Below are 115,343 nucleotides of genomic sequence, written 5' to 3' on the forward strand. Positions count from 1 at the left end.
ATTATGCGGTATTAATCCGGGTTTCCCCGGGCTATCCCCCAGTGATAGGTAGGTTGCATACGCGTTACGCACCCGTACGACGGTGACATTGCTGCCCCCTCGCCTTGCATGTATTAAGCCTGCCGCTAGCGTTCATCCTGAGCCAGGATCAAACTCTCCATTGTAAATTTTGTTGCGATGTAACCTCCGAAGAAGCTCATCAATGTTTCTAACGAACCTATCTTCTTGCTCTCTTCATCATGTCAAAGAACGTTGCTCTGAATCTTTCAGAACTCGTGGTTGCGCCGTCTGCGCTACCGTTATTCCTGATTGGGGGTGCAAAAGTGGGAGGTTTATTTTTAATATGCAAGTACCAGGCAAAAATTTATTTCAATTTATTTAAAAAGCATGGCTTCGAATCTTACATCATAAGAGAATATCAAAGCAAGTCGATGACTTTAATTCTCAGTAAACCATATTGAGTGGTCATTCCCAGTCCTCCAAAGAGATTCCCAGGATTGCTCCTCCCATCAAAAAAGGAACTCTGAATTTGTACAAAACTTCCCCGAGGACCTGCACCGGCAAGTGCGAATCAGTAAAATTTGTGCTAAATCGCACATTTTTAACATACAAAAACAAACATAATATATTGATAATCAACATAATAAATCCTGGCATAAAGCTTGCCATGCCGGAGTAAAACTTAATCACTCGACCTCCATGAGATCTTCATGCATCATCATTTCGCTTCTGTTAGTTCTTCATAAAAATGTTGTTTTCAGTCAGAATGCGCGCATCGACAGCATGCTTACATCGCTTCATAAGGAACACCTTCTCAATGGCAACGTTCTCATCGCTGAAAAAGGAAAGATATCCTATCAGAAATCTTTCGGGTATGCCAATGTTGAAAGCAAAGTCGAGAACAATCCGGATACGCGATTTCAACTGGCATCCATAGGCAAAACTTTCACTGCGGTCGCTATTCTCCAATTGAAGGAAAAAAACAAACTGAAATTGGACGACCCGGCCAGCAAATACCTCCCGGCATTTCCGTTTGAAAAAATCACCATCCGCCAGCTGCTTTCGCACACGTCGGGTCTGCCTGACCTTCAAATATTTGATCCATTGGTCAATGAGCAGCCCGACATAATTATCGACAACTCCAGGGTACTCGAAGCTTTAAAGAAATATGGCAAACTCGAATTCGACCCGGGCGAAAACTGGCGCTACTCCAATCCCGGCTATTGTGTTCTCGCTCTGATCGTCGAGAAGGTCGGTCAGCAAAAATTTATAGATTACCTCGATCAAAATATCTGGCGGAAAGCCGGGATGGCAAACACCTATCCTTTTTCTGCCACATCGCCCAGGCAGGATTCTCTGAGAGCCCAAAGTTACAGAATGCCCATCTATTCGTACCAGTTTCAGAAGGTCGATACCATGCAGCGGTATAAGCGTTTGCTGATCAGTTTTGGCGGTTTGCAGGGGCTTGGCTTTATCGCAAGCACAACTACGGACCTCTTTCGTTTTGATCGTGCGCTCTCCGACGGCACTTTACTAAAACCCGGAAGCTTAAAGGAAGCGTACGAACCCGTAAAGCTGAATTCCGGCCGGCAGGCCGTTGTAGAGCCGGGAAAGCTGACATTTGGATTAGGCTGGTTTATCGCAACAGACACGACCGGCGGCAAAATTGTGTCCCACTCCGGATTTCTACCCGGCGGTGCTACCATTTTTCTCCGAAACCTTTCAAAGCGGCAAACCGTCATCGTGCTGGATAATGCGGAGAGTGATGGTCTCCATCGAACAGGTGAAAACCTGATGAATGTCCTGGCCGGAAAGCGGTTTCTGCCGCAGAAGAAATCCATGATCAAAGTCTATGCTAACGATCTGCTCACTTTGGGAACCGATTACGCAGCAGCACATCTTCAAACGATGAGGACCGATACAGCCCAGTTTCGGTTTTCCGCGGGTGAAATGGACTACGCCGCCCGTGAATTGAGTTTTGCCGGCTATAAATCCCAAGCCCTTGAAACCCTGAAATTATTAACTTATATCGACGCCGCTGCATGGCAAACCTTCAACAGTTATGCGGAGGTGCTTATGATCAATGGCAAACGCGAGGAGGCAAAACTGATGTTTAAAAAATCTTTGAGCCTTAACCCGGACAATCACTTCGCCAGGAAAGCCCTCGCCAAATTAGAAACAAATTGAGCTTTTTTCCGCCATGTCCAACCAGTTCCCCCGCCTTTTTGCCGTAGTATGTATCCGTCCGACAGACCCATTTACTCACGCTTTCTGTAATTTTCCAGCCTTGTATCATGAAAACAGACACAGACAAATGCACCTTCTTTACGACAGACTGCGCTCCGAAGGGACTGACCAAGTGACACGCATCGAGATTGAGCTCCCCAGACAGCTGATTACTTCTTCATTTCAAATAGAATAGTAATGTGAATGACCGGGCGGCAACGAGCTTACTTTAATTGCTTTCCCTGCCTCGCCACGCGTCCGCGGATACGGCTGAACGACTCCGGCTTCATGCTTAGATAACTAACCAGCTGGTTCAGGGGGCACGCGTCGCACGAGGTCGGGACTAGATTCGAGTAGGTTCAGATAATGGCGCCCGGGCGATGCGTTTTTGAAATCGGCGAATGCCTTTTGTTTTTTTGCAAATAGTTGCTCGGGCAGAATGCGGCACAGCGTTTCAAAACGGGGAAATTTTTCAAAAATCAACTGCTCCAAATCCGGATCAGACGTGAGTAGGATACTGTCTTCCACGCAGGCAACACAATACCCGGAAGGCTGCCCGCTGACGACACACAAGGGCGTGACGGACTTCCCTTCGATATAAAGTCGGTAGTGCGTTCCTCCACGTCTATGACATGGTAAGAACGAACACAGCCTTTCATGACAAAATAGGATTATCGCGAAGTTTCGCCCTTTTAAAGCAACACAGCCCTTTTTTAAACTACGAAAAAGACCGAGGTCGCAATGGCTTTTCGCTCTTCGGCGGTCAGTATAAGATATTTGACAATAAAATCGAAAAGCTCCTGCTCCCTGTGGCTTCGGTTTGATGCTCCAAAATACGATGAAACTTACCTCTTCCACGCCACCGGGATAGTAGCCGATAGCCAGGCGAGCGATCACGTGATTGCCCGCCTATTCAAATATGCATTTTACAGGTACCTGCGGCATGAATGGGCCTGTTTATCATAACTGAAAATTACGGCTTGGGTTCGGTGGTACAGTTATTGGTTTCCTTTGCATTATCATCTAAAAAACACCCCGCGGGCAGGGCCAGCAAGGTGCTGTGACTGATACTTACAAAACATGATTGCTCACGCCACCTTCAATACTTCCTTTTCTACCCTCGACAAAAATTTGGATCGTGATTTCAACGTATCCATATCCTTGTGGGATGACAAATAAAACACCCCTTCCTTACTGGGATCGTCCAGCAGGTAGAACTTATAACCGTACTTCACTTCTCCGGGCAACAATTCGTTGCCTTTGACCGTTGGCACGAACTGGTAAAGCATGGCTCCATACTCCTTGAAAAAATCAGGAATGTAGGGCGTAGTAAGCTGATCCGGGTCTATCGCTTTTGCGACATAGTGCTCCTTAAGTTTTGTTTTCATGCTACACCTCTCCTTTCTCTCTAAGTTCCTGAAACAACTTCTGAGCGCTTTCAATGGCTTCACAGCCGGTCCATCCCCAGAATGTCCCGGCCAGGGCATGTAACTTCTCGTTCATGACCACTGGCTCCTCGATTGAAGGGATTCCGTCACTTGGTCCCCAGCTATCAAACACTTCACCTTTACTATTCAATATGATTTCATACGGCATCTTTCCGAAGCTAACCTGCTCTTTGTATTCGTCAACTCGGAGGTTCATCGCTTTAACCTCGCTTCGCTCCGATAGAACCGGATCGATCGCCCCCTGCATATAGCCAGCCAGAATCTCGGCATACTCCCGATTCTTGAATGCTGCCTGCGGCTGTTGGGTATCGTTGCCTGCATAGACCACCCATGCATGATTCGGATAAACTACCGGCTCCAGTTTCGCGGCTATCTCCTCCCTCCAGACCGTATATTGAGCCGCAAGGCGTTTTTTCATGCCATCGAAGCTGGATTCGTCAAACTCTTCCTCCTCCTTAGTTTTCGTAATTTCGAATTTCATAGTTGTTGATAGATTTAATGCGGTTAATTTTTACTCTGTGTTTTCCAGTCAGCCATCAATAAGAAATAGCCTTATGAATCGAATGCTCAGCAGCCCCCGGCCAAGGCCCCCGATCTCTCAGCCTCAAAGGTTGGTTGGATAACCAAAGATAAAAAATGGTTTTGAAACAAGAGCAATATTTGATACTATTATCATCATTATTTTGATACAAATAAAATCAAAATAATTTAAATATATTTAAAATGAACGACTTAAATAGTCATCACACTTTGTTTTTGCGAAAAGGCGCGGTTGTCAGGTGCCGGGAAAGCCAAGGAGAGTTCCGAACCACTATTTCGCCCCTGCCGACGAACGGCAGGTTTAAGCTCGGGTGCGACTATCCTAGCCGGCAGAATGTCTTTGATCTGAATTTTCCTTTGATCCGTTGCCCTGTAAGCTTACGCCGCCGTCTGTATTCCGTGGGAAGAACTTGTTATGGACGGATATAGTGGAAGGACTCGCCCCAGGTCATAACCAACGTCCTGAACGACGAAGCTTTGAGCTCAGGGTAAGTCAATTGGAGAAATTCGGAATCGCCCCAGAACGGCACCCGGTCGTCCAAAGGGTGCCCCATTTCATTTTCATGCCCCGGTATTACCAATTCCGGTTTGAATCCTTTTACGATCCTGTACATCTCATTGGTCCAGCTCGGAAGGATCAGCATATCGACGTGGTGCTTCCCTGCCACATCATCAATCCAGTCATAATCGATCATAAACTTCCCTTCGTTGATCTGATCGCCCATATGGGAAAAAGAAAGACCTTCCGGTGTGTACACAAGCGGAACATTGTTTTCAGTTTCCCCCATCTGGTGCCCGGGGTACATCACGATCTTTAATTTCCGGCCACTTTTTAGCGTCAGTTCCTGCAAGGTGTCGGCTTGTCGTTTCAAATGGGTAACAAGCTGGTGAATCGGCTTCCCGGCCCAGATTTGTGGTGGGGCTATCACCGGTTTTCCATTGTCTATGAACTGTCTTGCGATTGCTTCATCAGCATGATCGCGGTGAAAATGGCTTACGAAAAGTATATCGCATTGGCGAATGAGCCGGACCATGGTGTTTTCCGAAAGAGCAAATGAGTCGGAACGGGAGCTTTTCCCATCAACAAGGTCGAAAGCTAGCGTCACCGTTTTAGTGCGGATAATGAAACCCATGTTATAAAGTTTCCATACGATGGCCCCCTTTTGCACTTTCGTATTTTCGATTTCCGCGAGGGTGTTCGCTATGCGTTCATGGAAAAAATCCTGAACAGGCTTTCTGTACGCGGCATACTTGTCATGTAATACGGCATCGAGCAGCAACAAGTGGGTTTCCCTGAGCGCTTGATGCGATAGTTTGGGAGGATATTTTTTGAGGGCTGCATTGATTTCTGCAAGAAACGCGTGGGCCTGTCGGTCCATATAGGCGTTGCCTTTGGCGTCAAGGCTCGGGTCGGTCAGCGTCGCCGTATCGGTGGATTTATGTTGCGCAATGGACAATGACGCAGAAAACAGGATTACAAGAAGAAAGCAAATGCGTATCATGAAACGGGTTTTGAAAATCACTGGTCTAAATACGCAGAAGCCACCATTTGATACCTCGCCAGGCTAAAAGTATTTACTCCTGATCAGTCCACCTCTAATCATAATTCACCTAACCTCGGTCAACTGCGCACCGAATCGCTGTCAAAGAAGGTGTTACCATGTTGATTCAGCAACTAGCCATTGATTACATGCACGATCAAGAATCAAACATTTGGCAATTCGAGGCCTAAATACCGGGAGACCCATTCCACCTTTCCCTAAGAACCATCATTGCACCCGTCAACGCCGCATTTCGGTGTATATGGCGAAGTAAAGGCTTGGTTGCCACAATGGCATGTACTCGCCGCCATCGCGTTACTATTCTAGCCGACAATTGAGATGCTCTCCCAATTCAGGTCCCAAAATTTTTGCCGTGTTTTTTTGCGGCAACACTAGGACTTTTACCGGGTAAAATTGTCTTTCAAATAAGGAGCAAATAGGCAATCCTTTACTTTATCAGGTTTTGAATCGGTAAAATGGAGAAAAAGGAGGTAACGTACGGGCACAAGAAGGCGACGGTTTTTTCACCAGAGCACCAATCTGATGAGAAAGATACCACGCTGGATTCGGAGATACTGATCCGCAAGGCGTTCGAGAGCGATTTCGGCGCAGGGATTGAGGCGCTCTTCCGGTGGTATTATGCGCCCCTGTGCAGCCATGCGATAAGGTATGTTTCCTCCAAAGAAATCGCCGAAGACATTGTTTCGGACGTTTTTTGCAAGCTCTACCTCGAAAAATCGGTAAGCCACATCCAGACTTCGTTCCGCGCCTACCTTTTCACCTGGGTAAGGAACCGCGCGTTCAATTATGTAAAAATGGAAATGGGCAGAAGCACCTCGATCGAAAATGCTTCGTTGATTTCAATCGACAACGGCGACCAGCCCGACGACATTACGCAGTTTGAAGACCTGTACCATGACGTCGAACACGTGGTGAATGCGATGCCGCAGCGGCGCAGGAAAATTTATGTCATGCACCGCATGGAAGGGAAAAAGTATGCGGAAATCTCCGGCGAGCTCGACATTTCGGTCAAAACGGTGAAAGAACATATGTACCAGGCAACCCAGCAGATCAGGGACTACCTCCGGAAGAAGTGGTTCCCGATGGTGTCCGCCTTTTTAGCCAGCATGGAAGTCCTATGGAATCAAATATAACAAAAGAGTTCATTTTCAACTACTTCGCAGGAGCCAGCACAGCCTTGCAGAAAAGTCTCATCGACGAGTGGGTGAAGGATCCCGCCAACCGGGAGCTATTTTTCGACTGGCTCTATGAGTGGGAAAAAAAGAATGCGCAATACAATGTCGACGTGAAAGCCGGCCTGGAACGCCATCGCACCTGGGTAATGTCGTTGGGCGAACAGGAAGCGGCTGTGGTTTTTGAGCCCCGGCCGGTTAAGCGGCTGTCGTCCCGGCGGACGGTGGCCGCGGCATGCGGATTGCTGATCGCGCTGCTGGCGGGCTGGTTCGCCCGGGATGTGATCGTGTATAAAACCTATGAAACCGCTTTTGGGGAAATCAAAAAAATCACGCTCTCCGACGGCAGCAAAGTGGTGCTCAATGCCAACTCGACGTTCCGCGTACCCCGGTTTGGCTTCGGTAAAAGCACGCGTGAGGTTCTGCTCACCGGTGAGGCCAGTTTCGACGTGGTGCACACGAAAAACCACACGCGCTTTGTCGTGCAAACGGACAAAAACATGAATATCGAAGTCCTCGGCACCGAATTCGACGTATACACAAGGTCGTCAGGCACACGGGTAGTGCTAAATACGGGACAGATTCAGCTGCATTACTCCGACGGACAGCAAAAACAACAGCTCACCTTGAAGCCGGGGGACCTGGTGAGCATGGACCCGAAAGGAAAGATGGTGAGAACGCATACAACTCAGCCCCAGAACTACTCGGCCTGGAAATACCATCGGTTTGTGTTCGAGGACCAGCCGTTCAGGGAAATCTGCAACCGCCTGGAAGAAACCTTTGGGACTAAAATCATCATTAAAGACGAAATCCTGGCCGGCAAGGTTATTTCAGGCTCTTTCACAGCCCTCGACGCCGAAGAACTGCTGGACCTGCTGAGTATGGCCGGCAATTTTAATTATTTGAACAAAGACGACCAGATCATCATTACCAGCGATACGTTGTCGGCCAAAGAGCCGCAACAGGAGTAGCAGGCCGTGTTCCGCCGCCGGCCCATCATACGCGACGAATAGAATTCGGGCAACGGACATTATTCTGACATTGGTTTCTAAACCCTTAACCCTTTCCTATGAAGACTACAATACGAATACTTGCCTTATCAGGTATGTGTTTTACCATTTCCGAGCCGGGTATCGGTCAGGTTGTGGCAAAGGCAACCACATACATCCAGGTTTCCTCGCAGGATGAAAACCTGTCGACGCGGGGCCTGAAAGATGTTTTGCAGGAATTTAAAACGCATTATAAGGTCGATATCCTGTATTTCAATTCCATGGTAGAGCATTACCAGGTTCCGGTCAGGAACGTGGTAATGAAGGGTAACTTTGAAAAAAACCTTCAAAATGTGCTCCGTCCGCTGGGACTGGGCTACCAAAAGGGAAAAAGCGGCGGCTATGTGATCGTCGAAAAGAAATCCGCCCGGGATAAAAGCAAAAATCCGTCGGAATTACCACCAAAAAAGACCAGCAGTAAGCCGGCCGACGCGCCTGACCTGCCGCAACGGGGATTGTATGCAGCACTTCAAACCGGACAGGAAAAGAAATCCCCGGACAACCTGATCAAAGGCAAGGTTGTCGACGATAAGGGCGATGGCCTGCCAGGCGTCAATGTGATCCTGAAAGGCACTCAGCGGGGCACGACTTCGGATGTGGAGGGTAACTTCGAGCTCGAAATCCCGGAATCCGGCGCAATACTGGTGTTATCGTTTGTAGGTTACCTGTCGCAGGAAGTGGCTGTTGATAGCAAGACATTCGTCAACGCGGTCCTGAAAGTCGATTCCCGCGCACTCGACGAGGTCGTGGTGGTCGGTTACGGCGAGCAATCCAAAAAGAAGCTCTCGACCGCCATCAGCAAAGTAGCGGCTAAGGATATCAACGGACTCCCCGTAACCAATGCGGGCGACGCCCTGGCCGGTCTGGCGGCGGGTGTGCAGGTACAATCCGCCTCGGGCGGAACGCCGGGTGCCGGGCCGGTGATCCGTATACGCGGTGTAGGTTCGCTGGGAGCCTCCAACGATCCGCTGTACGTCGTGGACGGCTATCCCCTGCCCAACGCCACGCAGTTTGCACGCATCAATGTGTCTGACATTCAATCGATCGAAATCCTGAAAGATGCTGCATCGGCTTCCATCTACGGCTCCCGGGCCGCGAATGGCGTGGTGATCGTAACCACCAAACGCGGCCGCGAGGAGAAGGTGAGCTTCAATGTGAATGCCTACACCGGTGTGCAAAACGTGTACAAGAAGATGAAGGTGATGAACAAAGACCAGTATCTTCAATACGCCAAAGACGCCCGCAATGCACAGAACCTGAAATATCCCGACGTGTATGACTCCCCGGCGGAACTCGCCAACACCGACTGGCAGGACGAGATATTCCGCAGCGCGCCGATGTCGGAAGTGCAACTGAGCGCCCGCGGCGGTTCGAAGAACATTCAGTTTTCGGTGTCGGGAAGCTACGTTTCCCAAAAAGGCACCATGGTTGGGACAGACTACCAACTGGGCACCCTGCGCGCCAACCTGGATGCGCAGCTTTCTCAATCGCTCAAAATCGGCGTCGATTTTGCGCCATCTTTCACCCGGCAATCCCAACAGCCCGCGCCCGGTATGAACGGCCCTGCGGCATACGTGCCTGTTTATGCCGCGATGCTGATGCCGCCGGTTGTGGCCGCGCGGCTCGCAAACGGCGATTATGGCCAGAACAACGTACTTCCGTTCACGCAGTACGGGTTTGCGGAAACGGGCATCCACAACCCGCGCGCCGTACTCGATCTGTACGAAAATAAAACGAATGCTTTCAATGTGCTCAACAATTTCTATCTGAAATGGGAGTTGCTGAAAGGACTGTCGTTCAGGACACAGGCCGGGATTTCCGTAGGGACCACGCAGGTGGACGAATACATCCCGTCAACGCTCGGCTACACAGGGTCGCCGTTCGCCAACATCTCTAACCCGCGACTGGAAGGCATCGCCAGCCAGATCAGCAATGGCCGCAACACCGATTGGGTTTGGGAAAACACGCTGAACTACGCGAAAACCTTCGGCACGTCCCACAATCTTTCGGCAATGCTGCTGTATTCGCTGCAGAAATACCGCCTGTCCACCACGTCCACACGCGGGCGCACCGGTACGTTCACCAACGACCTGATCCACAACCCTACCGCGGCAACCGACCAGATCGGCTCGCAAGCATTCGGGCTCAACAGCTTCATGTCCTATGCCGCTAGGGTTAATTATGATTACAAGGACAAATACCTGCTCTCGGCTTCCGTCCGAACCGACGCTTCCTCGCGGTTCGGCCCGGACAACCGGTTCGGGGTATTCCAGTCCTATTCGGCCGGCTGGCGCTTGTCACAGGAGCCATTCATGGCCAATCAGAATATTGTCAGCGAGCTGAAACTGCGGGCCAGCTACGGAGAAACCGGCAATGCGAACATTGGGGACTTCACCTGGATGAGCGGCGTAACTGCGGCCAATTACAGTCTCAACAACACACGGGTACCCGGCGTTTATCAAAACGGCTTCCTGAACCGTCACCTGACCTGGGAGAAGAACCGCCAGGTAGATATCGGCCTCGAAGCATCCTTCCTCAAGGACAGGCTTTATGTTTCGGTTGATTTTTACAACAAACTCACCCACGGGATGCTTTTCGCCAAAGAACTTCCCGCGATCGTCGGATATGCATCTACTTTCCAGACCAACATCGGTGAGCTGCGTAACCGCGGTGTAGAACTGGATGTCAATAGCCGCAACACGACCGGCGCTTTCCAATGGACGACCAACTTCAATATCAGCTACAATAAATCGAAAGTGCTGGACCTGGGCGGCAGGCAGTCGCTCAATGCCAACCCGGGCACAGGCGGCTGGCCCAATGTATACCGCATCGAGGTAGGCCAGCCTCTCGGTAATATGAATGGCTTTATCATCGACGGTGTGTTCAAAACCCAGAAAGAACTCGACGGGAGTGCCAAATGGCCCGGGTCAGGCCTGGGCGACTATAAGATCAGGGACGTCAATGGCGATGGCAATATCGACGAAAACGACCGCACGCTGCTCGGTAACGGCCTGCCCGACTTTGTTTACGGGATGACCAACACCGTTTCCTATAAAAACTTCGACCTGAGTGTGATCGTCCAGGGGGTGCTCGGCAGCAACATCATCAATGGCGCCAGCAGGCATACCGAACTCTGGGCGGGACGTTTCAACGCGATCGCCGATATGGCCGACAACTATTTTGATCCGGCCAATCCCGGTAAAGATGTCAAATATGCCCGGGTTGGCAACCGCTCCGGTTTCAGTACCGCGGGGCAACTGCATTCCTATGCCGTTTTCAATGGCTCTTTCCTGCGCGTCCGCAATCTCACGCTAGGCTACTCGCTTTCGCCGGAGGTTTCGAAGAAAGTGCTTTTACAGTCGGCCAGGATTTACCTGACGGCGCAGAACCTGTTCACTTTTTCCAAATATCCCGGCTTTAACCCCGAGCCAAGCCAGTACGGCTCCTCGGTTTACCAGCCCGGATCGGATCAGGGGACATATCCTGCCAACAGAGGCTTTATGCTCGGGATTAATATAGGTTTCTAAAACATCAAAATACGACCCATGAAAACTTGTTACAAAACGCTCCTCGCGGCATTAATAATCGTGAGCGCCGGATGCTCGGATTTCGTCGACCTGAAACCGCCAGCCATTGTACGTCAGGACCAGTATTTTAAAACACAGGCAGATTTTGCCGCGGCTGTCAATGGTCTATACTCCGGTTTGAGGGGGTATTATTCCAACTTCTATCTTTTTGCCGAAATCCCCTCGGACAATTCCGAGGCGAATGGCTATAACCTGGCCCATGCGGATCTCGACCAGCTCACCTGGCTTAGCAACACCACCACCATTCAAACGCTCTGGCTCAGCTCGTACAGCTCCATTGCCCGCGCCAATATCATCCTCGACCGCATCAATGCCGTCGCGATGGATGCGGCTGTTAAAGAGCAATTCAAAGGTGAAGCCAAATTTATCAGGGCGCTCATGTATTTCAACCTGGTTCAGCTTTTCGGCGACATCCCGCTTCCACTCAAAGAGATTACCACCGAAGAAGAGGCCTACACCTTTGGCCGTGAGAACGTAGAGAAGGTATACCAGCAAATACAGGCCGACCTGTTGGAGGCGATCAATACATTACCGGCCAGTTACGACCCACCCGCTAAAGGCAAGGTCACCAAAGGCGCCGCCATGGGACTCCTGGGGAAGGTTTATGTGACCAACAAACAGTTTGCCGAAGGAGCGGCGATACTCAAAACGCTGATTGAATCGAACAGCTACACGCTGCTGGAAAAATACGAGGATATATTCCGGGTAGACAACAGTTTCAACAATGAAATCCTCTTCAATGTACATTACCTGGGCAACGGAAACGGGGAAGGAAGCAACTTCTCGATCGCATTCGCGCCATTCGGCTCGGGTACTGAAATCACCAGCGGCGGAAACCCGGCCGGCTCGAACCAGGGCACACTCGACCTCTTCAATGCATTCGAAGCCGGCGACAACCGGAAAAGTGTAGCGATAGCGCGCTATCCTGCATCCGGTGACCTTTATACCCGCAAATTTCTGGACAAACCCATTGCCGCCAACGAAGGCAACAACGATTGGCCGGTGCTGCGCTATGCCGATGTGCTCCTGCTTCACGCCGAAGCGTTGAATGAAACAGGAAAGGCCGCCGATGCCATTCAGCCGCTGAACCAGGTAAGGAAACGTGCGGGGCTCGCTGCCATTCCGGCTACGGCGCAGGCGCAGCTGCGGGATCTGATCCAAAAAGAACGGCGTGTGGAATTATGTTTCGAAGGCCACCGCTGGCTCGACCTGCTCCGGACCCGGCAAATGCTGCCTGTCATGACGAAATACAAGGAAAACTACAAAGGAAAGGCATATCTGGTCGAATACTACGAAGTGGATGAAAGGAAGTACCGCTTGCCTATTCCATTCAGGGAACGCAGCCTCAACCCCGCGCTCACCCAGAATGAGGGTTACAATTAATCAATTGTTTGAAAAAAGAACTCGTTTCGCATGCGCATTAACCTAAAAGGACTGCTCACCTGGCTCATCGCGCATACCTGCGCGGTAGCGATCGCCGGGCAGGCCATCACACCGAATCTCTTTAAAAAAGGCTCGGACAGCGACCGCATCGATGCGGCAATCCGCGAAGCGCGAAAGACCTCCGGCGTGGTGGTCATCCCCGCGCTCAATGCGAATGGTTCGGGCATTTGGAAGATCGACAGGACCATTCTGCTTCCCAGCGATATTACGGTGATGCTGGATAATTGCACCATTCAGCTCTCCGACTCTTGCCGCGATAATATGTTCCGAAGCGACAATGTGGGCATTGGAATGACGTCCCCGGTCTGGAATAAGAACATCCACATCATCGGAATCGGGGAAGTATATCTCAAAGGGGCGGAAAACCCGCGTGCTACCGGCGACGGGGCGCGCCAACTCACGCTCGATCCTGAAACGGAAATCAAAAAGGGCAACTGGCGGGTAAGCTACGGCAGCGATGCAGCAAAGCCTTCCCAAAAACAAACAGGCGACTGGCGTAACATCATGATCCTGATCGCGAAAGTGGACAATTTCTCCCTCAAAAATGTACGAATACGGAATTCGCATGCGTGGGCAGTCAGTTTCGAACGGACGCACAACGTGGAATTATCGGATATCAACATCCACAATCCCGAGGAGATCACAATCGGCGGCCGGAAAGTGAAGGTGTTCAATAAAGACGGAATCGACCTGCGGCAGGGATGCAAGAATTTCAGGATCAATAACGCATCCGGTTTTACGGGCGACGATTTCATAGCCCTTTCAAGCCTGGACGTTCGCGGGGCCTTGCACAATTCCAATGGCAACATCAATTCCACGATGGTAACCACCAGTCGCTGGAACGGCCCGGAAGACGATACCGAACAGATTTTCATTACCAATATCAATTGCGAGTCGATTTGCAGAGGCATCGCCATACGCGCGAGCGACAGCGCGGGCATTCATCACGTGTACATACAGGGGCTGGTCTCACGCGAGGTGGCCGGACACGGCGGAAAGCACAATGCCGTGCTGATCGGCGGAAAGGGTTATGGCGCCATGTCGCAGCCCGGCAAGATCAACAACATACAGGTAATGAATGTCATATCAACCGGTTACTCCCCCTTCATGATCGAGGCGCCAGTTGCTGATTGCCATTTCATGAATGCCATTTACCAGGGCCGCGATAAGGATATGGTCCATTATGCGATGGACAAAAGTGCGATGAACAACGTGACGGAAACAAACCTGAAAAAGGTCGGAGATTAAACATTAGCCATGAACAAAGAAGCAAGGGCCGCTGCATTGGTCACGGGCGGTGCAGGCGGGATCGGCCTGGCCATTGCCGATGAGCTGGCCAGGCAGGGATTCCGGGTTTTCCTGCATGATCTGCCGCAATCCGAAGGCCATGCGAAAGCCCGCTTTCTAAATGCACAATACGGCGCTGGGGCGGTCACTTTTATCCCCGGCGACCTATCCGATCTGGCCGCATTGAAGGAAGAGTCAGGCACCTGGCAGGAAAAATTCGGCCCGTTTGCCGTTCTGGTCAACAATGCCGGCGTGGATACGATGGGCGCGTTGCCCGGCATATCACTGGAAACGTTTCTGTATACGCAGCGGGTCAATGCCGAAGCCGCTTTTGTCCTCTGCCAGGCATTGGCTCCCGGCATGCGGGCCCTGGGAAGCGGAGCGATCGTGAACGTCATGAGCATTATCCTGAGCGGCGGCTGGGACGCCCGTGTGCCGTATGCGATGTCCAAAGGCTCCCTGCTCGGGCTGACGCGATCCCTTGCCCGGGAACTCGGCCCCTACAATATCCGGGTGAATGCAGTGAGCCCCGGCGCGATCCCGACGGACGTCGAGCGGAGGTTCTGGCAAGACGACCGCTCGGAACTCGACACATTTATACTGGACCGCCAGGCACTCAAATTCCGGGCAACAGCGCAGGACGTGGCCGATGCGGTGTGGTTCCTGGTATCGGCCCAAAGCCGCTTTATCACCGGCCATGAGCTGCACGTAAACGGCGGATGGTACATGGGCTAAAATCAAGGTCAATATCTAAATCCCGATACATTGAAAATCACGAAAATTGAAACCGTGTGCCAGTCGCATTTGCTGATGCTGCGACTTCACACCGACGCAGGCATACTGGGCAACGGCGAAACCTACTATGCCCCGAAGGCGGTAAGCTCCATCCTGCACGACTGGATGAGCGACAAGCTACTGGGAGCCAACCCACTCGACATTGAAAAGCATTGGCGGTTCTTTTACGAACGCTTCATGAATTTCGGGGGCCGCGGCGCAGAACTTCGCGCGCTTTCAGCCCTCGACCTTTGCTTGTGGGATATCCTGGGACAATCCTGCGGAATGCCCGTTTGGCAGTTGCTCGGAGGGAAAACACGGGATGCTATCCCTGCCTACAACAGCGCCGGCGGCACCAGCTACGGCATCCCCACTTCCCCTCGCGAAGGCAACCTGGAAAGAGAAAAACTCTTCTGGCCGGGTCACGGCAGCGCCGGTTTTGAGGGAGCCCTGGAAGACAATTGGACGAGTATCAACCGCCCGGTGGATTATGCCCGAGAATTGATCAGAGAGGGTTACAAGGGCATGAAAATGTGGCCGCTCGACCCCCTCGCGCACAGACCCGGGGGCGGGCTTTATCTTTCCTGGAAAGAACTGAAAACGGCGTTACAACCCTTGTTCGATATCCGCAATGCGGTCGGGTACGATATCGAAATTATGCTGGACGGCCACGGCTTTTTTCAATGGGCGGCAGCCATGCGCATTGCGGAGGTTATGCGCGATATCAAACTCCTTTGGATGGAAGACGTGCTCCGGACCGACAATGTAGATCTTTTGAGAAAATTTCAGGAAAAAGCCGGTGTTCCCATTGCCGTCAGCGAGATGTTCACGACCCGGGAAGACTACCGCCACATCCTGGAAAAGCAGGCTGCCGATTACATCATGATCGACCCTACCTGGGTAGGCGGCATTTCCGAAACGAAACGGATCACGGAAATGGCCATTCCTTACAACATACCTGTCACAATGCACGACTGCACTGGCCCATTTACGCTGCTCGCCGGCGTGCACGTGGCCGTGGCCTGCCCGCATGTCGTGTTCCAGGAAAGTGTTCGCGCACATTTGCGGGTAGTTTACGAACAACTCATTGACCAACCCATTATCGTTGAAAACGGAATGCTCTCCGCACCCGAACGCCCGGGCCTGGGTGCGGCCTGGCTGCCGACCCTTTTCGCAACAGACAGTCCAAATTACCGGTGTACCAAATTATAACAGATGATGACCTTCGATCTGCAAACCAACGCCTCCCGGGAGCTGTACGACCAGGCATGCCTGGTAATTCCCGGCGGCGTATCGAGTTCCATGCGAAAAAACGTGAAACCGCTGCTATACTTCGAACGCGCGGACGGCCCCTATTTCTACGATGTCGACGGCAACCGGTACATTGACTACACCCTGGCCTGGGGCCCGCTGATCGTCGGGAGCAACCACGAGACGATCAACAGGGCAGTAACCGCACAGCTTCAAAAAAGCTACACATTGGGCGCGCAACACGAGCTGGAAATTAGTCTGGCGAGGCGACTGGTCGATATTCTGCCCGGTGTGGAACAAGTCCTGTTTTGCAACACGGGAAGCGAGGCCGTGCAGGGAGCGATCCGCATTGCCCGCACGCACACCGGCCGCAAGAAGATCGTCAAGTTTGAGGGGCATTACCATGGCTGGCTCAACAATGTGCTGGTCAGCTACAAGCCGCAGCGTGAGCAACTCGGCACCGCCTCGCCTGCCGTCGGCGGCCAGCCCGCAAACGAATACGCCGACACAATCGTGCTGCCATGGAACAATCTGGACGCATTGACAGCGGTTTTCGAGCAGCATCCGAACGAGATTGCCTGCGTGCTCACCGAACCTATTCTGGCCAATTCCGGCTGCTGCATGCCCGCCCACGGCTTTCTGAAAGGCCTGATCTCACTTTGCCGGAAACACGGTGCTGTTTCGATATTTGACGAAGTCATTACCGGATTTCGGATTGCGTTGGGCGGTGCGCGGGAATATTTCGACCTCCGCCCCGACCTATCCGTGTACGCCAAGGCCATCGCCGGTGGCTTTACAATGGCGGCCATCGGCGGCACGAAGGCGATTTTCAACGTCATTCGCGAAGGCGCTACCATTCATGCGGGTACTTACAATGGCTCTTCGATCAATCTGGCCGCTTCGCTCGCCACCATTGAAATCCTCTCGGCGGGAAATACTTACCAGGCATTGCATGCCTACGGACACGCCTTGCGTACGCACATCGAAGATATCGCCCGGCAATCCGGCTTTGCGCTCGTCACTGCCGGTGTGGGAAGCGTTTTCAGCATCCATTTCCATCTGGACAAAAAACCATTGAACTACACTTCGGTTCTGGATGCGGACATGGCCTTGTACGAGCGTTTCCGGGTAGCTATGCTCCACGAAGGCGTCCTGCTTCTGCCTGACGGCCGTTGGTATGTCGGTACCAGTCACGGAACGGAGGAACTTGTCCGGACCCAAGCGGCGATCACCCGCGCATTTACAGCATTGCATCAGCCCTCACTGCCATGACATCGAAGAAAATTTTCGTTTCGGGCTTTTTTCACGAAACCCACACTTTTTTAGCCGCGAAAACCGGCCTCGCCGAATTTGTCCTAGGAGGTTTGTATTACGGACAGGACGTCATCGAACGAAATCGCGGCAATGGCTCTCCGATGGATGGCTTTCTCGCATTTGCGGATGCACAGCATTGGGAAGTATTGCCGGGCATCCACATGACGGCAATGCCTTCGGGAACCGTTACCAATGAAGCGGTGCGCCATTTCAATGAACATTTTTTCAGTGCTTTGAAAAAAAACCTCCCTACCCTGGACGGCATTTACCTCGTGCTTCATGGGGCGACGGTGAGCGAAACCTCGCAGGATGTGGAAGGAGACCTTTTGCAGGAACTGAATGCATTCATGATCGCAGAGGGCAGGGTTGTGCCGGTAGTTGCTGTGCTGGACCTCCATGCCAACGTTTCGGGTCGTATGTGCGAGTTTAGTACCTGCTTGTACGGTTACCGCAAAAACCCGCATACCGATGCCCGCGATTCGGCCATTCGTGCGGCGGAGATTTTAAAACAGATTTTAGACTATCCGCACAAAAATGTGACGCAAATTTTCCGGAGCAGTCCCTTTATCATTCCCCCGTCGGGACTGAATACCGATAAGGAACCCATGAAAAGCCTGCTGGCCTATGCACGGGACATGGAAGCGCGGGACACCAATCTTATCTGTATCAATGTCTGGGCTGGTTTTGCGTACGCCGACATTCCGGACTGCGGATTTAGTCTGAGCTGCTGCACCTACGGCAACACCCATGCCGCAAACACATACCTCGATGAGTTGCTGCTTCTTTTAAAAACCAACATCCGCGAGGGCTATCCATCCGAATTTCAGCTCAGTGAAACCCTCGCAATCGTGGACCAGGAAGCGAATCAGGGGTGGCCGGTGCTGCTCGTCGAAGCGTCGGACAACATCGGCGGCGGCTCCCCCGGCGATGCTACGGGCGTGCTGGGCCCGTTGCTGCAATCGGGGTGCACGGGGATTGTGGCGATCATCAATGACCCGGAAGCCGTGAAAGCGTGTATAAATGCCGGTATAGGCGGCGAAACCGAACAGACGATCGGGGCCAAAACCGATGGGTTCCATGGAGAGCCCATTCAGTTCAAAGGGATTGTCGCCCGCCTGTCGAACGGCGAGTTTGAATTGGAAAATAAAAATTCACACCTGGCTTCCATGGGCGGCATTTTTATCAAAATGGGCCCCTGTGCGGTCATCCGGAATGACCAGGCGGAAATTCTTCTGACCAGCCACAAAACTCCGCCGATGGATCTTGGACAACTCCATTCGCAGGGTATCTATCCCGGGCACGCGCGGTATGTGATTGTAAAAGCGGCAGTGTCCCATATGCAGGCCTACGGTCCTATTGCCCGCCAAAGCTTCTACATCGACAGTCCGGGGCTGTGCACCAGTAACCTCGCCCGGTTGCCTTACCAGAACATCCAAAACAAGCTGATCGCACCGATTGAGCTTTAAACCACAACGCCAGTGCAAACTCCCGACACCGAGAAAAAGGATCGCCCGATCTATATTTACAAAATCGCGCTCGTCGCCTCTATCGGCGGCTTTTTGTTCGGCTATGACCTGGTCATCATTTCCGGGGCGATCCTGTTTATCGAAAAACATTTCGAGCTGACGGCCGCTATGAAAGGATTTGCCGTCAGCAGCGCCACGCTCGGCGCGTTGATCGGGCCACTGGCAGGGTTATGGTTCACCGACCGGATCGGCAGGCGGAAAACCATGATGGCTTCCGCTTTATTCTTCATGATTTCGACCATCGGATGCGCGTTCGCCGTTACCGCCTGGGACCTGTGTTTCTGGCGTTTTTTGGGCGGGATCGGCATTGGACTGGCCATGATGTCGTCGCCGATCTACATTGCCGAGCTCTCCCCGGCGCATCTGAGAGGCCGGCTGGTGAATGTGAACCAGCTGTCAAACGTCATTGGCATCAATCTGGCGGTGATCGTCAGCTATTTCTTTTCTTTTGAAGGTGAATGGAGATGGATGTTCGCTTCACAGGGAGTACCGGTTATTCTGCTGATTATGGGCCTCGTTTCCATCCCCGAAAGCCCGCGCTGGCTCGCCGAGCAAGGCAAACTGGCCGAGGCAATGAAAATCCTCGTCCGCATCAACGGCAAAGAAGCCGCCACGGAGGAGATGGAGGAGATAAAGTCCCAGCTTCGGCAGGAGCCCGGAAAATTCAGCGAGTTGTTTGCACCCGGCATTTTTCGCGCACTGGTCATCGCGGTGATCCTGATGATCCTGTCGCAGATCAACGGCGTGAACATGATCCTGCTCTATGCGCCCACCATTCTTGCCGAAGCCGGAATTTCCATCGGTTCGAATGCCATTCTGAGTTCGATACCGATCTATGTGTTCATTTTTATCTGCACGCTTGCCGCCTTTCCGCTCATCAAAATATTCAGTCGCAGAGCCCTCCTCATCACCAGTGTCCTGTTCATGGCGGTCGGCCATATCACAATGGCGATCGTCCTGCATTTCGGCCTGCCTCCATTGACCATGCTCATTCCAATGCTCATCGGGACAGGCGCTTTCACGCTGGGCCTGGCACCGCTGAGCTGGGTGATCGTCACTGAAATTTTTCCAAACCGAAACCGCGGAATGGCTATGGCGATTGTCTGCTTTTTTCTGTACACGTCCTCCTTCCTGATTACCCAGGCCTTTCCGATGCTAACCCACTGGTTCAGTGTCAATTTCCAAAGCACAATAGGCATTTACTGGCTTTTCGCGTTCGTATGCCTTTCCGGAGCGCTGTTTTGCTGGCGCATGGTCCCGGAGACAAAGGGGCTAAGCTTGGAAAAAATGGGCGCGTTTTGGAAACCAGAGAAGGATTGATATTGCCACCAGGGAGAAGAGATCACATCGACTTGCCGGGCAATAAACCGCTCAGATGCCACAAGAGGTGAAATCTCATCTTTGAAATACACCTATTCTCCTGCCATTTTCGATATTACGTCGTAGCGGCAAGCCCGGGAGCGCAACACCCTACCCTGTCACCGACAAACCCCGAACTGTAATTAAAACTTCTGCGATTCACTTACAGATTAAGGTTTAAGATTGTTTTCAAAATACATCCAATCAATATGAAAGAGCGCCCCACCGGCCTGTTCATTTCGGAAAACCAGATAGATATCGTGCACTCCGGCACTGTGTCCCACCGGTAGCAAAATTTCTTTCCAGCCGGCTTTCAGATCTGGGAGTTTCCCTCCGGGGATTTCCGTCTTACCGGCCAGCGGACCGTCACGCCGATCCAGCCTGAGTTCTACCGTCCCACCCGCACCATGCTCCTGAATGCGGAACCGGATATTTTTAATGTGGGTCAGGTCAATTTGGTTGAACCGGGTATACTTGCCATTGGTAATGTTGGCGATGTAGGAAACAAAGCCGGTGTTTTGTGTTGCTACCACCACACCCGCATTGCCTTCCTGGTAATCTTCCATCTGGATCAGCGGATTACGGAGCACAATGTGGCTGGCGGTTTTCTGCGGACCGATGCCGTTGGCACCCTTATCGGTATACGATGCCAGCAATACGTACGCGCCTTCATCACCTTTGCCGATGTGCTCCGCCAGCGCGAACTGCGCGGTCAATGGTGTCTGTGCAGCATTTTTACCCAGCGACAAAATATAACCGGCTATTTCCCGGGCATCTTTTTCAGGCAGATCGGCATGGGGTGGCATCGGGTACGAGCCCCAGTTTCTGCTGCCCCCGGTGATGATCTTGCGGGCAAGCATATCCGCGGCTCCGGCATCGTCCTTGTATTTTTTGGCAATCTCCTTCAAAGCCGGTCCGATCGACTTCGTTTCCAACGTGTGGCAAGCCTTACAATCGAGCGAAGCGTACAATTTGGCCGTTGCAGTATAACGGATATTCTCCCCTTCAGACCCCGATAATGCCCCGGCCAAGTCCTTACCAAACGCCAGGTAGCTGAACCCCGCGTGGATTTTGGAAGGGTCAATTTTGCCGTCCTCCTCGTCCGTCACCCTGATCTCGTAGTCAAACGCCGAATTATCCCAGTAGAAACTGCGATTGGCACTGGTTTCAATCTTCACGACCGGCGGGGTATTACCAATTTTAAATTCGGCCGTGGCCGTACCCGTGCCGCCATACTGATCCGTGACGGTCAGCACCACATTATAAACTCCCGGCTTTGTGAAGGTATGTTTCAACGCTTCCCCGGTAAATTTTCGGGAACCGATTTTCCATTCATAGGAAAGCTTGTCTCCGGCATCGTAATCTTTCGACCCTTTGGCGGAAAGTGTGGCCACAAATGGCGCTGCGCCAATCGTTTTGCCTGCATTTAGTACAGCTACGGGGTTCCGGTTGCCTTCCGCATATTCAACCCGGATAATACCCGAATCGGTGTTGCGGGCAAACCAGTTGGTACCGTAAGCCAACAGGTAAATAGCGCCGTCGGGTGCGATCTGCATATCGATGGGTGCTACCACTTTCAGCTGTGGCAGGAAAGGCTCCATTCCTGCATAGTTCCCGTTTTCATCCATGGTGACCGCCATGATCCACTTGCGTATCCATTCAAAAATGAAGAGCTTACCGTTATAGTAATCAGGCAATTTATAGGGCGCGTTAGGGTATCGGTCGCTGTAATACACCGGGCCGGCCATGGCACTGGCGCCACCTTTGCCTACCAGCGGGTACCTTTGGGAGGGCCTCTTCCCATACCAGATGAAAGCAGGCTGCGCGGGTGGCAGTTCACGGACACCCGTATTATTCGGCGAGTCGTTGACCGGCCGAAGAGGGTCCTTACCCGGGCCTTCTTTTTTCGTCATAAAATCGTAGTCAGGAAACACCTGATTGTCAGCCAGGAAATACGGATAACCAAAAAAACCGGGCTTGCGGGCTTGGTTGATTTCGTCGTAGCTCATTTTCCCCTCGCTTCCGGGCACCTCCGTATCAGGCCCCACATCGCCCCAGTAGAGGAAGCCTGTTTTAGGGTCGACGGATATACGGAAAGGGTTCCTTACTCCCATCACATAGATTTCGGGTTTACCCCGTGAGCCATCTCTGGGAAAAAGGTTACCATCCGGAACACTGTAAGTCCCGTCCGGTTCAGGCTTGATACGCAGGATCTTGCCCCTGAAATCGTTGCTGTTTGCCGTAGAAGCCTGATCGTCCGACAATTCGCGCCCGGGACGTTCATCGATGGGCGTGTGTCCCTCGATTTCCTCCGCATTGGTATTGTCGCCGATGGCCAGATATAACAGCCCGTTGGCAAAAGTTAAGTAACCGGCGGAGTGACAGCAGTATTTGCGCTGAGTCGGCACTTCCAGCAGCACTTTGGCGGATTCCTGTACCAATTGCCGCCCTTTGAGTTCAAAACGTGTGAGGTGACTGACGCTTTTATCACCTCCTGCACCATAATAGAGGTAAATCCAATTGTTATTCTTGAAGTCCGGATCTGGGGCCAAACCCAGCAAACCGTCTTCGATTCCACTGAAAACATTGAGTTGCGCGATAGTGGAGAGCTCTTTGGTCTCATTGTCAAAATATCTAACGGCACCCTTTCTTTCGGCCACAACAATGTCATAGTTAGGCAAAATAGCCATTTGCATGGGCTCGTCCAGGCCCGACACTAGCGTTGAATATGTAAAACGACTGGAGTCCGGACCATGCTGCGACACCGCTGTGGAAATGGGCTGCACGTCCGGCACTTCGAACAATCGCTTTTCCTGCTTTGTCATGGCGCCGACACCAAACAGGCCGGCCAGCACAATAAAAGATCTGACTTTTCTCACGGCAAAAAATTTAGGTGTTTATTTTTTGTTTGATCTACCTGAAAGCTTGCGATAAACAACGGCTTCCCGCGCAACAATTTCGTAGTCCGGGTCGGGTGACACCGCTTTAAGTGTAACTCGGTGCTGTCCTTCTGTGAGTTGGTAGCGCCAGCAAAGTTCAGTACGCCGGTGCGCCGCAATCACCGACAAATCAAACTCTTCCAACAACTTATCATCGATGAACAATGCAACGCGTACCGGCCTCGGGGGAGCGTGCTTGGAAAGTTTTTGGACAAATCCCCTTAACACGAAGCCCGTGCCTTCAAAACGAAAAGAAACCGAATCCTTCCGGGTGGTATGGACCTGTACCCTTCCTGACGGAAAATGCCCCGAAAAGCTTTCCTCAAACCGCACCGGCCTGACCGGCTCCTGGGGAATCTCGACGATGTCTCCGGAAATACGGCCACCATTAGCGACAACGTGCTGCAATGCATGTTTAACCCCAAGTTCATAAACATCCTGCAAGGCCAGGGTCGTATGACTGAACTGCAACCGTTCTGCTCTCTTCAACGGGTCCAGCCAATAGGCGGGAATCCGGGAGTAACCGAGCATGGTGCCCAGCACACCTCCCGCTGTCGAGGGGTTACAATCCGAGTCCTGTCCCGCCCGTGTTGAGATCTCCATGGTTTTTGTAAAATCGCCGTTCCCGTACAGCAAACCGAGCACTACATAAGCGGCATTCAGCTTCGCATCGATGTTCAGCGGATGAAACACTCCGTCGGGACAGCCGATTTCCTCGGTCCATTTTCGCTGGATTTCAAACCAGGTCCGTTTCCAATCGGCCGGGTAACGCCGATGCCACCGGATCACGTCGGCTATACATTGGTAAAATTTGCTTTGCGGCGGAATGGCTTGCAATGCCTGACGGACAATGGTTTGCACATCGTTGCTCTTGAATGCCTGGGCATACATGTTCGCGACAAAAACGCCTCCATACCAGCCATCGCCGTAGTTCATAATATGCCCGACCCGGTCGCACAGGACGGACGCCGCGCCAGGCATGGCCGGGCTCATCAAACCTGCAAAGTCAGCCTCGATCTGGAAATCGATATCATCGGCGTGCGGATTACGTTTCCAGTGCCCCGACTGTGACCCGGGGATTCCCTGCAGAATATTGTACCGCCCGGCTTGATTGGCATGCCAAAGCTCGTAGCCGGCAGTCGCATAGGCACGGGCGAATGAATCGGCGGGTGCGTGAAGGCCCAGCCGCTCGATGACCTCTACAAATGTCAGATCCATATAAATATCATCGAACAAGCCCGGAAAGACGCGCATTGCTTCGGAAACATAGTCCGCATGCCAGGGAATTGTCTGATAATCCTGGATAAAAGTACCCTGATAAACGAATTCCGTTGGCCAGCCGAAAGTAACGCCGATCGTCTGACCAGCCCAGCCGCCTTTGATCTTATCCTGCAAAGCTTCCCTGCTGATCCGGAAAAGGGCGGTTTTCTGCTGTGCCAATGCCGGCTGGCCCGACAGGAATAGCACGAGGATCAGGCTTATTTTAACAAAGTATTTCATAAAATGGCTTACTATTTAGGGTTCATATTCAACTCCATAACCAACGGAAGGTGATCGGACGCATAGCGCTCGACGACCGCTCCGTAGCTCACCCGCTCAAACGCCTTGATGCCGCGCTTGTTCATCATCAAATAGTCGAGTGTGCGGTCGGGCTGTTCGGCGGGGAATGTGAGCGGGCAATCGGTACAAGGTTTAACCAGTTTTAGTTTGGCAATGACGGCATTGGTCGGCACCGCATTGAGGTCCGCCCCTAAAATGACCGGCCATTTGCGGTAGCGATCGAGAATCCTGTTCAACCGGGCGATCTGATATGCCCGATCCATATCGCTCAGATGGTCCAGGTGAGCCGAGACAAACACGACCCGTCCCACCGGAGTTCGGACGGTAACCACAGCGGCTGCGCGCGTTTCCGCTTCCGGATGACCGGACACAGTGCCCAGTGAAAAGCTTTCTGCTTTTTCAATCGGATAGCGCGAAAGCACGGCCACGCCATAATCGCCGTTACTGCGGTCGATCGCTTTGGCAAAATGGAATTCCATTCTGGTAAGCCTGCCCAATTCACGCGCCTGGTGCGAATTCTTTCCCGAGCGGTCGGTGAATGCGTCCACTTCCTGCAAGGCCACCAGGTCGGCCTGTACGCGGTTGATTACCGTCGCAATAGCCGGCAAATCGGTATAACCCCAACCTTTCGAAGGCGGGCTGGCAATCCGGATGTTGTAGGTCATCACTTTGAGACGTCGCGCCGCCGCCCCACTATCCTGCGCAAAAGCAGTTGGATGGAGCAGCAGCGTCGTCAGCGTATACAGAACAAGGTTTAGGAATAATCGGTGTATTGAGGAGATCATGATGTGGGGTTATCAAATGCGTTTGATGGATCAATCCAGTGAAAACTCAAACTGATCGAAAGTTTCCGTACGCCACGCCAGATGCCGCGTGGAAGGGGACATTGCAAAAAAGGGTGAAAAGGTTCTTACTTTAACTGTCTTGCCGTCGGGCAGAAATTCGAGGATGCGCAGCCAGCCGTCTCCGCCATTGCCCTTCCAGTTGCCGCCTTCGTTCTGCGCATTGAAGAGCATCTGGTGTACCTTGCTCCCCCCTACATTCAGATCGGTGCGGAAACCGACGTGGCCTGCGTGGGAAGCAACATCGATGATATGCCCGCAAAAGACCATCCTGATATTGCTTGCCGGCTTTACGAGTTGCTGCCACAATGTTTCCCCGAGGGTATAATCACCAAAACCGGGCGGATAATCTTCGCTGACAATGCGTTGGTTGCCGCGCAATCCCGAGCGCATGTAGCTATGCGTGAGCACCACGCCCATATGTTTTCGGTATTGCGGCCTGGCGGCCAGCTCACGGACCCATTCCACCACTGCCTGCCTCGGCGCATATTCCAGCGAAAAGATCAGCATCGGAGCACCAAAAGGCGGCTTGAACTCGTAACAAGCATTTTCCAGCGTACGCACACCCTGGCCATTGGTTGCCATCTCGACGAGTATCTGCCGGTTCAACGGGTTTCTGTCGGGCGGGAAATAGCTGTTGAATTGCGAATACCGGTTTTCCGTCGCGCTGGTGCCGTAGTCATGGTTACCTGTGCAGAGCAGATAGGGCAACTTTCCATCCAGCCGCCCGAAAGCGCTGCTTACACATTGCCATTGCGCGGTGCTGAGCTGATCGCCGTTTTCCCTGGGAAGCTCTGTAATGTAGTTCTGCTCCACCAGATCGCCCGTACACAGCACGAGCCCGATGTTCAGGCGATCGCGGTTATCGTCGATCCAGTTGATCATCAGATCCAGCAATGGCTGGTTCCGCTTAAACTTGGTATAACCCTGCGGGTCGGGTACGACCACCATCGACCAAGATTTCGGGTATGACAATTGCAGTGCTCCGTCAGTCTGCGCCCTGGCCTGCTTCACAGCAAGCAAAGAAAGCACTACGATCGCCGTCAGGCAGCGAAGCAAGATTTTTAAAACAGAAGAAGACATGATTTGAACGGGATGCAGTCAGAAGCATCATTTTGCCCAAACAAAAGGCTAAACGACACTTCTGGTGCAACGCTATGTATTATTGCTTGTTATACTTCATTTTGTAAACCATAATACCCGAAGTATTGGCGGCATTAGTTGCCATCGTCGCGTAGAAGTAAACTTCGTTGTCACGTACGTCCGCCACGATATCGCCATAGCGATTGTAATTCGTACCACCGTAAGCCTCAGATTCAAAGAGCATAAAGTCCGAATAACCCGCCGCACCGGGAACCAGGCCAAATTTGCCGGCATCGCTCGTTTCGAAAACCTTCACGTGCGTAGCATCCCAGGCATAGTAACCTTGGGTAAGCATGGCCGTGTATTCGCTACCGTCCAACCGGAACACGTCAAATCCAAGGACTTTGTAATAATGGCTTTGTTTTGCGAAAGGTGTCACTTCCATATCGTTGGTAAAAGACACGAAACGGCTGCCCTGGGTCAGGTTGGGGTCAGATGCATTGTAATTACAGTAGGTGAGATAATGCCCCGACGACGCGTCCAGCGATTTGCGCTGCACATGCGCATAGGTCCACGGTTCAGCAGCGGCATAGCGAATTACATAGGGCTCGACCGCGACGGGAACGCCATCCTGCAATTCCCAGTAATAGATGCCGTTGTTTCCATTGGTGGTCGCATAGATGTAAGCTTTGCCCGATTTCAGATTTCCGATTACGCTTACCTTTCGCCCCAGATTGACGGGGCAACCCATTGCCGCGGTGTAGTTGAGTAATAATTTGGGCTCACTATTGATATCGTCGTAATAATACACCATGAAACCAGCCGAATAAATATTATAGCGGTTGATGATGAAATGGTTGGCATCATCAGCGGTCACCTGCATGCAAAAAGTGGCAGGCGGCGCGATAGACTTCACCAACTCCCCGGTTGTCTTATTAAATATGCGTACGCCATTGTCTTCACCAGTATTCCCGCCATTAAAATCAGCAACGAGCAGGTGTTCGCCAACAATGGCAAGGCCGGAAATGTTGGTCCTCTTGATGCCCAGCGCTTCCGAGGTTTTAAACCACGATTTTGAAAAAACCGTCCTGGGCAATGTTGGAACGACTTTGATCACATGCCTGCTCACGGTGCCTCCGCCGTCTGTCACCTCCACCTGAATGGGTTTACTGAAATCCGCTATGCTGCCCAAAGCCGGCCGGATGACCGCATTATGCCCCAGACTGGCAAAGGGCTTCAACCGCGTCAGATCCAGCGGAGCCTCGTCTGTGGAGGGCACGCGCACAAAAACCGTGTCGCCGCTGGCGTAGGGTCCTGCCTGTGTGGCCGGGTATTCGATGGTTTGACCGGGAATCGATACCGAGAAGTTCAGCAATCCCTGTCTGGAACTTACGCCTTTGTTCAAATCGACCTGCTCGCATCCCAGCAGGCCCAGCAGAGCCAGCAACCAGCATCCTGCTTTACAAATATATGTTCTTTTCATTTCGAGAGTCTTGGGTTTCATCTGGGACTATTTCCATTCGTCGAACTGCTCCATCTGCGCATTACGCTGGAGTTCCGCCGATGGTATCGGAAAACGGTTGTATTTGGCCTGGTACACGCGCTTCCTGCCGTTGTCGGCATCCACTTCCCGGTAACCGGCTACGGTGTCGGCGACGATCACCGGTACGCGACCTGTGCAATTTGTACCATTCAGGACCGTGCGGGCGAGGTCCCAGCGTCGCAGATCCCAGTAACGGTGACCCTCAAACGCAAGCTCGATCATGCGCTCGTGCCGCAGTAACCGGGTAAACTCGTCCTTGCTTCCCGCAGTCACTTCCGTTTTAAAACCGGCACGCTTCCGCACGCGATTCAACGCTGATAATGCCTCCGACAGATTGCCTTGCTCTGCCAGGGCCTCGGCTTTGATCAGCAACACTTCCGCGTAGCGCATGAAATAGAAGGTCAGTTCGCCGGGCTGAAAACCCGAATCCTGCGTTTTTACAGAACCATCGAAAAACTTGCGCATGTAATAGCCGGTACTGGTCGTTCCGCCGCCAACCGCGTAACCGTCCACACCGCCTTCCCGGGTGCTGATCGTCCGGCCTTTCCACGACGCGCCATGATAGAGGATCGAAGCATAAAACCGACCCTCTCTGCCTGTATAAGGATTGGCGGCCTGGGCAGGATTACTCCAACTGAAATTGGTCCCATCAGCCATTTGGTAAGCAGAAACAAGATTCTCCGTTGGACTGATCTGAGAATAACCTTTATCTCCCGGCGGACAGAAAAAGTAATCAAAAGAATAGCCAAAATTGGGCGAGGCGTAACCAAATTCCAGAATGCTCTCTTTGTTCTCCACGCGTTGCGCACGGCGCATCTGGAACAACTTTTCATAGTCGGGATAAAGGTCGTACAAACCCAGGGCATCCAATGCATCCACGGCATCGGAAGCTGCTTTCCAGCGCTGCGCATAAAGCATAGTCCGTGCTTTCAAGCCAAGGGCGGCTCCTTTGGTGAGCTTACCGGTGAGCGTAGCAGGTACCGTTGCCGGCAAATGCGCTGCTCCGAAGTCCAGGTCGGCAGCTATGAAATCCCACACTTCCGCGGGTGCGCTGCGGGCGCGTGAAGGGCCGTCGGGCAGCTGGTCGAACAGGATAATGCTGCCACCGTAACGTTTAGCCATTTCGAAATTGACATAGGCCCTGAAAAAGCGTACTTCCGCTTCCGCACGCAAACGCACTTCTTCCGGGAATTTTCCTCCATGTTGCCTCATTCCATCCAGAAACTCGTTGCAATTCCGTACCCAGCTATAACCCCAGTCCCAGTTACCGAGCGGGTTTTCTCCCGGTGTAATCATGGAAGATCCCAATGCAAACAGGTTGGAGCTCGCCGACGGCGTATTCATTTTCAGTATGTCCGAAAAAGCATCCTGATTGACGTGGGGCGTATAATACGTTTGCCCGATGAGCGGATAGAATTTATTAAGCGACAATTCCAGATTGGCCTCACTCGACCAGGCAACCTCCTCGCCATATACGTCGGTAAGTTCAGGGTCGATGTTGCAGCCCGACAGCAGGACGATACAACACGAGACTATCACGTTTATTTTTGAAAAGACTTTCATATTGTAAAGGTTAATGAGATAGACGAAGGTTGTCAGAACGAAAGACTCAGCCCTGCTTCAAACAACTTTTGTTGCGGATAATAACCCTGGTTCACATCCGGCATTTCGGGATCGAGGTAGTCGAGGCCGGTCCAGGTAAACAGATTACTTCCCGAAACATGGAGGCGCAGGTTCTCGATCTTCATCTTGCGTGTCAGCGAAGCCGGCAACGTGTAGCCGATCTGTGCGCTTTTTAATCTCAGGTAAGAGGCGTCACGGATCCACCACGAGGAAAATTTCCCCCCGCTTTGCGCCGGCAGTGTGCTCAGACGAGGGTATTTGGCGTTGGGGTTTTCGGGTGTCCAGGCGCCCTCAGCTAGGTATTTCGGAGAATTTCCGTCCTGGTAAAAGGCCATGGTGTAAAATGTATTGTCGTAAACACCCGAGCTGGCATAGAGCCCCGACAATGCCACATCAGCGATTGCGGCTCCCTGGAAAAACAGGTTGAAATCAAACGCCTTGTACCCTCCGCCGACATTCAGACCAAAAATCATCTCCGGTGTACTGCTGCGGCCAATGGCTGTCCAATCCTGGTCCCAGGTGATACGACCATCCCCATTCAGGTCTTTCAATTTTACCTCTCCTACTTTACTGGGGCCGAACAGCGCGCTATTGGCGATTTCCTCTTCGCTCCGGAAAAGACCGTCGGCGACAAAACCGTATTTCATCCCGATCTGGCGTCCGGTACGGCGTAGATAGTCGGGCACATTCACATTCTCCGTTGTTTCGATGACACGGTTTCTGGCCCAGCTCACATTTCCTCTGAGATTGTAATAAAAATCTCCCAGGCTCTTGCGATGCGTCAGGATCAATTCGAAGCCACGGTTATCCACCACACCGGAATTGACGGTAGCCGGGTAATAACCTCCCATCGAAGGCGGCATCAATCCGCTTTGCGGCTGCAAGATGTCTTTGGTCACATTATAAAACACATCCGCTTCGACACCCAGCAGGCCATTCCAGAGCGTACTTTCAAAACCCGCATTGTAAGTCGTGGTGGTTTCCCATTTGATGTCCCTGTTCGGCACATTGTTCACGCCCAGCGAGCGAACGATCTTGTCACCGATCAGCGCTACCGGATCGGCTCCCATTGCCATGGTTCGGATGTAAGCATAATCGCCGACAGCATCATTACCCAACCGGCCCGACGACACGCGCAATTTCAGGTCGTTTATAAAATGTACATTCTGTTTGAAAAAGTTTTCATCTGAAATCCGCCAGCCCAATGCGACAGCTGGGAAAAGCCCCCATCGGTTATGCGCAGGAAGCCGCGTCGAACCGTCGTAACGGCCTGTAAACTCAGCCAGGTATTTGCCCTTGTAATCGTAGGTAAGCCGCGAAACGTAGCCGGCTCGGTGAAACATGGAATGCCCGCCTTTTACCAGGTCGTTGATCACTTCTTCCCCGTAATTCAGATCCATAATGTCGGTGATCGGAAAGCCACGCCGACCGGCGGACATGGACGTCCCATTGCTCCGGATGTATTCGTACAGGAACATTCCGCCCACTTTGTGCGCGCCAAAAGTACGGTTGAAATTAATGGACGGCTGCACCGTCGTTTGCCACGAATCGGCAAACCATTGATTGATCGTCGCATTACCGGTTAGCGCGTGGCGTGCATAGGTTTCGGTAAATGTGCGGGTGGCGTTGTTGTATACCGAAAGCAGGTAGGGCAAAACCGCGGCTTTGCGCATGCTGTATCCCTTGTCGAATGCCCCGTTCACTTTCAGGTTCAGGCCTTCTACAAATGGCAGATCGTATTGCAGCGTAATGTTGCCCTGCATGTTGTTGGCCCGGGTATCCTGCTTTCCCGAAAGGTCGCGGGCTGCGAGCGGGTTCTGATTACCATTACCGGTATTGAAACTTCCGACCGGCATTCCTTCCGCGTTCGTGGGCCGCAGGAATGGGTAAGACATCATGGCCTGGCTAAAAATAGATGCATACGAATTCCCCAAACCGGCAGAAAGACCTGGCTGAGAGGTAGTTTCATCCCGTATAGCAATCCCGAAAGCAGCTTTAAAACGCTCGGATACCTGCGCGTCGATATTCGCGCGGAAGTTGTAGCGGTTGTTACTCGTACGCGCGATGGTACCTTGCTGGTTGTACGAACCGACCGATACAAAGTATTTAAACTTATCGGACCCGCCGTTCAGGGACAAATTGTTTGTATAGATTGGAGCCGACTTCCGGAAAAGCAGGTCAAACCAGTCTGTGTTACCGAAAACACCCTTTTCAGGATCGCCACTGTTGACACGCTCAATCTCCTCGGGCGTAAACCGGCGCGCAGCTTCGGCTACACCGTCCATTTCCTGTGCTTTGTTATACCAGCGGGCATATTCCGGCCCATTCAGGAATTTCGGAAAACGGGTATTGGAGCTGAGTGCGAGGGAAGAGTTAAAGGTGATCGTCGGTTTTTGCACCGTTCCTCTTTTGGTCGTAACCAGAATAACCCCGTTTGCCGCACGCGCACCATACACCGCTGCCGACGCCGCGTCTTTGAGCACGGTCACAGATTCCACCTCATCAGGGTTGATCTGCGGAAAACCCCGTTCGATGCCATCGACAATGATCAGCGGACTGGAACCGCTCAGGGTGTTCATACCCCGCACCAGCAGCGACGCACCATCTGAACCCGGCTGGCCGCTCGACTGGCGGGTGATCAATCCCGGCAGGCGTCCCTGCAACATGGAAGACAAGTTAGCCGTCGGCGCGGTCTTCAATTCTGCTGAACTTACCTGGACTACCGACGATACGATGCTTTGTTTCGTAGTAGCGCCGTACCCCAATACGATCACATCGCTCAGCGATTTGTTCTCCACTTCGAGCACCACCTTCATATCGCCGTCGCTTTTGACAGCCACTTCTTTGGAAATGTATCCGATGAAGGAAATGACGAGCACGTCACCCTTTTCCGCTTGTACTGAAAAAATCCCGCTGGCATCCGTGGTCGTCCCGATACCATTACTGTTCTTCACTACAACCGAAGCTCCTACCAATGGCGTGCCGTCGGTATCGAGTACCTTCCCCGTAACCGGCGCTTTCTGGATCTGACCTCTGGGCGCTTCGGCCTCAGGCTGCCGGGGGGGAACCGGTTTCCTTCGCACGAGCACGGTAGCGTTATCCACCGTGTAGTAAAGCGGTTGTCCTTCCATACAGGCGTCGAGAATCTTTACCAGCGACACATTGCTAGCGTTCATGGTCACGGGCCGGGTGTCTTTCAGATCGTCGGAAACGTAGAGAAAATCGACGCCCGTCTGCTTTTTCAGTTGCCTGAAAACTTCCCGGATCGGCGCATTTTTGACGCGGATGCTGGCATTTTGGCCATAAACCGTCGCGGCGGTCACTTCGAGCACGCCGCACAGCACCATGATAAGGCACAGTTTCATAATGAAAATTAATTTCCCGTAAGCCGAAATCCCGTTCCGGCGCCAGGGTACCACCCTTTCTTCGTACATTTGTATCCTAATAGGTTATCCTTGAGTTGAAAATGTTCACTGCATTTCGAATGAGGGCCTAGCACAGCTTTCCCAAGCTGTCGTGCCGGAGGTGTTCCACCACTTCCGGTTTTTTTTCGGCCGGTGTTAGCGTCTCCTATTGTTTTACCATAATTTTTTTCCCTTGTTGTTTGAAATGAATATTACTCAGCTGCCCGAGATAGCTCAACAGACCGCCAAGATCTTTGGACTTTGAAAACGTGCCGCCAAAACGACGTGGTGGAATATCTCCCTCATATACCACCTCGACGTCGTACCAACGCGCAATTATCTTCATCACAGACCTGAGCTCCAAATCGTCGAACACAAAATACCCTTCTTTCCACGCCAGCGCCCCCTCCACATCGGTGGCATGTACGGTTAGTTGCCCCGATGTTGCGCTCAATACCTGTTGCCCCGGTTTCAATACCACCCGCTCCGCTTCGTTACGCACCACCACCTGCCCCTCCGCGAGTGTTGTGGTTACGTCCTTCTCGTCATCATAGGCATTTACATTGAAATGTGTCCCGGTCACCGTGATTTCTGTTTGCCCCGAAAGCACCTTGAATGGTCGCTTTTTATCCGGACTTACCTCAAAATAGGCCTCTCCGTTCAGCTCCACCACACGCTCAGCTCCGGTATTACTCGCCGGATAAGTCATTTGGGTCCCCGAATTGATCCAGGCAATGGTACCATCCGGCAATGCCACTTTGAAAATTCCTCCACGGGGCACCGATATCCTGTTTCGCCCTTCAGTGGCTTGCCCACCGCCCATCTTCCTGTATTTCAAACTTCCCTCATCCGTTTTTACGATCTCCATATCACCATCCCGGGAAAGTACCCCCTCGGCTGTACCACCCACGAGTACCGACGAACCGTCGCTCAATGTGAGCATCGCCTGCTGTGTGCCGGGCCTGACGGCCGTATGACGGTAATCCGCTCCCCTATCCGCATCGCTGCCCGGATGGAAAAGCCAGAATGCCCCCGCCAGCAGCAACGCAGCCACGGAAGCGGCTACACTGAGGTAGGGCCACAGCCGTTTGGGCGAGCGCTTCGCTCCTTCGAGCCGCATTTGAACGCGCTGGAGCATTTGCTGTCGCGTGTACTCACGCGCCTGTTCATCCTCCCATTTCCAGTCCGACCGCGCCGAGTTCTGATCGAACCATAATTCGATCATTTCTTTTTCCTCGTCGGTGCAGGTTCCGTCCCGAAAACGGTCCAGCAGGTCTTTCAATTCTGATTCACTCATAGTCATCATTCGATCGCATGCAGCTGGCACGCTAACAGTAAGTGCATAAAAAAAAGGGCAGGTAGTATCCATGCCCGGAAAAATTTCGAAATATTTTTTTTTAGATCAGTGCGCGGACACTGCGCAGACCAGGATAGTGGCCCACATGTGTTGCTCGTCAAGCACGCAGCGGAGGTGTTTCAACGCATTGTGAATCTGCTTCTTGACAGTTTTATCAGAGATATGAAGCCGCTCTGCGATTTCGGCGTAGGAAAGATGTTCGTGGCGGCTCAGCAGAAAAACTTCCCGCATACGCTCCGGTAACCTGGCGATATGCTCATTTAGAACGCGTTCCATTTCCCCGGCCATCAGGTCCGTCTCCGGCGATCGCTGATGGTCGTTAAAAAAGTCAAGTAGCGAAGTGCGATAGCGCTCGTCCGAAAGGCTGAGTTTAATGCTGCGCAAAGCCTTATAACGGGCAATGCCCATCAGATAAGACTTAAGCGAATGGATTTCCGGTAGTTCGGCACGTCTTTGCCAGAATGCGATGAAAGTTTCCTGAACCACATCACGGGCCTCTTCTTCATCCCGCAGCACACGAACCACATACAGGAATACCGGCTCCCAGTAGCGTTCGTAGAGCCCGGTCAGTGCCGCCTCGTTATCATCGCGCATCCATGCGAGCAACTCGATGTCCGTTAAGTGGGAAAATGCATTTTTTTGACTGAGGAAACGGGTCACTACGAGGCGGGTAACGTGAGTAGGCACAAGATAGTGCAATGTAACACAAAATTTTCCAGGACCTCGGTTATGCAGATGTTAAATTTGGCGTTAGCCCATATCAGACCTATCATTCCTTGAACAACCTGACGCCTGCTGATGTCTATTTGTCCGGGATGAGATCCCGGAGCACGACCGCATTCAGATCTGCGTGCGTGATGTTAGCATGCATTGCGATCATGTTAAATTGCACTGAATAAAGACGCCAGCGCCAATCGCATGCAATCCCTTCTCTACTAACTCCAGTTAAGCGATCGTTGGAGCTCCCAAATACAAGTAAGCTGATCCTTGGTCAAAAAATAACATAAAGTAACAAGTAGCTGTACTTATGGTTACACTTGAATAGTTTAAATTGCCGTTATTGGACGGAAACTCAGCATCTGTTTCTGTCAAAATTTTTTAACGACTTCGATGCGATGATCAAGAGAGTGCCATTTACAAAAATCGGTTTATGTTCTCAGAAAGCATCTGCCCGCTCGCGATGGCCAAAAGCCAGAGTAACAGAAGATAACTCCGATAAAAATCACGCCAGAATGAAACTTTTGATGCCAGTTTCATGGTAAAAGGTCGATGGCAGGCGACTATGTGAGGTGCTATAATTTGAGATCTCCCCTGCCTACATCTGCTGGTATTTAGACCAGCGATTAATGCCTGAAAACGTGGAAAAATCTCGGCTCTGCTTAGATTGCATTTTTACTGCCTCTTTTACCTAAAATAACGTATTATGAAGTATAAGTTTGTACTGTACTTGCTCACTTGGTCTACATTGTCTTGTATCAATTCCTATCATAATTTTCAGCAAAGGGTGGTAGACGAAAGCAAGCAGGCGTTGTTACTAGCTGACCCGGATCTGTCACAACTTGGGAAGATGAAATTTGACAAAATTTCCGATGACACCACCCTGAATATTGATAGGACAACGAAACCCTTCAACTTTAGAACCGGCAAAAGCTTTTACCGCGCTATTGAAGTAGGTCAAAAAGCAGAAAGATATCTTCTCGTTGTTACCTCAAAGAGAACCGGCGGCAAAGGCACCCTCTATAAGCAGCCGACATTTTTCTTGCCTAAAGTCATATTGTTGGATAACCAAAACAACTTTGTGGCAGGCGATGAGCTTTTGAGGTCCGCACATACTTACGGCGAAAACAAATTATCGATATCGTATTTGATTGACGATGACCTGGCTCCGAAGGTTGAACGCATCGTTGTATTTACAGATCCAAATTTGGCAGGTAGATTGATGTCAGACTATTTTGCCCATAACGGGCCCTTCGGTACCGAAACTCCCATTGTGAGATCACATTTAGATGGAGAAGCAATGCTTAACGTTGAAGGTGTAATCTCAATAAATATCAAAGGGAGCAAGTAGTATCTCATTGGCCCGGATGTTGTGCTTTCTTCGGCCATCACTGCCAACAAAAGCTGCCAACACGATATTGACAGCCTTGTTGGCACATGCATGAAGGCATTATTCGATCTGGTTACCTGACAAACCGCGACATTAAAAACCTGCCTTGATCTTGAAAATGAAGCAGGTAAATTGCTGGTGCCAGCGCTGAGATATCTACAACGGTCTGCACATTACCCGGCCCGACTTGCGTCGTACGCAGCAACCGCCCGTCGGCGCCAATGATGCGAATCGACGCCCTGCTTCCGGCCGCCGGATGTGATATATTCAGTACGGATACGGATGGATTCGGATAGACTTTTAGCGAAATACCGGCCTGCTCACCCGGACCTGGCGCTGACCCGCCCACGTCAAAACCGGTTCGATTTCCGGATAGCTGAGTTTGATTGAAGGCACTGTCCATAGCGATCACAAAGGGTGAAAAGGCCGTATAAGGAACAGCGCTCTGCGTAGTAAATGGCCCGGCGCCGTTTATTACCGTGACTTGTTGCTGCCAGCTACCGCCGGTGAAATGGCCAATAATATGAGTTCCGCCGCTGAATGAAAACCCGGGCGCATCGGACGCATTCCACTGGAAAGTAAACTTTGCATTGCTCCCACCAGCCTGTTCCTCGGCCACTTCCCAAACCACCGGGATAACCTTGGCCGGATCATTGATCGAAAGCCCCGCGAGCGAATTCCGTACCCTGGCGGTAAAATAGTCCTCGGTACCGGTGTTGGCGATCGATAACGGCGTGTAGCTTCCGGTGGCAGGGCCAACCGGAAAAGCTTTCGTCGCGGCACCCACCGCCAGACGCAGCCCCGCCGAGTTTGGGGTGACAATAAATCTGCTGGCATCGGTACCGGCAATCGTCCCTCTTACCAACAAATCACCAGACGCCAGAATGAGTTTCCCCGCACTAAAAACCAGGTTACCACCCACCGTCAGCGGACCTTGTAAGGTAACGCCGCTTGCATTGGCAATATTCAGGCGCTGAACGTTATCGTTCAGAAAGATACCTGCGGGTATTTGCTGCGCACTGCTGCCACTCATATAAATGCCGTATGTAGTGCCACCACCGCCGATGCTGGTCGCGATCTTTCCGGAGCCTGGGGTAATCGAGCCATCAATGTACATAGAGAGGCCTGTTTTACCTTCGGCGGTAAATACGCCCTGTTGTAAATCCAGATTTTTAACTCGGAAAAAGTTGCCGCCGTCCTGCGTCGACTTAACACCTGCGGGGTTATTGATCACCAGGTTACCCCAGCTTCCGCCATTCAGCGACGATTGTCCCGGAATGGTCTGCGCCGCTGTGCCTGAAAACGTGATCACACCGTTATTGGTCAATTTATAAGTGGTACTGAAAGCGCCGAAAACAGACGTTTCCACCGTCATCGTCGCTCCACTGGCGACGCTTGTCGCAGCAATATTGTTTTGCCAGCTATCCCCGTCCCTGATCAGTACCGATTTTGCAAAACCATTGGGAGTCGCATTCCCTGGCCTCGGCAGTCGCCACTCGGTTCCGTCATACACCTGCCAATTGCTGATCGAAGCAAGATCGACGGGGCCTGCGCTTTGAAATACATTATAAAATGGCTCCAAAATAATGACGGGGCGCTGCGCAACACCCGCTGTCTCACGCGAGCTGAATTCGACATATGCATTCTGATTTTGAACCGTGGACACCAGTTTGAAGGAAATCGTACTATCGGAAGACATTCCCGTAAAGATGCTGCTGATATCGAACTCGGTATAACCGGTCCCGGTCGTACCCGCCACGCTGTCGATCAGTACGCCAGCGCCTGGCATATTGTCCCAGTTAAGAGCGCCTTCAGTCCAACTGTTATCACCCACCTTGTATAACTTCCAACCCGTCATACCGGCAGTAGGCCCGGCAGCTGCGCGGTAGAGCCTCAGCCTGGCCGTTGTTGTGGAAAAATGAGCAGGCAGACCATGCAAGTCGAATTTCAGGAACGACTCGCGCGCGTAGTCTGCCGCATCCTTTTTGACAACCAGCCTGGTGTTGTTTCCATAGTTGATGCCCGCGTATGTGCCGTTGCGCACGTAAGCGTCTGCCAGCGGAGTTCTGGTAAAAAGTGCCACGGTATCCGGCGCCTGTTCAACAGGATCGCTTACGTCGCCGATATCAACCGAAAAGGAAATCGAGGATCCTTTGAAATTGCCCGAAGGAAGCGTAACCCTCTTATTGACCGCCGCCCCGGCACCCGGGAGTGTAACAGCCAGATTGATCACCACCAGTTGGTGCGTCGGATCGGCGACGGTAACCTTTACCGTGTTTTGCCCCACATTTTGTACCATCGCGACAGTCGGCTTGTCAACCTGAACTTTCATTCCCGAAGAAGTATCTGCAATGCTGCCTCCTCTATAAAATACGGCCTGCAAAATATGAAGGCCAGCGTGTTTGACCGCCTGTACACTATCAGAATTAGCCAGTATTTCTATATCCGATGTATTATATACGCCCATAGCCGACGTGCTGGCAAGATTAGGCACTACTATATAAGCATACTTCGCATTGATCGGGCCTGCGCCGTGATTGAACCACAACTTGAAAACCTCCTGCGAAATTGTCACATTTGAAATATTGCTCATTGTGTTGATCCGCGGGCGCCAGTTGCCGGTCTGAGTCATGGTGCTGACCGACAGGTTGCCGCCGGAGGGAAAGAAATAACCGGTACTATCGTGCAGCACCCAAGTGGGTGTCGTGTTCGTAACTGAGCTTGTTGCCAGCGTGGTCTGGCTTCCGTTTTCGGAAAGTGTAACATTCCCTCTCAGCCACGACTGGTTCACAGTCGTAGTGATATTTTCAGCCTGGGTACTTCGGATGCCCGCCCCGAGGCAAACGATCTCGTTATCAAAATGGAACCAGGCCTTTTTACCGGTCACCCCGTCAAAGTTCAGGTCGAGAGCCGCCACGGCGTAGGTGCTGTCGGTGGCCCCGCCGACAAAACGCGTACTACCTGGCACCGGATTATACACACCTGCATTAGGCACGGCCGACCCCGCGTCTGTGGCATAGTCCCGGTTGGTCACGCCGGGGATCTTGTCCCACTCCCAAACCGGCGCAATAGCCTGGTACTCGTCGCCCCGGCGGCGAATATTGGTCGCCCCGTCCGATAGAAACTTGCCCAACAGGTTCTCGCCATTGATCGATTCGATCCGTCGCGTACGGGACGAAACGAGAAAAGTGCTGAACATATAGCCCGAACGAAGGTGCAGGTCATAGTCTGCCAGCCAGTAATGCTTGTGCCCGGACGGCGCCTGGTAACTCGCGAGCTGCGTGCCCTGAAACCTTGCCAGTGCCGCATTCCAGGTAGCGAGGTTGGCGGGATCGACCATTTTGGCATGGTTAATGACGCTGATCGGTGGCGTTGAGGCACCGGGCGACGCAATACCCCGCCCCAGAACGTTGAAATCAAAATACCTTCCACGGATCGTTTTCAGATAAGTGTCTTTGTAGAAGCCGGAAAGCAGGTTTCGCTTAGCTGCCGGCATTTGATAAGAAGTCCCCGAAAAGACCACCGCGCACGCGTACGAGGTGGCGGCAAATGCATTGCCGTAAGTGCCGATCATCTGCCCGGTTTCATGCTGCAAAAAGGAATTATCATATTGAAGTCCTTCTGTACCTACGGCCGATATCACAACCGCGTTATAAATTGCGTTAGTGGCCGCAGTAAGCTTGGCGCTATTGCCAAGCAGCGCGGCGCTGATCGCAAAATGATAGGCTACCACCTGAATATTGGAACCCGTGTAAGCTGATGGCGGATTGAAATAACTGCTTTCCATCCTGTTGTTGATCAGGCTATCTTCCAGTGACTGTGGCAGTCCCGTATTCGCCTGTCGCATAATGCTCAGGATTCGGCCCAGGGCCGTCGGGCAATTCACCTGGTTGTCATACCAGTTCGACGACTGAGGGTTTCGGGTATACCAAAACCGCAACGATTTTAAAATACCGGCGTACAAACCGCTGCTTTGGTAATACTGATTGACCGGATTGGTATAGGCCAGAGCAAAATTCATTACCCGTGAGGAAATGTGGGCCAGGCAGGGGAACGAGGCGCTGTTATCGGAATAATTCAGATCTGCCCACGAGCCGTCGCTCTGCAACGTGGGAAGAAAGGTGGTGACAAAATAATCCATTGTAGTGTTAGTCGTACCGGCCCTTTGCAGCGAATCGATACGCCGGACGATCTGACCAAACTCCTGCGCAGCACAAGGAGCAGTACATATTAGCGAAACCACAAAAAACACAGACATTGTCCAATTTTTAAAATGATGCGATAATTGTTTCATAGATACTGGATTTGAAATAAACGGACATGGGAATGGCTGTATCACCAGGAATGGTGACCATGAGCAGCCTTCAGGGAACAGCGGAAAGGTCCGTGCGCCGGCAATCATTTACAACAGCCGGCGCAAGGGGCTAAGGGGACTACCAGTTAGGATTTTGCGTGTAAATACCGCCGGAAAGACTTATTTCTCTCGTTGGAACCGGCCATAGATAGTCGCGTGCCGGGTCGAATTGGCGGCCTCGCTCGTAAATCGAAACGCTGTCGGCATTCAAAGGCGGGATTGCGGTTCCCTTTTGGAGTTCCGCCGGGAAGATCCGCGGGCCAAGGACATCTTTGGGGAGCTCGATCTCGGCTGTCTTCCAGCGGATCAGGTCCCAGTAGCGAAAGCCTTCCATTGCCAGCTCGACTTCCCTTTCACGGCGGATCTCGTCCCGAATGTTCAGCCCTTGCCTTTGTGCAAAACTGTTTGTGAGGACGGCCAGCTTCCGGGGGTCGTTTCCGGAGGCACGGCTACGGATGGCATTCACGGTCAAATCCAGCTCCGTATCGCTCACGCTACCATTGAGTTCAAACAACAGCTCGGCGTAATTAAGCAGCACCTCGGCATACCTGATCGCATAAAAATTGATAAACCCGCCATTGTTGGCATTATCCACGTAATGCAGCCATTTTCTGGGAATATAGAAAACGTTCAACAGCCATTTCCCGCCCCCGGAAGCCGCCGTAGGATTATAGGAGTTCTTATTGTTGATCATCATACCCAGGCGGGGATCACGATTCTGAAATTCGGTCAGGGTATTCAGCTCCCTGGGTTTGGCCAATGGCGATTTCGACTTTGGCAGGCCGTCGGAATACAGGTATTGATCGATCAAATGCCTGGTCGCCTTGTAGTTTCGGTTGGCCAGGCTGTTTGAGATAAACTGCGAAAGCACGTTGACGCCCCCTCCGCCAAAATACAGCTTTGGCAAAATACCTTCCTTGTTGACCGCATACGAGCCTACCGATGTCGGTATGCCTGCCGCCGGTCGCGATGTTCCCTGAGACTGGTACTGGAACAGGTAATAGTAGCTGCTGTCGCGGGAGGCCATATTGGTGTAAAGATTATGTTTCCCTCCATCGATGATGGCTTTTGCAGCATTGAGCGCAGCCGTCAGATGTTTCTCCGGACTGCCATAGCTATGATATTTCTGTCTGGTGCCCTCAAAAAGCCCTACCCTGCTCAAAAGCCCCAGCGCGGCGGTGTTGGTTATGCGTCCGTATTCGGCTGCCGACTGTCTTTCCGGCGAAGGGCATTTCGCGGCGGCATAGTTCAGGTCTGCGTAAATTTGTTCGTAAACCACCTGGCGGTCGGTGCGGGGTGTTAACAGCTCCGGATCTGATTCCGTGAGCGTTTTCAGGATCAAAGGCACATCGCCAAAACGCTTGACAAGTTCAAAATAGGCAAAACCCCGGAAAAAGCGGGCTTCCCCTACGTACTTGTTCACCGCCGCGCTGTCGCCCTGAACAAGCGGTGCTTTTTGGATGATATTGTTGGTCGCTGCTATCAGTTTATAATAACCCGTCCATTCAGGCGAACTGGCCGGAACCAGCTGCGTCCCGTTGCTGACGCTATTGCCTCCATTCCCGAAAAAGTCGTCGGCATAAAAGTCCTGGAAAGGGGCCGCCTGATAAAATACAACATTGGTAGAAGCCTGGTTGTGCCCCGGCAAATAGCTGTACAGGTAATTGCAAGCCAAAGCGAGGTCATTGGCGCTTTTCCAGAAATTAGCGTCGGTAATGCTGGTAGTCGGTTTCTGGTCCAGTTCCTCCGAGCAAGCCGCGCACATGAAGGCAAGCCAAAGTACCATGCAGCGGAAGCCTTTATATTTTTTTGTTGAAATCGATGTCATAATAGTCTTTAAAATTGGGCAGGCAATATGGGCTGCCGGTTACAGGGTGATGTTCAGGCCGAATGCATATGAACGGAAAAGCGGGTATGCCCACGCGGCCCTGGTGGGGTCAGAGGGAGTCTCCGGGTCAACATAGGGAAACCACATCTTGGTCGCCTCCCACAGATCCTGCCCCGTAAAATAGATCCGCAAGCGTTGCAACTTGATCCGGCTGGCCACCTTTACCGGAAATGTATAGCCCAGTTGGAGGTTTTTCAACCGGATGTAGGCAGCATCCTGTATCCAGTGCGAGGATGTGCGGCCGTTGAAAAAATCAGGATTGCCATACACATTGTCGGTATTGAAGTTGAACAGGCGCGGGTATTTGGCACCGGTATTGGTTGGTGTCCAGGTGTCGGTTTGTGCGCGGAAAGGTTGTATCCAGGCGGCAGCCTTCGGTACAACCAGGTTCGGTGCAAGAAACTGGTTGATCTTGCCCACCCCTTGCCACATCATCCCCAAATCAAAGCCCTTCCAGTCGGCACCCAGGTTCAATCCGAAACTGAAGCGCGGGCTGGTATTCCCCAGATAAATAAGGTCGCCATGGTTTTGCTCGGTACCCGACCCGATGTCGACCCGTCCGTCACCATTCATGTCTTGATACTTGATATCCCCTGCCGCGGTTTTGGCATGCTGAAAAGCGTGACCCTGTACATCGGCCTCATCGGTAAAGTAGCCTTCGCTGCGGAATCCGAATATCGAATTGATCGGATACCCCTCGATGGCGCGGTTTACCCCTTCGGCGTAGGTCGTCTGGCCTTTGTAAGCGGTAATCTTGTTGGTATTATCCCCCAGGTTGAAGTTGACAAAATAATTGGCCATACCAATTTTGTCGCGCCAGCCTAATGTCAGCTCCCAACCCTTCGTACGCATGGATGCCCCATTGGTTGTCCGGGGGTTCATGCCCAGCGTCGACGGATAATTGATGGTAATAAGCATGTCATTATTATCACGGATGAAGTATTCGAAACTACCTGTCAGCCTGTTTTTAAAAAACGCGAAATCCAGGCCCGCATTCACTGTCTGCACCGTCTCCCAGCCAAGCCCGGAAGAGGGCAAGTCGGCCTGATAGTAGGATTTGTTGATCAGGTTGTTGAAGGGGTACGCCGGGCCACCGTCCAGCTGCGCGATGTAATCGTAGTTTCGCGAATTGAGCGCCCCGAGCTGTGCATTACCGAGTTTGCCCCAGCTGGCTCGGAGTTTCAACATACTGACCACACGGGAGACTGGTTCAAAGAAATCCTCCTTATCTATCGCCCACCCCAGGGAGAATGCCGGGAAGGTCTGGCTGCGGTAACCGGGGGCCAGCCGCGACGAGGCGTCATTACGCAGGTTTCCTTCGAAAAGGTATTTGTCCTTGTAATTGTAGTTCAACCGGCCGAAATATGAAAGCCACACATTGGTCTGGATATTGTCCGAGGGTACGAAAGAAGAAGTCGGCGCATAGGCGTTCAGCGACGGAATGTCGTTGGAGATCAAACCTGTAACCGCCACGCCCATCTGGTCGAAATTGTAGCTTTTGTATTCATAACCACCCAATGCATGGAAATGATGGTTCTCGCCAAGTTTCCAGGTGTAGTCGGCCAGTGCCTGTATGTTATGCTGTACCTGCGTAAACCGGGTTTTGTTCAGGCTCGCCGCCGGAAAGGTATAGCTCGAAGGGCCCGCGGGGTTGTTGTAGTTCCACCGCGCCACGGGCCTGTTAAAACTCTCCCCATTGTTAAAAACCAGCCCCGGACCATACACTGCTTTCAAAACAAGCCCCCGGGCAACCTGTGCCGACAGGGTGAACACGCCGTTGAGGTTGTGGTTTGCAGACCGGTCATAGCCTCCCTCTTTCAGTCTGAGAAAATAATCGTATCCTGATCCCTGTGCGAACTTTGTATCATTTGAACCGGGGAGATAGACAGGAAACCTGCGGCGTTGGGTGTAAAAATTATACATATACCCGTATTGGCCGGAAATTTTATTTCCATTCGGATAGTTCGCATCGGTATATCCGTAACTGATCCGGGAATCGATGGTGAAAATACGGGAAAGCTTCTGGTTGAGATTAAAGCGGAAATTGTAACGCTTGAAATTGTCGGGGCCGAATTTGAAGATCCCGTTTTGCGAAAAATAACCCAGCCCGATCAGGTATTGCGTCTTATCATTACCACCGCTGAGCGCAAGGTTATGGTTCCGGCTGGAAGTCGTCTTTCGCATGACCATGCCCAGAATGTCGGTATTGAAATAATAGTCAAGATTGCCGTCGGGCCGTAAAACGGTGTCCTTCACTGTCCGCATCCATTCGATCTGCTGGTCGCTGAAACCCGGGGCCAGGCCGGCATTCAGATTGGCTGTCCGCTCCATTTCAGCCTGTTCCCACGAATTGAGGAGCTCCGGCATCCGGTAAGGCTTGTTGACCGTGTAGAGCATGCTGTATTCCAGCTTCGGACGACCTGCGAGGCCTTTCTTGGTGGTGACGATAATCACACCGCTCGCCGCCTTGGCACCATAGATCGCGGCGGCCGAGGCATCTTTGAGCACCGAAATATTCTCGATATCGTTGGGGTTAAGGATCGACATATCCCCTTCCACCCCGTCAACGATCACCAGCGGACTGTTCGTCCCGTTCAGCGAGGAAAAACCCCGGATGTTCAGGTTATAACCCTCATTGCCGGGCTGCCCGCTGCTACGGGTAACTACAAGCCCCGGCGCGGCTCCCTGCAAAGCAGCTACCGCATTGGTTACCGGCCGGTTTTCGATTACTTTCGAACTGATCGTGGAAACAGCACCTGTCAGATTTTCTTTCTTCTCGACCCCGTAGCCTACCACCACAATTTCCTCGAAGGCCTTTTCCTCGGGAGAAAGGCTCACCGAAAGGTTCGTCTGGCTGCCGACCGTGATTTCCTTTTTGATAAAACCGACAAAACTAAAAATCAGTACCGCATCCTGGTCTGCAATGTTGAGCTCAAAGTTGCCCGTAGCGCCCGTTGTTGTCCCCTGCTGCGTGCCGTTGACCAGGATGCTGACGCCGGGCAGTGCCTCTCCCTTCTCATCCGTAACCCTGCCAGTCAGGAGCCGGGCAGGCTTTTCAACCGGCAGAACAATCATTGCAGATGGCTTTTCGGCAACCTTTCTTTTGATAATAATGATCTTGTTCTCAATCGAAAAATCGAGCTGCTGACCGGCCAGGCATTGGCGGAGGGCCTCCTCGACCGTGCCATTACTGATATTCAGCGTGGCCGGCCTGGCGGTTTTCAGCAATTGCTGATTGAAAAAGAAATCATAGCCGGTTTGTCTACGGATCTGGCGGAATATCTTTTCCAGCGGCACGTTCTGCTGGCGGATATTGATGTTTTGCGCATAGCCGTCATCTGCCGTCGCGTGAAGCATCGTCAGTAGAGACAGAATGAAAATCAACTTCATCATAAGCAGCAATTTGTGGGCATAGCAATGACGTATACCGATGTGCTCGGTAGATTTTTTGTACATTTGAATGGATTGTTTTGATTGGTAAATGCTCGAAACACTTTATCAGGTCAGCTTCAATCTGTGGCCGGGCGTGTTAGCCGCACTCCCGGCTTTTTTGAAGCCTCCGGCGGAAGAGGTTTATCTGATCACTGTCACCCTCCTTCCTTCTACTTTGAATTTGACGTCCCCGGTCGCCTCAAGCATTTTGAGAATATCGGACAGGTTCTTCGACCTGGAAACTTCCCCACCATAGCGTAGATCTCCCGGTGGGCTTCCGTAAACAACTTCTATATTGTACCACCGGGCAACCATGCGCATGATCGTCTGCAAGTCTTCCCCGTTAAAGACAAATTCCCCGTTTTTCCAGGCGACTTCCGCCTCTGTATCGACCTGCCTGATCGACAGCCCTTTTTCGGTGAACAACGCCTGCTGACCGGGCAGGAGCCGCTGCGCATTGACCTGGACGGAGCCTTCCAGCAGCGTTGTTTTAACACCGGGCTCGTCCTCGTAGGCATTGACGTTGAAATGGGTTCCTAGCACCTTCACGGTCTGACCTTGGGATTTAACCCGGAAAGGCATTTTTTTATTCGGTGCAACCTCAAAATACGCCTCCCCAACCAGTTCGACAAGCCTGTCTGAACCTGTAAAAAAAGTGGGGTAACGAAGCGACGAGCCTGCATTTAACCACACCCTGCTTCCATCCGGCAGGACGAGCTGATACTGGCCGCCTACCGGCGTCGATATCGTATTAACAGCAGGCAATGCCTCATTGCTATTTCGCTGCCACTGAATGGAATAAGCGATCTGCCCGTCGATTGTCTTCCGGATACTGATTCCCGGCTGAGTAGCGATTTCGCCCTGCCTGGCACTGTTGAGCTCAATCTGTCTGCCATCTGCCAGCGTTAGCATTGCCTTTTCTCCGCCCGGCCCGATTCCCGTAGCATACGTAACCGCAGGCACAATCATTTCGGTGCCCGGTTGCCGGTAGTAGTGGTACAAGCCGATTGAAACGATGATCAGAACCGAAGCAGCCACCGAGAGCTTTTTCCAGAGCGGATAAATGCGATGCTCGTCTTCCACAGTGGCTGTATTTTCATCTCCGACAATGCCGGCTATCATCTGCGATGCCCTGTCCGCCGGTATCGATTCAAAAACCTGCTGGATCGAGAAGGCATCGCCCAAAAGCGATTTGAGCTCGTCGGTATTAGCGGGATCTTCTACCAGTGCAAAAAATTCCTGCATTTCACTATCCGACCCGGTCTGGTTCAGATACCTCGACAGTAATTCGGCTAAGCGGCTATTCATAGGCGGCAACAACGGTTATTCAGACTTCCGGACAAATGGAGCTGTTTTGGTGTATTGACACGCCAGGAAACGGGTACGGGTAGAAGAAAATGAAAAATTCTTATATTTTTTTTTGTTGTACCTGGAAATCAGCCACGATCAGCCTTAGGACAAAGGTGCGGCGATGGGAAGATGCCGGACCCGGGATTTATTTAAAAAGATAGAAAAGTAAAATCGGATACGCGCCCAGGTTGTTCTTAAAGTAGCTACGGATTGATTTGAGCGCTTGCTTCATGTGCGAATGCACGGTAAGTGGCGATATATGCAGTCGCGCCGCCACTTCTTCATATTTGAGGCCGTCTTCGCGGCAAAGCAGAAAAACCTGCCGCTGCTGGGGAGTAAGTGATTGTAACGCCTGGCGGAGGATCATTTCCGATTCCTTTAAATCCATGTACGCCTCGGTTTCCCGTATTTCCTGGGGTGTCACAATGCTCAACTCCTGCGACATCCTTGCCTGTTGGGCTATCTGTCGCAATACATTCAACGAGTGGTTGCGGACGGCACGGTTCAGGTAGGCTCCAAAATTATCGACCGCCCTCAAGGTTTCCCGGCCTAGCCATATTTTCAGGAAAATTTCCTGCACAACGTCTTCGGCCAAAGCTTCGGAGCGCGTCAGCCGTTTGGCAAAAGAATACACAAGTCCCTGATAACCTTCAAAAAGAATGGCAAATGCACGGGCGTCTCCGGACGAGATTTTCGCCAAAAGTTCCTTTTCATCTTTAAGAGGGCCTGCGTGCATCGGTAAACCCTGATTGTAAAATCTTACTTAAGAACAAGATATTGGCTTGTCCTGCATTTAGGTTTTCTAAGTTCCCACCGACCTCATTTTACTGTAAACTTTAAAAATTTACCAGGCAAAGTACTGTGCGCGCCCGATAAAGCTGATCAACGAACACTGGTAAAAAAGACAGCGCTATCGCCTAATTCTCACCAATTAATACACTTGCTATTTTCGCATGCAGGCGTTTTCTTCACGATTTAACCGCCTTACATCTAAATTCCATCCATAGTAACGGAGAAAAAATTGGCCTTATCGATAGCTAAATAATCGAGCCCTACTTCTTCGCTTGTCATTAAGATGACCAGGGATCTCCCGTCCGGGTTGAGACCCGTTGAAGGTTTCGCCGGTACGGCACCCGCTTGACTGAGAATTCCTGTCAAGCGGGTTATTATTCATTGGCTATCAACCAATAAAAAATATTTTCAAAAATTTCTTAGCCTCAACGTAGGGTGTCGACATCAAAACAATCTCTTATTAGTTAGGAGGGTTAACCGATATTCCTTACAGAAGCGCCATCGTTATGCAGGTATCAAAAAAGCTGGTTGTGAGCTATTTCAATGGACAAACAACTTCCATGGAAAATGAGGCGGTAGAGCAATGGCTTTCGGCGCATCCGGAAAATGCTTCTCTGGCGTTGGACTGGATGAAAGAAGAAAGCCAGCCAGGTAAGCAAAAGACACTGGGAGATCTGATAATGGCCAAAGAAGAGGTCTGGACGAACACACAGGAACAGATTTCGCATTCAAAAACCTTCCGGAAGACAACGCGATCTTCCCCTTTTCGTCAAAAACAGAATTTAAAAAAATATCTTGCGATAGCCGCAGGCCTCGTGCTTGTCACAGCATTTGCATGGACCTGGCTGAGAAAACAGGACTTTATTTATGTTGCGGCTACCTACGGCCAAACCCGTCAGGTCGTCCTGCCCGACCAATCCAGGGTAGTTCTGAACGGGAACAGCAAGATGCGCTACCAGGCTTCCTGGGCTGGGCGCCCCCGGGAAATCTGGCTGGAAGGAGAGGCGTTTTTTGACGTACGACATCTTCGGACGGATTCGTCCTTTACCGTGCATTTATCGAACGGCAAAAATATCCGGGTACTCGGTACGCAATTCAACGTCATCGACCGCCTGAAAAGAAGTTGTATTGTGCTCAAATCGGGAAGTATCAAACTAACCCTGCCCGGAAAACAAAAAGAGGTTTACCTCAGGCCTGGCGACATGGTCCGCATCACCGATCCGGGCGCGGGCATTATCCAGAAAGGGATTGTAAACCCGGAGACCTATTCTTCCTGGACCGAAGGCCGCTGGCGTCTGGAAGGTACTTCGCTGGCGGATATGCTGCAAAAAGTGGAAGAGAATTACGGCGTTACCGTGTCCGTCGAAAACCGCAACCTGTTAGCCAAAAAAGCTTCCGGCTCGATACCGCTCGGTTCCGGCAAGGCATTTACCCTCATCGAAGATATTGCCAGTTTGTTCGAATTACATTTCATCAAGAAAGATAATAAATTGATCCTGGCCGAGTAACCGGTTAGCTTCCGGGGAAAGACATCGTATTCCTGAGCCGCAAACAGGAAGCAGTCTTAGTATACATCCCCATTTACCTGACATTCATCGAAAAACCCCGCAGCACTGCCCGGCAGCCTCCGGAGCCGGGTCGGCAACGCGCGCAGGTATCATCCAGAGTTACGTATAACCTATTTCGTTATTTAACCTTATCGCGGACCACTATGAAAAACATTTCCAGGATTGCCTTCTGTCTATTCCTCTGGCTGACTGGCCATACCGGCCCGGCCCGGGCTCAAATGATGTCCTATCTCGGAGGAAAGCCATTGCCTGACAAGAGAAATCAACCGCAATATATTCAGCTCAGGGATGGGCTTAAAGCGCTGGAAGGGAAGTTCAACGTTTCAATCGCCTATCAGACCGGCCTGGTTGACGACATTCAGATCAACCGTAAATTACTCGTTCCGGCCAGCAAGGAGCTAACGATAGAAAGTATGCTTGAAATTGTCCTGAAAGACGCTAAAATCCATTTCAAAAAGTCACGCGAGGGCTTCTATTTGCTCTTTAAAGACGACAATTCTCAAAAAGCCGACACAAAAAACGCAGGTGCCCCGCAAAGCGTCCTGCTGAAAGCCGATGCCGACGCGGCCTATGACAGCAAGGCATTCGGCGTTACAGGCAAAGTAACCGACAAAGCCAACGGCAGTGGCATTCCGGGAGTCAATGTACTTCTGAAAGGGGCCAATATCGGTACGGTGACCGACGAACAGGGCGCATTCAAATTAGAAGTGCCTTCCACGGACGGCATTCTCGTGTTTTCCTACATCGGCTACGTCACCCAGGAAATTGCCATCGCTAACCAGTCTGTTTTCCACGTCGTACTGGCCGAAAATGTGCAGGCATTGTCGGAGGTAGTTGTTACCGCTTCGGGTTTCAAGGAAGCGGCCGACCGCCTGGGCTCTACCAGCAGCAAAGTAGCCGGCGAGGCGTTGACCCGATCGGGTGAAACGAGTGTGATCAATGGTCTAGCCGGAAAGGCCGCCGGGGTACAGATCTCGCGCGCCGCGGGCGACCCGGGCGCGGCCGCGTTCATCCAGATCCGCGGGCAAAATACCCTGACAGGCAACACACAGCCATTGATCGTCGTAGACGGTATTCCTATCAGCAACACCACGGAAGGCGGCACGTCAGGCGGTGTAGTGCCTCAATCGCGTCTGAACGATATCAATCCCAACGACATCGCATCCATGCAAATCCTGAAAGGCGCCTCGGCGGCTGCATTATGGGGCTCACGCGCCGCAAACGGGGTAATCCTGATCACTACCAAGCGAGGGGCCGACAGCAATAAACTCAACATCGGTTTTAGCTCCACGTACTCCGTCGATCAGATCAACCGCTTTCATCCTTTCCAGGATAAATTCGGACAGGGAGCAGGCGGCGTTTACAATCCCAATGGCGCCAATGCGTGGGGCGACAAGATTGCAGATCGCTCCGGAGCATCCGACGAAGTAAATATGGCCGGAGCATTCTTCGAAGCCCTGGACGGAACCAAATATTATCCTATCGTCAAAAAGAATTCCAGGGATGTCTTCAACGATTCTAACTATGACAAGGTTTTCCGGAACGGCTATTTTATCGACAATGCACTAAGTCTCAGCGGCGGAGACCAGAAGACCACCTATTTTTTCAGCATTGGCGACATTCGCCAGAAAGGAGTACAACGCGGAAATAGCACTTACAACAGGACGACACTCAGGCTCAACGTCGAACGCAAGTTCAACGAGGTGGTACGTATGTCGGCCACCGCGGCCTATGTAAAGAGCTTTTCCGACAGGATCCAGCGCGGCAACAACCTTGCCGGAGCGACCGTTGGCCTGCTTCGTAACCCGGCCGACTTCGATATTTCTGATTACAAGGGCAGTTATTATAGCAGTCCGACAGCCTCACCCGCCACCGGCCGTCAAAGAGGTTACCGGAGCTACCTGGGGAGCGTGATCAACCCGGCCAACAACAACGCACTTTGGGCGCTGTACGAACAGCAGAACAGCACCGACGTCGACCGCGTCATGAATAGCGCGGAACTGGGGCTTAAACCGGCTTCCTGGCTGGACATTGTCGCGCGCGCAGGGCTGGATACTTACTCAGATGAGCAGATCAACTACTTCCCTGTCAACGACATCACAGGTGCAGGGACGGGGCAATACAGAGAACAGGTCACCAGGGAAACGCAGGTCAATGCCGACCTGCTGGCACGCGCCACCGGGGATTTAGGCCCGAATTTCAGTTCTACCTATGTACTCGGCGTCAACCTTAATAACCGCAAGTACAACAACATGGGTGTAACAATCACCAATTTCCTCGTCGCGGATGCGCCTGCCAACTTTGCCAATGCGACTGCGCTCAACCGGACGCCGGTGAACCTGAAAAACGAGGTCCGTACCGTCAGGACCTACGCCACCGCCAGCTTTTCGGCTTACGAGGCATTGTTCCTGAACTTGTCCGGTGCCGCAGAGTCAGCCTCTTCATTTGGGGCACTTTCTGACAAAACATTCTATTATCCGTCTGCGGACATAGCCTGGGTGCTTACAAAACTGAAATTCATGGAGCGCGCCCCGGCCGTCAGCTTCGCCAAGCTTCGGGCATCGTACGGGGTTGTGGGCGTACAACCGCTCCCCTACCGTTCCAACACGATCTTTTCCTCCACCATTTACAGCGCCAACCCATGGGGTGACAATCTGGTGGGCTCGCAGTTTGGAAACGGGGCCTACACCCAGGGCAGCTCGCTGGGCGACCAATATCTAAAACCCGAACGCAAAACCGAGTACGAGCTCGGTTTGGACATGCGCCTGCTCGACAACCGGATGAAATTGGGTTTAACCTACTATTACAACAAAGTGCGGGATGTGCTCGTCCCAGTAACGTTGGCCCCCAGTACCGGCTTCGCGACTAAATACACCAATGCGGCCATACTTCAAAACAAAGGTTTCGAAATGGACCTGGGCTATGACATCATCCGCAGGGGCGGCCTGAACTGGTCCGTTCGCGGAAATTTCACGCGCAACCGCAGCAAAGTGCTGGATCTGGCCGGTACGCAGTCGCTGTATCTGGTGGGCGGCATCGAGAACTTTCTGGACGCCAGAGCTGTTGTCGGCCAGCCTACCGGGGTATTCTGGGGCAGCCGATACCTTTTAAAGGAAGACGGATCAATTACCCTGGATGCCAACGGCTTTCCCGTAGCGGATCCGGTAACGGGTGTGGTCGGCGATCCGAATCCGGACTGGATCGGCGGATTCGGAACTACGCTATCCTATAAAAAGTTCAGCCTGGACGTGCTCTTCGAAACCTCGCAGGGCGGCGACTATTTCAGCGGAACACGGGGGATTATGTACAATTTTGGCACACATCGCGACACCGGCAATGAAGTAACCCTGACGACCGACGCCAAAAACTACGCAGGCAAAACATTCCCGGCCGGATCGACCGTCCGCGGCAATCTCAAAGACTTTGGCGCAGGGCCCGTACTGCTCGACGAGAGCTGGTATACCACGCTGGGGAGCGGATTCGGCTCATTGAAACAGCAGTTTGTGGAAGACGGGAGCTGGACGCGCCTGCGTCAACTTTCGCTGTCGTACCGGCTGGACACCGAGGCATTCAAAAAGGCAACCAAACTGCAGTCCGTGGAATTCTCGGTAACCGGACGTAACCTGCTGCTATGGACAAAGGTAGTGGGTATCGACCCTGACACCAACCTGTCCGGCGGCCCCGCCGGACGTAATATGGATTATTTCAACACGCCAGGGACACGCTCCTTTCTGTTTACCCTCAAAGTAAATTACTAGTGCTTAACTAACCCGAGCATCCATTCAGAGTATCTGATTCAGAAACAATATGAAAACGACAAGAAGGAAACTGATAAAAATAGCGGGCCTTGCCCTGATGGCTGGTTTAACGTCCTGTGAATCGCTGGTGGACAATATGAACACAGACCTGAACAACCCGACCGACGCGTCGGCTTCGCTGATCCTGACCGGGGCCCAACTAGGAAATGTATCCGTACAGGAAGGACATCTGGCCCGCGTCGCCGCGATGTGGTCGGGTTACTTTACCGGCACCGACCGCCAGTACAAGGACATTTACAGCTACAATGTAACGGGCGCGTCGTTCAACGACGTCTGGCAGTTTGTATACCAGGGGGTGGTTGAACAGACCAAGCTGGTGATCACCAAATCCCAGACAACCAACAACCGGCTGGTACAAGGCATAGCAAAAATCACCCGTGCGAATGCCCTGGGTACTGCCGCCGCCTGCTGGGGGGATATACCTTACTCGCAGGCCGCCGACATTACCCAGTTCCCCAACCCCGTTTTTGAATCGCAAACAGAAGTTTATAAAAAACTGCAAACCCTGCTCGACGAAGCAATTGCCGATCTTGAATCGGGTATCGGCACCTCACCAGGGACGGCCGACATCTTCTATCAGGGCGATGCAGGCAAATGGAAAGAGGCTGCCTACACGCTCAAATCCAGGTTCTATATGGAGACCAGGGAATACGACCTGGCATATGCGGCGGCGGAAAAGGGCATAGCTTCGGCGGCCCGCTCGCTTGTCGTAACCCACGGCAGCACGCTGAATGTCAACGAAAACCTGATGTACGCCTTCATAGCCAGGAGCCGTGTCGGGGATATCAACGCTTCGCTCGCGCTGGCTCCCAAATTGCTTAACCCGGCCAGCACGACCTATCGGGGTAATGCTAAAACCGATGAAACAGCACGTTACAACCATCATTTTATCACGATCAACGCCACGGGAACTGCCATTCCCGTTTCTCCCAATACCAACAGCACCACAAATTCGCGCGGGCTGTTCGCCCAAACGGCACCTTATCCCCTCGTTACCTATTCGGAAAATATGCTTACGTTGGCCGAAGCAGGGTTAAGAAGCAGCGGGGTAATGATCGGACTGGAAAAACTCAATCTCTTCCGGGCTTACCTGAATGCGGGCGGAGACCTGGATGCGACTTACAAAACAGGTACCTACACGTACAGGTACGAGCCCTACAACACTTCGGACATTGCACCGGGCGGAATGCTCAACAAAGATGGCGTTACGGCTGAACAGGCTCTGCTGCGCGAAATTTTGTTGGAAAGATACCTTACCTTCAATGGACAGATACTCGGGTTCAACGACCTGAGGCGTACCCGTAAGGAAGCTGCGGGCGTACAACTACCGCCGAGTGCCGGCAGCGTCTTACCGGAACGTATGATTTACAGCGAGGCGGAGGTCAACTCTAATACCAGCGCCCCCAAACCAGTCCCCGGTGTGTTTGTAAAAACACCTGTAAACCTCTGACAACCCATTTGATCACACCAAACCAACCGATAACCGGATGACTTTTTTTCAAACCCACAAATTGCCGGCCCTATTTTTCTTCTGTGTGGCCACGACCATCATCGGGAATCCCGTCCGGGCGGATTTGTGTCCTGCCGATTCGGTGAAAGTAACGCTCACGGAAGGCACCAACATGGCCATTGCGCTGTCCCCCGACAAGAAAACCATTGCAATGGATTTGCAAGGGACAATATTTACCATACCGGCCAACGGTGGTCCGGCCCGGCAGCTGACCGACGAACTTGGCGACTGCCGCCAGCCGGTGTGGTCGCCGGATGGCTCCAAAATTACATTTCAGGCATTTTGGGATGGGAATTTTCACATCTACTCGATCGTATCGAATGGCGGAGTCCCCATGCAACATACTTCCGGTAGTTTTGACGACCGCGAACCCTGCTGGTCACCCGACGGGACCAAGCTGCTTTTTTCTTCCGACAGAAGCGGTAACTACGATATCTGGCAACTGGAACCGGAAAGCGGCAAACTCACGCAACTTACCACCGACCCCGGCAACGATTACTTCCCCGCATTTTCGCCCGACGGTTCCCAGATATGCTATGTTTCCGAACGCAACTCGGCTCCGGGGATTTATATCAGGCATATTAGTTCGGGAGAAGAAAAGCTGTTCCTGACCACCACAGGCAAACTCGGCGCGCCGACCTGGCACCCGAGCCAGCCCCGGATCATTTTCAACAACTTTATCGAGGGTAAAATGGTCCTGGATATGGCGCTGGTAGGCGGCGGCGAATGGGAAACACTTTCGCAAGCCGGAGAAGATGTATTTCCATTCAAGGCTAGCTGGTATTCGGACACCGAATATCTGTACACTTCAAACGGCAGGATCATTCGCAGGGAGCTGGGTGAGACCCAGGCCTCCGTAGTCCCGTTCCAGGCATTGATGACGCTGGGAAGAGATCGGTATCAAACCAAAAAATACGATTTCAACACTAAAAACAGCCTGCCCGTCAAGGGGATCAGGGGACCGGTCGTATCGCCGGACGGAAACAGCGTCGCCTTTACTGCATTGGGCGATATGTACTTGCTCCAAAAGGGCAGCGACATTCCCACGCCGCTCACCAACGACGAGTTTATTGAAATTGACGCCGCCTGGTCGGCCGATGGAAAAAAGCTTGCATACCTCAGCGACCGGAAGGGGAACATGGACTTATACATACGTGATATGGCTACCGGCCAGGAAACCCTGGTACTGGACGCTGCCGAACCGATTACGCTTCCTGCCTGGTCGGCGGATGGCAGCAAGATCGCCTACTACCAGAAAGATCCGTCGGTATTCGGACGTACCGCGCTCAAAACGATCGACATTTCGTCCGGGAAATCCGCTACTGTTTTCGAGCCGGTCTTCGACGGCTCGCAGCCCAGCTGGTCACCCGATGGCAAGTACATGGTCATTTCATCCCTTGTCCCCTACTCCACCCGGTACCGCGAGGGTGTCAGCAAATTCCTGATCATCTCGACTGCCGACAAAAGCTACCGTTATGTGACGCCGATCAACGAGCGGACGCTCTCTACCCGCGGCAAGAATGGTCCCTACTGGTCGCCGGACGGCAGCAAGTTCGCATTTTCCATGGATGGTGTGCTCTGGACGGTGACCGTGAGCGGAAGCGGCGACCTGTTGGCAGCGCCCCGCAGGCTGACCAATGAGCTGGCGGAAACCCCGAGCTGGACCGGCGATTCGAAAAGCATCGTGTACATGGCCACCGATGTATTGAAGCGGGTTTGGGTAACCACCGGCGCCGTGGAAACGATCCCTCTCAGGCTCAGCTATCGATTAAAACAACCAGCCGGCCAGTATGTAATCCATGCAGGAAAACTCTTCGACGGCAAGACCGATGGCTATCAGCACAATGTGGATGTGATCGTGAGCAGCAACCGGATCGTAAAAATAGAGCCTCATAAGCCGGGCAGGGCCGGCAAGGTCATCGACGCTTCTTCCAGGACGATCATTCCGGGCCTGATCGAAATGCATACGCATCAGTCGGCCACTGCGGGCGAGCCCCTGGGCAGGTTGTGGCTTGGCTACGGCATTACCACCATCCGTGAACCGGGAGGTGACCCCTACGATGTGATCGAACGTAAGGAATCCTGGGCCAGCGGCCGCCGGCTAGGACCACGCAACTTCTACACCGGTGGCATTCTGGATGGCAGCCGCATTTACTATGGCATGAATGTGGGCAATGTCCCGGGCGCACAACTCGAACTGGAATTGGAAAAAGCAAAGCGGCTCGATTTCGACATGATCAAAACCTATGTACGCATGCCCGATGCGATGCAGCGCCGCATTACCGCATTTGCCCATTCGATGGGTGTGCCGGTATCTTCCCATGAGATCTACCCGGCCACGCGCTACGGCGTGGATGCGGTCGAGCATATGGGAGCGACAAGCCGACGCGGCTATTCGCCCAAACTGACCGCGCTGAACAATTCCTACCAGGACGTTACCGAGCTCCTGATCAAGTCGGGCATGAACATTACGCCGACAGCTTCCTTACAGGGCGGAATGCCAATGCTGATCGAAAAAGATCCCGACTTTTTCCGGCACAAACAGTTCCTCGCATTTTACACACCTGCAGTTATCGAGCAAATGAAGGCACAAACAGCGCTTCGGGCGGCCAACAATCCCGCTTTTTTAACCTCATTTTCCAATATCCAGAAAACGGTCAAAACCATGGTAGAACGCGGAGGGCACGTCACGCCCGGCACTGATTCCCCGATTATTCATCCGGGGATCAGCTACCATGCCGAATTGCAGAGCTGGGTGGACGGTGGTATTTCGCCCTATCAGACGCTTCGCTCCGCTACGCTTTATTCCGCTGAGGCATTAGGGGTTGCCCGCGATCTGGGTACGCTGGAAAGCGGCAAGCTCGCCGACATGGTAATTGTCGAGGGAGACCCTCTCAAAAATATCAAGGATGTCCTGAATGTGCACACAGTAATTCGAAACGGCGAAGTATTCCCAATCGAAGATATATTAAAAAAGAAAAACTAAAGATCCGGGTATGAATTTCAAAACTGCGTCGCTCGCATTCTTTTCCCTGTTGATCAGTTGGCAAACCATTGCGCAAAAAACAGACCAGCTCGTAAACAGGCATATACTGCCGGCCATCGAGGAACTGAAAGACTTTGTGCTGCTCCCCAATGATGCATTGATCGCCGCAGATATCGATAAGAACCTGGAATGGTCCCAAAAGGCATTTACCAAAAGAGGATTCAAAACTTCGGTGCTCAAAACCGGCAAAATGCCGCTTTTTCTCGCAGAGAAAAACTTTCCGGACAACAGCCGGACCGTGCTCTTTTACTTCCACCTCGACGGACAGGCTGTCCGGCAGCCGGAATGGTTTCAGGAAAATGCCTATCATACTGTACTGAAAGAAAAAGATCGGCAAGGCTCGTTCCGGCAGATCGAATGGTCCGCTTTGCAGAAAGGAGAAATCGATGACGAATGGAGGCTGTTCGGGCGGTCCACGTCCGATGACAAGGGCCCCATCATTATGTTTTTACAGGCCATGGATATGCTCTCTTCGGAAGGCCGGAAGCCTCCCTTCAACCTGAAAGTGGTTCTGGATTGCGAGGAGGAAAAAGGCTCTCCCGGCCTGAAAGGAGCACTTGCCACCTACAAATCCGATTTTGCGGCCGATTATATGATCGTTATGGATGGCCCGATGCATTCCTCTAATCTGCCCACCCTTACCTTTGGCTGCCGGGGCGGAACGGGGTTTTCACTGACTACCTATGGCGCCATTACCCAACAGCACAGCGGGCATTTCGGCAACTATTCCCCGGACCCCACATTCAGTCTATCCAAAATCATCGCATCGATGAAAGACGACCAAGGCAGGGTCCTGATAAGCGGTTTCTATGATGGCATTGCCTTCGATGAAAAAGCGATCAAAGTTATGGCCGCCGTACCCGATGTGACGGCCGACATCAACGATAGGCTGCAAATCGCTGCGGAGGAAAAAGTAGGTAAAAACTACCAGGAATCGATGCAGTTCCCTTCCCTGAACATACGCGGGCTGAAAGCAGCGGTCGTCGGAAAAGGCGGTGGTTCGATCATACCCGAAGAAGCCATCGCTGAATTCGGCATCAGGTTAGTGCCCGAAACCGATGGAAAAAGAATGACGGACCTGGTCAAAACGCATATTCAGGGACTAGGCTACCAGGTCCTCGACCACGTGCCTGCCAAAGAGGAACGGCTCAGATACCCCAAACTGGTTTTTATGAGCGGCGGCGGCGGTTCGCCGGCTTTCCGGACGGAAATCGATTCGCCCATTGGCAAATGGCTCACAAAATCCCTGAAATCTGCCTTTCAAACCGACCCGGTCATCATCAGGATCATGGGCGGATCGGTGCCGGTCGTCCCGTTTATCCAGACACTGGGCGTGCCGGCGGTGATCGTACCGCTTGTGAATATGGACAACAACCAGCACAGCCCCAATGAAAACCTTAGGCTGGGCAATCTCAGGTCCGGTATCAAAACTTGTTTTTCAATTTTAACAACTCCTGTGGATTAATGACTTGCTATCCGGAAACTGCTTCCACAATATCTAAACTAATGTCTGTCTGCGCACCAATGATGCTGGCGGGCATTTTGCATTTAACGTTGACTGCGTCGGCAGCGCCCGACAGCGATTCCCTTAAAATCACCGTCGCCGAAGGTACCAACATGGCCATCGCGCTCTCCCCAGACAAACAAACGATCGCGATGGACCTTCAGGGGACTATCTGGACATTGCCGGCGACCGGTGGCAAAGCGAAAACCATCACCGACCCACTCGGCGATTGCCGGCAGCCGACCTGGTCGCCGGATGGGACTCAGATCGCATTTCAGTCGTACCACGACGGTAATTTTCATATTTGGAAGGTCAATAGAGACGGGAGCAGTCTTGAACAGGTCACTTTTGGCGAATATCACGACCGCGAACCGCACTGGTCGCCGGACGGGGCTTCCATCACATTCTCGTCGGACCGTTCGGGGAACTACGACATATGGAAGATCTTTTTGAAAAACGACAGCCTGGTGCAATTGACGGATCATCCGGGAAGTGACTACTTCCCGGCTTTCGGCGCGGACGGGCAAAGCGTTGCGTACGTATCCGAGCGTAGCGCGGCTGCGGGCATCTATATACGGGACGCGGGCGGGAAACACCGGCTGTTGGTCCACAGCAAGGAGAAACTGGCCTCACCGGTATGGCATCCCGACGGGCAGCACATCATTTTCAATAGCCTGACGCCCCAGGCGAGCCAGCTTGAAATGGTCGGAATGGGTGGCGGCGACTGGCAAACCCTTTCAGCCGGGACCGAAGATGTATTTCCTTTCAAAACAGCATGGCTTTCACCAACCGATTATCTCTATACGGCCGACGGGCAGATCAAACATGGAAGAACTGGGGAAAGCAAAGCAAAAACGATCGCATTTACCGCCGAATTCACTCTGCCCCGCAACCATTACACGCCCAGGAAGCGCGACTTCGATGCAACCGCGCCCAGACCCGTACAGGGTATCCGTGGACCGGTAGTCTCCAACAACGGTAAATTCGTCGCTTTTGCCGCCCTGGGCGACATCTGGATCCTGGAAATCGGAAAGGCCAGGCCGGTACAGGTCACCAACGACGTCTTCATCGACATAGATCCTGTCTGGTCGGCCGACGACAAATGGTTGGCATTCACCAGTGATCGCAACGGCAATATGGATCTTTGGATCAGGGAAATAAACACTGGCAAGGAGAACTGTCTATTGGACGTCGCCGATAATCTGAAATTCCCCAGCTGGTCGACAGACGGGAGTAAGATCGCATTCTATCAGGCCGACCCCAAGGCGTACAGCCGCCATACCCTCAGCGTGATCGACATCCGGTCAAAAGAAACGGCAGTCTTGTACGATGGGCTTTTCGAAGCCTCTCAGCCCAGCTGGTCCAGGGACGGCCGACATCTGATCGTGTCCTCGCTTGAACCTTATTCTGCCCGGTTCAGGGAAGGACTCAGCAAATTCCTGATTGTTCCCACCGACGGTTCAGAGGCCCGTTTTGTGTCTCCGCAACCCGGGCGCTCGCTGGCTACCCGTGGAAAAAACGGCCCGGTAATCTCACCCGACGGCAAGACAGTCGCCTATATTCTCGACAACGTGCTATGGACCGTCCCAGTCGATCCTCGTCTGAACACGACCGGCCCGCCCCGCCAGCTGACCCGCGAGCTGGCAGAAAACCCGAGCTGGACGGCCGACTCACATTGCATCATATACCTGGCTACCGATAAACTCAAAAAACTGACGGTCGCCGACGGGACTATTGAACCACTTGATATGGATCTGAACTGGAAACCCTCCCGACCCGAGGGTAATCTGGTCATCCACGCCGGGCGGGTTTTTACCGGCACTTCGGAAGCATACCTGCGAAACGTAGATGTCATCATCGAGCGAAACCGTATCAAAGCAATCGTCCCCCATCAGAAGGGGCGGAAAGGGAAGGTGATCGACGCCTCGAGGCAAACATTGGTACCCGGACTTTTCGAAATGCACACGCATCAGAACGCGCAGCTAGGAGAAAAAGGGGGTAGATTATGGCTAGCGTATGGCATCACCTCCATCCGAGAGCCCGGAACAGACCCTTACGACGCATTGGAAAGAAAGGAAGCCTGGGAAAGCGGCAAAAGGCTGGGGCCGCGAACGTTTTTTACCGGCGGGCATATGGAGGGCAACCGCATTTACTACAACCGCAACACGAGCAATATAGCGGGAGCGCAACTGGAACTGGAACTGAACCGGGCGGTAACTTTGGGATACGATATGCTCAAAACTTATGTCGGCCTGCCGGACATACTTCAAAAGCGGGTAACCGAATTTGCGCACAGGCACGGTTTGCCGGTTGCGTCGCATGAAATCTATCCGGCTGCCGCCCTCGGGGTTGACGGCGTCGAACATATCGGTGCAACCAGCCGACGGGGTTATTCTCCCAAGCTGACCGCACTGAACAAGACTTATCAGGACGTTATTGAACTGGCGGCACGATCGGGCATGTACATGACACCGACCATTTCGCTTCACGGCGGACTGAATGCATTGATCCGGAACGACAGTTCCTTTTTTGATCACTGGCAGTTCCGGGCATTTTACACGGAAAAGCAAAAAGAGGAACTCAGATCGGCCACCGCAAGGGCCGCAGGTTCAAATAAAAACTATCACTACATCGAAGAATCGATGGTTAGACTGATGCGGAACGGGACAAAGCTTACGCCGGGAACCGACTCCCCGATCATTCCGTCCGGGCTTAGCTATCACGGCGAGCTCCAAAGCTGGGTAGCGGCCGGCCTGTCCCCCTTTGAAACCTTGCAGGCAGCTACCCTGCGGGCTGCTCAGGAAGCCGGCACCGGCAACGACCTGGGTACTATCGAAGCAGGTAAACTCGCGGACATCGTTATCGTGGAAGGCGATCCGTTGAAGCGGATCAAGGACCTGCTCAATGTCAAGGCTGTCGTCAAAAACGGGCAATACCTGGATATAAAAGCAATTTCAAGTCAGAAATAAAACATTATATTGTCAAATATTTGAATCGCAATTTATTATATTTATCACTACCAAAATATCAAAATAATATTTTGAATATATTTTATTTCAACGATAAAAAATATGAATAAATCAACATTTTCTGATGATCAGCTCTCAGGACTGATCGCCGCGGACGATACAGAGGCATTCAAAATATTATTTGACAAATACTATGGAACGCTGGTCCGGATCCTGGTGCGCTATTCGGATGATACGGAGCTGGTCAGGGACTGGATCCAGGAGATTTTCCTGATGCTCTGGGAAAACAGGCAGCAATTGCAAAACAGTGAAATCGTCAATTTCCGGGCATATTTTATCGTCATGGCGCGAAACTACGCGATCCGTGTGCTTGCGAAAAAGCGAAAAACGATTTTGATCTTTACCGAAGAAATGGAGGATTGTGAGGTGCCCGACAACAACCTGAATGAAAGCATGGACGAAACCGAGCTCCGGGGCCTGTATAATTCCGCACTTGCCAAATTACCCCCGAAAACACAGGAAGTGTATTACCTGAATCGCGAAAGAGGCATGACTTATAGTAAAATAGCAGATAGAATGGGGGTTTCAATTAAAACGGTCGAGGCACATATTTCCAAGACCATCGCCTTCCTTCGTCAGGAACTAATCGTTTATCTCCGATAACAGGATAGGCGCTTACCGAAACCACATTCCGGCGCCGCTGCATCACCGGACAAATCTTCCTGAAACCCGACACGTAAATCAATAGCTGATTATACAGCCCTTTACCGGCAGCCGGTGTGAGGTCGATTGGAAGTGCTGTCGAGCCGGATCTTTTTTCCTACTGGCAAGTTGGTGGGCTACGATATCACGTAAATGATCCTTGATCTGTCATAATTTCAACCCACCGATATGGTCGCGTTGTATAAGTAGCAATATATAAAGCTAAACTGCATTCGGGCGTTTGTAGTCCTTAATAAATACTTCAAGGTCATCAATTGTATACTCGGCTTTCTCCTTTACCCACTCATCAGAGTCCGAAAACCATTTTTATTCTTTTGCAACTTTCCGTCATCAGGGTCCTATGTCCCTGACCGGGCAGGCGCTGGTAACGGCGCCTGCCGTAAAAAGTGCCACAAAAAAAGTCGATAGCAAAACAGCCCAGATCGCCTGCAAACCCCGCCGGAGTATTCTAGGCCAATGATTTGCAACGACGTACCTACGGCATTCTGCATCGGCTTGCCGAGTACCGGCACGAGAGTCCGGATCATCGAAACCCGACATCCGCCCATACAGGTAGGTTGGAGGGGCCAATCTTAACGGTGCTGAGCACCAATATGGCAATGTTTTGTTAGAAATCGCATTCGTAGCAGCCTGGCATTGCGTGCCTGCCACGAATCATGCCCACCGGAGCTGCAAGCATCGAGATCACGAACAAATCCATCAGCATTAACTACCCATTGACTTAGGAGTCGACGATTTGGAAAAGGTATTCGGTATCGTGGGTAACAGTATTCCTGTAGCCGGAATACTGGCATAGTAGAAGGTAGTCTGAAAAGCAAAGTGGTTTTTGTTTTAATAAAGGCACGCTGGTAGTTTCCGACAGAGCAGTAATCACATCGGTCCGGTTTAAAAACAGATTTGCCTGATCGCTTTCTTGTGATTTTCAACGGAACGCAGAAAAGCAGCACTAGGCTTTTTTCAATAAAAAATATTAGTATATACAGTGTAGTAAAATACTTTGTACTTCATATTTATCCGCTCTCACAGTACCGGGCCTGAATGAAATACGCCAGCAATCCGGCGAGTTTCATCTTGCTATGACCTGAACCAGGTCAGGATTACCACTTTTCAAGTTTTCTTTCAACTACACCTAACGATTAGTTTATGAAGAAAAAACAACTTAACCCATCGTTCAAATCTGCGCAAAAACGACTTGTTTCCCTGGCGTGCGCCTTAGTGGCCACAATGGTTTTTTGCGCATCCGTCGTAGGACAGGCCGTTTCCGGGACGGTGCTGGATGAATCCGGTTCCGGCCTGCCGGGCGTGAGTGTCGTTGTCAAGGGCACAACAAACGGCACCACAACCGACACAAAAGGGAAATTTCAACTTGAGGTTCCCGGAGAAAACCCGATACTGGTTTTAAGCTTTGTCGGATATGCTACCCAGGAAATGGCTGTCGCCAAACGTACGAACATCACCGTTAACATGGTCGTCGAAGACCGCTTAATGACCGAGGTGGTGGTGGTAGGCTACGGGACCCAGCAAAAGGTGAACGTCACCGGAGCTGTTGGCGTTGCGGACGCCAAGCGTATCGAAAACCGCCCCATTGCCAACACCGGCGAGGGACTTCAGGGGGTTATACCCAATTTGAACATTACTGTCCGCAATGGCGACCCCGCCCAGTCGCCGGCATTTAATATCAGAGGTTATGAGTCAATCAACGGAGGGGCTCCCCTGATCCTGGTAGACAATGTCCCGATGGATATCAACCGGATCAACCCCAACGACATCGAGAGCATCAGCGTGCTGAAAGATGCTTCGGCCGCGGCTATATATGGGGCGCGCGCAGCATTCGGCGTAGTGCTTGTCACCACCAAAAGTGGTAAGCCAGGGAAAGTGCAGGTGAACTTTGGCACCCAGTTTTCGATGGCTAAACCCATTTTCAATATGGACGTGGTCACCGACCCCTATCAGTTCGTTCTGGCACGCAATGCAGCCAATATCAGAACCCTGGGTGCTCCAAGCTACAACGACCAGTTCGTAACGGCCGTCAAAAAATACTCGGAAAACCCCATTCCGGCCAACGAATGGGGGGTGGTAGACGGAGCGCTGCAGTACTACGGCTACAACCGCTACCAGGAAAAGATCATGACCGACTACGCTCCCGCGAACCAGCAGGATCTGTCGATTTCGGGAGGTGGTGACAAGTCCAAATTTTTCGTTTCGTTCGGCCGGTACAGCAAGGATGGTTACCTGCGCTATAACAACGAGAAGTTCAAGCGCTACAATGTCCTGATGAAAGCCGATTTCCAGGTCAATAAATGGCTCAACTTGTCAGAAAAGGTTGTTTTCAATTCACAGAACAGCGATAAACCTCACTTTTACAACTGGGACGTTAACATTAATTCCCTAGCGAGGGTGAGTCCATTACAAGCCATACAGTTTCCTGACCTCCCCTATTATATGACACCCGGCGACCACGACAAATACGCCCCTTTGATCGGCAAGTATTTCGGGGGGACGAACTTTTTTCCTTACCTGCTCGACGGCGGACGGGAAACCTTTACCAAAAACGATTTATGGCTAACCCAGGGAGCAGAACTCACCCCACTGCCCGGTTTGAAGATTACAGGAAACTTCTCCTACAATATCTACAACAACATTTACCAGGATGTCCAGAGCAAGGTGGAAATCGTCTCACAGGACTTGAAAGAAGCCAATCCGATCAGTTACGGTTTTAGCGGCGACGACTGGATCAAGAATGTCAACGATTACAACCGGTATTATGTACTCAATACTTTTGCGGAATATACTTTTCAAAACCTGGGCAAACATCAGTTGATGGCGCTGATAGGTTATAATCAGGAAATGGGTAACTATCAGTCTTCCACGGCACAGGCACGATCGCTCATTACACCGCAGGTCCCTGATCTGAGTACCACCACGGGCACGCAGCAGACGCTCGGCGGCCGGTCACAGGTGGCACTCCGTGGTGTGTTCTACCGGGTAGCCTATAATTATGGCGACCGTTACCTGCTCGAATTCAACGGCCGCTACGACGGCACCTCCCGCTTTCCCAAGCAAAGCCGGTTCGGCTTTTTCCCCTCTTTCTCGGCGGGATGGAGGCTTAGCAACGAAAAATTCATGACCGGGACCAATGGCTGGCTCGACAATCTCAAATTGAGAGGCTCTTTCGGTACGCTCGGAAACCAGATCATTCAGAACCGGAGCACCGGTGCCCAGATCTATTATCCTTCCGTATCGACGATGGGCTCCGGACAGGCTCCTTACATCTTTACAGGCTCCCTGATCCCCTATGTTTCAGCAGCCGGGCTGGTGACCCCGACACTGACATGGGAGTCGGTCACCTCCAAAAACATCGGCCTGGATTTGACGATTCTGAGAAGCAGGCTCGACATGTCACTCGACATCTACACCCGCGATACAAAGAAAATGCTGATGAACGTGGCCTATCCGGACATCCTGGGCACAACCGCTCCCCAGGAAAACGCAGCTGACCTTCGTACCAAAGGCTGGGAATTGTCTTTGACGTGGCGGGATAAAATAAAAACCGACTGGAACTACGACATCACGCTTGCCCTATCCGATGCCAGCGCGACTATCACAAAGTTCCGGAACCCGTCGGGCGCACTGCCCAATGAAGGCAACGGGATTTACTACGAAGGCCAAAAGCTGGGCGAAATATGGGGGTATCAAACGGTCGGGATATTTCAAACGGCCGACGCGGTTGCAGCTGCGCCCAATCAGTCGAGACTGGGCAACAACTGGCGTGCGGGGGATATTCAATACGCCGATTTGAATGGTGATGGCATTATCAGTCCAGGCAATAATACCCTCGAAAACCCGGGCGATTCCAGGATCATAGGCAACTCTTCCCCGCGTTACACCTATGGGATCAATGCAAGCATCGGTTACAAAGGATTACGCTTTACGGCATTTTTCCAGGGTATCGGAAAAGCAGATTACCTGCCCAATAACGGAAACTGGAACTGGTTTTACCCATTCAACGCGGGACACGTCGAAAAATATTACATTACCGACACCTGGTCCGAGACGAACCGGGACGCCTATTTCGCCGCACCGCACATCTCCACGAGCGATAAAAAGAACATTTTGCCGCAATCGAGATATGTTCAGAATGCTTCCTACCTGCGTGCGAAGAATATCATGCTTAGTTACACATTGCCTTATAACCTGACGGAAAAGATCGGAATTTCCCGGGCGCAGGTATTCGTGTCGGGAATGAATCTTTTCGAATTCACGAAGATCCGCAAACCCCTCGATCCTGAAACCATCCGGACCCCGACGATCGAATATCCCATGCAGCGTATCGGGACACTCGGCATTAATGTATCCTTTTAACCAGATCCGCAGGCTCACACAATCATTCTGATCGAAAAATCAAAATCGTATGAAAAACATATTCTTAAAATCCATAATGGCTATCGTCCTGCTGCTGGCGGCGTGTAACGATGAATTTCTTGACCGGAATCCGATCGATAAAATTACCAATGCCACCTACTGGAATACCGAGAACGATCTGGCCGTATACAATAACAGTTTGTACAATATTGCACGCAACGACTGGAAGATTCCCATCATGATGGGGCATACCGAGGGTTTCGACAGCCATTTCGGCAACATATGGTCGCTCGACGAACTGTCAGACAATATGGCCCCCCGCGAACCGAGACATAATTTTTTCCAGCAGATACGGGCCGGGAAATACAATGTGCCTTCGAGCCCCGATTGGTTCGGCTATCAGGGGTGGGACTTTGTAAGGGCTATCAATGTAGGTTTGGCTAATTATGATCGCGCGAAAGTCAGCCAGGCGGTCAAAGACAAATACATCGCAGAGGCCCGCCTTTTCAGAGGATGGTTCTATGCCGATAAAGCGCAGAAGTTCGGCGATGTTCCTTACGTGGAGAAGGAGCTTACGGTGGATTCGGAAGAACTTTATGCCGCCCGCACTCCGCGCGCAGAAGCCATGCAAAAAGTGCTCGAAGACCTTAACTTCGCGAGTGAGAAGCTTCCCAACAGTTGGGGAGATGGCAATGCACCCGGCAGGATCAACCGCTGGGGCGCACTCCTTGTGAAAGCGCGTGTATGCCTCTACGAAGGCACCTTCAACAAGTACCATGGAGCTGGCAACTCTAAAATGTGGCTCGAAGAAGCTGCCAAGGCAGCAGCGGAACTGATGGACGCCGGCCCTTACCGCATTTACAGCACCGGTAAGCCGCAGAGCGACTACAACGCTTATCACCGGATACTTGACCTTAGTGGAAATTCGGAGGTGATATATTGGAGGAAGTACAAAACAGGGGTCATTAACAACCACGTCCAATCCTATTTTAGCTATACCGGTGGCGCAACCAAAAGTCTGGTGGAGGACTATTTATGCACCGACGGGCTGCCGATCACATTATCGCCTCTTTACAAAGGTGACGAAACGATTGAAAGCACCTTCGAAAATCGGGATCCGCGTCTGCGGCAAACCATACTCCACCCGGAGGACACAGGCCTGTACAAATACCACCTGGCCGATGGCCGTGCGTACCCCATGCTGGAAGGAATGCCGGGCGGAGGCTTCAAAACGACGACCGGTTACCATATTATCAAACACTATAATGCTGATGATATGATTGGCAAGGCCTATAATACGGGCGAGTCACCCGCTATTACCCTTCGCCTGGGGGAAGCACTGCTTATTTACGCAGAAGCAAAGGCAGAACTGGGAGCGATCAGCCAGGGAGACATCGATAAGACTATCAACAAACTCCGCGACCGCGTAGGCATGCCGCACCTGTTGCTGTCCAAGGTCCCGGTTGACCCGCGTTACAGCAAAGATGGTGTCTCACCGATCATTGCGGAAATCAGACGCGAACGGCGAATCGAGTTATTCATGGAAGGGCAACGGTATGCCGATCTGATCCGGTGGAAGCAGGGCAAAAAATTGGAAATACCCGCCATGGGTGTCCGCTGGAACGACGCAGCGAAAAAACGCTTTGCCGGCACCACTATGAAATCGGCAACGGATCCCGTTTCAGGCAGGGAATATATCGCTGTTTATAAAGGTACCGACTATGAGATACCCGTTTTCGATGAAAAGAAACACTATCTGTGGCCCATTCCCCTGAACACGCTTGCACAGAATCCCAAAATCAAGCAGAATCCTGGTTGGGAGTAAGAATACTGGCATCAGTATCATCCGACCGGTCCAAATTCTGGTCGGATGATCATCAAATTAATACATGGATATGAAAAAAGCACTGTTAGTACTGATTACCCTGCAACTATTCATTTCGGATTGGGTTTCCGCCCAACCCGCCCCGGGCAGCGGGCAGGTCGTTCAAGGCCCCATGCAAGACCATCCCCGGCTTTTGCTTTTGAAAGGCGAGGAAGATGCCCTACTGGCACAAATCCGCAAATACCCGCAATGGCAGGCCCTGCACAAGCTGATCATCGACGAATGCGACCAAATACTGGAGACCGCTCCGGTCGAAAGCATCAAGATCGGGAAACGCCTACTGGACAAATCCCGGGAATGCCTTCGGCGGGTTTTTATGCTTTCCTACGCCTACCGCACGACCGACGAGCAAAAGTACCTCGTCAGGGCGGAAAAGGAGTTGCTCGCAGTGGCAGCGTTTGAGGACTGGAATCCGTCACATTTCCTGGATGTGGCCGAAATGACAATGGCCGTGGCCATCGGTTACGACTGGCTATTTGATAGCCTGAGCGAGCAAACACGCGGCCGTCTCCGGCAGGCTATACTCACAAAGGGCATTGGACCGTCACAGGATAAGCAATACAATTGGTTCCTGTCGGCAGAGCACAACTGGAATCAGGTGTGCAATGCAGGGATAACCTTCGGTGCGCTGGCGATCGCCGAGCACGAGCCCGCACTCGCAGAACTCATCATAAAACGGGCCGTAGAAACAGTACCCAAAGCCATGTTGCCCTCCTACAAACCCGACGGCGCCTATCCCGAAGGTTTCAGCTACTGGGGATACGGAACCAGCTTCAACGTATTACTGATCAGTGCATTGCAAAAGGCACTGGGTACTGACTTCGGGCTTTCCGGATCTGAGGGATTTTTAAAAACCGGTTCATTCATGCAGCATCTGGTGGGGCCTACCGGCCTGGCACACAACTGGGGCGACAGCGGCCTGAGGGAAGGCCTTACCCCTGCCCTGTTCTGGTTCGCGCAAAAAACACAGGACCCATCGTTGCTATGGGGACAGAAAGCGTTGTTGTCTGCACCAGGCACAGGCGAGGTCAAAAACCGCATTCTGCCTGCGATGCTAATCTGGGGGGCGCAAACAGAACTTTCCGCCGTGCAGGCGCCGTCCCGAAAGTTCTGGGTCGGTCAGGGGCCATCACCGGTTGCGCTCATGCGGAGCTCCTGGGAAAAGCCCGATGCGATCTTTCTGGGTGTTAAAGCAGGTTCGCCGGCGGTTAACCACGCGCATATGGACGTAGGGTCTTTTGTGGTGGACGCACTGGGAGAGCGCTGGGCCATGGATTTCGGCATGCAGGACTACAACTCGCTCGAATCCAAGGGGGTTGACTTATGGAACCGGTCACAGGACTCCCAGCGGTGGCAGGTTTTCCGGCTAAACAATCTGGCGCATAACGTCATCACTTTTGACGGTCAGTTAACCAATGCAAAAGGTTTTGCCAGGATCGACGGCGGCATCGGAGAAGGGCCAAACATGATGGTAACAACCAATTTATCCGAACTATACGAAGGCCAGGTAAAGAGCATAAAACGCGGACTGGCCATCATCGACCAGCGGTATGTGGTGGTCCGGGACGAGATCGATTGCGGTCCGGCCGACCATATCATGCGCTGGAACATGCTGACCGCCGCCGAGGTCCGGATTATTGACGGAAAAACGGTGGAGCTTTCGCAGAATGGCAAAAAAATGCTCCTGATTTTTAATACACAAACGCCGATCACTATCAGGACATGGCCTACCACACCCCAGCATGATTACGACGCGCCTAATCCCGGAACGGTTTTCGTAGGTTTTGAAGCTGTGTTAACTGCGGGCAGCCAACACAGCTTTAACACCTACTTATCCGAGTCAGCTAACGTTGCCGGGGGAAAACCGCTGGCAGAATGGCCTGTAAAGCCTTTAAAATAGGACGTTTAAGCGGAAAAACCGAATAGAAGCATTTGTTATCCTCGCGAGGCTTTGGCAAATGGGTTAAATTCCAGACAGAGTTTGACCCATTGCTTAAAGCCATGATTAGTCGTCATTCCTTGGCTATCAACAAAGACATATCCCTTCATGGGCGTGCCAGTGAAGTCCATGGAATAGCAGCCTGGCATTTGATGCGCAGATTTCTGCTCGTCTTCACCGATCCGGCGCATCGTTTTATCCCCGGCGACACCAATACACGCATGAAAGAGATTTTTGAGGTAGGAATGGCAAGGTCCGGCTGGATGGATTTATTGACCCAGAAGCGGCATACTCGAACGAAAACACAAAAATAGGTACGTAAAAAACCAATATTAACGAAGGATGTCTCGGATGGGTAAATGGCAATTGTCCAAATAACGCTCACGTCAGTTCCGGCACACGAAACATGACAATCACTGTCGCAACAGCTGAAAATGTTACTGTGCCGAAACCTGCATTGCCAACGCTTAACATCGTTACTTTTCCGCCGACTTTTCCATTTGCAATATCTGGATCGCTGCGCCTGCGCTATTGCCCGACATCTGAATAAAGATATGATCGCCGTCCTTTCTCCGGATCGCATACACTTGCACGGGATTATTGGGGTAGTCGATGGACCCCTCCTCACCAAAATAGGTCGCCTGGTCCTTGATCCGGTCCAGTTCCGCGCCAGATACTTTACCGTTAAACAAGAGCACTCCGCCTGCGGCAGTGATCTGATCGCGATAGCTTTTTTCGAAGTACGGCAGCGACCATTCCTTTCCTGAAACACTGGTAAGAAATGTCTTATAAACCTTACCTTCGAGGGAAACCAGCCCTTCCTTTGTGGGAAAGAACAATCTGTCGAAATCTCGGGAAATGGGTTTGTTCAACGCGATAATATTGGCTGGCGGATTGAACAAAGGAAATGCCGGCAGCTCTTTCGTGCTTACCGGAAGTTTAGTGAGGTTGATCGTGTCTCCCCAAAAACCGGTTCCGGGACTTTGCGGCGAACCCGCCAAAATTGCGTTGCCAGCAACTATGGCAACCCCCTGATAGGGCCAGTTTGCTTTGCCCGAAACGCTACACACGACGACTAAACAGGCACCCAATAGAAAAACCGATCCGTTCTTTACGTTCATTTCTACAACATGATTTTTCTAACTGATTGCCGACAATATACATAAATAATGTTTCGGGCAATTGTATAGCGGCCGCTTTTAACAAATTGTGGGTAGCGCTTTTGTAAGCCCCCCCATTTTCCTGATAATACTTGCCCGGAAATTTTGATCGGCAGTTTTCTACGCCTAGCTTTGTTAATTATAATTAGTCTAATTATTAATACATTTTAACAATTTTCCACTCCACATCTTAACAATGAGCAGATTATACCTGATATTTTTCCTTATGATCCTGCCCGCAGCTCACTCACTGGCACAAAACGGAAGTTTGAAGGGCAAGATCCTGACTTCCGATGGACAGCCGGCAGAGTTTGTAACAGTAGGCATTAAAGATTTACAGATCGGCACGATCACCGATAGCAAGGGTAATTTTCGTTTCAAAAAAGTGCCGTCGGGCACTTATACTTTGTACATTCAGCTGATTGGTTATAGTGCGACCGAGCAACGTATAGAAGTAAGCGGCGAGACGACCGTTCCGGCCATTTCACTGAAGGAAAATGCCGAGTTGCTGCAAGAGGTGCTCATCAAAGGGAACACCAACCGTTTTGCACAAAAAGAGTCGGAGCATATCGCCCGGCTGCCCCTGAAAAACATTGAAAACCCGCAGGTGTACAATGTGGTTTCCAAAGAGATCATGCAGGAGCAGATCGTGACGGATTACAAAAGCGCCTTCAAGAATATTCCCGGTGCCAACGCAGGCGTGGCGCACTCCAGTAACGGGCGTTACATGAATGTTACCCGTGGCTTTAACCTAGGCAATGCAGCCAGGAATGGCGTAGGTACCTCTTCGGTTGCAGAAATCGACCCCGCCAACCTGGAAAGGATCGAAGCTATCAAAGGCCCGTCGGGGACCCTTTACGGCGCAAGCTTGTCTACTTTCGGAGGACTTTTCAACCGGGTGACCAAAAAGCCACTTGATGTTTTCAAAGGTCAGGTGTCTTTTACAACCGGATCGTGGGATCTCAACCGCCTCACGGCAGACATTAACACGCCACTGAACGATGAAAAAACCGTTTTATTAAGGCTGAACACGGCCCTTCACGGTGAAAAGAGCTTCCAGGATGCCGGATTTTCCAAAACCTATCTGGTAGCGCCCAGCCTATCCATCCAAGTGAACGACCGATTGTCGATACTTTTTGATGCTGAACTTTACGGCAGAAAAGGCACCAACATTTATGGCAATACCATCGCCTCCACCCATGTAAAAGCGTCCAGCATCGACCAGCTGAAAATCGGGTACAAGCAGTCATTCACCAACAATTCGATCATCGCCTCAACCCGGACACAGAATCTGTATTCGCAGATCAATTATAAAATAAGCAGCCAGTGGACGTCTCAGACCAATATCGGCACCAGCCTGGTGGAATTTGAATTTCCCGCGATGACGCTGAATACGATCACGGATTCCACAGTGACCCGCAATATCTGGGACCAGTTTACCCGCCAGGTCGCCACACAGGTTCAACAGAATTTTATCGGTGATTTCAAAATTGCCAACCACCGCAACCGCATCGTGGCCGGTTTGGATTACAGCTCGGTGAATTTCGATTTTCCCAACACGCGCGGTGCTGTTTACGACACGGTCAATTTTGTCAATCCCGACAAACGGTACGCGGCGATCAGCATCAACGAGATCAAAAACAAAGTCGCTGCGGTAAGCCTTAACAGTGGAAGTGCATCAAAATACAACTACCTCGGCGCTTATGTTTCGGATGTTTTCAATCTGGCCGAAAACCTGCTGGTGATGCTCAGCCTTCGGGTCGACCGGTTTGACAACAAAGGTTCTTACAGCTATTCCTCCAATGCCACCACCGGACTATACAAGCAAACCGCATTGTCTCCGAAATTCGGTGTGGTATATCAGCCTGTCAAAGAGAAGATTGCCGTTTTTGCCAACTATATGAACGGGTACCAGTTCGTGGCACCCGTAAACCAGCCTGATGGAAGCGTTTCCAATTTCGAGCCTCAGTTTGCCAATCAGACGGAAGCAGGTGTGAAGCTGGATGTGCTGGATAACAAAATCAGCGCCACCATTAGTTACTACGATATCAGGGTGGTGAACCAGGTGCGCAGTGACATGGAACGTGAGCCCGTTAATGGAAACCGCTTTCAGATCCAGGACGGCAACCAGACGAGCAAGGGCGTTGATTTTGAACTAATTATCAATCCCGTTAACGGATTGAACATTCTGGCCGGTTACGCATACAATGCGAGCAAACTGGTGAAAGCCAACGAAAATGTAAATGGACGCCGCCCGACCAACTCGGGCGCTGAAAATACAGCCAATGCCTGGGCAAGTTACCGCGTCATTTCGGGCGCAGCCAAGGGCCTGGGATTAGGCGTCGGATTCAATTACAGCGGTGAACAGTTTGTGATCAACAATACGTCCCGCGAATTCACAATTCCGGCTTACACCGTGCTGGATGCGACTGTATTCTTCGACCAGCCGGGCTATCGCATCGGGCTCAAAGTGGACAATCTCAACAATGAAAGATACTGGAACACTTCTCTGCAGCCGCAGACTCCGAGACGTATCTCAGCCAGTGTAACCGTTAAATTTTAAACATTCCCCATATGAAATACTTGCTCTCCCTACTCGTATTATTACTTTGTATCAATAATCTGACGGCACAGCAAACAGCCAAATCGCATATCAAAGGTCATATTATCACCAGCGACGGTCAGCCCGGCGCATTTGTGACGGTACAGATCAAAAACACCAAATTCGGGACAGTAACCGATGAAAACGGCGACTACCAGCTCCGCAACGTACCTGCCGGAAGGCACATTGTGGTAGTGAGCATCGTGGGATTTGAACCCGCCGAGCTGGACATTGAAACCAATGACGAAAAAACCCTGACCGTCGAAACTATCCGGTTGAAGGAGAATGCAAAAACATTGTCGGAGGTGACCGTTACCGGCAACATCAATAAGTTCGGGCAAAAAGAAACTCCGTATGTAGCCCGGCTCCCTTTGAAAAACCTTGAAAATCCGCAGGTGTACAATGTGGTAACCAAAGAGCTTGCGGTCGAACAGATCGCGGTCGATTACAAAAACCTGCTCAGGAACGTACCCGGCGCGACGGTTTCTTTCGGTGGTGTGAATAATGGAATTACTTATATGGTGATGCGCGGTTCCTGGGTCACCAGCCAGATCAGAAATGGCATGGCAGCGCAGCTCAGCGCGGGAATTGATCCGGTAAACGTGGAGCGCGTGGAGGCGATCAAAGGACCGTCGGGAACATTGTTCGGATCGAGCCTGATCTCTTTCGGCGGTTTTACCAATCTGGTTACCAAAAAACCTTTTGAAAAGGCGGCGGGCGAGATTGGTTACTCTACCGGCAGCTGGGGATTGAACAGGGTCACGGTGGACGTAAACACTCCGGTTAATGACGATAAGACATTGCTTTTCCGCGTCAATGCGGCCGGGCACCGCGAAAATTCATTTCAGGCATTCGGAATGGCGCGGGCTGTAACTGTGGCGCCAAGCCTGAGCTACAAAGCGAGCGATCGGCTTACCCTGCTTTTTGAAACTGAGTTTTACCGGACGCAGCGCAGCACGATGCCGGCAAACTCATTTGCCAACGTGACCTTCAAAAATATCAAAGACATGCCGCTCGGCTACCGCCAGTCGATCAACAGCAATGATCCGCTGTTGCAAATGGGAACGTCCAACGCGTACATCCAGGCACAATACAAAATTTCAAAAAACTGGACTTCCACAACCCAGTATGCGATTGGCAACGTGCGCTATGATAACGTAAATTACTTTTATCCGGCAGTCTGGACAAGCGACTCTACGGTTGTCCGCAGGCTTTCCTCCGGTCGTAACAGTTTCAGTACGTCCACCCAATTTCAACAATACTTCACAGGCGATTTTACAGTCGGCAATCTCAGAAATCGCATTGTCGCCGGCGTGGATGTGTACGGCCTGATCAACAAAAACCAGGCGTACGGCACGATCACCTACGATACGGTCAACGTAAGGCGGTCCATTAAACCGATGTCGCTTGCCCGGATCGACGAACTGGTAGCACGTATCGGTTCGGTCAACATTACAGAATCAAAACAACAGACACTCAGCGCCTATTTCTCTGACGTGATCAACATTACCGACAAACTGATGGCTATGGTCAGCTTGCGCGTGGACCATTTCAACAATAAAGGAACTGCCACAAACGGCGGCGAAAGTACCGGGAGCTATGAGCAGACTGCAGTTTCTCCGAAATTCGGTCTGGTGTACCAGCCTGTGAAGGACAAGGTTGCGATTTTCGCCAACTACATGAACGGCTTCCAGAACATCGCGCCGATCACTCAGCCGGACCAATCCATTTTCACGCCCAAACCGCAGTTCGGAAACCAGTGGGAAGTAGGGACGAAACTGAATTCATGGAACAACCGGATCGTCGGTTCTGTGAGTTATTATAACATCGATATCACCAATGTAATCCGCCCCAACCCTACCAATACTGCGTTTTCCGTTCAGGATGGTTCGAGTGTGAGCAGGGGTATTGAGGCTGATATTACGCTCAGCCCGGTCAATGGATTGAACGTGGTATTAGGTTATGGCTACAATGAACTGGAATACAAAAAATCAACTGCCGCCAACGAGGGGCTGAAATACGGATTTCCGAAACATGCGGCCAACTGGTGGGTCAGCTACCGGCTGCTATCCTCGCAGCTGAAAGGTCTGGGGATTGGATTGGGAGGAAACCGCCTGAGCGCGATTTACGAAAACAATGAATTGGGTGCGCTGACTATACCTTCGTACACTCGCTGGGATGCCACGCTTTTCTACGATCAGCCGCGTTACCGTTTCGGTCTTAAAATGAACAACCTGACCAATCGGAAATACTGGGGAATGAACTTCGACCCACAGTCGCCAAGGCAGTTGTTAGCGAATATTTCATTTAAATTCTAAAATCCTTCGAGTGCCAAAAAGATCATTGGCTTCATATATCTCAGACTCGGACTTTTGTCCGGGCCTGTGGTGTTTATATTGAGCCTCACCGGATGCATCTATATTTTTGAGCAGGATATCAAAGACATAGTCTACCACAAGCCGCTATGGAGAAGTTCCTCGATAGCCGCAGATTTGAGGAAAAAGGCCGGGACGAGAAGCTGCGGAATATGAACTCGCGTTGGAAGCATACCTGGGTTGCCCGGAAAAATTCTCGCATTTCTGGCAAGCCTTACTGCCCCAGTCTGCCTGTAACAGGTGTCGTAATATCATGGAGAAGGCGTTAAAAGCGTCCGCCCCTCACCCGCGTAAGCGGCGGCAATCAATCCAGCATGAAACTTAGGATTAAGAGGCGGTTTCTTGCCTTGCCGATGAGTATCCTGCGTTCGTGGCACGAACAACTCATCAAAAAGCCAATTAACATATGGGCCTTTACCTGGTAGACGGCCAATGGATGGTACGAGGCAAGTGAGAATTATAGAACGACGGGTCGATCAGAGGTATAGAAAAATCAAAAGCTTAATCTATCATATCAACCTTTGTTCTAAAACGAACAAAAAATGTTCAGTTGCGTACACATGAAACTGACTATCGAATCACAACAACTTGAAATACAAATATTTATATCTTTCATTTGGCAATGGCAAGATATTTGTCCAGCAAATGTGGGATTAATAAAAAGACCGATGAACCGAACCTACCTGGGAGAGTTTGAAGAGATAGTTTTATTGGCCGTCGCTGTAACTCGTGGACAGGCATATGGTGTGGTTCTGATGCACGACATTGCCGGGCAAACCGGACGCACTGTTCAATTGAATCAGGTGTATTCTGCTTTGCAGCGCCTGGAAGAAAAAGGGATGGTAAAATCTGAGATCGGCGGAGCCACAGCCGAACGCGGGGGAAGGAGAAAACGGCTTTACACGATAACGGTATACGGGGAGCGCACTTTGCAGCAGATCCAGGAAGTAAGAAGCGGTTTTTGGTCGAAGCTAACAAACCTGGTCAAACTGACTGCGAGTTAATGAAAGAGCCCGGAAAATATCCTGTAAAACCGCCCAGGCTGGCTGATAAGGTGCTCGAATGGTTCCTCGCCCCGCATTTGCTGGAAATCATCCAGGGCGACCTGCATGAAGAATTCTCTTATCAGGTTCGACAAGTTGGAGAAAGAAATGCCCGGCGCCTGTACTGGCGGCAAGTGCTTGGGTTTATTAAACCAAGTTATATGAGAAGAAAAAGCGAGTATCCTCACATTTTATTTAGCCATGATATGATTACTAACTATTTCAAAATCGCGTGGAGAAACCTAATCAGTCACAAAGTTTACTCTGCTATTAATATTTTCGGCCTCACTTCGGGCCTGGTGGTTGGGATCCTTGTCCTTCTTTGGGTTCAAAATGAGCTGGGATTTGATAAATTTCACCGGAACGAGCAGAACATTTACAGGGTCCTGTCCAATATGGGTAAGGGAGAAGATCGAAAAATCTGGATCAATTCCCATGCGCCCATTGCCATTTTTGCCAAAAATGAAATCCCCGAAATACAAAATGCGGTCCGTATAAAAAACAACACGGATTTCTCCATATTCCGATACAAAGACAAGCAATTCAAGGAAGATAAGATCGGGTACGTAGACCCTACCTTTTTTGCTATGTTTGACTTTGCATTGTTAGAAGGGAATTCCGCCAATCCATTCCCCAGCGATAACTCGGTTGTCCTTACTGCGTCTTCTGCTCAACGTTATTTCAACGATCAGGATCCGATTGGCAAGGTAATAGTTGCTGACGGCAATGGCAGTTTTATTGTCTCTGGTGTGGTAAATGACTTTCCCGATAATTCGAGCATTCGGTATGACATGCTTTTTTCTATGGCGCTGTACGCAAAAAACTTTTCCCTTGCGCATGATGGAAAATCAATTAATGCAGATTGGGGAAATTTTAGCTATACTACTTTTTTACAGCTGGACCCGCGTGCATCCAGGGATACAGTGAGTAATAAGCTAGCGCAAACACTGGTCAAAAATTTTCGAAACATTGGCATTACTGACCCATACAGTTTGCAACCCCTTTCAGAAATGCATCTTTATCAAACCGATGGAAGTGATGGTCTGATAAAGACTGTACGGATATTTCTAGGCATCGGTATTCTTATATTGTTTATCGCTTGCATCAATTATGTCAACCTTTCTACCGCGCGTGCGATGATCCGGGCCAAGGAGGTCAGTGTTCGTAAGATGATTGGAGCAGGCAAAATACAGCTATTTGTCCAATTCATTTTAGAAACCCTGCTGGTTTTTGTTTTCGCTACCATTGCTGCCATGCTACTTACCCGGCTATTGATGCCGGCTTATAATAATTTCACTGGCAAAAACATGGTATTCAGCATGGTGGATACCAACATCTGGGTTGTAATTTCAGTGGTAGTCGTTTCCACATTGCTATTATGCAGCATTTATCCCGCATTGCTGTTATCCTCTTTTGAACCATTGAAAGCGCTGAAAGGGAAAGTGTCGCCAGGAGTTACCAATTCCGCTTTCCGTAAAATACTTGTAACAGTCCAATTCACGTTTTCGGTAGCGCTGATCTGCGGCACAATCATCATTGACCGGCAACTGGCATACATCAATAATAAGCAGCTGGGATATGATAAGGAACATATTTTCAGATTCGAATTGAGAAACATGGTATCTGACATCCAATCCGTTAAAGCCACGCTTTCGGGCAGCTCCGGGATTCAGGGTGCCACAAGCGCGAGTGATCTGATCCTGGATATGGCCACGACAACTACCGAAACGGATTGGGACGGAAAAGACCCGGATCAAAAGTTCTTTATTCATCCGCTGACAGTGGACAAGGATTTCCTTTCCGTTTTCAACCTACAACTTACTTATGGACAAGGCTTTAAAGGAATCACATCCGATTCTGTACATTATATTTTAAACGAAACTGCTGTAAAAGAGGCGGGAATTAAAAGTCCCATTGGAAAACGTTTCGAACTATTCGGCACTTCGGGGACGATTATTGGAGTAGTGAAGGATTTTCATTTTGCGTCCCTAAAGCAAAGAATAGAACCGGCTATTTTGCGGTACCGACCTGGCAATTACGAAATGTATGTCAAGACCAATGGCAAAGATGCCAAACAGGTAATTGCTTACATTGAAAAAATATGGAGGCAGTACAACGCGGATGCACCTTTTGAGTATACGTTTCTGGATCAGACTTACGATAATCTTTACAAGTCTGAGCAGCGTATCGGGACACTTTTCAAATTCTTTACGCTAGTCGCTATTCTAATTTCCTGCCTTGGCTTGTTTGGATTGGCCACATACATGGCCCAGGTTAAGACCAAGGAAGTGGGCATACGAAAAGTTATGGGTGCAAGTACACTGAGTATTGTACAGCTATTGATAAAGGATTTTATGGGTTCCGTGATGATTGCCATTGCTATCGCAACGCCTCTAGCCTGGTACGGCTTGAACAGGTGGTTGCAGGGCTACGCTTATCGGATTGACACAGAATCCTGGATGTTTGTGCTTGCAGGCTTGCTTTCAATCGTGATCGCATTATTTACGGTTAGCATTCAAAGCATTAAAGCTGCTTTCATGAACCCGGTAAAAAGTCTGCAGTCGGAATGAGTCGCGATAAAAGGTATTGATATACCCAAATAATCGCAGAATAGATAAAAAGCGAGTAATATGTATGAGTGTACAGAAAAACGACCTGCTTATTTAAAGAACAGACCAAGCTCCGAGAAAGAGAACGAAGAGATTTAGTTGAAGAACCTGACAAAAAGAGGATGTCCGACACAGTTCTGGCTGACACGCGATTTATTTAAAACTGAAAACGATCTGAACACCCGGAATAAGACCAGCGGATGTGAACTTCGGCGGACCTGGAGAAATATAAACGGAGATATCATCTGACACGTCAAATGTTTTAAGGTGAGCAGCGACGTTGGCTTCAATAATGCTGAGACCATAAATGATTCCAATTGCCAAAACTGAAAGGTTTTTGTACCTATTCCACACATTTTTTTTCTTGGCGATTTGATCTACCGTGAGCAAGGATTCTGTGTTTTTTGTATTGAACATATTTCGTACAATGACAGGCTTCACTGTATTATGATTAATACCTTGACCAAGATTTCCAGTGCTCAGATCATAAAATGACAGATACGCTTTTAAAAAATCTTGATGTTTTATCGAATTGAGGTGGTAAGCAAAAATACTTCCCCCCAGCGACGCATAAACGATTGGAGCTTTCCAGAGCTCCCTATTGTAGATCTGCCCAAGTCCAGGTATGACTGCGAGGATGGCTGCCTTTTTTGGACTTGCTAAGTTCCTGTTTTTTGCCAATTTACTGGCGGAGTCCTTAATGACGACTCCCTGACTGTCAAAAACAGAAGCAGATATTACCGAGGTCGACGCCAATACTATATAAACCGCGAAGAAGGCCGTTAATTTTCGAATGGTTTTCATGGCATGCGTGACAGTTTCAGGCCGCAAGCAACTAACGGAAACTTATTTCTACAACATAAAAAATGTTAATTGAAGGTCTGGCTTAATCGGGATTTTAATTAAGAAGTTATTTAGGTTAACGCAGTCTTTTCAACCACTCGTTTCGTGAGATACAAGACCAGGAAACTGGTGGCACTCGTTACTTGAGTCGAATCATTTGATAATCCGAGAATCGCAGTAGCAACACCATGAGCCTGACTTTCGACCTCAATGGAACGTTACGAGCCTTATTCTGCTACTTTCTGGCAACTTCCCGGTTTTCTGCATAATCATGCCTGTGTGCATGTCGCCCATCTTCCCGCCCCGTTTCGCTCGAAACAGCTCTAAGGCATGCTCGTGACAGCCACCGTCGGCACCTCCGATTGCCACAAATCGGAGCTTTGATGCCAGAAGTTCCCCCAGTCGATATCATATACAGCCGGTACCTCCGCCCGAATCTGCATTTATAATTTTTTATTCTTTTTACAGAACTGTTAAAAATTGGGTTTTAGTCTTCACCATACATTTGTGATATAAATGAAACTGCTATCCATACTCAAATCCAATTAACGATGAAACAACACTTTTTTAAATCAATCGGCCTGGGCATTTTCGCAGCTGCCGCACTGTTTACTACGTCTTGCAAAGAAGACCTCATTCCAACAGAGGATTTATCAGCACAAACAGAAGGGAAAAATCACAACGCGAAACTGGGAATCCCGACCAAATTTGACGCCAATGAGTTTGCAATCAAAATAGAAAACCTCCTGGAAGGCGAGGTTGGTTTTGGTTATGCGGTCTACAATAACGGGGAGGAATTTTACCGGGCCAATGGCGGCGATGGCTTTGCCAGAAAGCACTTCGAAGGAAGCTTTCAGCTGCACGGTGCTATCATAAAACAGGAGGTATTGACCACAACACAATACGTAACCGCCATTGCTGCTATAAAAATTCTCAAAAAATACAATTTACCTCTTACTACAAAAGTATGGAACTATATTCCCAAAAACTGGGCACCCAGTTCTCAATTTAAAGAGCTGGATTTTGAGCGAATTTTAGCACATAAAACAGGCCTTATTTATTATCCAAATAATTGGGATAAAGTTAAGTTGACTGTTGAAGGACCGGTCAATGAAAGTATATTTAATTCTAAAACAAAGCAAAATAACAATATCAACTATTTGCTTCTGGGAATCATACTTCCTTATGTGGAAGCAACTGAATTAAAAAAACAGGGTAATGCTGCTAAATGGAACGAATTGAATGCGACAGCCGAAAACTTCGCGTTATATGGCGAGCATTATCGCAACATTGTACGCACCAATGTGTTTGTTCCTGCCGGGCTTGAACATGCAACAGTAATCGATTGGCAAGCCTGGGGGCAAAATCCCTGGGGACAAATGGGCCCGATCAGCGCGAGCCTGTCTACACAGGGCTACCCGGCCAGAAATGGTGATGAGCCAGGAATCGACAAGGCAATCATTCGTTGGGACTGTGGTGCTACCGGCTTATATCTGAGTGCTTCCCAATTTGGGAAACTTGCCTCAAAAGTTGCTAAAAACGAACTACTTACCGTTACGGAGCTCAACCAGATGAAATCCAAGATGCTCGGCTTCGATGGTAAACTTACCGGAACGAAGGGCAGCTATTTTTATAAAAGCGGGGTCGGCTATAATTGCGAAACGATCTTTATCGACTTCGGCCCTGTACAGGTAGCAGTATTTGCCAATTCGCCTCAGAGTGATATTTCAGATCCGACTGTCATCGCGCAGATGTACGAAAATTCGTTTGTGCCGCTTTAAATAGAATTTTAAATAACGTAAATAACCGCCCATTAAAAATCTGCAGCAAATGAATTGCGGCAGCTTTTTAATGGGCTTGGATGAAAGCCGGGGACGAAATTCAATGAATGTCCTGATGGCTGGAACCAGGCTTTTCACTGCTCAGCGGACTGATATGCCAGGGTAAACTCCTTTGCAAATTCGGCAAGGGTCGTGCCGCCAACCAACTTGCCGTTTACCTTGTGATAGTCCTCGGTGAAACTACCTTGTCGTAATGCAATTCCGATCTCAACCATATACACCGTCGCCATTTGTTCCGAAAAGCCGCCTTGTACCAAAGTGTTTAACAGTTGCTCATCTGAAAATTCGACCCAATTCAAACCAGGCTCCCCTATTGCCTGACCCAGTGCCGCTGCAACTTCACTGCCATTCTTTTCGTCGCTGATCACATACTGAACAATTTTTCCCGATGTAGAGAACTGGTCGATCGCATTGAAGGCCAATTCCGCAACGTCTTTTGGATGAGTGAGTGGCAGGCTGACAGAGCTATCAAAATTATTGCCCAGCATTCTCTGATGCTTGATCATGTGTATTGCCCCGTAGAAATTCGTCAGGAACATTCCAGGCCGAAGGTGCAGGACATTTACGCCAGGCAATTCGTTCAGCTTTTGTTCAACAGAAAAGTTTGGGCCCGTTGGACCAAGACCAGCTTCAAGATGTGAACCGATACTACTCAGATTGACTACCAGCTTTACACCTGTTTCTTTAATGGCCCTAGCATAATATTCGCCGACTGTCTTAATATACTGCTTCAAATCGGCTGTACCGAAATTGGGTGGGATCATCAAATAGGCTGCATCTGCACCCTCAAAAGCGCGTGTTAGAAACCCGCAATCTTCTACCGAGCCAGTCAAAGGAATCGCTCCCAGCACCTCAATTTCATGACTACGCTCCGGATTAGAGCTTACCACTGTTACGATATGCCCGTTCGCTACTAATTTTTCTGTGAGGATACGGCTGATGTTACCCAAAGATCCTGTTACTGTTACTTTCATTTTTTCTTTGTTTGGAATGTTTGGGCAAAACTAGAATTGAACTTACTTTTGTACAAGTACTTACCCAATGGTATGTTCAACATGGCAGAGATTAAAGAAACATCGGTAATTCAGGAAAATAAGAGCAACGCCTTTGCGGCCTGTCCCGTGACATTCGTTATGGAGCAGATCGGAGGATACTGGAAGCCCATCATCCTTTTCAACCTGCTTGCCGGCACTAAGCGTTATCATGAACTGCGAAAATCCATTCCTGCTATAACCGAGAAGGTATTAATACAACAGCTCAAGCAACTGGAAGCGGACAGGCTGATCACCAGGGAATCCAAGCCCGTTGTCCCGCCTTATGTAACCTACCAGCTTTCCACCCAAGGAAAAGCACTACGCCCTGTACTACTAGCAATGGCAGAATGGGCCGTGGAGCATGGCGAAAATCAATCCAATCAATTCAAGAAGCAGATCGCCGACTTCCCTGGCGAATAATAGGAGAGCTTAACCTGAATCGCAGAAACACCGGCCTGGATGAAAGCTGAGTTAATCACTTTAGTCCACTAGGCCTCTTGCCCCAAATCCATTGGTACGCCCAAAATGGAGCTAAATGTAAACTTCCAGGCGCGATCGCCCCCGGATTAATCAGACAACCGCCTCAAAACAAAATACCCGTAAACCTGATCCATTCCCAATTCCGCGACCCGGCCTTCTTTTTGTTTAAACAGATAATTGTTACTTCCGTCCGTCCACAAATTTTCCTTGATGTAGTTGAGCGGCTGAGGTTTCTCATTCCCAAGTGTTGCCACGAGGGTAAGTCCGTTTTTGCCGATTCTAACATTTATATCCTCGCCACGTCCCCGGCCTTTGTAGCTGCCCGTAAATTTTGTCAGATCACCTGGGAAATGGGCAGGCTTATTGGCTTGCAAATCATTAAAAACGAGGTCTGCCACTTTATCGGCGACCTGCCTGGGACCAACGCTGGTGGTGTTGATCAAAACGATGATGCTCACATCCTCATCCGGAAAATAGCTGTTCTGGGAGAGGAAGCCGTTAATGCCCCCGCCATGTTCTACAAGGCGTTTTCCTTTCCAGTCTGTGATGGTAATGCCCTTTGCGTACCGGGTGACAGTCCCGTCATTCAGACTTACAGGTGTTAAAAATTCCTTGTAGCTTTTCTCATCGAGGATCTTCCCGTGATGCAGCGCATTGTTCCATTTCTCCAGATCCCCGACAGTCGAGCATAACGAACCGGCCGAATATGGCCAGGTGTGATCGAGATAGGCGGCTCTCACCAGTCCTTTTTCGGCCCTGTCATAACCATGCGCCCTATTTTTCGTGATTTTGTTTTCGCTGCAATAATAGGAATTAGTCATCCCGGCTTTATCGAACAGATTCTTTTTGACATATTCTTCATAGGACATTCCACTCACTTTTTCGATGATAAGACCGAGCATAAAAAATGCGGTGTTAGTGTAGATCAATGCTTCGCCCGGTTCGAAATCGAATTTTTCTTTTTCTACGATGCGCAATAGGGTATCTCTGCTGTGCTTTACAATCGACAACATTTCAAAACTCGGTAGTTCCGTATAACCTTTAATGCCCGAGGTGTGACTCAGTAACTGCCGTATCGTGACCTTCCGGTTCCGCGTATCAAACCTTAAATACTTCCCGAGGTCATCTTCCAATGTCAGTTTTCCCTGCCCGGCGAGCTGCAAAATGGCAGCTGCGGTGAATTGTTTCGTGACCGAGCCAATCTCAAATGACGCAGTAACCGGAAGTTTCACATCCCATTCCAGATCGGCGTATCCATAAGCCTTCTGAAATAGTGGTTTATGATTTCTAAATACGCCAACGGCTATGCCCGCGGCCTCGGTTTTGTCGATGTACGGTTTGACAATACCATCTATTTTGGCTTCCAGGTTGGGATCGGATGGAGACTTGTCTTCCTTTTTAGCGCAGGAAAGCAACAAAACGATCGGGAGCAGGTAAATTAAGTGTTTCATAGGGGATAGGAAATGTCTATAATGTAGGAAGTTTATTGGTATTTTCGGGAAAGAGACAGCGAAAGGTTAAGATTGTATGTACTCCTGAGAGACGCTTTCGACCAGCCTCAATAGTATTCCTATGGGTAAGCAGAAAACAGCAATTCCTTATTATACAGACATTAATGCCTTCCTGGCTTCGATCCCATCACCCGGGAGAACAACGAACCCGCTTTTCTATTGTCTCAGGCTAAGAAAGTTGGAACACCCGGTAGAGATCTACAAGCCTCCCTTTAAGAGGTCATTTTATTTTTTTGCGCTATTTCTCAACTCAGGCAACGCACAAGTCGATTATGGCGACAAAACAGTTACGAATCCGGAATCGTACCTGGTTTTCCACTCTCCCGATTTAGTATATAGCTTCTCTCACGATGAGACATTGGAAGGATACGTAATCTATTTTAAATCTGAGTGTTTTTCGTTTTTAAGGCCTGATTTTCATGAAGAATTCCCATTCTTCAACCGATTATACACAAACCTTTTCAAACTGGACCATGCGACCTTTCAGAAGCTGTCACCTCATTTCGAAGATGTACTTACGGCCTATGACAGATCAGGCGATAAATCGCATATGGAAGCCAGGGCAAGACTGCTTGCACTATTTTACTACATGAAGGCGTTCGTCGCAGAAAGAAAGAAAATGACGCGGTTTGCAACGCCCCAACAACTGTTATTGAGTAAATACCTTCAATTGGTGAACAACCACTACATCGACAAAAGAACCGTAAAAGAATATGCCGACCTTCTCTCGGTGACCCCTAATCATCTTTCTCAATCGGTCAAGGCCGTTTCGGGCAAAAATGCGCTTTCATACATCGCTGCCCGTTTATTGACTGAAGCAAAATCACTACTGTTGTACACGCACGTCGATATAGCCGAGATAGCTTACCAACTTGGCTTTTCCGACCCTGCTAATTTTGGCGGTTTCTTTAAGAAGCATGTCGGAATGTCTCCTTTGGCTTTCAGGAAACGCAAGGACAAATAGAATTCACCATTATGCCCAAGCTTTTAACCAGCCAGACAGAGCAGGGCGCTTTTTATTTGCAGCGATGTTTATTCAATCACCTTTAAAAAAAAGCAAATGGCCACTAAAATTTTTGTCAATCTTCCAGTAACTGACCTTAACAGATCAAAAGCATTCTTTGAAGGTCTTGGCTTTGGGTTTAATCCTCAGTTCACGGATGAAAATGCCGCCTGCATGGTGATCAGCGACGCTATCTATGCGATGCTGTTGACCGAACCGTATTTTGGGACCTTTACTCAAAAACAGATTTGCAATGCCCATGAAAACACTGAGGTGTTAATCGCCCTTGATGCTGGCTCCAGGGATGAAGTTCAACAGATAATAGCCAAGGCAAAAGAATTGGGCGCTACTATTTACAAAGAGCCTGCGGATCATGGCTGGATGTATCAGCACAGCTTTGCCGATTTGGATGGTCATCAGTGGGAGTTTGCTTACATGGATGAGAGCCAGTTTCCGGCATCCTAATAAAAGTTGGATAATCAAAAAAGTGATCGACAAATTCGTGTCGGTCACTTTTTTTGAACGTATTCGTATGTCAGCATCTGAATTTCATCATCAAAGTTGGTTTGAGGAATCGTTCGAAACATTGAAGGAAGGAATTGTCGGACGACGACTTTCAAGCGTGGTGTGACAATTGTGAGGCTATCAGAGTTGCAGAGGGTGGCTGGAACGACAGCACAGTGGAATTTGCAAAATAAAAGTGGTCTTTGAGGGAGAATCAGGAGACAAATCAGAAAAGCATGGATAGCATTACGCGGTTCGTCCGGATTACCAATACGTTCCCACACCTGCGCTGCACAACAATTTCCTTGCGGCCTCGCTGCCTGCAATGAAATACAGTGTATTGAAAGATCGTCTAAGAGCGCTGATCCCTACAATATTGAAGCTGGTCGGCGAGACGGACCAGAAATTGTAGTATAACCGCTCCCTTAAATCAAACTAATCACGAAAGTGTAGTCCGGCGACGACTTCATTTTCAATCAGATTTTGCAGTTTTCCGACCGCTTCGTATACAGCCATCACTTGTTCCGGATTAGTTAAAACTGCTTGTTCCAAAGGTGTTTTGATGAGGTCGAGTTTCTGGAAGGCATCTATAAATTGTGCCTCAATAGCTGCACTGAGTGCCATATCAGCCGACCTGGCACCTGCCTGGTCCAGAAGCCAGTATATTGCTTTTGCCCCGACACCATTTGTCCTCTTTGCTAAAAATAACTGTTGCACACTTTTTAGTTCGGCGATAAGCAAGGCTGCGGACTGGCCGCTATATTTGGATTCGACTAAGGCCGGGCGCACTGTCCCCTGATTCACTCCCAGGGGGGCACCCAGCCTTTCGTCTTTTATTTTGGAAATGGTACTGATCATATTGTCGGTAAGCAGGCCGATCGACGAACTTCGCTCAGGACCGCTTAACGCCATAAACTGATTGAGATAACCGTTGCCCCCGATACTCCATTGATACAACAACTGATCGCTCCGTTGTTTTAAATCCAGACAAAGCCCGCGTAGAAAAGCCCCGCGACGGGAACCTCTAAACGCAGATATTACCGACTCTGGATTTCCCCGGTTAGTACCGTATATCAGGTATTCGATCGCTGCCAGGCCCGTGGACGTTTCTGCAAGCGATTGCATGTAAGTCTGGTCAAATCCTGGGACATTAGACGAAATAATATCCTCTATGTCCGCTGCATTAGCCTGAGTGTAAAGATTGGACGAAGAGACATCAGTGCTGAATTTACCCTGCAAAAATATCGCCGACACCTTCCAGGCCACGGCCGAATTGACCCATTCTTTCCTGAGCGCAAGCAGCTTTTGAGTGTTTGTAGAATCGTATTGATATGAAATCGCAAATTCGTTTAGCGCATTTACTGAATTCTGAAGATCAAGAAAACTGCGGATGATGGCGGCATTGCCAATGCCCTGTAATGCAAATTCGCGGTCGGAAACCGAAATAGGCTCAGGCTGTTTTTCCTTCGAACATGCCAGCAAAAGCACTACGAAGAGACATACAAAATATTTCATAGCGGTCTTAAATAGACTTACTTTTTCAACCCGGCTTTTCGTTGTAACGTTAAATAAATCAACGGTCACATGAAAAACAACAACCTGGCGATTAAAATTGTCCGCCTCATCGCGTTTTTTATTTTCGTGCTATTTGTATCGGATTGTAAAAAGAAAAATCCCGAACCCGAGGGTAACAAGCCCGGAGCAGGACAATTCGGGCCGACCGGGGACCGTTCGGGACCGGGTTATTCCTGGCGGCTAACGATTGCCAATCAGACAGACCCAGACGGACATATTGATATTGCTGACAACCGGCTGTTTTATTTGAATGAATCCGGTGAGTTTGCCCGGGAAGTGACGTTGACCATCACTAAATGGGAAGAATCGTCCGTAAACCCGTCTTTCAGAATTTACGGGCGATTTCAACAATGCCTATTGATGTCCGCCCCCACGTTGTCATCGGGCGACGTCACATCATCCGGTATCTTCGAACGGGTCGAAAATATGGGCAGCGCCCAGTATTCAGGAATAATCTGGACTCCGGCATTGGCGAAAAGCCCCGTTAACAGTAAGGCCACCTTCAGGTTTAAAGTGTATATCGATAGTAAGGATTTACTTTGCACCGAAGGTTTTGTGCAGACAGACATGACTCACCCGGTTGTGATCACCAGTGCAGGAAGCTACTTCGACGGAGATTATCTTTATTTCTTAAAAAAGAAACCAAAGTAACTGACGTAGCAGTAATATCGGGCGCACGCCGTTCGGACATGCTTCACGCATGTTTTTCGAACTACCAAGACGTTTTGGGCAAGATTGTTTTTTTAAGTTTTTGATCCGTCCAGCTTTAATGTGTGCCGCTCACTACATCATTGCTTATTGTATAACATCGAATTTTGCTTGTTAAAATATTGACATTAAAGCATCCGGGAAAGTATTTTCAATCTATAACTTCTGGTTATGTTAATGGGCTGCTAAGCCTTAGATATGTACCACGACTTACGACCCTCAGCTTATTGCTTGATAAACTGCGGGTTGACGCCGTCACAGTGCCAGCCTGGGTGGTCTATTTGTTACCTCGTGAAAGTTTTTCGTCCACTTTACTCTGCGTCAAAAATGCCCTGTAATCCCTGATGTTGAGCATGTCGTGAAGAGCCTTGTTCTTGTCGGTTGCCTGATCAAAATAAGCCTTGCAAATTTGATACCCTACCCAGTAACCTAAGTCGGCAGGGCGGTCGGCTGTCTCCTGACTGCTATTAGCAATCCAGTTTGAATAACGATCCAGATACATTTCCTTTTTGAACTCTTCCCAAACCTTCCGTTCATTTCCAACAGCCCAGACATGGAGGCGTTGATTGGCCGTTCTACCGCTGATCAATTCCCCGATGAAATCGGCCATACCTTCCACGATCGCATAGCGCAGCAAGATGGTGTCAGCGGCCATGTTATTTTGTTGTACATGCACCAGCTCGTGCGCTACCACATGTTTCAATTCGTTAAATGGCAGCATGTTTTTTTTCTGCCACAAATTCAATTCATGAGTGGGCGTACCATTGCTCGCCGCCTGCATATCGACCCCCATGATGGAGCCGTAACCCGTAACGGTTCCACCTGAGCTCCATCCTCCGATAACAAAAGTCACGTCAGGAAAAGTGGCCGGCGCATACCAGTGTTTCAGATTCCGGAATATCACACGGAGGGAATCCTCCAATGTGCTAACCTGTTCTGTTTTGGTCCGGATATTGGCGTAATATTCAGGCATAATTTCAAGGTTGTGAACAAAACCTCTGATACCGCCAATGTTTGGAGTTTTAATTCTATAATATTCCTGCAAATTGGGACTGCCTTTCTCGAAATATTCGGTGAGAAACAACTTCTGAGCATTGGAAGAGTCTTTCTTATACCGGTCATAAACTTTCCAGAACAGAGCTATGTCGCTCGTGATCACCGCAGCGCGATCCGGATCGCGCTGCGCGTATTCTTTGTCGGACATGTACCGAAGTAGGTCTGAATATGCCTGATACTTCCGGACCGCCGCCAAGCCAGGCTCAGATTCTATCCACTTCCTATTGCTAAACCCATACAATTTCACGGCTTTTTCCAGGCTGGCCAACGCACTATCCGGCATTTGGGCCATCGCATAGAAATAGGTGGCATTTACAGCGGGCTGTCTTTTGTATGCCAGCATTCTGCGGGCTTCCCCCTCGGCATGATAGCTTCTGGCAGCTGCTTTATATTGCTTTGCTTCGCCCAAACTGTCTGCCAGCTTTTGATATTTGTCTGCTCCCGGATTAAAATCCTGTGAAAAAATCTTAGTAGTTAAAAGAAGCGACATTGCTAGTACGCATACTTGAATACACTTCAATAAAGCTGGATTACTCATTTTAAAGATTGTGAGGTAAATTTCGAATAGACTTTAACTTACATTTAGTTGATAGCAAATGGTAAAAGTAAGTTACAATTATGTGGAATAACCAGCAAACTGGTCTGGTTCTGCCCAAACCCGGGAAGCACACCTGACACCTACCCGTCAGGTTTACAAGGATCTAGGCCCGTAGATTTACATGTAAGAGCGTAACCCTTTTCAAACCGCCTTCAAGCCCCAATTTCACCATCTTGCTGTACCCGTCATCATTGAGATGCTCGCTGAATGTTAAGCCTTGTTCATAGTGCTCTATGGCCATTTTGAAATCGGACATGTCTTCATAGCATTTACCGAGATTCAAATACAAAGACGGATAGGCTTCCTTAACATATTCTTTGCCAATGCTCAAGGCCTCATTCAAGGCAATTTGATCCCACCGGAGCTTTTCCAAAGCTGTGGCCTGTATCCGGGCAACGTAATGAGCCGCAATGAATCGTTCTTCATTATTGACGGCCGCATCCCAAGCCTTTCGATAATATAAACCCGCCTTTTCGGGTTCACCTTCCAACGCGATTCCTTCAGCGCATAGTTTTACAACATGGTTTTCCGGGTCAAAAAACATATAGATTACAAATAGACGGTTTTGGATGAAAGCAGCCCTTCTGAAACAGATAGGGTTTTCCAAGTTAAATATTTTGCAAACGTCCGCCTGAGTTTTTCCGATGTCGTGGCCGACAAATCATTTGAAATCTTTTTAAGAATATAGATTAACGACAGAATTTGCGTACTCAAAGAATTATAAGGCAAAAAGAACGGGACAGATCCATTCAATTCGGACTTGTCCCGTAGGGTGAACCCATAGGACATGGGTCGAACCTTTTGCTGGAAGACTTAAGGAGGTTGGCGGCGCTTTTGATCACTATCTTGCAAACTTCTTCAAGCAATAATGATCGTTTACTTCACTACCTGGCACGTTCGATCGCACCAGCCGTAACAGGCGTGAAGAAGTTAACCAAATTACCATCCGGATCGCGGAAGAGTAGTGAACGATTTCCCCACGGTAAAGTAGTCGGCGTTTGCACCAGCGCCTCGCCGAGGTAGTCAGCAAGCCTTTGATATTGTGTATCCACGTCGTCAACCCGGAATTCCAGGATCACTGAGCGATTTGTAGCCGGTGCGGCTGCGCCTTCTACGCCCATCAGTTGCAAAGTACGCATGCTACCGATGGCAAGCACAGCCACCGGCGTTCGGAGCTCTGCGAAATCTTCGGTGTAACGTGTAGCAGGAAAGCCAGTAATGTGCTGATAAAAATCGATTAGCCGGTTGATATTGGCGGTAATGATTCGGGCCGAGATAAATGTCATAAATTGGTTTGATTAGTGTCTGATTTCCCAAAGAAACAATCGCGTTTGACAACAGTATGTCAGCAGCCGATAACCATTCCAAAATGATGTTAAGAAATGAGCGTAAGCCCGCCTCAGTAGTCCATGACGGGTTTGTTAAGCGGCCCAAGATCATATCAGAACGTTGGCTGCGCAGGATTCAGATCAGAATCCCGCAAATCGGTAGTCATGGGAATGAGCCGGTTGGCTATACGACGGTCATTACAGAAGTGTTTTGGAACAGTACAACTAGCCATAGTTCGTTCACGCGGTTAACGACCAGGCTGATACGTCCGTTCACCTCGGCTGTTTTTCCATCTCTTGAAAACTCCATATGGCCCCGGAGCCTTACCAGGGAAACATTGGGTGTAAGAAAACGGATGGATTCAATTTCATAACCGGATCTAGTCCCTTCTTTATAGATGGTGGAAAAGATCCTGGTATGGGTTTCCAGGATTGCCTTTTTACCGCTCAAATGTTCTCCGTCGCGAATGATACAATCCGCATCAACTGCGAAAACCGATGCAAATGCCTCGGCATCCTGTCGGGCAAAGCCATCCATCATAAGTTTAACTATTTTTGTTATCTGCCCTTTTGCACTGTTTTCTATTGGGAGGCTGTTTTTTTCTGTCATATGTTTCTTTTTTCGACTCAAAAATAGATGCCTTAATTGCCAGGGGCAATAACTTACCAAATTGTATGTGATCTATGCGGAAGGAAAATTCAACTAATTACATCAACGAAAAACAAATGGTCGAATCCTGCGATATGGCGGCCGCACTTTCACAAATCGATGGGCGTTGGAAATTGACTATCCTCGGGCAACTCCTGCTTTATGGCCCGTTGCGCTTTTCAGAGCTAAAAGCGCATATCCCGCTGATCTCGGAGAAAATGCTCAGCCAGCAATTAAATGAAATGGCAAAAGACGACTTGGTGGTCAAAATAGTAATATCGCAAAAACCCCTGAAAGTTCAGTACAGTCTCACAACCAAAGGCCTTTTGCTGGAACCGGTACTAATGAGTTTATATCGTTGGGGAATAATGTTTAAAAAGACCTAACCAGTAGGTTGGGTTGGAGTCGAACAGTCGACCCTTTTAGTTTTCACGCCGGTCGCCTGTTGCAACTGAACTTATGGTGTCGCGTTGTGCTACATGCGCCGGAAATGCATCCAGGATTTTTGCTACGGCTGACCGGATGACAACATCCGGACTCTTTCCATCATCAAATACTACTTCGATGGCTGCCACTGCCCAGCCACGCCAGATTAGCTTGCTGGTCTGTGAATGCCAGACATCGACGATCAATGTCGCTTCCCGGTATCGAAACAGGTGATCACGCGGCATCATCCAGTAGTCGCCGTACAGATAACCATATGGGTCGGGAAGCAGCATAGACTGTTCGTCGATACGGATATCGTAGCGTAGCGTCAGATCGGATGTACCCTGATCAAGCAAATAACCCTTTGCGATCAACAAATCATTAACTGCCTGCTTAATGAGGAAGTCATTTAACTGATTGAAATAAAGCGGATTATCACCCCAGGTCACGCTGTCTGTTTTTGCCCACTGGAAGGTATGGTATTGGTTAACAGGGGCGTTCTTGTCAACATCGTGATAAACCCGAATCTCGGGACTGCATCCGATGAAGAACATCCCGAGTATAGCCAACGTTGTCCTCATAGCTCAATACAAAAATTGATATGAACATAAAATTATGGACGGCAAGCTGGCCTGAACATGAGCAAAGTCAGTCCGCAAGACCTTATCGGTCATCTTTTATAAACTTGTATATCAACAACTTGCAGAACCTTCAACTGCCCACATCATTTTAGCGACCTGCATATGAAAAAGATCCTTGTCCCTTTTGACTTCTCTGCACTTTCCATATCCGCACTCCGGTTTGCCATCGAGCTGGCCGAGGCTGCCCAAGGCGAGGTAACGGCCCTTCATGTAGTGAATCTGACGCCGGCTTATCTGGAAAGTCTGGACCCGAATGGATATCCTATCGGCTCGGCTTCGATACTATCAGAATTGGGCCGCCAGGCAACCGCGGATTTTGCCCGGGTCAGAGGCGAGCTGAAAACGCAGCTTGAACCTGGCTTTCGCGTAGAGCAGGGATTGCTGCATCAGATAGTGATTAAAACCATTCACGAGACGGAAGCTGATCTGATCGTTATGGGAACAAACGGAAGCAGCGGAATTACTGAGGTGATGTTGGGTTCGAATACCGAAAAAGTCGTCAGAACCGCCCCTATACCTGTCATTTCAATACATAAGGGCCAAAAGATCAATCAGATCCGCAACATCGTTTTCCCGACAACGATCGATCTGGACCAGCACCGGTTCATGTGGCAGGTCAGGGCATTACAAACATTTTTTAAAGCGCGGCTGCACCTGCTTTACGTAAAGACGCCCGACTGTAAAGACACTGATAACACGCTGACAGCCATGCTCAGCGACTTGGCAGCATTTTATGGTCTTTCCAACTTTGGTATACATGTTACCCATGCTGCCACCGAAGAAAAAGGAGTGCTCAAATTTGCTTCCCGCATGCCGGGTTCAATGATTGCGATGGCAACCCACGGGTATACCGGGCTGACGCACCTGATGCTGGGAAGCGTTGCGGAAAACGTCATCAACCATACCCATGAGCCTGTATGGACCTACAAGCTTTCCGAGCATATTTAAAATCAAAAAACCAAATGCATAACTAACCTAAACTAAACCAAAATCTGCACACTGGTTTGCGCGCCCCCCCACAAAGCCGTACTAATCCAAGCGGTCTAAAACCTGATAGAGATCATATTCCCAGGTAAGCCCTGTCAAGTTTTCTAACGATACATAATGCTTATTTTGAGATAGTTAATCTGGTATCTCAACTTCAACAGGCAGCACTATGGATTCGCTCAAATTCCTTGACATGGTCTCCTGGGCCTTTTACCTGACCTGTAACGGGCTGGCGATATTTCTGATCTGGATCAGCAAAACACGTCCGCCACTGGCCCGCATTATTTTGTTCCTGCTATTCCTTTTCGCCGCGGGCGTCAATGCGTATATCGCGCTGGACACTCCCTGGAGCTATCAGGACTTTGCGGACAGCGCCATGCCCCTTTACAAACGGTTTATAGTGGGTGCTTTCATTCCAATCATTACACCGATGGTACTGACGATAGCCGCCGGCCAACTACTGATCGCCCTGGCCATGACCGCCAGAGGTCGGCTATTTCAAACAGGCTGTTGGGCAGGAATCATATTCTGCGTCGCTATTGCCCCGCTCGGGCTTTACGCCGCCTTCCCGATGCCTTTACTGCTTGCATGGGCTATGTTTCGCCTGCTGAGAACTGACAGCGGGCAGGCCAGCCTTTCACCCGTTACGAAATCCTTCAAAATAAAACACAAACGCAATGTTCGACACGTCCAGAATTAAACGTATAGCACTAAATCCCAAGATAATGTCCGCCACACAGGCTGCGTCGCTCATTGTGGATGGAATGGTGGTAGGCGCCAGTGGATTTACCCGGTCCGGTGACAGCAAGGCGGTATTAGCCGCGTTTGCCGAAAAGGCGGAAAACAACCACACCCGCATTACCCTGATGACCGGGGCTTCCTTGGGGCATGGAACCGATGGCGCGCTGGCCACAGCAGGCGCGATCACGACGCGTCTCCCATTCCAATCCGATCCAGTTATGCGGACGATCATTAACGAGGGTGGCCTGTCGTACATCGACGAGAACCTGAGCGAAACAGCCATCCATATCCGCAACGGCTTTTTGCCTCCCATCGACATTGCCATCATAGAAGCTGCGGCAATCGACCTCGATGGCAGTATTGTTCCAACGACTTCGGTAGGTAATTCCGCAATTTTCGTTCAGCAGGCCAGGCAGATAATTATCGAAATTAACGAGGCAGTCCCGATCGAAATCCGTGGAATCCATGATGTATTTTTGCCTGAAGACCCTACCGGCCGAGCCATACTGCCGATTACGGAGGTATGGCAGCGTATAGGACAGGATGTGATTGTCTGCGACCCTGAAAAAATCGCTGCGATCGTATTCACCCACCAAAAGGATAGCCCGGCCGAAACCGCCGCAGGCAATGCCGCCGCTGGCGCCATTGCAGCACATTTGTTACATTTCTTTGAAGCTGAAATCGCTGCCGGGCGGCTGACCCGTTCACTCAGGCCCATTCAGGCGGGGATCGGCAAAATTGCCGATGCTGTCCTGGGCGCGCTCGCAGAAGGCGACTTCGAGCACCTCACCATGTATTCGGAGGTATTGCAAGACAGTGCATTTAAATTAATTGAAAGTGGCAAAATGGATTTTGCCTCAGGAAGCTCAATGACGCTATCGGAAGACTGGTACCAAAAAGTATTTGCCGATTTAGAGCGCTACCGCCATAAGATCCTGCTCCGCCCGCAGGACATTACCAATGCTGCCGAGGTGATCCGACGGCTGGGTGTTATCGCGATCAATACTGCCCTGGAATGTGACATCTATGGCAATGTAAATTCCTCACACATCTCGGGCAGTCACATTGTCAATGGCATCGGCGGCTCTGCCGACTTTGCCCAGAACAGCTATCTGAGCATTTTCGTAACAGAGTCGGTTACCAAGGGAGGTAACATTTCGCGTATAGTTCCCATGGTTACCCACGTGGACCACTCCGAGCACGACGTGGATGTGATTGTCACCGAACAAGGCCTTGCCGACCTGCGAGGGCTGGCGCCAAGACAAAAGGCTCAGGCAATCCTCAGCCATTGTGTACACCCTGACTACTATGATGAACTTTCAAATTATTTCCAACGCGCCTGTCAGCGTGGCGGCCACACCCCTCACCTTTTGGAAGAAGCCTTCCGGCTGCACACCAACCTGGCTGAAACCGGCTCTATGAAAGGCCATATTCTGCAATCCATTTAAACATTAAGTCATAATGAAAAACATTCGTGTTGTGATCGATGCCGATCACCTCAATACCCATCACGCCCAGTTCGCCTGCTATGTAGCCAGGCTGACCCAGTCCCGATTAACGGGAATCTTTATGCTGGACACACCTTACCGGGAAGTCCCAGAGATGAAGATTGCTTTTGGCACACCTTTTGCCGAGACACTTACAGTGAGTGATCTCCCCGATTTCAAGGAAAAACAGGAATTGCTCCGCGAAAACGAAAGTACTTTCCGTGCGATTTGCGAGCGGCAGGGAGTACACGTGAGCGTGCATGAAAACCCGCACGAGCCGCTTGAACAAATCCTGGCTGAGAGCCGCTATGCGGATCTTATGATCATAGGTAACAATCTGGCTTTCGAGCCTTCGGATGAGAAAAAACCCAGCGCTTTCCTAAAAGAAGTATTGTGTGCCATCGAATGCCCTGTAATGATCGCGCCCGCCTACTTCGAGGGAGTAGATGAGATCGTCTTCGCCTACGATGGGAATGCGGCAGCCGCCCATGCCATCAAGCAGTTTTCCTATCTTTTGCCCGAACTGGAAGACTGTCGGCTGACAATCGTGCAGGTGGTTAATGAAGGCGAACAAGACGACCCCAACATCGCCAAACTAGTCCCGTTGGTCAGCTCGCACTACTCTAACGCACACTTCAAGAAACTTCACGGCCATCCCAGCTCGGAACTTTTTACCTTTTTGACGCATAAGAAAAAGGCGCTGGTCGTTTTGGGATCATATGGTCGTAGCGCCTTTTCTAATATGCTTACACCCAGCACTGCTGATCCGCTGATCCGAAATCTCAATTTACCGATCTTTATAGCGCATCCGTAATATAACTCGCGGATTTATAAACAAGAAGGGGCTGCCGGCGCAGCCCCTTCTTGTTTATTCTTGATCTGTTCAGGCGATCTCAAACCAGCCCTCGCTGCAAAATCGCTCACGTCCGGCAGACCAGGTCAGTTGGGCCAGCCAGAAGCCTTTTGCAAATTGGTGCGTTGAAATGCTCACCCGGGGGCCATTTTCTCGTGCAAGCGGTATGGTAAGCCCATCGTCTGTCGATTGCCGGGTAAATGTCACTTCCGCTTTAATAAAATACAAGGGAAGCACGAATGTAACTTTTTCCTGATCTGCTTGGTAGGTCATAGTAGTAAGGTTTAATTTGATTCAAGTATCTGCTGATGGCCAAGCGGGCGCGTACAAACTGGTATTTTTAAAGGGATGACATGGCGACCACGACGCTTGGGTTGAACATGTACGTAGGTCGGCAATGATGACACAGCCCTCTCTCTGTTACAAAAGTCAATAGCTTGCCGAGCGCGGGTACGTCAGATTATTGGTTATCCGGCAAACACCGGTAACATTCTCAATCCGCGACTGGACCAGATCCCGGTCGACCTCGAAGTCGACGTGGCCATCCAGAAATACCCAGCCGTCATGAACGCTTACATGAATATCATCATCGTTGATGCGGACATCACGCGCAAGAATGCTGCTGATCTGTTCAGCAATAGCAAGATCGGGGATACAGGTTGTCATAATAAATCGGGCTGTTGGTTCATACTTACTTATTGCATTACATAAGTCCAGACAGGTTCCGTCAGATGGTTAACCACATCTTCGGCAACACTACCTTCTGTGATACGGGCCAGGCCTTTGTGGCCGTGCGTACCCATAGCGATGATTGAACCGGGAATGCGGCGCGCATATTTCAAAATACCCTGTTGGACGTTCAGTCCGCGGCTCACGTGAACGGTGTAATCTTTTAAATCATAAAAAAGGGCATACTCTTCCAGTTTTCGCTCGGCCTCTTCATCGGACTCGAGACTAAAAGGGAAACCGTTGATATACAGCAAATGGATGACTGCACCAAACAAGGCCTGAAGTGTTTTGATCTGCTCTACGAGTGGCTTCTGGTTTAGCTCCATGCTCGTCGGAAAAATGATATTTTTAACCTGATTCATATGGAACGGGCCATGCACGGCCATAACAGGTACGGCAGAAGCACGAACGATTTTTTCGGTATGTGAACCAATAAAGAACTTTTTCAAGCCGGAGGCGCCTTCGGTGCCCATGACCACCAGGTCTATCTTCTCCCGTGATATTACGTCGCGGATGACATCGTTTACATACCCGGTTTCCAGCAGCAACTCTGCGCGATCAGAACCTCGGGCAGCTTTGTTTTTCATTCTACCGAACTCCTTTTCGCTGTATGCCATCCATTCGTCGATCATCGATATGGGGTCGACCGCTGAATAAGGCTGTCCGGGCATGCCGTTTCCGAAAATGGTTGGCACCTGCATTACCCTTAATACAAGAACATGACCGTCACATGCAGCGGCCATTTCAACAGCAAACTGAAAAGCATGTTTTGCCGCTGCCGAAAAATCACAAGGAACAAGTATTCGTCTCATAAGCTTGGTGTTAAAGAAGTGACTGCGCTACCCTGGATGGTTATACGCCAGCACTAAATTAGTTTCTTACCAATGCCGTTGCGATGACAGCCCGCACCACAAAAGATGACATTGCTCAGTGTTGAGCGGCCTTTTTGACGCGACGGAAGAACCAGACTTTCAGCAGATCCGCGGTAACGATGTAAGCAACCAGGATAAAACCTATCCAGCTCAGTTCCTTCACAGACATCACGAGAAAACCCATCGTTTTTGCCAAAGGGGATATGGGAAGCAGCAGGGTAACACTCAGCGCACCGACCGTCAGCCAAACCAAAACTTTTGATGGTTTACTGCTCAGAAATGGCCCTTGCGTCCTGACGATAAGCAGAATGAGAAGCTCTGTGATAACCGACTCTAAAAACCAGCCCGTGCGGAAAGCCGCTCCGGTCAGGTGCAGTTTATAATACAGCACATAGAAAGTTACAAAATCAAAGAAGGAGCTATGAAGCCCGAAAACTACCATAAAGCGCCTGATAAGGCTCATGCTCCATTTCCCGGGCCTGCTTGTTTGCTGTGGATCGACCGCATCAGAGGCGATGGCCAGGGCGGGGAGGTCTGTGATGAAATTCGTTAACAAGATCTGCTTGGGAAGCATTGGAAGAAATGGCAGCAGCAGCGACGCGCCGGCAACGCTGAACATATTCCCAAACGTAGCGCCGGTACTGATGAAAATATACTTCATCGAGTTAGCAAAAGACTTTCTACCTTCCACGATCCCGTCCGCCAACACGGAAAGGTCCTTTTCCATTAACACAAAGTCGGCCGCCTGTTTGGCTACGTCAACCGCATTGTGGGTGGAGATGCCTGCATCTGCCGCATTGATCGCGGCCACATCGTTGATCCCATCCCCGATATAGGCCGTCACTGCGCCCGCCTCACGAAGCGCTTTAACAATGCGGACTTTCTGATGCGGCTCGATCTCGGCATAAACGGCGGTGCCCATAACGCGCTGCAAAAATGCCTCAGGCGAGAGCTCATCGAGTTGAGGGCCTGTCAGCACGCGGTCGGATGCAATGCCCAGCTTTTGGGCAATGTGCATGGCCGCAAAACGATTATCCCCGGTAATAATTTTTACTGTGACACCCAGGTCCATCAGTCTGTGAACCGAGGTAAGACTGGAAGCCTTCAAAGGATCTTCGAGCAGCAGATAACCGGCAAAAGACATTTCGCGCTCGTCGTTCCGTGTAATATGGTCGAGTTCGGTCGGTTTTATTGCAATGCCCAATACCCGGTAACCTTGCTCAGCATAAGCTTGATACCGCTGAAAAAGTTGTCTTCGGTACGCCTGGTCTAACGGAATGTCGACTCCCTGCCCGGTCCGCACCTTCGAACATGCTTCGAGAATGTTTTCAAACGCACCTTTGCTAATCATCAGATTTCCATCCTGGTGACCGGTAAGCACCGTGAGGCGCTTTCTGATAAAATCATAGGGAACTTCATTCAGCCGCCGGAAGCCCCGCGTATCCAGGCCCAGCTCAACCAGCGCTTCGTCAATGGGGTTGGCAAAGCCCTGCTGCATGAGCGCATTCAGGTAAGCATATAAATGCAGTTGCTTTTGAGAATTCCCTTCGGCGTCCACCGCATCGCAAACCCGGACAGCTCCCTCAGTAACCGTTCCGGTTTTGTCGGTGCAAAGCACGGTTACCTCTCCCAGGTTAAAGATCGAAGAAAGCTTTTTGACGATCACCTTGCGCTCCATCATGCGCGCAGCGGCCGAGGACATGGACACGGTCATGATAGCCGGCAGCAGCTCGGGCGCCATACCTACTGCCAGCGCCAGCGAGAAAAGCACCGAATCGATCAGCGGCTTCCCAAAGTAAATGTTGACAGCCAGGATCACCAGGGTCAGCACAGTGGTAATCTGCAAGAGAAAATAGCCAAAACCACGTATTCCGTGCTCAAATGCTGTTTCAGAGGTTTCCGACAGACTTTCGCGCAACTTACCGAATACGGTATCCAGGCCCGTGCGGACAACCAGCGCCCTGCCAGTCCCGCTGATCACGCTTGTACCCTGCCAAAGGCAATTAAAGCTGCCTGAAAGCGCTGTTTGCCCGTTGAGCTGACCCGGCATTTTTTCTGCCGGAAAGCTTTCCCCGGTCAGGCTGCTTTCATTCACATGCAGCTCATTGCTATCGATGATGCGGCAATCTGCGGGAATGATATCACCTGCCCGAAGCAGGACAAGATCGCCCGCCACGACATCTGCCGCATCTATGGTCAGCTCGGCGCTATCGCGAAATACCCTGCTTTTTTGCGATATCAGCTTTTGCAATTTTTCAACTGCTTTACCTGCCTTGAACTCCTGCCAGAAGCTCAGCAGCCCGCTGGCCAGGATGATACAACCGATAATCAACGTATCGGAAACCTCACCCAAAAAGGCCGACAAAACAACTGCGACCAGTAACAGTAATACCAGCGGACTTCGGAACTGATTGACCAGAATGGCCAATATCTTTCGCAGACGGCCAGCCGGGTGGTGCTCATTTCTGCGAACGCTTTGCAGCCTTCGGGCGGCCTCTTGCTTATCCAAACCAGTACCATCCGTTGCTAATGCTTCGTAAAGCTGCGACAGGGGCAATTCACCATGCCAGGTTTGTGAAGTAGGGTTGGCCAACTGCATGCTGTTACATGTATTGCGCATAATTTCAGGCAAAATGTGTCCGTAAAATTGGCCATTAAAAATCCGGGCGGTCATGACCGCAGTCAGTTTTAAAAGTGAGGATCGCAACTATGACAACGCACCATACTTTCGGACATTAATCACGCCGGGGCATGACGTTAATCATAAAAGTATCCAGTGCAGCGCTGGAAATTTGAGGGTGTAGAACCAAGACGGTCTGCTAAAAAAAGCTATATTCCATGAAAAAAATCCTCGTACCAATCGATTTCTCGGAGAATGCCGAAAAGGCGCTCTCATTCGCCATTCGCATCGCTGATAAGACCAACGCGCGACTGCTTATCCTTTATGTATATCATCCCTACATCGATAACATCGCATTGCCGGAGTATACCGGCTCACTGGAAATATACAAGGAACTGGAAGACTCCTACCGCGAGAAGCTTGCCGAAGCTGTCGCGCTCGCACGGCACAAGGGGCTCCATGCGGAGGGTATTTGGCAGACCGGCGGAACGCAGCCGGCGATCCTTAATCAGGCTCAAAAGAATCAGGTGGATCTGATCGTGATGGGTAGAACCGGGCAAGGCGGTTTTCTGGATAAATTACTTGGCTCAAATAGCGCAGCCATTGCCGCAGATGCTGATTGTGCAGTGCTGGTCATTCCGCCAGCAGCGGTCGATGCCGATTTCAAAAATATCGTATACGCCACCCAGCTCGAATTCGATGAAAAGCCGGTGCTCGCACAGGCAATCGGGCTTGCCCGTCAGTTGAAAGCACATATTACTTTTTTAAAGATTAGCTCCGACCAGCAGCTTAACATTCAGCCTGACACCCAGTACATTCATGAGATAAAGTCATACTTTGGCATTCCATCAGAAGACATCATTATCCGCAGCGCGGATAGCGTCGCTGATGGTCTTCAAGACTATTGCCACCAGGCACACGCTGATATGCTGGTCATGTGTAAACGTGACAGAAATTTGCTCCAACTTCTTCTGAATGGCCCGGGCCTTACCCTCAAGCTGGCACTTGTCACCGATACACCGCTACTGGTTTGTCATTTGAAAAAAGAACTCAGCCAGTAAAATAGTCAAAGGATCCTTCCATCCTGCATCCGGATGATCCGGCCCGTCTTGCGGGCGAATTCCTGGTCATGGGTCACTATCAGTAGTGTCTGGCCCTCCGCCTGCGCCAATTGCAGGAAAATATCAAAAACAATGTCGCTATTGCGCTTATCAAGGTTGCCAGTGGGCTCGTCGCCCATGATGATCAACGGGTCGTTGATCATCGCTCTGGCTATGGCCACCCTCTGCTTTTGCCCTCCGGAAAGCTGATTGGGTTTCTTCAATGCATGCTGCTGCATATCCAACGCTACAAGTTTGTCATATGCCCGCTGCTGAATCTCGTCCGCACCCCGGCGCCCCAGCCGAAGCGCAGGCAGCATGATATTTTGCAAGACAGAAAATTCATTGAGCAAATAGTGGAATTGAAATACAAATCCAATCTTTTCATTGCGGACCCTGGCTAGCTCGGCTTCGCTTTTGCCATTCATGCAGGTGCCGTCAATATAGAGCTCTCCCTCAAAATCTGTATCCATCGTCGACACGATGTATAGTAACGTTGACTTGCCGCAACCTGACTTTCCGGTCACCGAAACAAACTCTCCTTTTGATACACTTAAGTTGATATCGGCCAACACCGTCACAGGCGAGGGGTCGTAGAACGACTTGGTAATATGGCTGGTCTGTAAAACAATCTCATTCATTTTCCGCGAATGATAACAACCGGGTCGACGCGGCTGGCTTTACGCGCCGGAAAATAGCCGGCTAAGAACGTGGTAACCAGAGAAAACATCGCCCCGATCAGGTAAAAAACCGGGTTGTAGCTGACAGGGTATGTCTTAATCGTCGGAAGCGAGGATGTTTCAAAGGGAACCTGGTCAATGAGCACAGAAACGCCAAAACCAAGCAACAGCCCCAGCAGTCCTCCAAAAAATCCAATGCCAGCAGCGATGCCGGTAAAGATCATTTTCACGTCCATGCCCGAGAAGCCCGTCGCCTTCAAAATGGCTATCGAATCCATCTTTTCATAGATCATCATATTCAGGATATTATAAATTCCAAAACCGGCCACAACCAGCAGCGTGATTCCGACCGAATACGAAATCAGGCTTCGGATAGAGCTGCCGGTTTCGTACTGGGCATTCTCGGTTTGAATGTCAATGGCATCCACTTCAAACCGTCTGCCGAACTCACCAGCCAGCGAGGGTGCATTTTTAACCTCACGCAATTTGATCTGGATGTCGGTGATGTAACTTGCTGGCTTTCCCAGCAGCTTTTGCGCGGTCGCAACCGAGACGTAACTGTTGACCTGGTCGATTTCTCTGAGGCCTGACTGGAAATAGCCGACCACTTTCAAAGGTACCATTGTGCCGGCAGTGGTCGTCACATATACAATATCACCTACCGCAGCCATCATCTTGTCTGCAATGTCTTTTCCCAGGATAATACCGCCGGAGACCCGGTCCAAATCGTCGGCGTTGCCCGAAGTGACATAGTCCTGAAAAAGAAAAAGCTTCTTCTCCTGCGATGGCTGGATGCCATTGACGATTCCATTTATTCTGACAGCTCCGATGTTGTAAAAGACCTGTGTGACCAGCTTGGGCGCCACGCCGGCAACCCTGGGATCTTTCCGAAGCGCAACCATAATGGCCTGACTGTTGCGAATTTCAGGCCTTTCTGCTTTGGGCTTGACTGACCGGATAAAATGGTAGGTTGTGCCACGGAAACGCTCAGACAATGCGACCGGCTGGGTTAATGATGGCTTGATTTCATTATAAAGCCTTACATGCGGCGTCCGGTTAAGGATCAGCCCGTCCAGAAGCTGGTTCAATCCCGACATAAAGCTCAGCAAAGCGATAAACATGGTGATACTGAATGTGACCCCGATCGCGGCAACAAGGGTCTGTTTCCAGCGTGCAAGCAGCAGGGAACGGGATATGTCGATGAGCAATGCGTATCTCACTGTTCTGGCTGAATGACTTCTTCTGCTGCTGACAGCCCGGACAATATTTCCACTTTTTCCAAATCCCTGATCCCGATTTTGACCCGGATATACTTACCGGTCTTACCCAGCACGGTCGAATCATCGAGCATGCATTGGCGGGGGATCAGCAGGGTATTTTCTTTAAATGCACAGACAATGTTTGCTTCTAATGTCTGGTTAGGATAAAGCGCAGGGCCGTGTTTGAGCAGTGCTTGCACGGTAAATGTTCTGGTTTGGCTGTTCATAATCGGATGAATCTCAGTTACCGTTCCTTCAAAAACCTGGCCCGCATAACTGTCCGTTGTCACAAAAACGAGTGAGCCGACATGAATCCTGGCGATATCGTATTCGTCCACCTGCAATTCCAGGTTGTATTTTTGTGCACTACCCAGCACCGCAAGGACAGTCTGAGGCCCGACACTTTCGCCTTTCTCGCGTATGATATCGAAAACTGCACCGTCAACTTCACTTACGATCCTGTATTGCTCTTGCTGGGCGCGAGCCGCCGACCAGGACAGCCGTGATTGTTTGGCGTTCAATGCAAGCTCCCGCCTGAGGTCTGTAAGCTGTCTTCGCCAGGCCTGCAAAGCGACAGCGGACTCGTTGTACTGTAACTGACGCTGCTCAAGTTGCACCAGCGTTCCGATCTTTTGCTGCCAGAGCCTTTTCTGACGCGCAAGCAGCAAGGAATCATTTTGCAACTTCTCTCCGGCCAGCTCCACACTTCGCTGCATTTGACGCACGTGCCCGAGATTGGCCGGAAGGGACGCATATTCAGCCTCAAGCAGCGCTCGCTCGCTGGCCAACTTCTGCTGATCGCTGGTGATGGTCAATAACGTCTGCCCTTTCCTGACCAGCTGGCCTTCTTTTACATAGACGCTGTCGATAATGCCAGATACTGCGGCAAAGGCCTGATACTGCCCTTCACTTTTAACAATGCCGGAAGCATAGACAGATTCGGTGATTGAACCTTGGAGTGGCCTGACTGTTTTTTGTTCCGGCCGGCAGCCGAAAGCAAATAGAGTGCAAAGCACGACCCGCCCGCAAGTTTGAAACCTGCCCAGTAAGCTCATGTGAAAAACCTTGGACATGGATTCTTCCATTTTACTGAGCCAGATATCCGCCGTCGACCGGGTAGTATGAACCGGTAACAAATGAAGCTTTCGGGCTGCTTAGCCAAAGGACCAGTTCGGCTACTTCTTCAGGCTCGCCCATTCGCCCAATCGGATGCCGCCCTACCAGCCAGTTCATCGTGTCTTCATCCAGGTCTTTCAGCAGAGGCGTCTTGATAAATCCGGGACCGACCGCGTTAGCCCGAATTCCTTTGTCACTGTATTCAAGTGCGATGTTTTTAGTGAGCCCGATCATTCCGTGTTTAGCAGCTACATAAGCCGGACTATTGGCAAACCCAACGCTGCCGAGAATGGAAGCCATATTGATAATCACTCCCCCACCCGAGTTCAGCATGGCCGGGATCTGGTAACGGGCTCCGTAGAATGCTCCGGAAAGGTTTACCGCGATCACTTTGTCCCATGCCTCGACCGGGTACATGCCGGTCGGGGCCATTGCGCCGCCAATTCCCGCATTATTGCATGCTATGTGTAGTGCGCCATATTTGCCGATGGTGCTCCAAACAAGCGCCTCGTTATCTTCCGGCGAAGAGACATCACATTTGACGAAAAAACCATCTCCTCCCTCGTTGGTAATTAGCCTGACTGTCTGATTTGCTGACTCCTCGTCCATATCCGATACGACCACCTTAGCGCCCTCACGCGCATAAGCAATTGCAATGCTGCGCCCGATACCCGAGCCTGCCCCGGTAACAATGGCAACCTTATCCTGTAACAATTTCATAGTTTTTCAGATTGAATTTTAGTCTAAATAATTCCGGCACCATCAAAGGGCTTGATTGTATTCTATCTCCGAGATGACAAAGCGCGCATAAGGGAAATAGCCCTCGGGTAAATCCCAGGCCGCTTCCAGCACAGTAGGCATCCGGACACCATCGCGAAGCTGGTAATTGCTCAGGCGGGTAACCCATTTTTGCCGCGGCCCCTCCCCCATGTTTCTCATGGCAATCATCTGCTCGATTTCATGGTCAGCATTAAAGGTTACCATGAAGCTGATCAGCATATTCCGGAAGCTGTATTCGAGCCTGGCCGACTTCGCATCGATAGGATACCATTTCAGGGATTGCGAGGGCAACAGATTCGTCGGAAAACAAACGCTTTCGCCAAGCCATCGCATCAACTCACCACGGTTGAACTGGGGACCGTTACCATCCTGAACTTTAAATAGTGAAAAAAGAGTCACAACCAACCGCCCCTGACCCTCGATAAACATGTCCCGGGCCGTGAATGTGGCCGTCTTACCTTTCCAGACGAACCCGGGCCGGTGCGAGGTAAAATATTCTTCGCCCGATATAGCCACCCAGCCTTTTTTCAGATCGGTTTTAAAAAGTCCGCCGTGCGTAAGGTGTACCCTTGAAATATACGGCTGCCCTGCTTTGAGCACATGCCTGAAATACTGTTGCACCGGTTGAGGTAGGCCGTCCAATTGGCGATAGGTAAATTTGCTCCCGGAAACGTCCGTAGAATTTGCCAGCAGCCTGGCCACATCCGCGCTGAACTGCAGGTATTGGTTCAACCGTCCGCAAAAGAAAATAAGGATCAGTATCGGTATGACACGCAATGCCCATTTTGTTGCAGCGGAAACTTTACCCGCTTGCTTACCTGTGGGGCCCTTCTTTGAAAGTGATCTGACAGTGTCCATGAAGCTAGCGCTTAAATCTGTCCGCATTCGATTTAACCTTCGCGATAAAGGCTTGAAAATCCTCTGGGATATGGGATGCCGGCAAATGGCGCTCCGAATGGTGCGGCCGAAGCATCGAGGCGACTGCCTTGATCAGGGAATGGTAGATGGCGCTCATCATTCAATCGTGTTTAGGATAAAAATTACAAATCATTGTTACCGCTTATCTATATACGGCCAGTAAATCTCGTATTCAAACATTAGCGTTTCTGAAAGCGCAGTAGGTACATCCAACATGGGTTTTACCAGCGTTTTCCTGCTTTCAGGCATTATTAACTTTCATTTCATGTGCAATCACCGACTGCGAGGGCGCATATTTGAGAATCACAGCGATCTGACCTCCATGATGTGCAGTATGCGAAATGATCCTGCCTAGTGATTCCGCCAGCGTTTTGCACCCGAATTCCTTTGTAACAATCTCACGGTCCCAGTCCTGCGGATCCTGACTGCCAATCACCTCCTCTAAGGCCTCTGCCGACTGCTGCACAAAAGACAGCAATTCGTCAAGATCTGTCCATTCTCCGGTATCCCGCTGGGCAATAAGGGTTTTGGCCTTCACTTGAATGGATCCTCCGAAAACATTCTTGGCAAAAAGCATTTCTACCTCGCCGATATGCCTGATTAGGAAACCCACGCTATTTTGCGTCCCTGGCAGTCTTTTTATCAAGTCGGTTTGAGTAAGTCCTGACAACTGATCGGAAAACCGTGTCCGGGCCTCGCGCCATAATGCCAAAAGTGTCTGTGTAGTTGTTAAGGAAGTCATCGGATTTTGGATTAAGAAGTTTGATATAAATTTCAAGGTCAGTCACGAAACAGTACGGGTGCCTCTCTGACAAACAACATCACGAGCAGCGCCGCTATTACAATAACATTCAATATCGTCCCGAAACGGGCCTGCTCCCAGGCCGATGCAATAAGTAGCTGCGAGCAGGCAACAGCCACGAGCACTACCCAGGCCCAATGTTTTTGATGAAGGATCATTAGCATCGATGTCAGCCAGAACAATACCGAACAAGCGGCCCAATAAATTCCTGGTGGTTTGTCAATGGTCAACACGCGGCCTAAGACCGGCGTGAAAAGTCCCATCAGGTGGACAGCTCCGTGTAGCACCAAAAGTGCGAAAAACAAGTATCGGGCCATGCTTTCTCATTGTTGTAACGACACAAAGGTGACCGTTATCACAATGGCAAGTTATGACCTTAGTCATACGCAAACCAATTGGTTATCAACCCTGTGAACTCAATATACTCTTAGCACAGCAGCACCTTGAATTCTTCCTTCCCGCAATGCTTGCAACGCCTGATTGGCCTGTGATAACTCGAAGAATTGGACAGAAGTTGTAATCGGGTGCAAGGTTGCCTGCTCAAAAAAGTTCGCTGCGTCGCTGGTTGTCAGATTTGCCACAGACTTCACCGTTCTTTCACCCCATAGCAGTTTGTACGGGAAGGACGGTATATCGCTCATATGAATGCCCCCACAAACCACTGTGGCGCCCGGCTCGCTATCGGAAAGCGCCTTAGGAACCAGTTCGCCTGCCGGGGCGAAAAGGACAGCCCCGTCCATTCTGCAGGGCGGGACCTGTGATGAGTCGCCCGCCCATATGGCGCCTAGTCGCAAGGCTAGCTGTTGTGCAGCAAGGTCCCCTTTCTTGCTGAATGCGTAGATTTGCTTGCCTTGCGCAACGGCCAGCTGAATCAAAATGTGGGCGGCGGCTCCAAAACCATAAATACCGATTTTTTCGCAGTCCGAGTCTAGCATGCTGTACGAGCGAAAACCAATAAGCCCCGCGCACAGTAGCGGTGTCGCGGCAGCATTTCGGTATATATCCGGCATCTGAAAAACATATCTCTGATATGCAAGCATGTATTCTGCGTACCCGCCATCAACGGTATAGCCTGTAAAAAGCGCTTTTTCACACAGGTTTTCCTTGCCCAGCAGACAGTACCTGCATTTTCCACAAGTATAGGCAAGCCAGGGCACGCCCACGACCTGGCCTAAATATGCCGGATCCGTAGCTTCACCTATCGCAACAACCTTGCCGATCACTTCATGACCTAAAATCAAAGGGTATTTGGCCTCTTTCAGCTCCTGGTCTACAATATGCAGATCCGTCCGGCATACACCACAGGCGATGACTTTGACTAAAACCTGGCCCGGACAGGGCCTGGGCACTGGAACACGCGTTTCGGTCAGTTCCCTCCCCGGACCGGGGAGTACCATTACCCGCATCGTCACCGGAATTGTTTCTTGTTTTTCCATAGTTTTTATCTTAACAAAGCTCAGCGGCCACCAGCCATACTAGAATACGGTTAGCTGGCCGACATAGCGGTTTAAAAGGTGGAGATATTTCTTACAGGAACCCAGCGCATTTCCCCTCGTATTGCTATCGGGTGTTGCCATGGCAGTAACTGCTAAAACCTTAGCCCGAATACTGGCCCTGAGGCTCTTGTAGTAAATAAAAATCATGTTGTCGGTCGGCGCCTGAAAACATGGAAAGTTCTCACAATAAAGCGAGAGCAACATCTCAGAAAGTGAATATTGCCCAAAGGATTCCAGGTCCATGCATAGGAACGCGATTTCGTCGATAACATCAATTTGCCGGAAACGGTCATTGTATTCGATACAGTCAAAGAGAACCGGTCTTTTGTACAGGAAAATGTTTCCGGTATGGAGATCGCCGTGGACATCCCTGCGAAATCCAAGTCGTACCCTTTCGTTCATGCGCGGTAAGTAGCTCATCAAAAACTGCCTGCTGACAGCAAGGGCATCCTCGATTATTTTGCTGTATTCACTGCCCAGATTCCGCTGAACGAAATCTGAAACGGTGCTAATGTCAGCGAAAGTAGCCACCATCTCATCTAGTCTGAATGGTGACGAGATGATCCGAGCCCCGCGATGAAATGATGCGATCAATTTCGCCACGGTTACAATATGCGCACTTTCAACATTTCCGGCTTCAAGCATCGCGTCCATTTTACGCGCAGAAGTTAGCCGTCGCATCATTACAGCATAATCCGCAACCTCGCCTTTGGTGCAGCCGATACAAAAGGTCTCATCTTCTTTTGTGACCGGAACGACCCCCTGGTAAATGGGCGAAAAACGTCGATTCAGTTCAAGCTCTTTTTCACAAGCCAGTTTTCGCGCCTGAATCGTCGAAAAATCCAAAAAGGAAAGCTTTACCGGCTTTTTGATCTTGAAGGCATGCTTACCGCTGAGCAGAATCCAGGAGATGTGCGTCTGCTGTAAGGAAGCGCCGAGCGGCCTCCCATGGAAGGTACCGTAATCGGCAAGGGCAAGGATATCAGCATTTTCCATTGCTTTCGCTTAAATATTCAATTGCCTCGGCCAGCATTTGTTCGATATTATTGGCTTTCGATTGCAACCGAAGATGGGGTTGAATATAGCTCTCAAACTGCGCTTTCATACTTTGATATACGCCCAGGTCAGCCTCACTGTCCTGTCTTGGCTGTGACAGACGCTCTTTGACAAGCTCCTCGGCTGCCCCAATCACAATAAAGTAGATCCGGCATCGGCTTTGCGCGGCAGCATTTATAAATAGCGTCCGCATACTGTGGTGATAAAATGTCGCGTCAACTACAACAGTATTTTCCCGCTTGACCAACGCTGTCGCTTTTTCAGCCATATAGCGGTAAACACGAAACTTATCTTCGAAAGCATATTTGCCGGTCACCCGCAGGATTTTGCGAACAAGATCACTGTTGATGTAATCCGCATTCAGTCTTTTGGCAAGACGAGAGGCGAAAAAGCTTTTGCCTGATCCAGGCAATCCAGAGACTAGAATCATCATACGTTTTCGGGTGTTGTAGACCTGGTTGCAATTGCATTCTAACTTTCCGGTTCACTAGCCTGCCCTGTTGCTTAAAACGACAAATTGGGCCGGTTCGAGCCGTAGCTTGATAAAATGACGGTTACCTTCCTCATTGGCTAGCACATGCACCGAGCCCGTCCGCCCATAGATGAAAACGAAGATGCTTCCGGCGGGGTTAAGTAACGGGTCGACCAGGATGTATTCTTCGTCCGGCTCAGTCAACGAACTATTGTAAGCAATTACCATTTCATGATCATAGAGCACCCGTGAAAACGCCAGCAGGCATTTCTCAAACGTAGGCAGCGAAAATGTGCTTCCGTCCACACTGAGCTTACGCATGTACATCCGACCAAATTTCAGGACTGCACTCGCCTTCCGGATTCCGGCAAGGATGGCAATTTCATGATAGATGCGGCATGATTTGTTGAGTGCATTCTTAGTCGTATTATCCAGATCAAACATAGCTTCCCTCAGATTAAAATCTTCGGGTCCCGCCCCGTCAAACCCTTGCTCCGTTCCATAATAGATGCAGGGCGTCCCCAGCGCGCATAGCAAAAAACCAATGCCAGCAATGATCTGGTTCTCGGATGCCTGGCTACCAAACCGCCTTTTAATGACCTGGCCGACCTGATCGTGGTTATCAATAAAAGTGACGAGGAACTCACCAAATTCACCCCTTCTCATGGCATTCTTTCGAAGGGATTCGTAACGTTCTATGAGCCGGTCGGGCCGTGACACACCACGGATGACGTCTGCAAGAATGTGATAAAGGGGAAAATCCAATACGGAATTCAGTCCAAAATAGATGGCCCGGTCATCGATCTGGACCGAGGTTTTCGGGCCGATGTATTTGTTGTACATTTCTTCGGGCCCGACAAACTCCCCGAAAAGGAAAAAATTCCGCTTTCCCAGCAAATATGCGTACTCCCGTACGTGCGAACAAAATTGGCTGACAGTCTCTTCGCCCATATGCTTGACAGCATCAATCCTGAATCCATCAATATCTGTTTCCCGTATCCAGTAGCAATGAACTTTTGTCATGATCTGTTGAACCAGCCAGGCTTCCGGTGAATTATCGTTCTTAAAACTTTTCAAACGCGCAAAATCCCCTTCGCGGGTTTCAGGGAATGAGTCAAAGTTTCTTATCTGCCCCTTGCGCCAATAAAGATCGGGGTTCCGAAGCTCTATCGGTAGTGGAGACTGGGTTGATCGCCAGGCCGAAAAAGGAAAAACTGCGCCCTCGTAATAGTAGTAATCCAGGTCTCCGGGGT

81 protein-coding genes and 1 rRNA gene (1 of these 82 running past the window's edge) are annotated in these 115,343 nt (G+C 50.5%); 38 read left to right on the plus strand and 44 right to left on the minus strand.

Annotated elements, in window-relative coordinates:
- Window positions 1-164: ribosomal RNA gene (locus BP71_RS06515) — 16S ribosomal RNA — on the minus strand; the annotation flags it as partial.
- A 535-nt stretch (window positions 165-699) separates the two neighbouring features.
- Here BP71_RS06515 and BP71_RS06520 point away from each other — a divergent pair.
- Window positions 700-2,187, plus strand: a complete 1,488-nt coding sequence (locus BP71_RS06520; RefSeq protein WP_496377756.1) for a serine hydrolase — start codon at window positions 700-702, stop codon at window positions 2,185-2,187.
- A gap of 518 nt (window positions 2,188-2,705) precedes the next feature.
- Here BP71_RS06520 and BP71_RS06525 read toward each other — a convergent pair.
- The 4 genes from BP71_RS06525 to BP71_RS06540 form a co-directional block, all read right to left on the minus strand.
- The gene (locus tag BP71_RS06525) at window positions 2,706-2,885 is read right to left on the minus strand and encodes a hypothetical protein (protein WP_496377757.1); all 180 of its coding nucleotides are present in this window, start codon (window positions 2,883-2,885) and stop codon (window positions 2,706-2,708) included.
- A gap of 429 nt (window positions 2,886-3,314) precedes the next feature.
- A complete protein-coding gene (locus BP71_RS06530; protein WP_496377758.1) occupies window positions 3,315-3,614 on the minus strand; it encodes a hypothetical protein in 300 nt (99 codons plus the stop codon).
- A gap of 1 nt (window position 3,615) precedes the next feature.
- Window positions 3,616-4,155, minus strand: coding sequence for a hypothetical protein (locus BP71_RS06535; RefSeq protein WP_496377759.1), 540 nt, complete (start codon window positions 4,153-4,155; stop codon window positions 3,616-3,618).
- A 472-nt stretch (window positions 4,156-4,627) separates the two neighbouring features.
- Complete coding sequence (locus tag BP71_RS06540; RefSeq protein WP_496377760.1) at window positions 4,628-5,716, minus strand: MBL fold metallo-hydrolase; 1,089 nt, start codon at window positions 5,714-5,716, stop codon at window positions 4,628-4,630.
- Window positions 5,717-6,231: 515 nt separating this feature from the next.
- Between BP71_RS06540 and BP71_RS06545 the strand changes: the two genes are divergently transcribed.
- From BP71_RS06545 to BP71_RS06590, 10 genes are all read left to right on the plus strand, one after another.
- The gene (locus BP71_RS06545; protein ID WP_496377761.1) at window positions 6,232-6,909 is read left to right on the plus strand and encodes an RNA polymerase sigma-70 factor; all 678 of its coding nucleotides are present in this window, start codon (window positions 6,232-6,234) and stop codon (window positions 6,907-6,909) included.
- Window positions 6,894-7,919 (plus strand): FecR family protein, encoded by a 1,026-nt coding sequence (locus BP71_RS06550; protein ID WP_496377762.1) that lies wholly within the window; start codon window positions 6,894-6,896, stop codon window positions 7,917-7,919. The genes BP71_RS06545 and BP71_RS06550 overlap by 16 nt, the downstream gene beginning before the upstream one ends.
- A 98-nt stretch (window positions 7,920-8,017) precedes the next feature.
- Complete coding sequence (locus tag BP71_RS06555; protein ID WP_496377763.1) at window positions 8,018-11,524, plus strand: SusC/RagA family TonB-linked outer membrane protein; 3,507 nt, start codon at window positions 8,018-8,020, stop codon at window positions 11,522-11,524.
- 18 nt (window positions 11,525-11,542) lie between these two features.
- Window positions 11,543-12,967, plus strand: a complete 1,425-nt coding sequence (locus BP71_RS06560) for a RagB/SusD family nutrient uptake outer membrane protein (RefSeq protein WP_496377764.1) — start codon at window positions 11,543-11,545, stop codon at window positions 12,965-12,967.
- Window positions 12,968-12,997: 30 nt separating this feature from the next.
- Window positions 12,998-14,275, plus strand: coding sequence for a glycosyl hydrolase family 28 protein (locus BP71_RS06565; RefSeq protein ID WP_496377765.1), 1,278 nt, complete (start codon window positions 12,998-13,000; stop codon window positions 14,273-14,275).
- Between the two features lie 9 nt (window positions 14,276-14,284).
- Window positions 14,285-15,049 (plus strand): SDR family NAD(P)-dependent oxidoreductase, encoded by a 765-nt coding sequence (locus tag BP71_RS06570; RefSeq protein WP_496377766.1) that lies wholly within the window; start codon window positions 14,285-14,287, stop codon window positions 15,047-15,049.
- A gap of 30 nt (window positions 15,050-15,079) precedes the next feature.
- Window positions 15,080-16,300 (plus strand): mandelate racemase/muconate lactonizing enzyme family protein, encoded by a 1,221-nt coding sequence (locus BP71_RS06575; protein WP_496377767.1) that lies wholly within the window; start codon window positions 15,080-15,082, stop codon window positions 16,298-16,300.
- A 3-nt stretch (window positions 16,301-16,303) separates the two neighbouring features.
- On the plus strand, window positions 16,304-17,611 hold the full coding sequence (locus BP71_RS06580; RefSeq protein WP_496377768.1) for an aspartate aminotransferase family protein: 1,308 nt from the start codon (window positions 16,304-16,306) through the stop codon (window positions 17,609-17,611).
- Window positions 17,608-19,119 carry a M81 family metallopeptidase gene (locus BP71_RS06585; protein WP_496377769.1) on the plus strand — a complete coding sequence of 504 codons (1,512 nt, stop codon included), beginning with the start codon at window positions 17,608-17,610 and terminating at the stop codon, window positions 19,117-19,119. Before BP71_RS06580 ends, BP71_RS06585 begins: the two co-directional genes overlap by 4 nt.
- Before the next feature lie 12 nt (window positions 19,120-19,131).
- A complete protein-coding gene (locus BP71_RS06590) occupies window positions 19,132-20,499 on the plus strand; it encodes a sugar porter family MFS transporter (protein ID WP_496377770.1) in 1,368 nt (455 codons plus the stop codon).
- A 209-nt stretch (window positions 20,500-20,708) separates the two neighbouring features.
- Here BP71_RS06590 and BP71_RS06595 read toward each other — a convergent pair whose 3' ends face one another.
- The 9 genes from BP71_RS06595 to BP71_RS06635 form a co-directional block, all read right to left on the minus strand.
- The gene (locus BP71_RS06595) at window positions 20,709-23,417 is read right to left on the minus strand and encodes a PQQ-dependent sugar dehydrogenase (protein ID WP_496377771.1); all 2,709 of its coding nucleotides are present in this window, start codon (window positions 23,415-23,417) and stop codon (window positions 20,709-20,711) included.
- Window positions 23,418-23,435: 18 nt separating this feature from the next.
- Window positions 23,436-24,977 carry an ADP-ribosylglycohydrolase family protein gene (locus BP71_RS06600; RefSeq protein ID WP_496377772.1) on the minus strand — a complete coding sequence of 514 codons (1,542 nt, stop codon included), beginning with the start codon at window positions 24,975-24,977 and terminating at the stop codon, window positions 23,436-23,438.
- An 11-nt stretch (window positions 24,978-24,988) separates the two neighbouring features.
- Window positions 24,989-25,822, minus strand: coding sequence for an endonuclease/exonuclease/phosphatase family protein (locus BP71_RS06605; RefSeq protein ID WP_496377773.1), 834 nt, complete (start codon window positions 25,820-25,822; stop codon window positions 24,989-24,991).
- A 30-nt stretch (window positions 25,823-25,852) separates the two neighbouring features.
- Window positions 25,853-26,962 (minus strand): metallophosphoesterase, encoded by a 1,110-nt coding sequence (locus BP71_RS06610; protein ID WP_496377774.1) that lies wholly within the window; start codon window positions 26,960-26,962, stop codon window positions 25,853-25,855.
- 79 nt (window positions 26,963-27,041) lie between these two features.
- A complete protein-coding gene (locus BP71_RS06615; RefSeq protein WP_496377775.1) occupies window positions 27,042-28,445 on the minus strand; it encodes a DUF5018 family protein in 1,404 nt (467 codons plus the stop codon).
- Between the two features lie 27 nt (window positions 28,446-28,472).
- On the minus strand, window positions 28,473-30,068 hold the full coding sequence (locus tag BP71_RS06620) for a RagB/SusD family nutrient uptake outer membrane protein (RefSeq protein ID WP_496377776.1): 1,596 nt from the start codon (window positions 30,066-30,068) through the stop codon (window positions 28,473-28,475).
- Between the two features lie 32 nt (window positions 30,069-30,100).
- Window positions 30,101-33,562: a TonB-dependent receptor gene (locus BP71_RS06625; RefSeq protein WP_496377777.1), complete on the minus strand. Its 3,462-nt coding sequence runs from the start codon at window positions 33,560-33,562 to the stop codon at window positions 30,101-30,103.
- A 136-nt stretch (window positions 33,563-33,698) separates the two neighbouring features.
- A complete protein-coding gene (locus BP71_RS06630) occupies window positions 33,699-34,829 on the minus strand; it encodes a FecR family protein (protein WP_496377778.1) in 1,131 nt (376 codons plus the stop codon).
- Between the two features lie 105 nt (window positions 34,830-34,934).
- Window positions 34,935-35,576 (minus strand): RNA polymerase sigma factor, encoded by a 642-nt coding sequence (locus tag BP71_RS06635; protein WP_496377779.1) that lies wholly within the window; start codon window positions 35,574-35,576, stop codon window positions 34,935-34,937.
- Window positions 35,577-36,312: 736 nt separating this feature from the next.
- On the opposite strand from BP71_RS06635, the gene BP71_RS06640 reads away from it, so the two are divergent.
- Complete coding sequence (locus BP71_RS06640; RefSeq protein WP_496377780.1) at window positions 36,313-36,957, plus strand: hypothetical protein; 645 nt, start codon at window positions 36,313-36,315, stop codon at window positions 36,955-36,957.
- A 112-nt stretch (window positions 36,958-37,069) separates the two neighbouring features.
- Here the strand turns inward: BP71_RS06640 and BP71_RS06645 are convergent, their stop codons facing one another.
- The 5 genes from BP71_RS06645 to BP71_RS06665 form a co-directional block, all read right to left on the minus strand.
- On the minus strand, window positions 37,070-41,290 hold the full coding sequence (locus BP71_RS06645; RefSeq protein WP_496377781.1) for a polysaccharide lyase family 8 super-sandwich domain-containing protein: 4,221 nt from the start codon (window positions 41,288-41,290) through the stop codon (window positions 37,070-37,072).
- Between the two features lie 139 nt (window positions 41,291-41,429).
- Window positions 41,430-43,136 carry a RagB/SusD family nutrient uptake outer membrane protein gene (locus tag BP71_RS06650; RefSeq protein ID WP_496377782.1) on the minus strand — a complete coding sequence of 569 codons (1,707 nt, stop codon included), beginning with the start codon at window positions 43,134-43,136 and terminating at the stop codon, window positions 41,430-41,432.
- An 81-nt stretch (window positions 43,137-43,217) separates the two neighbouring features.
- Complete coding sequence (locus BP71_RS06655; RefSeq protein ID WP_496377783.1) at window positions 43,218-46,631, minus strand: TonB-dependent receptor; 3,414 nt, start codon at window positions 46,629-46,631, stop codon at window positions 43,218-43,220.
- 180 nt (window positions 46,632-46,811) lie between these two features.
- Window positions 46,812-47,978, minus strand: coding sequence for a FecR family protein (locus BP71_RS06660; RefSeq protein WP_496377784.1), 1,167 nt, complete (start codon window positions 47,976-47,978; stop codon window positions 46,812-46,814).
- A gap of 187 nt (window positions 47,979-48,165) precedes the next feature.
- Window positions 48,166-48,756, minus strand: a complete 591-nt coding sequence (locus BP71_RS06665) for an RNA polymerase sigma factor (RefSeq protein WP_496377785.1) — start codon at window positions 48,754-48,756, stop codon at window positions 48,166-48,168.
- A gap of 562 nt (window positions 48,757-49,318) precedes the next feature.
- On the opposite strand from BP71_RS06665, the gene BP71_RS06670 reads away from it, so the two are divergent.
- The 11 genes from BP71_RS06670 (at window position 49,319) to BP71_RS06720 (ending at window position 72,450) form a co-directional block, all read left to right on the plus strand.
- Window positions 49,319-50,320: a FecR family protein gene (locus tag BP71_RS06670; RefSeq protein WP_496377786.1), complete on the plus strand. Its 1,002-nt coding sequence runs from the start codon at window positions 49,319-49,321 to the stop codon at window positions 50,318-50,320.
- 203 nt (window positions 50,321-50,523) lie between these two features.
- Window positions 50,524-54,138, plus strand: a complete 3,615-nt coding sequence (locus BP71_RS06675; RefSeq protein WP_496377787.1) for a SusC/RagA family TonB-linked outer membrane protein — start codon at window positions 50,524-50,526, stop codon at window positions 54,136-54,138.
- A gap of 49 nt (window positions 54,139-54,187) precedes the next feature.
- Window positions 54,188-55,648 carry a SusD/RagB family nutrient-binding outer membrane lipoprotein gene (locus BP71_RS06680; RefSeq protein ID WP_496377788.1) on the plus strand — a complete coding sequence of 487 codons (1,461 nt, stop codon included), beginning with the start codon at window positions 54,188-54,190 and terminating at the stop codon, window positions 55,646-55,648.
- Window positions 55,649-55,685: 37 nt separating this feature from the next.
- Entirely contained in the window at window positions 55,686-58,694 is a 3,009-nt protein-coding gene (locus tag BP71_RS06685; protein WP_496377789.1) for an amidohydrolase family protein, read from the plus strand.
- A 10-nt stretch (window positions 58,695-58,704) separates the two neighbouring features.
- Window positions 58,705-60,219, plus strand: a complete 1,515-nt coding sequence (locus BP71_RS06690; protein WP_496377790.1) for a M20/M25/M40 family metallo-hydrolase — start codon at window positions 58,705-58,707, stop codon at window positions 60,217-60,219.
- Between the two features lie 41 nt (window positions 60,220-60,260).
- Window positions 60,261-63,227: an amidohydrolase family protein gene (locus BP71_RS06695; protein ID WP_496377791.1), complete on the plus strand. Its 2,967-nt coding sequence runs from the start codon at window positions 60,261-60,263 to the stop codon at window positions 63,225-63,227.
- Window positions 63,228-63,329: 102 nt separating this feature from the next.
- On the plus strand, window positions 63,330-63,890 hold the full coding sequence (locus BP71_RS06700) for an RNA polymerase sigma-70 factor (protein WP_496377792.1): 561 nt from the start codon (window positions 63,330-63,332) through the stop codon (window positions 63,888-63,890).
- Between the two features lie 1,203 nt (window positions 63,891-65,093).
- The gene (locus BP71_RS06705; RefSeq protein ID WP_496377793.1) at window positions 65,094-68,312 is read left to right on the plus strand and encodes a SusC/RagA family TonB-linked outer membrane protein; all 3,219 of its coding nucleotides are present in this window, start codon (window positions 65,094-65,096) and stop codon (window positions 68,310-68,312) included.
- Window positions 68,313-68,361: 49 nt separating this feature from the next.
- A complete protein-coding gene (locus tag BP71_RS06710; protein WP_496377794.1) occupies window positions 68,362-70,137 on the plus strand; it encodes a RagB/SusD family nutrient uptake outer membrane protein in 1,776 nt (591 codons plus the stop codon).
- 70 nt (window positions 70,138-70,207) lie between these two features.
- A complete protein-coding gene (locus BP71_RS06715; RefSeq protein ID WP_496377795.1) occupies window positions 70,208-72,097 on the plus strand; it encodes a heparinase II/III domain-containing protein in 1,890 nt (629 codons plus the stop codon).
- A gap of 32 nt (window positions 72,098-72,129) precedes the next feature.
- Window positions 72,130-72,450, plus strand: a complete 321-nt coding sequence (locus BP71_RS06720; RefSeq protein WP_496377796.1) for a hypothetical protein — start codon at window positions 72,130-72,132, stop codon at window positions 72,448-72,450.
- Window positions 72,451-72,612: 162 nt separating this feature from the next.
- On the opposite strand, the gene BP71_RS06725 is transcribed toward BP71_RS06720, so the two are convergent.
- On the minus strand, window positions 72,613-73,257 hold the full coding sequence (locus tag BP71_RS06725; protein ID WP_496377797.1) for a hypothetical protein: 645 nt from the start codon (window positions 73,255-73,257) through the stop codon (window positions 72,613-72,615).
- A gap of 235 nt (window positions 73,258-73,492) precedes the next feature.
- Between BP71_RS06725 and BP71_RS06730 the strand changes: the two genes are divergently transcribed.
- The 4 genes from BP71_RS06730 to BP71_RS06745 all read left to right on the plus strand — a co-directional run bounded on the left by BP71_RS06730 (window position 73,493) and on the right by BP71_RS06745 (window position 81,886).
- Window positions 73,493-75,859 carry a TonB-dependent siderophore receptor gene (locus BP71_RS06730; RefSeq protein WP_496377798.1) on the plus strand — a complete coding sequence of 789 codons (2,367 nt, stop codon included), beginning with the start codon at window positions 73,493-73,495 and terminating at the stop codon, window positions 75,857-75,859.
- An 11-nt stretch (window positions 75,860-75,870) separates the two neighbouring features.
- A complete protein-coding gene (locus BP71_RS06735) occupies window positions 75,871-78,216 on the plus strand; it encodes a TonB-dependent siderophore receptor (RefSeq protein ID WP_496377799.1) in 2,346 nt (781 codons plus the stop codon).
- A 725-nt stretch (window positions 78,217-78,941) separates the two neighbouring features.
- Window positions 78,942-79,277, plus strand: coding sequence for a PadR family transcriptional regulator (locus BP71_RS06740; protein WP_496377800.1), 336 nt, complete (start codon window positions 78,942-78,944; stop codon window positions 79,275-79,277).
- Complete coding sequence (locus tag BP71_RS06745) at window positions 79,277-81,886, plus strand: permease prefix domain 2-containing transporter (RefSeq protein ID WP_496377801.1); 2,610 nt, start codon at window positions 79,277-79,279, stop codon at window positions 81,884-81,886. The genes BP71_RS06740 and BP71_RS06745 overlap by 1 nt, the downstream gene beginning before the upstream one ends.
- Window positions 81,887-82,078: 192 nt before the next feature.
- Here the strand turns inward: BP71_RS06745 and BP71_RS06750 are convergent, their stop codons facing one another.
- A complete protein-coding gene (locus BP71_RS06750) occupies window positions 82,079-82,729 on the minus strand; it encodes a DUF5683 domain-containing protein (RefSeq protein WP_496377802.1) in 651 nt (216 codons plus the stop codon).
- A gap of 590 nt (window positions 82,730-83,319) precedes the next feature.
- Here BP71_RS06750 and BP71_RS06755 point away from each other — a divergent pair.
- Window positions 83,320-84,549, plus strand: coding sequence for a serine hydrolase domain-containing protein (locus tag BP71_RS06755; RefSeq protein WP_496377803.1), 1,230 nt, complete (start codon window positions 83,320-83,322; stop codon window positions 84,547-84,549).
- Window positions 84,550-84,683: 134 nt separating this feature from the next.
- On the opposite strand, the gene BP71_RS06760 is transcribed toward BP71_RS06755, so the two are convergent.
- Window positions 84,684-85,583 carry an NmrA family NAD(P)-binding protein gene (locus BP71_RS06760; protein ID WP_496377804.1) on the minus strand — a complete coding sequence of 300 codons (900 nt, stop codon included), beginning with the start codon at window positions 85,581-85,583 and terminating at the stop codon, window positions 84,684-84,686.
- Between the two features lie 81 nt (window positions 85,584-85,664).
- On the opposite strand from BP71_RS06760, the gene BP71_RS06765 reads away from it, so the two are divergent.
- Complete coding sequence (locus BP71_RS06765) at window positions 85,665-86,063, plus strand: winged helix-turn-helix transcriptional regulator (protein WP_496377805.1); 399 nt, start codon at window positions 85,665-85,667, stop codon at window positions 86,061-86,063.
- A 146-nt stretch (window positions 86,064-86,209) separates the two neighbouring features.
- Here BP71_RS06765 and BP71_RS06770 read toward each other — a convergent pair whose 3' ends face one another.
- The gene (locus tag BP71_RS06770; RefSeq protein ID WP_496377806.1) at window positions 86,210-87,574 is read right to left on the minus strand and encodes a serine hydrolase domain-containing protein; all 1,365 of its coding nucleotides are present in this window, start codon (window positions 87,572-87,574) and stop codon (window positions 86,210-86,212) included.
- A 121-nt stretch (window positions 87,575-87,695) separates the two neighbouring features.
- Between BP71_RS06770 and BP71_RS06775 the strand changes: the two genes are divergently transcribed.
- Both BP71_RS06775 and BP71_RS06780 read left to right on the plus strand, forming a co-directional pair.
- On the plus strand, window positions 87,696-88,598 hold the full coding sequence (locus BP71_RS06775) for a helix-turn-helix domain-containing protein (protein WP_496377807.1): 903 nt from the start codon (window positions 87,696-87,698) through the stop codon (window positions 88,596-88,598).
- 96 nt (window positions 88,599-88,694) lie between these two features.
- Complete coding sequence (locus BP71_RS06780) at window positions 88,695-89,102, plus strand: VOC family protein (RefSeq protein ID WP_496377808.1); 408 nt, start codon at window positions 88,695-88,697, stop codon at window positions 89,100-89,102.
- A 474-nt stretch (window positions 89,103-89,576) separates the two neighbouring features.
- On the opposite strand, the gene BP71_RS06785 is transcribed toward BP71_RS06780, so the two are convergent.
- Window positions 89,577-90,656, minus strand: a complete 1,080-nt coding sequence (locus BP71_RS06785) for an imelysin family protein (protein WP_496377809.1) — start codon at window positions 90,654-90,656, stop codon at window positions 89,577-89,579.
- 69 nt (window positions 90,657-90,725) lie between these two features.
- Here BP71_RS06785 and BP71_RS06790 point away from each other — a divergent pair, with 69 nt between their 5' ends.
- Window positions 90,726-91,367 (plus strand): hypothetical protein, encoded by a 642-nt coding sequence (locus tag BP71_RS06790; RefSeq protein ID WP_496377810.1) that lies wholly within the window; start codon window positions 90,726-90,728, stop codon window positions 91,365-91,367.
- A gap of 334 nt (window positions 91,368-91,701) precedes the next feature.
- Here BP71_RS06790 and BP71_RS06795 read toward each other — a convergent pair whose 3' ends face one another.
- The 4 genes from BP71_RS06795 to BP71_RS06810 all read right to left on the minus strand — a co-directional run bounded on the left by BP71_RS06795 (window position 91,702) and on the right by BP71_RS06810 (window position 95,016).
- Window positions 91,702-92,970 (minus strand): gliding motility protein GldB-related protein, encoded by a 1,269-nt coding sequence (locus tag BP71_RS06795; RefSeq protein WP_496377811.1) that lies wholly within the window; start codon window positions 92,968-92,970, stop codon window positions 91,702-91,704.
- A gap of 211 nt (window positions 92,971-93,181) precedes the next feature.
- Window positions 93,182-93,622, minus strand: coding sequence for an rRNA adenine methyltransferase (locus BP71_RS06800; RefSeq protein WP_496377812.1), 441 nt, complete (start codon window positions 93,620-93,622; stop codon window positions 93,182-93,184).
- A gap of 340 nt (window positions 93,623-93,962) precedes the next feature.
- Window positions 93,963-94,364, minus strand: coding sequence for a VOC family protein (locus BP71_RS06805; protein WP_496377813.1), 402 nt, complete (start codon window positions 94,362-94,364; stop codon window positions 93,963-93,965).
- A gap of 226 nt (window positions 94,365-94,590) precedes the next feature.
- On the minus strand, window positions 94,591-95,016 hold the full coding sequence (locus tag BP71_RS06810) for an SgcJ/EcaC family oxidoreductase (protein WP_496377814.1): 426 nt from the start codon (window positions 95,014-95,016) through the stop codon (window positions 94,591-94,593).
- A 74-nt stretch (window positions 95,017-95,090) separates the two neighbouring features.
- On the opposite strand from BP71_RS06810, the gene BP71_RS06815 reads away from it, so the two are divergent.
- Entirely contained in the window at window positions 95,091-95,441 is a 351-nt protein-coding gene (locus tag BP71_RS06815; protein ID WP_496377815.1) for a winged helix-turn-helix transcriptional regulator, read from the plus strand.
- Window positions 95,442-95,477: 36 nt separating this feature from the next.
- On the opposite strand, the gene BP71_RS06820 is transcribed toward BP71_RS06815, so the two are convergent.
- Window positions 95,478-96,062: a DUF4136 domain-containing protein gene (locus tag BP71_RS06820; RefSeq protein ID WP_496377816.1), complete on the minus strand. Its 585-nt coding sequence runs from the start codon at window positions 96,060-96,062 to the stop codon at window positions 95,478-95,480.
- A gap of 162 nt (window positions 96,063-96,224) precedes the next feature.
- On the opposite strand from BP71_RS06820, the gene BP71_RS06825 reads away from it, so the two are divergent.
- From BP71_RS06825 to BP71_RS06840, 4 genes are all read left to right on the plus strand, one after another.
- A complete protein-coding gene (locus BP71_RS06825; RefSeq protein ID WP_496377817.1) occupies window positions 96,225-97,070 on the plus strand; it encodes a universal stress protein in 846 nt (281 codons plus the stop codon).
- Window positions 97,071-97,278: 208 nt separating this feature from the next.
- Window positions 97,279-97,809: a hypothetical protein gene (locus BP71_RS06830; RefSeq protein WP_496377818.1), complete on the plus strand. Its 531-nt coding sequence runs from the start codon at window positions 97,279-97,281 to the stop codon at window positions 97,807-97,809.
- Window positions 97,810-97,834: 25 nt separating this feature from the next.
- Window positions 97,835-99,298, plus strand: a complete 1,464-nt coding sequence (gene scpC, locus BP71_RS06835) for a succinyl-CoA:acetate CoA-transferase ScpC (RefSeq protein ID WP_496377819.1) — start codon at window positions 97,835-97,837, stop codon at window positions 99,296-99,298.
- Between the two features lie 13 nt (window positions 99,299-99,311).
- Window positions 99,312-100,151: a universal stress protein gene (locus BP71_RS06840; protein WP_496377820.1), complete on the plus strand. Its 840-nt coding sequence runs from the start codon at window positions 99,312-99,314 to the stop codon at window positions 100,149-100,151.
- Window positions 100,152-100,220: 69 nt separating this feature from the next.
- Here BP71_RS06840 and BP71_RS06845 read toward each other — a convergent pair whose 3' ends face one another.
- From BP71_RS06845 to mgtA, 4 genes are all read right to left on the minus strand, one after another.
- Window positions 100,221-100,463, minus strand: a complete 243-nt coding sequence (locus BP71_RS06845; protein ID WP_496377821.1) for a hypothetical protein — start codon at window positions 100,461-100,463, stop codon at window positions 100,221-100,223.
- A 156-nt stretch (window positions 100,464-100,619) separates the two neighbouring features.
- Window positions 100,620-100,856 carry a BON domain-containing protein gene (locus tag BP71_RS06850; RefSeq protein ID WP_496377822.1) on the minus strand — a complete coding sequence of 79 codons (237 nt, stop codon included), beginning with the start codon at window positions 100,854-100,856 and terminating at the stop codon, window positions 100,620-100,622.
- Window positions 100,857-100,885: 29 nt separating this feature from the next.
- The gene (locus BP71_RS06855; RefSeq protein ID WP_496377823.1) at window positions 100,886-101,731 is read right to left on the minus strand and encodes a universal stress protein; all 846 of its coding nucleotides are present in this window, start codon (window positions 101,729-101,731) and stop codon (window positions 100,886-100,888) included.
- Between the two features lie 115 nt (window positions 101,732-101,846).
- Entirely contained in the window at window positions 101,847-104,411 is a 2,565-nt protein-coding gene (gene mgtA / locus BP71_RS06860) for a magnesium-translocating P-type ATPase (protein ID WP_496377824.1), read from the minus strand.
- Window positions 104,412-104,629: 218 nt separating this feature from the next.
- Here mgtA and BP71_RS06865 point away from each other — a divergent pair, with 218 nt between their 5' ends.
- Window positions 104,630-105,472 carry a universal stress protein gene (locus BP71_RS06865; protein ID WP_496377825.1) on the plus strand — a complete coding sequence of 281 codons (843 nt, stop codon included), beginning with the start codon at window positions 104,630-104,632 and terminating at the stop codon, window positions 105,470-105,472.
- Between the two features lie 5 nt (window positions 105,473-105,477).
- Here the strand turns inward: BP71_RS06865 and BP71_RS06870 are convergent, their stop codons facing one another.
- The 11 genes from BP71_RS06870 to BP71_RS06920 all read right to left on the minus strand — a co-directional run.
- Window positions 105,478-106,152: an ABC transporter ATP-binding protein gene (locus BP71_RS06870; RefSeq protein WP_496377826.1), complete on the minus strand. Its 675-nt coding sequence runs from the start codon at window positions 106,150-106,152 to the stop codon at window positions 105,478-105,480.
- Window positions 106,149-107,411 (minus strand): ABC transporter permease, encoded by a 1,263-nt coding sequence (locus tag BP71_RS06875; protein WP_496377827.1) that lies wholly within the window; start codon window positions 107,409-107,411, stop codon window positions 106,149-106,151. Before BP71_RS06875 ends, BP71_RS06870 begins: the two co-directional genes overlap by 4 nt.
- Complete coding sequence (locus BP71_RS06880; protein ID WP_496377828.1) at window positions 107,408-108,523, minus strand: efflux RND transporter periplasmic adaptor subunit; 1,116 nt, start codon at window positions 108,521-108,523, stop codon at window positions 107,408-107,410. Before BP71_RS06880 ends, BP71_RS06875 begins: the two co-directional genes overlap by 4 nt.
- A gap of 13 nt (window positions 108,524-108,536) precedes the next feature.
- Window positions 108,537-109,286 (minus strand): SDR family NAD(P)-dependent oxidoreductase, encoded by a 750-nt coding sequence (locus BP71_RS06885; RefSeq protein ID WP_496377829.1) that lies wholly within the window; start codon window positions 109,284-109,286, stop codon window positions 108,537-108,539.
- Between the two features lie 42 nt (window positions 109,287-109,328).
- Window positions 109,329-110,204 (minus strand): DUF6544 family protein, encoded by an 876-nt coding sequence (locus tag BP71_RS06890; RefSeq protein WP_496377830.1) that lies wholly within the window; start codon window positions 110,202-110,204, stop codon window positions 109,329-109,331.
- A 301-nt stretch (window positions 110,205-110,505) separates the two neighbouring features.
- Window positions 110,506-111,006 carry a DinB family protein gene (locus tag BP71_RS06895; RefSeq protein ID WP_496377831.1) on the minus strand — a complete coding sequence of 167 codons (501 nt, stop codon included), beginning with the start codon at window positions 111,004-111,006 and terminating at the stop codon, window positions 110,506-110,508.
- Between the two features lie 38 nt (window positions 111,007-111,044).
- Window positions 111,045-111,383: a hypothetical protein gene (locus BP71_RS06900; RefSeq protein WP_496377832.1), complete on the minus strand. Its 339-nt coding sequence runs from the start codon at window positions 111,381-111,383 to the stop codon at window positions 111,045-111,047.
- A 99-nt stretch (window positions 111,384-111,482) separates the two neighbouring features.
- A complete protein-coding gene (locus BP71_RS06905) occupies window positions 111,483-112,502 on the minus strand; it encodes a zinc-dependent alcohol dehydrogenase family protein (RefSeq protein WP_496377833.1) in 1,020 nt (339 codons plus the stop codon).
- Window positions 112,503-112,541: 39 nt separating this feature from the next.
- Entirely contained in the window at window positions 112,542-113,558 is a 1,017-nt protein-coding gene (locus tag BP71_RS06910) for a hypothetical protein (RefSeq protein ID WP_496377834.1), read from the minus strand.
- The gene (locus tag BP71_RS06915) at window positions 113,545-114,051 is read right to left on the minus strand and encodes a P-loop nucleotide/nucleoside kinase family protein (RefSeq protein WP_496377835.1); all 507 of its coding nucleotides are present in this window, start codon (window positions 114,049-114,051) and stop codon (window positions 113,545-113,547) included. The genes BP71_RS06910 and BP71_RS06915 overlap by 14 nt, the downstream gene beginning before the upstream one ends.
- A gap of 54 nt (window positions 114,052-114,105) precedes the next feature.
- Window positions 114,106-115,343 carry the 3' portion of an alpha-amylase family glycosyl hydrolase gene (locus tag BP71_RS06920; RefSeq protein ID WP_496377836.1) on the minus strand. The gene runs 451 nt beyond the window's last position, so 1,238 of the gene's 1,689 nt are visible here — the last part of the coding sequence; its start codon lies off the right edge, out of view — the gene reads right to left on this strand; it ends in the stop codon at window positions 114,106-114,108.

The organism is Dyadobacter ginsengisoli DSM 21015 (assembly GCF_059568735.1).

What these genes read in the sequence shown, in the direction of transcription:
- BP71_RS06520 (WP_496377756.1), top strand. Translation starts at nt 700, where the DNA reads ATGAGATCTTCATGCATCATCATTTCGCTTCTGTTAGTTCTTCATAAA.
- BP71_RS06525 (WP_496377757.1), bottom strand. Translation starts at nt 2,885, where the DNA reads ATGAAAGGCTGTGTTCGTTCTTACCATGTCATAGACGTGGAGGAACGC.
- BP71_RS06530 (WP_496377758.1), bottom strand. Translation starts at nt 3,614, where the DNA reads ATGAAAACAAAACTTAAGGAGCACTATGTCGCAAAAGCGATAGACCCG.
- BP71_RS06535 (WP_496377759.1), bottom strand. Translation starts at nt 4,155, where the DNA reads ATGAAATTCGAAATTACGAAAACTAAGGAGGAGGAAGAGTTTGACGAA.
- BP71_RS06540 (WP_496377760.1), bottom strand. Translation starts at nt 5,716, where the DNA reads ATGATACGCATTTGCTTTCTTCTTGTAATCCTGTTTTCTGCGTCATTG.
- BP71_RS06545 (WP_496377761.1), top strand. Translation starts at nt 6,232, where the DNA reads ATGGAGAAAAAGGAGGTAACGTACGGGCACAAGAAGGCGACGGTTTTT.
- BP71_RS06550 (WP_496377762.1), top strand. Translation starts at nt 6,894, where the DNA reads ATGGAATCAAATATAACAAAAGAGTTCATTTTCAACTACTTCGCAGGA.
- BP71_RS06555 (WP_496377763.1), top strand. Translation starts at nt 8,018, where the DNA reads ATGAAGACTACAATACGAATACTTGCCTTATCAGGTATGTGTTTTACC.
- BP71_RS06560 (WP_496377764.1), top strand. Translation starts at nt 11,543, where the DNA reads ATGAAAACTTGTTACAAAACGCTCCTCGCGGCATTAATAATCGTGAGC.
- BP71_RS06565 (WP_496377765.1), top strand. Translation starts at nt 12,998, where the DNA reads ATGCGCATTAACCTAAAAGGACTGCTCACCTGGCTCATCGCGCATACC.
- BP71_RS06570 (WP_496377766.1), top strand. Translation starts at nt 14,285, where the DNA reads ATGAACAAAGAAGCAAGGGCCGCTGCATTGGTCACGGGCGGTGCAGGC.
- BP71_RS06580 (WP_496377768.1), top strand. Translation starts at nt 16,304, where the DNA reads ATGATGACCTTCGATCTGCAAACCAACGCCTCCCGGGAGCTGTACGAC.
- BP71_RS06585 (WP_496377769.1), top strand. Translation starts at nt 17,608, where the DNA reads ATGACATCGAAGAAAATTTTCGTTTCGGGCTTTTTTCACGAAACCCAC.
- BP71_RS06600 (WP_496377772.1), bottom strand. Translation starts at nt 24,977, where the DNA reads ATGAAATACTTTGTTAAAATAAGCCTGATCCTCGTGCTATTCCTGTCG.
- BP71_RS06605 (WP_496377773.1), bottom strand. Translation starts at nt 25,822, where the DNA reads ATGATCTCCTCAATACACCGATTATTCCTAAACCTTGTTCTGTATACG.
- BP71_RS06610 (WP_496377774.1), bottom strand. Translation starts at nt 26,962, where the DNA reads ATGTCTTCTTCTGTTTTAAAAATCTTGCTTCGCTGCCTGACGGCGATC.
- BP71_RS06615 (WP_496377775.1), bottom strand. Translation starts at nt 28,445, where the DNA reads ATGAAAAGAACATATATTTGTAAAGCAGGATGCTGGTTGCTGGCTCTG.
- BP71_RS06620 (WP_496377776.1), bottom strand. Translation starts at nt 30,068, where the DNA reads ATGAAAGTCTTTTCAAAAATAAACGTGATAGTCTCGTGTTGTATCGTC.
- BP71_RS06625 (WP_496377777.1), bottom strand. Translation starts at nt 33,562, where the DNA reads ATGTACGAAGAAAGGGTGGTACCCTGGCGCCGGAACGGGATTTCGGCT.
- BP71_RS06630 (WP_496377778.1), bottom strand. Translation starts at nt 34,829, where the DNA reads ATGAGTGAATCAGAATTGAAAGACCTGCTGGACCGTTTTCGGGACGGA.
- BP71_RS06640 (WP_496377780.1), top strand. Translation starts at nt 36,313, where the DNA reads ATGAAGTATAAGTTTGTACTGTACTTGCTCACTTGGTCTACATTGTCT.
- BP71_RS06645 (WP_496377781.1), bottom strand. Translation starts at nt 41,290, where the DNA reads ATGAAACAATTATCGCATCATTTTAAAAATTGGACAATGTCTGTGTTT.
- BP71_RS06650 (WP_496377782.1), bottom strand. Translation starts at nt 43,136, where the DNA reads ATGGTACTTTGGCTTGCCTTCATGTGCGCGGCTTGCTCGGAGGAACTG.
- BP71_RS06655 (WP_496377783.1), bottom strand. Translation starts at nt 46,631, where the DNA reads ATGATGAAGTTGATTTTCATTCTGTCTCTACTGACGATGCTTCACGCG.
- BP71_RS06660 (WP_496377784.1), bottom strand. Translation starts at nt 47,978, where the DNA reads ATGAATAGCCGCTTAGCCGAATTACTGTCGAGGTATCTGAACCAGACC.
- BP71_RS06665 (WP_496377785.1), bottom strand. Translation starts at nt 48,756, where the DNA reads ATGCACGCAGGCCCTCTTAAAGATGAAAAGGAACTTTTGGCGAAAATC.
- BP71_RS06670 (WP_496377786.1), top strand. Translation starts at nt 49,319, where the DNA reads ATGCAGGTATCAAAAAAGCTGGTTGTGAGCTATTTCAATGGACAAACA.
- BP71_RS06675 (WP_496377787.1), top strand. Translation starts at nt 50,524, where the DNA reads ATGAAAAACATTTCCAGGATTGCCTTCTGTCTATTCCTCTGGCTGACT.
- BP71_RS06680 (WP_496377788.1), top strand. Translation starts at nt 54,188, where the DNA reads ATGAAAACGACAAGAAGGAAACTGATAAAAATAGCGGGCCTTGCCCTG.
- BP71_RS06685 (WP_496377789.1), top strand. Translation starts at nt 55,686, where the DNA reads ATGACTTTTTTTCAAACCCACAAATTGCCGGCCCTATTTTTCTTCTGT.
- BP71_RS06690 (WP_496377790.1), top strand. Translation starts at nt 58,705, where the DNA reads ATGAATTTCAAAACTGCGTCGCTCGCATTCTTTTCCCTGTTGATCAGT.
- BP71_RS06695 (WP_496377791.1), top strand. Translation starts at nt 60,261, where the DNA reads ATGTCTGTCTGCGCACCAATGATGCTGGCGGGCATTTTGCATTTAACG.
- BP71_RS06700 (WP_496377792.1), top strand. Translation starts at nt 63,330, where the DNA reads ATGAATAAATCAACATTTTCTGATGATCAGCTCTCAGGACTGATCGCC.
- BP71_RS06705 (WP_496377793.1), top strand. Translation starts at nt 65,094, where the DNA reads ATGAAGAAAAAACAACTTAACCCATCGTTCAAATCTGCGCAAAAACGA.
- BP71_RS06710 (WP_496377794.1), top strand. Translation starts at nt 68,362, where the DNA reads ATGAAAAACATATTCTTAAAATCCATAATGGCTATCGTCCTGCTGCTG.
- BP71_RS06715 (WP_496377795.1), top strand. Translation starts at nt 70,208, where the DNA reads ATGAAAAAAGCACTGTTAGTACTGATTACCCTGCAACTATTCATTTCG.
- BP71_RS06725 (WP_496377797.1), bottom strand. Translation starts at nt 73,257, where the DNA reads ATGAACGTAAAGAACGGATCGGTTTTTCTATTGGGTGCCTGTTTAGTC.
- BP71_RS06730 (WP_496377798.1), top strand. Translation starts at nt 73,493, where the DNA reads ATGAGCAGATTATACCTGATATTTTTCCTTATGATCCTGCCCGCAGCT.
- BP71_RS06735 (WP_496377799.1), top strand. Translation starts at nt 75,871, where the DNA reads ATGAAATACTTGCTCTCCCTACTCGTATTATTACTTTGTATCAATAAT.
- BP71_RS06740 (WP_496377800.1), top strand. Translation starts at nt 78,942, where the DNA reads ATGAACCGAACCTACCTGGGAGAGTTTGAAGAGATAGTTTTATTGGCC.
- BP71_RS06745 (WP_496377801.1), top strand. Translation starts at nt 79,277, where the DNA reads ATGAAAGAGCCCGGAAAATATCCTGTAAAACCGCCCAGGCTGGCTGAT.
- BP71_RS06750 (WP_496377802.1), bottom strand. Translation starts at nt 82,729, where the DNA reads ATGAAAACCATTCGAAAATTAACGGCCTTCTTCGCGGTTTATATAGTA.
- BP71_RS06755 (WP_496377803.1), top strand. Translation starts at nt 83,320, where the DNA reads ATGAAACAACACTTTTTTAAATCAATCGGCCTGGGCATTTTCGCAGCT.
- BP71_RS06760 (WP_496377804.1), bottom strand. Translation starts at nt 85,583, where the DNA reads ATGAAAGTAACAGTAACAGGATCTTTGGGTAACATCAGCCGTATCCTC.
- BP71_RS06765 (WP_496377805.1), top strand. Translation starts at nt 85,665, where the DNA reads ATGGCAGAGATTAAAGAAACATCGGTAATTCAGGAAAATAAGAGCAAC.
- BP71_RS06770 (WP_496377806.1), bottom strand. Translation starts at nt 87,574, where the DNA reads ATGAAACACTTAATTTACCTGCTCCCGATCGTTTTGTTGCTTTCCTGC.
- BP71_RS06775 (WP_496377807.1), top strand. Translation starts at nt 87,696, where the DNA reads ATGGGTAAGCAGAAAACAGCAATTCCTTATTATACAGACATTAATGCC.
- BP71_RS06780 (WP_496377808.1), top strand. Translation starts at nt 88,695, where the DNA reads ATGGCCACTAAAATTTTTGTCAATCTTCCAGTAACTGACCTTAACAGA.
- BP71_RS06785 (WP_496377809.1), bottom strand. Translation starts at nt 90,656, where the DNA reads ATGAAATATTTTGTATGTCTCTTCGTAGTGCTTTTGCTGGCATGTTCG.
- BP71_RS06790 (WP_496377810.1), top strand. Translation starts at nt 90,726, where the DNA reads ATGAAAAACAACAACCTGGCGATTAAAATTGTCCGCCTCATCGCGTTT.
- BP71_RS06795 (WP_496377811.1), bottom strand. Translation starts at nt 92,970, where the DNA reads ATGTCGCTTCTTTTAACTACTAAGATTTTTTCACAGGATTTTAATCCG.
- BP71_RS06800 (WP_496377812.1), bottom strand. Translation starts at nt 93,622, where the DNA reads ATGTTTTTTGACCCGGAAAACCATGTTGTAAAACTATGCGCTGAAGGA.
- BP71_RS06805 (WP_496377813.1), bottom strand. Translation starts at nt 94,364, where the DNA reads ATGACATTTATCTCGGCCCGAATCATTACCGCCAATATCAACCGGCTA.
- BP71_RS06810 (WP_496377814.1), bottom strand. Translation starts at nt 95,016, where the DNA reads ATGACAGAAAAAAACAGCCTCCCAATAGAAAACAGTGCAAAAGGGCAG.
- BP71_RS06815 (WP_496377815.1), top strand. Translation starts at nt 95,091, where the DNA reads ATGCGGAAGGAAAATTCAACTAATTACATCAACGAAAAACAAATGGTC.
- BP71_RS06820 (WP_496377816.1), bottom strand. Translation starts at nt 96,062, where the DNA reads ATGAGGACAACGTTGGCTATACTCGGGATGTTCTTCATCGGATGCAGT.
- BP71_RS06825 (WP_496377817.1), top strand. Translation starts at nt 96,225, where the DNA reads ATGAAAAAGATCCTTGTCCCTTTTGACTTCTCTGCACTTTCCATATCC.
- BP71_RS06830 (WP_496377818.1), top strand. Translation starts at nt 97,279, where the DNA reads ATGGATTCGCTCAAATTCCTTGACATGGTCTCCTGGGCCTTTTACCTG.
- scpC (WP_496377819.1), top strand. Translation starts at nt 97,835, where the DNA reads ATGTCCGCCACACAGGCTGCGTCGCTCATTGTGGATGGAATGGTGGTA.
- BP71_RS06840 (WP_496377820.1), top strand. Translation starts at nt 99,312, where the DNA reads ATGAAAAACATTCGTGTTGTGATCGATGCCGATCACCTCAATACCCAT.
- BP71_RS06845 (WP_496377821.1), bottom strand. Translation starts at nt 100,463, where the DNA reads ATGACCTACCAAGCAGATCAGGAAAAAGTTACATTCGTGCTTCCCTTG.
- BP71_RS06850 (WP_496377822.1), bottom strand. Translation starts at nt 100,856, where the DNA reads ATGACAACCTGTATCCCCGATCTTGCTATTGCTGAACAGATCAGCAGC.
- BP71_RS06855 (WP_496377823.1), bottom strand. Translation starts at nt 101,731, where the DNA reads ATGAGACGAATACTTGTTCCTTGTGATTTTTCGGCAGCGGCAAAACAT.
- mgtA (WP_496377824.1), bottom strand. Translation starts at nt 104,411, where the DNA reads ATGCGCAATACATGTAACAGCATGCAGTTGGCCAACCCTACTTCACAA.
- BP71_RS06865 (WP_496377825.1), top strand. Translation starts at nt 104,630, where the DNA reads ATGAAAAAAATCCTCGTACCAATCGATTTCTCGGAGAATGCCGAAAAG.
- BP71_RS06870 (WP_496377826.1), bottom strand. Translation starts at nt 106,152, where the DNA reads ATGAATGAGATTGTTTTACAGACCAGCCATATTACCAAGTCGTTCTAC.
- BP71_RS06880 (WP_496377828.1), bottom strand. Translation starts at nt 108,523, where the DNA reads ATGTCCAAGGTTTTTCACATGAGCTTACTGGGCAGGTTTCAAACTTGC.
- BP71_RS06885 (WP_496377829.1), bottom strand. Translation starts at nt 109,286, where the DNA reads ATGAAATTGTTACAGGATAAGGTTGCCATTGTTACCGGGGCAGGCTCG.
- BP71_RS06890 (WP_496377830.1), bottom strand. Translation starts at nt 110,204, where the DNA reads ATGGACACTGTCAGATCACTTTCAAAGAAGGGCCCCACAGGTAAGCAA.
- BP71_RS06895 (WP_496377831.1), bottom strand. Translation starts at nt 111,006, where the DNA reads ATGACTTCCTTAACAACTACACAGACACTTTTGGCATTATGGCGCGAG.
- BP71_RS06900 (WP_496377832.1), bottom strand. Translation starts at nt 111,383, where the DNA reads ATGGCCCGATACTTGTTTTTCGCACTTTTGGTGCTACACGGAGCTGTC.
- BP71_RS06905 (WP_496377833.1), bottom strand. Translation starts at nt 112,502, where the DNA reads ATGGAAAAACAAGAAACAATTCCGGTGACGATGCGGGTAATGGTACTC.
- BP71_RS06910 (WP_496377834.1), bottom strand. Translation starts at nt 113,558, where the DNA reads ATGGAAAATGCTGATATCCTTGCCCTTGCCGATTACGGTACCTTCCAT.
- BP71_RS06915 (WP_496377835.1), bottom strand. Translation starts at nt 114,051, where the DNA reads ATGATGATTCTAGTCTCTGGATTGCCTGGATCAGGCAAAAGCTTTTTC.